The 105,019-nt window shown below is 65.3% G+C and carries 129 protein-coding genes (2 of these 129 only partly in view); 38 read left to right on the forward strand and 91 right to left on the reverse strand.

What is annotated here, in order from left to right:
• The 4 genes from AC1DV8_RS04075 to AC1DV8_RS04090 form a co-directional block, all read right to left on the reverse strand.
• Nucleotides 1-28: the beginning of an AAA family ATPase gene (locus tag AC1DV8_RS04075; protein ID WP_477156578.1), read on the reverse strand. Its footprint begins 1,142 nt before the window's first position; only the first 28 of its 1,170 coding nucleotides appear in the window; it begins with the start codon at nucleotides 26-28; its stop codon lies off the left edge, out of view.
• Nucleotides 29-124: 96 nt separating this feature from the next.
• Nucleotides 125-541, reverse strand: a complete 417-nt coding sequence (locus AC1DV8_RS04080; protein WP_477156579.1) for a hypothetical protein — start codon at nucleotides 539-541, stop codon at nucleotides 125-127.
• A gap of 180 nt (nucleotides 542-721) precedes the next feature.
• A complete protein-coding gene (gene hemF, locus AC1DV8_RS04085; protein WP_477156580.1) occupies nucleotides 722-1,591 on the reverse strand; it encodes an oxygen-dependent coproporphyrinogen oxidase in 870 nt (289 codons plus the stop codon).
• Entirely contained in the window at nucleotides 1,588-2,058 is a 471-nt protein-coding gene (locus tag AC1DV8_RS04090; protein WP_477156756.1) for a tRNA (cytidine(34)-2'-O)-methyltransferase, read from the reverse strand. The genes hemF and AC1DV8_RS04090 overlap by 4 nt, the downstream gene beginning before the upstream one ends.
• Nucleotides 2,059-2,287: 229 nt before the next feature.
• Here AC1DV8_RS04090 and petA point away from each other — a divergent pair, with 229 nt between their 5' ends.
• The 5 genes from petA (at nucleotide 2,288) to AC1DV8_RS04115 (ending at nucleotide 5,897) form a co-directional block, all read left to right on the forward strand.
• Nucleotides 2,288-2,812: a ubiquinol-cytochrome c reductase iron-sulfur subunit gene (gene petA / locus AC1DV8_RS04095; protein WP_477149059.1), complete on the forward strand. Its 525-nt coding sequence runs from the start codon at nucleotides 2,288-2,290 to the stop codon at nucleotides 2,810-2,812.
• A 14-nt stretch (nucleotides 2,813-2,826) separates the two neighbouring features.
• On the forward strand, nucleotides 2,827-4,116 hold the full coding sequence (locus AC1DV8_RS04100) for a cytochrome b (RefSeq protein ID WP_477156581.1): 1,290 nt from the start codon (nucleotides 2,827-2,829) through the stop codon (nucleotides 4,114-4,116).
• Nucleotides 4,117-4,133: 17 nt separating this feature from the next.
• Nucleotides 4,134-4,979, forward strand: a complete 846-nt coding sequence (locus tag AC1DV8_RS04105) for a cytochrome c1 (protein ID WP_477148782.1) — start codon at nucleotides 4,134-4,136, stop codon at nucleotides 4,977-4,979.
• A 125-nt stretch (nucleotides 4,980-5,104) separates the two neighbouring features.
• The gene (locus AC1DV8_RS04110) at nucleotides 5,105-5,305 is read left to right on the forward strand and encodes a hypothetical protein (protein WP_477148783.1); all 201 of its coding nucleotides are present in this window, start codon (nucleotides 5,105-5,107) and stop codon (nucleotides 5,303-5,305) included.
• Between the two features lie 61 nt (nucleotides 5,306-5,366).
• The gene (locus tag AC1DV8_RS04115; protein WP_477148784.1) at nucleotides 5,367-5,897 is read left to right on the forward strand and encodes an adenine phosphoribosyltransferase; all 531 of its coding nucleotides are present in this window, start codon (nucleotides 5,367-5,369) and stop codon (nucleotides 5,895-5,897) included.
• Nucleotides 5,898-5,900: 3 nt separating this feature from the next.
• Here the strand turns inward: AC1DV8_RS04115 and AC1DV8_RS04120 are convergent, their stop codons facing one another.
• From AC1DV8_RS04120 to lgt, 19 genes are all read right to left on the reverse strand, one after another.
• Nucleotides 5,901-7,781, reverse strand: coding sequence for a sensor domain-containing diguanylate cyclase (locus AC1DV8_RS04120; RefSeq protein ID WP_477148785.1), 1,881 nt, complete (start codon nucleotides 7,779-7,781; stop codon nucleotides 5,901-5,903).
• Between the two features lie 1,059 nt (nucleotides 7,782-8,840).
• Nucleotides 8,841-9,203, reverse strand: coding sequence for a hypothetical protein (locus AC1DV8_RS04125; protein WP_477148786.1), 363 nt, complete (start codon nucleotides 9,201-9,203; stop codon nucleotides 8,841-8,843).
• An 8-nt stretch (nucleotides 9,204-9,211) separates the two neighbouring features.
• The gene (locus AC1DV8_RS04130; RefSeq protein WP_477148787.1) at nucleotides 9,212-9,769 is read right to left on the reverse strand and encodes a MaoC/PaaZ C-terminal domain-containing protein; all 558 of its coding nucleotides are present in this window, start codon (nucleotides 9,767-9,769) and stop codon (nucleotides 9,212-9,214) included.
• Entirely contained in the window at nucleotides 9,766-10,290 is a 525-nt protein-coding gene (locus tag AC1DV8_RS04135; RefSeq protein WP_477148788.1) for a MaoC family dehydratase, read from the reverse strand. The genes AC1DV8_RS04130 and AC1DV8_RS04135 overlap by 4 nt, the downstream gene beginning before the upstream one ends.
• A 345-nt stretch (nucleotides 10,291-10,635) precedes the next feature.
• Nucleotides 10,636-11,058, reverse strand: coding sequence for a hypothetical protein (locus AC1DV8_RS04140; RefSeq protein WP_477148789.1), 423 nt, complete (start codon nucleotides 11,056-11,058; stop codon nucleotides 10,636-10,638).
• Nucleotides 11,059-11,098: 40 nt separating this feature from the next.
• Complete coding sequence (ychF, locus tag AC1DV8_RS04145; protein WP_477148790.1) at nucleotides 11,099-12,196, reverse strand: redox-regulated ATPase YchF; 1,098 nt, start codon at nucleotides 12,194-12,196, stop codon at nucleotides 11,099-11,101.
• Nucleotides 12,197-12,314: 118 nt separating this feature from the next.
• Nucleotides 12,315-13,049, reverse strand: coding sequence for an aminoacyl-tRNA hydrolase (gene pth / locus AC1DV8_RS04150; RefSeq protein ID WP_477148791.1), 735 nt, complete (start codon nucleotides 13,047-13,049; stop codon nucleotides 12,315-12,317).
• Between the two features lie 61 nt (nucleotides 13,050-13,110).
• On the reverse strand, nucleotides 13,111-13,758 hold the full coding sequence (locus tag AC1DV8_RS04155) for a 50S ribosomal protein L25/general stress protein Ctc (RefSeq protein ID WP_477148792.1): 648 nt from the start codon (nucleotides 13,756-13,758) through the stop codon (nucleotides 13,111-13,113).
• Between the two features lie 186 nt (nucleotides 13,759-13,944).
• Nucleotides 13,945-15,189 carry an RNA polymerase sigma factor gene (locus AC1DV8_RS04160; RefSeq protein ID WP_477156582.1) on the reverse strand — a complete coding sequence of 415 codons (1,245 nt, stop codon included), beginning with the start codon at nucleotides 15,187-15,189 and terminating at the stop codon, nucleotides 13,945-13,947.
• 1 nt (nucleotide 15,190) lies between these two features.
• On the reverse strand, nucleotides 15,191-15,571 hold the full coding sequence (locus AC1DV8_RS04165) for a YciI family protein (protein WP_477156583.1): 381 nt from the start codon (nucleotides 15,569-15,571) through the stop codon (nucleotides 15,191-15,193).
• Between the two features lie 11 nt (nucleotides 15,572-15,582).
• Complete coding sequence (locus AC1DV8_RS04170) at nucleotides 15,583-16,032, reverse strand: iron chaperone (RefSeq protein ID WP_477148795.1); 450 nt, start codon at nucleotides 16,030-16,032, stop codon at nucleotides 15,583-15,585.
• Between the two features lie 26 nt (nucleotides 16,033-16,058).
• Nucleotides 16,059-16,448 (reverse strand): VOC family protein, encoded by a 390-nt coding sequence (locus AC1DV8_RS04175; protein ID WP_477156584.1) that lies wholly within the window; start codon nucleotides 16,446-16,448, stop codon nucleotides 16,059-16,061.
• A gap of 117 nt (nucleotides 16,449-16,565) precedes the next feature.
• Nucleotides 16,566-16,922 carry a YciI family protein gene (locus tag AC1DV8_RS04180; protein ID WP_477148797.1) on the reverse strand — a complete coding sequence of 119 codons (357 nt, stop codon included), beginning with the start codon at nucleotides 16,920-16,922 and terminating at the stop codon, nucleotides 16,566-16,568.
• Nucleotides 16,923-17,022: 100 nt separating this feature from the next.
• Nucleotides 17,023-17,427, reverse strand: a complete 405-nt coding sequence (locus AC1DV8_RS04185; RefSeq protein ID WP_477156585.1) for a YciI family protein — start codon at nucleotides 17,425-17,427, stop codon at nucleotides 17,023-17,025.
• Nucleotides 17,428-17,621: 194 nt separating this feature from the next.
• Nucleotides 17,622-17,915, reverse strand: a complete 294-nt coding sequence (locus AC1DV8_RS04190; protein WP_477148799.1) for a hypothetical protein — start codon at nucleotides 17,913-17,915, stop codon at nucleotides 17,622-17,624.
• A 447-nt stretch (nucleotides 17,916-18,362) separates the two neighbouring features.
• Nucleotides 18,363-19,295 (reverse strand): ribose-phosphate pyrophosphokinase, encoded by a 933-nt coding sequence (locus tag AC1DV8_RS04195; RefSeq protein WP_477148800.1) that lies wholly within the window; start codon nucleotides 19,293-19,295, stop codon nucleotides 18,363-18,365.
• Between the two features lie 118 nt (nucleotides 19,296-19,413).
• Complete coding sequence (gene pgeF / locus AC1DV8_RS04200) at nucleotides 19,414-20,190, reverse strand: peptidoglycan editing factor PgeF (RefSeq protein ID WP_477156586.1); 777 nt, start codon at nucleotides 20,188-20,190, stop codon at nucleotides 19,414-19,416.
• A complete protein-coding gene (locus AC1DV8_RS04205; RefSeq protein ID WP_477156587.1) occupies nucleotides 20,187-21,266 on the reverse strand; it encodes a class I SAM-dependent methyltransferase in 1,080 nt (359 codons plus the stop codon). The genes pgeF and AC1DV8_RS04205 overlap by 4 nt, the downstream gene beginning before the upstream one ends.
• Entirely contained in the window at nucleotides 21,259-22,071 is an 813-nt protein-coding gene (lgt, locus tag AC1DV8_RS04210; RefSeq protein ID WP_477156588.1) for a prolipoprotein diacylglyceryl transferase, read from the reverse strand. The genes AC1DV8_RS04205 and lgt overlap by 8 nt, the downstream gene beginning before the upstream one ends.
• A gap of 113 nt (nucleotides 22,072-22,184) precedes the next feature.
• On the opposite strand from lgt, the gene AC1DV8_RS04215 reads away from it, so the two are divergent.
• The 7 genes from AC1DV8_RS04215 to AC1DV8_RS04245 all read left to right on the forward strand — a co-directional run bounded on the left by AC1DV8_RS04215 (nucleotide 22,185) and on the right by AC1DV8_RS04245 (nucleotide 26,335).
• On the forward strand, nucleotides 22,185-22,424 hold the full coding sequence (locus tag AC1DV8_RS04215; RefSeq protein WP_477148804.1) for an accessory factor UbiK family protein: 240 nt from the start codon (nucleotides 22,185-22,187) through the stop codon (nucleotides 22,422-22,424).
• Nucleotides 22,421-23,134 (forward strand): metallophosphoesterase family protein, encoded by a 714-nt coding sequence (locus AC1DV8_RS04220; RefSeq protein ID WP_477156589.1) that lies wholly within the window; start codon nucleotides 22,421-22,423, stop codon nucleotides 23,132-23,134. Before AC1DV8_RS04215 ends, AC1DV8_RS04220 begins: the two co-directional genes overlap by 4 nt.
• A 52-nt stretch (nucleotides 23,135-23,186) precedes the next feature.
• Nucleotides 23,187-23,909, forward strand: coding sequence for a metallophosphoesterase family protein (locus tag AC1DV8_RS04225; RefSeq protein WP_477156590.1), 723 nt, complete (start codon nucleotides 23,187-23,189; stop codon nucleotides 23,907-23,909).
• Between the two features lie 335 nt (nucleotides 23,910-24,244).
• Nucleotides 24,245-24,748 carry a type III secretion system chaperone family protein gene (locus AC1DV8_RS04230; RefSeq protein WP_477148807.1) on the forward strand — a complete coding sequence of 168 codons (504 nt, stop codon included), beginning with the start codon at nucleotides 24,245-24,247 and terminating at the stop codon, nucleotides 24,746-24,748.
• Complete coding sequence (gene proC, locus AC1DV8_RS04235; RefSeq protein ID WP_477148808.1) at nucleotides 24,745-25,560, forward strand: pyrroline-5-carboxylate reductase; 816 nt, start codon at nucleotides 24,745-24,747, stop codon at nucleotides 25,558-25,560. The genes AC1DV8_RS04230 and proC overlap by 4 nt, the downstream gene beginning before the upstream one ends.
• A gap of 34 nt (nucleotides 25,561-25,594) precedes the next feature.
• The gene (locus AC1DV8_RS04240; RefSeq protein ID WP_477149060.1) at nucleotides 25,595-25,936 is read left to right on the forward strand and encodes a tRNA-binding protein; all 342 of its coding nucleotides are present in this window, start codon (nucleotides 25,595-25,597) and stop codon (nucleotides 25,934-25,936) included.
• 72 nt (nucleotides 25,937-26,008) lie between these two features.
• Complete coding sequence (locus AC1DV8_RS04245) at nucleotides 26,009-26,335, forward strand: GYD domain-containing protein (RefSeq protein WP_477148809.1); 327 nt, start codon at nucleotides 26,009-26,011, stop codon at nucleotides 26,333-26,335.
• A 7-nt stretch (nucleotides 26,336-26,342) separates the two neighbouring features.
• Here AC1DV8_RS04245 and AC1DV8_RS04250 read toward each other — a convergent pair whose 3' ends face one another.
• Nucleotides 26,343-26,957: a MarR family winged helix-turn-helix transcriptional regulator gene (locus AC1DV8_RS04250; protein WP_477156591.1), complete on the reverse strand. Its 615-nt coding sequence runs from the start codon at nucleotides 26,955-26,957 to the stop codon at nucleotides 26,343-26,345.
• A 41-nt stretch (nucleotides 26,958-26,998) separates the two neighbouring features.
• Between AC1DV8_RS04250 and AC1DV8_RS04255 the strand changes: the two genes are divergently transcribed.
• Nucleotides 26,999-27,889, forward strand: coding sequence for a branched-chain amino acid aminotransferase (locus AC1DV8_RS04255; RefSeq protein ID WP_477156592.1), 891 nt, complete (start codon nucleotides 26,999-27,001; stop codon nucleotides 27,887-27,889).
• 65 nt (nucleotides 27,890-27,954) lie between these two features.
• Here the strand turns inward: AC1DV8_RS04255 and AC1DV8_RS04260 are convergent, their stop codons facing one another.
• From AC1DV8_RS04260 to AC1DV8_RS04295, 8 genes are all read right to left on the reverse strand, one after another.
• Nucleotides 27,955-28,449: a nucleoside deaminase gene (locus tag AC1DV8_RS04260; protein ID WP_477156593.1), complete on the reverse strand. Its 495-nt coding sequence runs from the start codon at nucleotides 28,447-28,449 to the stop codon at nucleotides 27,955-27,957.
• A complete protein-coding gene (locus AC1DV8_RS04265) occupies nucleotides 28,446-28,901 on the reverse strand; it encodes a VOC family protein (RefSeq protein ID WP_477148813.1) in 456 nt (151 codons plus the stop codon). The genes AC1DV8_RS04260 and AC1DV8_RS04265 overlap by 4 nt, the downstream gene beginning before the upstream one ends.
• Complete coding sequence (locus tag AC1DV8_RS04270; RefSeq protein ID WP_477156594.1) at nucleotides 28,894-29,349, reverse strand: molybdenum cofactor biosynthesis protein MoaE; 456 nt, start codon at nucleotides 29,347-29,349, stop codon at nucleotides 28,894-28,896. Before AC1DV8_RS04270 ends, AC1DV8_RS04265 begins: the two co-directional genes overlap by 8 nt.
• A 2-nt stretch (nucleotides 29,350-29,351) precedes the next feature.
• Nucleotides 29,352-29,603: a MoaD/ThiS family protein gene (locus AC1DV8_RS04275; RefSeq protein WP_477148815.1), complete on the reverse strand. Its 252-nt coding sequence runs from the start codon at nucleotides 29,601-29,603 to the stop codon at nucleotides 29,352-29,354.
• A complete protein-coding gene (gene pgsA, locus AC1DV8_RS04280) occupies nucleotides 29,600-30,148 on the reverse strand; it encodes a CDP-diacylglycerol--glycerol-3-phosphate 3-phosphatidyltransferase (protein ID WP_477148816.1) in 549 nt (182 codons plus the stop codon). Before pgsA ends, AC1DV8_RS04275 begins: the two co-directional genes overlap by 4 nt.
• 215 nt (nucleotides 30,149-30,363) lie before the next feature.
• The gene (locus AC1DV8_RS04285; RefSeq protein WP_477156595.1) at nucleotides 30,364-31,437 is read right to left on the reverse strand and encodes a 3-deoxy-7-phosphoheptulonate synthase; all 1,074 of its coding nucleotides are present in this window, start codon (nucleotides 31,435-31,437) and stop codon (nucleotides 30,364-30,366) included.
• Between the two features lie 232 nt (nucleotides 31,438-31,669).
• Complete coding sequence (locus AC1DV8_RS04290) at nucleotides 31,670-32,125, reverse strand: MarR family winged helix-turn-helix transcriptional regulator (RefSeq protein WP_477148818.1); 456 nt, start codon at nucleotides 32,123-32,125, stop codon at nucleotides 31,670-31,672.
• A 139-nt stretch (nucleotides 32,126-32,264) separates the two neighbouring features.
• Complete coding sequence (locus tag AC1DV8_RS04295; protein ID WP_477156596.1) at nucleotides 32,265-33,548, reverse strand: hypothetical protein; 1,284 nt, start codon at nucleotides 33,546-33,548, stop codon at nucleotides 32,265-32,267.
• A 239-nt stretch (nucleotides 33,549-33,787) separates the two neighbouring features.
• Between AC1DV8_RS04295 and AC1DV8_RS04300 the strand changes: the two genes are divergently transcribed.
• Complete coding sequence (locus tag AC1DV8_RS04300) at nucleotides 33,788-33,931, forward strand: DUF1127 domain-containing protein (RefSeq protein WP_477148820.1); 144 nt, start codon at nucleotides 33,788-33,790, stop codon at nucleotides 33,929-33,931.
• A gap of 188 nt (nucleotides 33,932-34,119) precedes the next feature.
• On the opposite strand, the gene uvrC is transcribed toward AC1DV8_RS04300, so the two are convergent.
• Both uvrC and AC1DV8_RS04310 read right to left on the reverse strand, forming a co-directional pair.
• Nucleotides 34,120-36,000, reverse strand: a complete 1,881-nt coding sequence (gene uvrC, locus AC1DV8_RS04305) for an excinuclease ABC subunit UvrC (protein WP_477156597.1) — start codon at nucleotides 35,998-36,000, stop codon at nucleotides 34,120-34,122.
• Complete coding sequence (locus AC1DV8_RS04310) at nucleotides 35,997-36,815, reverse strand: SDR family oxidoreductase (RefSeq protein WP_477156598.1); 819 nt, start codon at nucleotides 36,813-36,815, stop codon at nucleotides 35,997-35,999. The genes uvrC and AC1DV8_RS04310 overlap by 4 nt, the downstream gene beginning before the upstream one ends.
• A 270-nt stretch (nucleotides 36,816-37,085) precedes the next feature.
• On the opposite strand from AC1DV8_RS04310, the gene AC1DV8_RS04315 reads away from it, so the two are divergent.
• From AC1DV8_RS04315 to AC1DV8_RS04325, 3 genes are all read left to right on the forward strand, one after another.
• A complete protein-coding gene (locus AC1DV8_RS04315) occupies nucleotides 37,086-37,409 on the forward strand; it encodes a hypothetical protein (RefSeq protein WP_055880671.1) in 324 nt (107 codons plus the stop codon).
• 72 nt (nucleotides 37,410-37,481) lie between these two features.
• The gene (locus AC1DV8_RS04320; protein WP_477156599.1) at nucleotides 37,482-38,429 is read left to right on the forward strand and encodes a DMT family transporter; all 948 of its coding nucleotides are present in this window, start codon (nucleotides 37,482-37,484) and stop codon (nucleotides 38,427-38,429) included.
• A 215-nt stretch (nucleotides 38,430-38,644) separates the two neighbouring features.
• A complete protein-coding gene (locus AC1DV8_RS04325) occupies nucleotides 38,645-39,085 on the forward strand; it encodes a hypothetical protein (protein WP_477148824.1) in 441 nt (146 codons plus the stop codon).
• A gap of 77 nt (nucleotides 39,086-39,162) precedes the next feature.
• On the opposite strand, the gene AC1DV8_RS04330 is transcribed toward AC1DV8_RS04325, so the two are convergent.
• The 14 genes from AC1DV8_RS04330 to AC1DV8_RS04395 form a co-directional block, all read right to left on the reverse strand.
• Nucleotides 39,163-39,369: a hypothetical protein gene (locus AC1DV8_RS04330; RefSeq protein WP_477156600.1), complete on the reverse strand. Its 207-nt coding sequence runs from the start codon at nucleotides 39,367-39,369 to the stop codon at nucleotides 39,163-39,165.
• 77 nt (nucleotides 39,370-39,446) lie between these two features.
• Entirely contained in the window at nucleotides 39,447-39,863 is a 417-nt protein-coding gene (locus tag AC1DV8_RS04335; RefSeq protein ID WP_477156601.1) for an SH3 domain-containing protein, read from the reverse strand.
• Between the two features lie 150 nt (nucleotides 39,864-40,013).
• Nucleotides 40,014-40,472 (reverse strand): SH3 domain-containing protein, encoded by a 459-nt coding sequence (locus tag AC1DV8_RS04340; RefSeq protein WP_477156602.1) that lies wholly within the window; start codon nucleotides 40,470-40,472, stop codon nucleotides 40,014-40,016.
• Nucleotides 40,473-40,619: 147 nt separating this feature from the next.
• A complete protein-coding gene (locus AC1DV8_RS04345; protein ID WP_477156603.1) occupies nucleotides 40,620-40,985 on the reverse strand; it encodes an SH3 domain-containing protein in 366 nt (121 codons plus the stop codon).
• A 146-nt stretch (nucleotides 40,986-41,131) separates the two neighbouring features.
• Nucleotides 41,132-41,494, reverse strand: coding sequence for an SH3 domain-containing protein (locus tag AC1DV8_RS04350; RefSeq protein WP_477148829.1), 363 nt, complete (start codon nucleotides 41,492-41,494; stop codon nucleotides 41,132-41,134).
• 153 nt (nucleotides 41,495-41,647) lie between these two features.
• Entirely contained in the window at nucleotides 41,648-42,010 is a 363-nt protein-coding gene (locus AC1DV8_RS04355) for an SH3 domain-containing protein (protein ID WP_477148830.1), read from the reverse strand.
• A 253-nt stretch (nucleotides 42,011-42,263) separates the two neighbouring features.
• Complete coding sequence (locus AC1DV8_RS04360) at nucleotides 42,264-42,569, reverse strand: hypothetical protein (protein WP_477156604.1); 306 nt, start codon at nucleotides 42,567-42,569, stop codon at nucleotides 42,264-42,266.
• Nucleotides 42,570-42,667: 98 nt separating this feature from the next.
• Entirely contained in the window at nucleotides 42,668-43,000 is a 333-nt protein-coding gene (locus tag AC1DV8_RS04365) for a cupredoxin domain-containing protein (RefSeq protein ID WP_477156605.1), read from the reverse strand.
• Nucleotides 43,001-43,064: 64 nt separating this feature from the next.
• Nucleotides 43,065-43,235, reverse strand: a complete 171-nt coding sequence (locus AC1DV8_RS04370; protein WP_477156606.1) for a hypothetical protein — start codon at nucleotides 43,233-43,235, stop codon at nucleotides 43,065-43,067.
• Between the two features lie 102 nt (nucleotides 43,236-43,337).
• On the reverse strand, nucleotides 43,338-43,931 hold the full coding sequence (locus tag AC1DV8_RS04375; protein WP_477156607.1) for a hypothetical protein: 594 nt from the start codon (nucleotides 43,929-43,931) through the stop codon (nucleotides 43,338-43,340).
• Nucleotides 43,932-44,778: 847 nt separating this feature from the next.
• Nucleotides 44,779-45,513 carry a hypothetical protein gene (locus AC1DV8_RS04380; protein ID WP_477156608.1) on the reverse strand — a complete coding sequence of 245 codons (735 nt, stop codon included), beginning with the start codon at nucleotides 45,511-45,513 and terminating at the stop codon, nucleotides 44,779-44,781.
• Nucleotides 45,514-45,615: 102 nt separating this feature from the next.
• A complete protein-coding gene (locus AC1DV8_RS04385) occupies nucleotides 45,616-47,109 on the reverse strand; it encodes a hypothetical protein (protein ID WP_477156609.1) in 1,494 nt (497 codons plus the stop codon).
• Between the two features lie 140 nt (nucleotides 47,110-47,249).
• The gene (locus tag AC1DV8_RS04390) at nucleotides 47,250-48,221 is read right to left on the reverse strand and encodes a DUF2971 domain-containing protein (RefSeq protein WP_477156610.1); all 972 of its coding nucleotides are present in this window, start codon (nucleotides 48,219-48,221) and stop codon (nucleotides 47,250-47,252) included.
• Nucleotides 48,222-48,390: 169 nt separating this feature from the next.
• Nucleotides 48,391-48,759: a hypothetical protein gene (locus AC1DV8_RS04395; RefSeq protein ID WP_477156611.1), complete on the reverse strand. Its 369-nt coding sequence runs from the start codon at nucleotides 48,757-48,759 to the stop codon at nucleotides 48,391-48,393.
• A 305-nt stretch (nucleotides 48,760-49,064) separates the two neighbouring features.
• On the opposite strand from AC1DV8_RS04395, the gene AC1DV8_RS04400 reads away from it, so the two are divergent.
• Genes AC1DV8_RS04400 through AC1DV8_RS04410 form a run of 3 tightly spaced genes read left to right on the forward strand, consistent with a single transcriptional unit; the run spans nucleotide 49,065 to nucleotide 50,384 of the window.
• The gene (locus tag AC1DV8_RS04400; RefSeq protein WP_477156612.1) at nucleotides 49,065-49,655 is read left to right on the forward strand and encodes a TetR/AcrR family transcriptional regulator; all 591 of its coding nucleotides are present in this window, start codon (nucleotides 49,065-49,067) and stop codon (nucleotides 49,653-49,655) included.
• A complete protein-coding gene (locus AC1DV8_RS04405) occupies nucleotides 49,645-50,010 on the forward strand; it encodes a nuclear transport factor 2 family protein (RefSeq protein WP_477156613.1) in 366 nt (121 codons plus the stop codon). The genes AC1DV8_RS04400 and AC1DV8_RS04405 overlap by 11 nt, the downstream gene beginning before the upstream one ends.
• A complete protein-coding gene (locus AC1DV8_RS04410) occupies nucleotides 50,007-50,384 on the forward strand; it encodes a TfoX/Sxy family protein (protein WP_477156614.1) in 378 nt (125 codons plus the stop codon). Before AC1DV8_RS04405 ends, AC1DV8_RS04410 begins: the two co-directional genes overlap by 4 nt.
• Nucleotides 50,385-50,452: 68 nt before the next feature.
• Here AC1DV8_RS04410 and uvrB read toward each other — a convergent pair whose 3' ends face one another.
• From uvrB to AC1DV8_RS04425, 3 genes are all read right to left on the reverse strand, one after another.
• Nucleotides 50,453-52,837 (reverse strand): excinuclease ABC subunit UvrB, encoded by a 2,385-nt coding sequence (uvrB, locus tag AC1DV8_RS04415; protein WP_477156757.1) that lies wholly within the window; start codon nucleotides 52,835-52,837, stop codon nucleotides 50,453-50,455.
• Between the two features lie 360 nt (nucleotides 52,838-53,197).
• Entirely contained in the window at nucleotides 53,198-53,677 is a 480-nt protein-coding gene (locus AC1DV8_RS04420) for an SRPBCC domain-containing protein (RefSeq protein ID WP_477156615.1), read from the reverse strand.
• The gene (locus tag AC1DV8_RS04425) at nucleotides 53,674-54,006 is read right to left on the reverse strand and encodes an ArsR/SmtB family transcription factor (protein ID WP_477156616.1); all 333 of its coding nucleotides are present in this window, start codon (nucleotides 54,004-54,006) and stop codon (nucleotides 53,674-53,676) included. The genes AC1DV8_RS04420 and AC1DV8_RS04425 overlap by 4 nt, the downstream gene beginning before the upstream one ends.
• Before the next feature lie 127 nt (nucleotides 54,007-54,133).
• On the opposite strand from AC1DV8_RS04425, the gene AC1DV8_RS04430 reads away from it, so the two are divergent.
• The gene (locus AC1DV8_RS04430; RefSeq protein ID WP_477148843.1) at nucleotides 54,134-54,748 is read left to right on the forward strand and encodes a dihydrofolate reductase family protein; all 615 of its coding nucleotides are present in this window, start codon (nucleotides 54,134-54,136) and stop codon (nucleotides 54,746-54,748) included.
• A gap of 1 nt (nucleotide 54,749) precedes the next feature.
• On the opposite strand, the gene AC1DV8_RS04435 is transcribed toward AC1DV8_RS04430, so the two are convergent.
• Nucleotides 54,750-55,598: a LysR family transcriptional regulator gene (locus AC1DV8_RS04435; protein WP_477156617.1), complete on the reverse strand. Its 849-nt coding sequence runs from the start codon at nucleotides 55,596-55,598 to the stop codon at nucleotides 54,750-54,752.
• 96 nt (nucleotides 55,599-55,694) lie between these two features.
• Here AC1DV8_RS04435 and AC1DV8_RS04440 point away from each other — a divergent pair, with 96 nt between their 5' ends.
• Entirely contained in the window at nucleotides 55,695-55,979 is a 285-nt protein-coding gene (locus AC1DV8_RS04440) for a putative quinol monooxygenase (RefSeq protein WP_477148845.1), read from the forward strand.
• Between the two features lie 110 nt (nucleotides 55,980-56,089).
• Here the strand turns inward: AC1DV8_RS04440 and AC1DV8_RS04445 are convergent, their stop codons facing one another.
• From AC1DV8_RS04445 to AC1DV8_RS04460, 4 genes are all read right to left on the reverse strand, one after another.
• Nucleotides 56,090-56,530 (reverse strand): hypothetical protein, encoded by a 441-nt coding sequence (locus AC1DV8_RS04445; protein WP_477148846.1) that lies wholly within the window; start codon nucleotides 56,528-56,530, stop codon nucleotides 56,090-56,092.
• Between the two features lie 262 nt (nucleotides 56,531-56,792).
• Nucleotides 56,793-57,461, reverse strand: a complete 669-nt coding sequence (gene uppS, locus AC1DV8_RS04450; RefSeq protein WP_477148847.1) for a polyprenyl diphosphate synthase — start codon at nucleotides 57,459-57,461, stop codon at nucleotides 56,793-56,795.
• A 135-nt stretch (nucleotides 57,462-57,596) separates the two neighbouring features.
• Nucleotides 57,597-57,962, reverse strand: a complete 366-nt coding sequence (locus AC1DV8_RS04455; RefSeq protein WP_477156618.1) for a transcriptional regulator — start codon at nucleotides 57,960-57,962, stop codon at nucleotides 57,597-57,599.
• Complete coding sequence (locus tag AC1DV8_RS04460) at nucleotides 57,952-58,560, reverse strand: hypothetical protein (RefSeq protein ID WP_477156619.1); 609 nt, start codon at nucleotides 58,558-58,560, stop codon at nucleotides 57,952-57,954. The genes AC1DV8_RS04455 and AC1DV8_RS04460 overlap by 11 nt, the downstream gene beginning before the upstream one ends.
• 101 nt (nucleotides 58,561-58,661) lie before the next feature.
• Between AC1DV8_RS04460 and AC1DV8_RS04465 the strand changes: the two genes are divergently transcribed.
• A complete protein-coding gene (locus AC1DV8_RS04465) occupies nucleotides 58,662-58,877 on the forward strand; it encodes a type ISP restriction/modification enzyme (protein WP_477156620.1) in 216 nt (71 codons plus the stop codon).
• 70 nt (nucleotides 58,878-58,947) lie between these two features.
• The gene (locus tag AC1DV8_RS04470; protein WP_477156621.1) at nucleotides 58,948-60,105 is read left to right on the forward strand and encodes a DUF2652 domain-containing protein; all 1,158 of its coding nucleotides are present in this window, start codon (nucleotides 58,948-58,950) and stop codon (nucleotides 60,103-60,105) included.
• 8 nt (nucleotides 60,106-60,113) lie between these two features.
• Here AC1DV8_RS04470 and arfB read toward each other — a convergent pair whose 3' ends face one another.
• From arfB to AC1DV8_RS04490, 4 genes are all read right to left on the reverse strand, one after another.
• Nucleotides 60,114-60,578 (reverse strand): alternative ribosome rescue aminoacyl-tRNA hydrolase ArfB, encoded by a 465-nt coding sequence (gene arfB / locus AC1DV8_RS04475; RefSeq protein ID WP_477156622.1) that lies wholly within the window; start codon nucleotides 60,576-60,578, stop codon nucleotides 60,114-60,116.
• A 27-nt stretch (nucleotides 60,579-60,605) separates the two neighbouring features.
• Entirely contained in the window at nucleotides 60,606-61,958 is a 1,353-nt protein-coding gene (locus AC1DV8_RS04480; protein ID WP_477156623.1) for an MBL fold metallo-hydrolase, read from the reverse strand.
• Nucleotides 61,955-64,069, reverse strand: coding sequence for a S8 family serine peptidase (locus AC1DV8_RS04485; RefSeq protein WP_477156624.1), 2,115 nt, complete (start codon nucleotides 64,067-64,069; stop codon nucleotides 61,955-61,957). Before AC1DV8_RS04485 ends, AC1DV8_RS04480 begins: the two co-directional genes overlap by 4 nt.
• Before the next feature lie 143 nt (nucleotides 64,070-64,212).
• Nucleotides 64,213-64,476: an SDR family oxidoreductase gene (locus AC1DV8_RS04490; protein ID WP_477156625.1), complete on the reverse strand. Its 264-nt coding sequence runs from the start codon at nucleotides 64,474-64,476 to the stop codon at nucleotides 64,213-64,215.
• A gap of 276 nt (nucleotides 64,477-64,752) precedes the next feature.
• Here AC1DV8_RS04490 and AC1DV8_RS04495 point away from each other — a divergent pair, with 276 nt between their 5' ends.
• The 5 genes from AC1DV8_RS04495 to AC1DV8_RS04515 are packed head-to-tail and all read left to right on the forward strand — an operon-like array spanning nucleotide 64,753 to nucleotide 69,383.
• Nucleotides 64,753-66,120 carry an LLM class flavin-dependent oxidoreductase gene (locus tag AC1DV8_RS04495; protein ID WP_477156626.1) on the forward strand — a complete coding sequence of 456 codons (1,368 nt, stop codon included), beginning with the start codon at nucleotides 64,753-64,755 and terminating at the stop codon, nucleotides 66,118-66,120.
• The gene (gene msuE / locus AC1DV8_RS04500) at nucleotides 66,120-66,695 is read left to right on the forward strand and encodes an FMN reductase (protein ID WP_477156627.1); all 576 of its coding nucleotides are present in this window, start codon (nucleotides 66,120-66,122) and stop codon (nucleotides 66,693-66,695) included. Before AC1DV8_RS04495 ends, msuE begins: the two co-directional genes overlap by 1 nt.
• 27 nt (nucleotides 66,696-66,722) lie before the next feature.
• Entirely contained in the window at nucleotides 66,723-67,688 is a 966-nt protein-coding gene (locus AC1DV8_RS04505; protein WP_477148856.1) for an aliphatic sulfonate ABC transporter substrate-binding protein, read from the forward strand.
• 11 nt (nucleotides 67,689-67,699) lie between these two features.
• The gene (locus AC1DV8_RS04510; protein WP_477156628.1) at nucleotides 67,700-68,551 is read left to right on the forward strand and encodes an ABC transporter permease subunit; all 852 of its coding nucleotides are present in this window, start codon (nucleotides 67,700-67,702) and stop codon (nucleotides 68,549-68,551) included.
• A 4-nt stretch (nucleotides 68,552-68,555) separates the two neighbouring features.
• Nucleotides 68,556-69,383: an ABC transporter ATP-binding protein gene (locus tag AC1DV8_RS04515; RefSeq protein WP_477156629.1), complete on the forward strand. Its 828-nt coding sequence runs from the start codon at nucleotides 68,556-68,558 to the stop codon at nucleotides 69,381-69,383.
• A 59-nt stretch (nucleotides 69,384-69,442) separates the two neighbouring features.
• Here AC1DV8_RS04515 and AC1DV8_RS04520 read toward each other — a convergent pair whose 3' ends face one another.
• From AC1DV8_RS04520 to AC1DV8_RS04540, 5 genes are all read right to left on the reverse strand, one after another.
• Nucleotides 69,443-70,141 carry an SH3 domain-containing protein gene (locus AC1DV8_RS04520; protein ID WP_477156630.1) on the reverse strand — a complete coding sequence of 233 codons (699 nt, stop codon included), beginning with the start codon at nucleotides 70,139-70,141 and terminating at the stop codon, nucleotides 69,443-69,445.
• 189 nt (nucleotides 70,142-70,330) lie between these two features.
• Nucleotides 70,331-70,969 (reverse strand): peptidase inhibitor family I36 protein, encoded by a 639-nt coding sequence (locus AC1DV8_RS04525; RefSeq protein ID WP_477156631.1) that lies wholly within the window; start codon nucleotides 70,967-70,969, stop codon nucleotides 70,331-70,333.
• Between the two features lie 190 nt (nucleotides 70,970-71,159).
• The gene (locus tag AC1DV8_RS04530) at nucleotides 71,160-71,729 is read right to left on the reverse strand and encodes a peptidase inhibitor family I36 protein (protein WP_477156632.1); all 570 of its coding nucleotides are present in this window, start codon (nucleotides 71,727-71,729) and stop codon (nucleotides 71,160-71,162) included.
• 282 nt (nucleotides 71,730-72,011) lie between these two features.
• The gene (locus AC1DV8_RS04535; RefSeq protein ID WP_477148862.1) at nucleotides 72,012-72,407 is read right to left on the reverse strand and encodes an acyl-CoA thioesterase; all 396 of its coding nucleotides are present in this window, start codon (nucleotides 72,405-72,407) and stop codon (nucleotides 72,012-72,014) included.
• Complete coding sequence (locus AC1DV8_RS04540; RefSeq protein ID WP_477148863.1) at nucleotides 72,404-73,003, reverse strand: thymidine kinase; 600 nt, start codon at nucleotides 73,001-73,003, stop codon at nucleotides 72,404-72,406. Before AC1DV8_RS04540 ends, AC1DV8_RS04535 begins: the two co-directional genes overlap by 4 nt.
• A 329-nt stretch (nucleotides 73,004-73,332) precedes the next feature.
• Between AC1DV8_RS04540 and AC1DV8_RS04545 the strand changes: the two genes are divergently transcribed.
• Nucleotides 73,333-73,728 (forward strand): DUF2147 domain-containing protein, encoded by a 396-nt coding sequence (locus AC1DV8_RS04545; RefSeq protein WP_477148864.1) that lies wholly within the window; start codon nucleotides 73,333-73,335, stop codon nucleotides 73,726-73,728.
• A gap of 2 nt (nucleotides 73,729-73,730) precedes the next feature.
• On the opposite strand, the gene AC1DV8_RS04550 is transcribed toward AC1DV8_RS04545, so the two are convergent.
• The 8 genes from AC1DV8_RS04550 to AC1DV8_RS04585 form a co-directional block, all read right to left on the reverse strand.
• Entirely contained in the window at nucleotides 73,731-74,627 is an 897-nt protein-coding gene (locus AC1DV8_RS04550; protein WP_477156633.1) for a DMT family transporter, read from the reverse strand.
• A gap of 59 nt (nucleotides 74,628-74,686) precedes the next feature.
• Nucleotides 74,687-75,391, reverse strand: a complete 705-nt coding sequence (locus AC1DV8_RS04555; RefSeq protein ID WP_477156634.1) for a class I SAM-dependent methyltransferase — start codon at nucleotides 75,389-75,391, stop codon at nucleotides 74,687-74,689.
• Nucleotides 75,392-75,435: 44 nt separating this feature from the next.
• Complete coding sequence (locus tag AC1DV8_RS04560) at nucleotides 75,436-75,651, reverse strand: hypothetical protein (RefSeq protein ID WP_477156635.1); 216 nt, start codon at nucleotides 75,649-75,651, stop codon at nucleotides 75,436-75,438.
• 44 nt (nucleotides 75,652-75,695) lie between these two features.
• Entirely contained in the window at nucleotides 75,696-76,928 is a 1,233-nt protein-coding gene (locus AC1DV8_RS04565; protein ID WP_477156636.1) for an aminotransferase class V-fold PLP-dependent enzyme, read from the reverse strand.
• Nucleotides 76,929-77,151: 223 nt separating this feature from the next.
• Nucleotides 77,152-77,739, reverse strand: coding sequence for a Spy/CpxP family protein refolding chaperone (locus AC1DV8_RS04570; RefSeq protein ID WP_477156637.1), 588 nt, complete (start codon nucleotides 77,737-77,739; stop codon nucleotides 77,152-77,154).
• A gap of 241 nt (nucleotides 77,740-77,980) precedes the next feature.
• Nucleotides 77,981-78,409: a CBS domain-containing protein gene (locus AC1DV8_RS04575; protein WP_477148870.1), complete on the reverse strand. Its 429-nt coding sequence runs from the start codon at nucleotides 78,407-78,409 to the stop codon at nucleotides 77,981-77,983.
• Between the two features lie 162 nt (nucleotides 78,410-78,571).
• Nucleotides 78,572-80,464 (reverse strand): hypothetical protein, encoded by a 1,893-nt coding sequence (locus AC1DV8_RS04580; protein WP_477156638.1) that lies wholly within the window; start codon nucleotides 80,462-80,464, stop codon nucleotides 78,572-78,574.
• 186 nt (nucleotides 80,465-80,650) lie between these two features.
• The gene (locus AC1DV8_RS04585) at nucleotides 80,651-80,989 is read right to left on the reverse strand and encodes a hypothetical protein (RefSeq protein WP_477156639.1); all 339 of its coding nucleotides are present in this window, start codon (nucleotides 80,987-80,989) and stop codon (nucleotides 80,651-80,653) included.
• Between the two features lie 142 nt (nucleotides 80,990-81,131).
• Here AC1DV8_RS04585 and AC1DV8_RS04590 point away from each other — a divergent pair, with 142 nt between their 5' ends.
• From AC1DV8_RS04590 to pip, 4 genes are all read left to right on the forward strand, one after another.
• The gene (locus tag AC1DV8_RS04590) at nucleotides 81,132-81,578 is read left to right on the forward strand and encodes a DUF4864 domain-containing protein (RefSeq protein WP_477148873.1); all 447 of its coding nucleotides are present in this window, start codon (nucleotides 81,132-81,134) and stop codon (nucleotides 81,576-81,578) included.
• A gap of 103 nt (nucleotides 81,579-81,681) precedes the next feature.
• Nucleotides 81,682-81,840, forward strand: coding sequence for a hypothetical protein (locus AC1DV8_RS04595; RefSeq protein WP_477148874.1), 159 nt, complete (start codon nucleotides 81,682-81,684; stop codon nucleotides 81,838-81,840).
• A 126-nt stretch (nucleotides 81,841-81,966) separates the two neighbouring features.
• Nucleotides 81,967-83,169 carry a pyridoxal phosphate-dependent aminotransferase gene (locus AC1DV8_RS04600; protein ID WP_477156640.1) on the forward strand — a complete coding sequence of 401 codons (1,203 nt, stop codon included), beginning with the start codon at nucleotides 81,967-81,969 and terminating at the stop codon, nucleotides 83,167-83,169.
• A complete protein-coding gene (pip, locus tag AC1DV8_RS04605; RefSeq protein ID WP_477156641.1) occupies nucleotides 83,169-84,134 on the forward strand; it encodes a prolyl aminopeptidase in 966 nt (321 codons plus the stop codon). Before AC1DV8_RS04600 ends, pip begins: the two co-directional genes overlap by 1 nt.
• 73 nt (nucleotides 84,135-84,207) lie before the next feature.
• Here the strand turns inward: pip and AC1DV8_RS04610 are convergent, their stop codons facing one another.
• From AC1DV8_RS04610 to AC1DV8_RS04650, 9 genes are all read right to left on the reverse strand, one after another.
• Nucleotides 84,208-85,302: a hypothetical protein gene (locus AC1DV8_RS04610; protein ID WP_477148877.1), complete on the reverse strand. Its 1,095-nt coding sequence runs from the start codon at nucleotides 85,300-85,302 to the stop codon at nucleotides 84,208-84,210.
• 242 nt (nucleotides 85,303-85,544) lie between these two features.
• Nucleotides 85,545-86,387, reverse strand: coding sequence for an aldo/keto reductase (locus AC1DV8_RS04615; RefSeq protein WP_477156642.1), 843 nt, complete (start codon nucleotides 86,385-86,387; stop codon nucleotides 85,545-85,547).
• 938 nt (nucleotides 86,388-87,325) lie between these two features.
• Nucleotides 87,326-88,312 carry a magnesium/cobalt transporter CorA gene (gene corA / locus AC1DV8_RS04620; RefSeq protein ID WP_477148879.1) on the reverse strand — a complete coding sequence of 329 codons (987 nt, stop codon included), beginning with the start codon at nucleotides 88,310-88,312 and terminating at the stop codon, nucleotides 87,326-87,328.
• Between the two features lie 194 nt (nucleotides 88,313-88,506).
• On the reverse strand, nucleotides 88,507-89,001 hold the full coding sequence (locus AC1DV8_RS04625) for a hypothetical protein (RefSeq protein ID WP_477156643.1): 495 nt from the start codon (nucleotides 88,999-89,001) through the stop codon (nucleotides 88,507-88,509).
• Nucleotides 89,002-89,127: 126 nt separating this feature from the next.
• Entirely contained in the window at nucleotides 89,128-89,619 is a 492-nt protein-coding gene (locus AC1DV8_RS04630; RefSeq protein WP_477148881.1) for a YciE/YciF ferroxidase family protein, read from the reverse strand.
• A gap of 103 nt (nucleotides 89,620-89,722) precedes the next feature.
• A complete protein-coding gene (locus AC1DV8_RS04635) occupies nucleotides 89,723-90,616 on the reverse strand; it encodes a LysR family transcriptional regulator (protein ID WP_477148882.1) in 894 nt (297 codons plus the stop codon).
• 3 nt (nucleotides 90,617-90,619) lie between these two features.
• On the reverse strand, nucleotides 90,620-91,582 hold the full coding sequence (trxB, locus tag AC1DV8_RS04640) for a thioredoxin-disulfide reductase (protein WP_477148883.1): 963 nt from the start codon (nucleotides 91,580-91,582) through the stop codon (nucleotides 90,620-90,622).
• Nucleotides 91,583-91,725: 143 nt separating this feature from the next.
• Nucleotides 91,726-92,199 carry a transcription elongation factor GreA gene (gene greA, locus AC1DV8_RS04645; RefSeq protein ID WP_477148884.1) on the reverse strand — a complete coding sequence of 158 codons (474 nt, stop codon included), beginning with the start codon at nucleotides 92,197-92,199 and terminating at the stop codon, nucleotides 91,726-91,728.
• A gap of 169 nt (nucleotides 92,200-92,368) precedes the next feature.
• A complete protein-coding gene (locus AC1DV8_RS04650) occupies nucleotides 92,369-92,956 on the reverse strand; it encodes a TetR/AcrR family transcriptional regulator (protein WP_477156644.1) in 588 nt (195 codons plus the stop codon).
• Nucleotides 92,957-93,025: 69 nt separating this feature from the next.
• Between AC1DV8_RS04650 and AC1DV8_RS04655 the strand changes: the two genes are divergently transcribed.
• Nucleotides 93,026-93,439, forward strand: coding sequence for a nuclear transport factor 2 family protein (locus tag AC1DV8_RS04655; RefSeq protein ID WP_477156645.1), 414 nt, complete (start codon nucleotides 93,026-93,028; stop codon nucleotides 93,437-93,439).
• Nucleotides 93,440-93,550: 111 nt separating this feature from the next.
• On the opposite strand, the gene AC1DV8_RS04660 is transcribed toward AC1DV8_RS04655, so the two are convergent.
• Nucleotides 93,551-93,760: a cold-shock protein gene (locus AC1DV8_RS04660; protein WP_055045318.1), complete on the reverse strand. Its 210-nt coding sequence runs from the start codon at nucleotides 93,758-93,760 to the stop codon at nucleotides 93,551-93,553.
• A gap of 444 nt (nucleotides 93,761-94,204) precedes the next feature.
• Here AC1DV8_RS04660 and AC1DV8_RS04665 point away from each other — a divergent pair, with 444 nt between their 5' ends.
• A complete protein-coding gene (locus tag AC1DV8_RS04665; RefSeq protein WP_477156646.1) occupies nucleotides 94,205-95,122 on the forward strand; it encodes a class I SAM-dependent DNA methyltransferase in 918 nt (305 codons plus the stop codon).
• On the opposite strand, the gene AC1DV8_RS04670 is transcribed toward AC1DV8_RS04665, so the two are convergent.
• The 7 genes from AC1DV8_RS04670 to AC1DV8_RS04700 all read right to left on the reverse strand — a co-directional run bounded on the left by AC1DV8_RS04670 (nucleotide 95,119) and on the right by AC1DV8_RS04700 (nucleotide 103,849).
• Entirely contained in the window at nucleotides 95,119-95,907 is a 789-nt protein-coding gene (locus AC1DV8_RS04670) for a sulfite exporter TauE/SafE family protein (protein ID WP_477148888.1), read from the reverse strand. The two genes, AC1DV8_RS04665 and AC1DV8_RS04670, sit on opposite strands and share 4 nt — an antisense overlap.
• A 181-nt stretch (nucleotides 95,908-96,088) precedes the next feature.
• On the reverse strand, nucleotides 96,089-96,883 hold the full coding sequence (locus AC1DV8_RS04675) for a phytanoyl-CoA dioxygenase family protein (protein ID WP_477156647.1): 795 nt from the start codon (nucleotides 96,881-96,883) through the stop codon (nucleotides 96,089-96,091).
• Between the two features lie 219 nt (nucleotides 96,884-97,102).
• Nucleotides 97,103-97,966: a DMT family transporter gene (locus AC1DV8_RS04680; protein ID WP_477156648.1), complete on the reverse strand. Its 864-nt coding sequence runs from the start codon at nucleotides 97,964-97,966 to the stop codon at nucleotides 97,103-97,105.
• Between the two features lie 46 nt (nucleotides 97,967-98,012).
• Nucleotides 98,013-98,810, reverse strand: a complete 798-nt coding sequence (locus AC1DV8_RS04685) for a nucleotidyltransferase domain-containing protein (protein ID WP_477156649.1) — start codon at nucleotides 98,808-98,810, stop codon at nucleotides 98,013-98,015.
• Between the two features lie 181 nt (nucleotides 98,811-98,991).
• Nucleotides 98,992-99,540, reverse strand: coding sequence for a hypothetical protein (locus AC1DV8_RS04690; protein ID WP_477156650.1), 549 nt, complete (start codon nucleotides 99,538-99,540; stop codon nucleotides 98,992-98,994).
• Between the two features lie 175 nt (nucleotides 99,541-99,715).
• Nucleotides 99,716-103,039 (reverse strand): carbamoyl-phosphate synthase large subunit, encoded by a 3,324-nt coding sequence (gene carB, locus AC1DV8_RS04695; protein ID WP_477156651.1) that lies wholly within the window; start codon nucleotides 103,037-103,039, stop codon nucleotides 99,716-99,718.
• A 156-nt stretch (nucleotides 103,040-103,195) separates the two neighbouring features.
• Nucleotides 103,196-103,849 carry a DUF2161 domain-containing phosphodiesterase gene (locus AC1DV8_RS04700; protein ID WP_477156758.1) on the reverse strand — a complete coding sequence of 218 codons (654 nt, stop codon included), beginning with the start codon at nucleotides 103,847-103,849 and terminating at the stop codon, nucleotides 103,196-103,198.
• Nucleotides 103,850-103,876: 27 nt separating this feature from the next.
• On the opposite strand from AC1DV8_RS04700, the gene AC1DV8_RS04705 reads away from it, so the two are divergent.
• Together AC1DV8_RS04705 and AC1DV8_RS04710 are read left to right on the forward strand one after the other, a co-directional pair.
• Complete coding sequence (locus AC1DV8_RS04705; RefSeq protein WP_477149071.1) at nucleotides 103,877-104,020, forward strand: hypothetical protein; 144 nt, start codon at nucleotides 103,877-103,879, stop codon at nucleotides 104,018-104,020.
• A 128-nt stretch (nucleotides 104,021-104,148) separates the two neighbouring features.
• Nucleotides 104,149-104,427: a DUF2277 domain-containing protein gene (locus AC1DV8_RS04710; RefSeq protein ID WP_477156652.1), complete on the forward strand. Its 279-nt coding sequence runs from the start codon at nucleotides 104,149-104,151 to the stop codon at nucleotides 104,425-104,427.
• 14 nt (nucleotides 104,428-104,441) lie between these two features.
• Here AC1DV8_RS04710 and AC1DV8_RS04715 read toward each other — a convergent pair whose 3' ends face one another.
• Nucleotides 104,442-105,019, reverse strand: the 3' portion of a protein-coding gene (locus AC1DV8_RS04715) for an NADPH-dependent FMN reductase (RefSeq protein ID WP_477156653.1). The gene runs 1 nt beyond the window's last position; 578 of the gene's 579 nt are visible here — the last part of the coding sequence; only part of the start codon is in view: it crosses the right edge, with 2 bases visible at nucleotides 105,018-105,019; its stop codon occupies nucleotides 104,442-104,444.

A 105,019-nucleotide genomic window follows, 5' to 3' on the forward strand; every position in this document is an offset into this window, starting at 1 on the left:
CCTTGATCTCGACATCGGTCAGCGTCATCGGTCGGCCGGCTCCCTCGTGCCCTTAGGCAGATGTAGCGCGGCCGGCTGATGGATTGAAGCGGTCCGCGAGAGGTCTCGCGAACCGCTTGTGGCCTCATGAAACGTAGAGCTGGACCGCGCCGTTACCGGTCGGGGTGATGTCGATGACCCGGTCGACGGAGATATGGTTCTGGGCGAGCAGCCGCATAGCGGCCGGGTCGGCCTTCAGGGCGTCGCGCAGCAGGTGGATCGACTGGTCGCTGGCATCGACTGCGTCGAACGCCTTGGAAGCGTCGCCGCCATCGGCCCAGGCCGTGTCGAACTTCACCACCGAGACGTTCCTCGCGTGCAGCAGGTCGGCGACTTCGGCGCGGTTGAAGATCTGCACCTGCGGGTCAAAGTTGTCGACGGACATGCCGCTACCCGCCTTGGCGGTGTTGAATGCGGGCGTCGATGCGAACGCCGGGACGGCGGCCAAGATAACGGCTGCGGTGATGGCCGTGGCTCCCAGGCCTTTGAGAACTCTGTTCATTTTGAACTCCTCAGACAGCGGGGCTAAGCGCGGTTCCGTTGCGCTGGCTGGAACCGTTCGGGGGTGCATTTGCACCGGCCCCTGAAATCTAGGCGTGCCTCCGCGCCGGGGGTAGTTTCCGGCGGCTTAAGCTTCGGCAAGGTTGGTAAGGCGCGGAGACGGGCAAGAGCCCGCCGCGAGTCAGGGCCAGCGCACTTCCGGGGGCATCGAGGAGAGGATCGAGGTGACGTTGCCGCCCGTCTTCAGGCCGAAGGTGGTGCCGCGATCGTAGAGCAGGTTGAACTCGACATAGCGGCCGCGGCGGATCAGCTGCTCGTTGCGGTCGGCCTCGGTCCAGGGCGTCTCGAAGTTGCGGCGGGCGAGGGCAGGATAGACGTCGAGGAAGGCACGGCCGACATCCTGGGTGAAGGCGAAGTCGGCGTCCCAGTTCCCGGTATTGTGGTTGTCGTAGAAGATGCCGCCGATACCGCGCGGCTCTTTGCGGTGGGGCAGGTAGAAGTACTCGTCGCACCACTTCTTGTAAGCGGCGTAGTCGACGCCGTGGGCGTCGCAGGCGGCCTTGTAGGCGGCGTGGAAGGCGACGCTGTCGGGATCGTCTTGCGTGCGCCGGCGATCGAGCACGGGGGTCAGGTCGCCGCCGCCGCCGAACCACCACTTGCCGGTGACGATCATGCGCGTGTTCATGTGCGCGGCCGGAACGTTGGGGTTCCAGGGATGGATGATCACCGAGACGCCGGCGCTCCAGAACTCGGCACCGGCCTCGGTATGCGGCATCTGGCGGGCGAAATCCTCGGAGAAGTGGCCGTGGACGGTCGAGATGTGGACGCCGGCCTTCTCGAACACCCGGCCGTGCAGCATTCCCATCTCGCCGCCACCACCGGCCTCGCGGGTCCAGGGTTCGATCTCGAACTTGCCGGCCGGGCGATCGGCATGCGGGCCCGTGACATCGGCCTCGACGGCCTCAAGGCTGGCGCAGAGCTGGTCGCGGAAGCTCCTGAACCAGGCGGTGGCGAGTTGCTGCTTTGATTCAATGTCGGCGGGTAATGTCATGTCAGGGCTGCAAAACCATTGGTCTGTCGCAGCGCCTCCCCTAGCACGAGGCTGCCGGCGACGGCCACGTTGAGCGAGCGCATATCTTGTCGCATGGGGATGCGGACGCGGAGGTCGGCGTCCGCCGCGACCTCCTCCGGGACGCCGGCGGACTCGCGGCCGAGGAGCAGGACATCGTTGAGTTCGTAGGTCACCTCATAGGCCGAGGTGCCGGCCTTGGTGGTCAGGAGCGCCAGCCGGCGCCCCTCGGCCCGGCGCCAGGCGTCGAAATGGGCGTAGCTGTCGTGTTCGGTGAAGCGGGCGTGTTCGAGGTAATCGAGGGCGCCGCGCCGGATCGAGCGGGGCGAGAACTGGAAGCCCGTCGGGTGGATGATGTGCACCATCACTCCGAGGCAGGCGCCGAGCCGGAGCAGGGTGCCGGTGTTCTGCGCGATATCCGGCTGATAGAGGGCCAGATCGACCGTCATCATTCCTGACCTCCATGGTAAGCTTTTTGGCGGTTGCTATAGTGTCGCATCGGGGGAAAGTCACCCTGTCTCCGGCTGGACAAGCCCCATTCATAGTGTCAAAAGAACGCCCAAATCACGCGCTGTTGAGGGCGGGGGTTGGCTTTGGCTATGTGCCTGATGCCAACAGGCACCGAGGCGCTGATCAAGACACAACAGACGGAAGCTTACCTTGGCGACGCAATCCAATCTGGCACATCAGGACGCCCCTAATCCGGGACGGCGCGATTTTCTCTATATCGCGGCAGGCGCCGTGGGCGCGGTTGGCGTAGCCGGGGTGACCTGGCCGCTGATCAACCAGCTGAACCCCGACGCCTCGGTGCTGGCCCTTGCCAGCATCGAGTTCGACCTGTCGAGCATCCAGACCGGCCAGTCGGTCACCATCAAGTGGCGCGGGCTGCCGGTGTTCGTGCGCAACCGCACCGAGGCCGAGATCGCCGAGGCCAAGGCGGTGCCGCTGTCGGATCTCAGGGATCCCGAGACCGACGAGCAGCGCACCAAGCCGGGCCACGAGCAGTGGCTGATCATGATCGCCAACTGTACGCACCTGGGCTGCATCCCGGTGGGCGAGTCGGGTGACTACGACGGCTGGGCCTGCCCGTGCCACGGTTCGCAGTTCGACACTGCCGGCCGCATCCGCAAAGGCCCCGCACCCAAGAACCTGGTGCTGCCGCCCTATGAATTCGTCACCGACACGCTTGTGCAGATCGGTTAAGGGGACCCGACCAGATGGCTCACGAATCCAGCTACGTCCCCGGTAACGTCGTCGAAAAGTGGATCGACGATCGCCTGCCGATCATCCGGTGGTCCAAAGAACACCTGATGGACTACCCCACGCCGAAGAACCTCAACTACTGGTGGACGTTCGGCGCCATCCTCGCCTTCATGCTCGGCGTGCAGATCGTGACGGGGATCATCCTCGCCATGCACTACACCCCGCATGTCAGCCTCGCCTTCGACTCGGTGGAGCACATCCGCCGCGACGTGAACGGCGGCCGCATCATCCAGGCCGTGCATGCCACGGGCGCCTCGATGTTCTTTGCGGCGATCTACATCCACATGTTCCGCGGGCTGTATTTCGGCTCGTACAAGGCACCGCGCGAAATCCTCTGGATCCTCGGCGTCGTGCTGTTCGTGCTGGTCGTCACCACCGCCTTCATGGGCTACGTGCTGCCCTGGGGCCAGATGAGCTTCTGGGCCGCGACGGTGATCACCAACATCCTGGGCGCCATCCCGGTGCTCGGCACGCCGATCCTCGAGCTGCTGCGCGGCGGTTTCGCCGTCGACAACGCCACGCTCAACCGCTTCTTCTCGCTGCACTACCTGCTGCCGTTCATCATCGCTGCGGTGGTGGTGCTCCACATCTGGGCGCTGCACGTGCCGGGCAACAACAACCCGATCGGCGTCGAGGTGAAGTCGAGCCGCGAGGCAGTGCCGTTCCATCCGTACTACACGATGAAGGACCTGTTCGCGGTGGTGGTGTTCTGCATCCCGTTCGCGTGGTTCGCCTTCTTCGCGCCGGATATCCTGGGGCACCCCGACAACTACATCATGGCGAACAGCCAGGTGACCCCGGCGCACATCGTGCCCGAATGGTACTTCCTGCCGTTCTACGCGATCCTGCGCGCTATCGACTTCAACATCCTGTTCATCGACTCCAAGCTCGGCGGCGTGATCTTCTTCGCCGGCGCGATCCTGGTGCTGTTCTTCGTGCCGTGGCTCGATACGTCGAAGGTTCGCTCTGGCACGTTCCGCCCGATCTTCAAGTGGTTCTACTGGCTGTTCGTGGCGAACTTCGTGTTCCTGACCTGGCTCGGTTCGGCGCCGGCCGAGGGCATCTACGTGCTGCTGTCGAAGCTCGCCACCGCGTACTACTTCGCCTACTTCATCATCGTGCTTCCGCTGCTCGGACGCTTCGAGACGCCGCGGCCGCTGCCGACGTCGATCACCGAGTCGGTTCTGGCCAAGCACGCAGCGCCTGTCGCGGCGACCGCCGCAACAGCGTCGACGACGCACTGACCCGGGGCCCAACGGCAATGATCAAGACCAAAACCATTATCGGCGCCCTGCTGGTGAGCATCCTCTTCGCGGCGGTTCCGGCCGTTGCGCAGGAGGGGCACGCCACCCCGGAAATCCACAAGGAAGCCTGGAGCTTTGCGGGGCCGTTCGGCACCTATGACCGCAACCAGCTGCAGCGCGGCTTCCAGATCTTCAAGGAAGTCTGCTCGAGCTGCCATTCGGCCCGCCTGCTGGCGTTCCGCAACCTCAGCGAGCCGGGTGGTCCCGAGTTCACCGAGGGCCAGGTGAAGGCTCTGGCGGCCGAATACGAGATCGCCGATGCGGACGCCGAGGGCGGCAAGCGCCCGGGCATCGCAGCGGATCGCTGGCCGTCGCCGTTCGCCAATGACCGCGACGCGCGCGACGCCAACGGTGGTGCGCTTCCGCCGGATATGTCGGTGCTGGCCAAGGCCCGCGGCACGACCCAGCCGTTCCCGTGGTGGATCCTCAACTACTTCACCGCGTACTCGGAAGGCGGGCCGGACTATATCCATGCGCTGCTCAACGGCTACGTGGACCCGGCTCCCGAGGGTATCGAGGTGCCGGAGGGCAAGCACTATAACACCTACTTCCCGGGGCATTTCCTCGGCATGGCGCCGCCGCTCAGCGACGGCTCCGTGACCTACGAGGAAAGCGAGAGCGGCAGTGTGCCGCTGACGGTCGACCAGTATTCGCGCGACGTTGCGGCGTTCCTGATGTGGGTGGCCGAGCCGCACCTCGTGGCGCGCAAGGAAGCGGGCTTCCAGGTGATCGCGTTCCTCCTGGTGTTTGCGACGCTGATGTACCTGGTCAAGCGCAAGCTGTGGTCCAGGATCGAGCACTGATCCGACGCGTCATCTGAGTTCCAGAGGGCCCCGCGGGGCCCTCTGTCGTTCCGGCCGGCGGAGCCCTTGCGATCACCAGCCGCATCGTTGATATTCGCCGGTGCAGTATTTGCAGGAGGCCCCACATGTCGATCATTCGCAGCGCCGCCACGGCTGCCGCCCTTGCCCGCACAGTGATCGCCCATCCGATGGTGCGCGCCGGCATCGCCGCGGCGCCGCTGCTGCTGACGCCCAAGGTCAAGGCCGCCGCCAAGGACGTGACGCTCAGCACGGCCTACAGGGCCGGGCAGCTGGCTCGGAAGATCGTCGACAGCACCAGGCGCTAATCGTTCCCGGTCCGCATCGGACCATCCATTCCCTCGTTTTCCAACAAGCCGCAGCACCCATATGCTCGACCTCAAATCGCTCGTCCGCTCGATCCCCGACTATCCCAAGAAGGGGATATTGTTCCGCGATATCACCACCTTGATCGAGGACCCTGATGGGTTCCGCGAGAGCGTCGACCGGCTGGCCGGCCTGCACAAGGACCTGGGGATCACCCATGTCGCGGGGATCGAGGCGCGTGGCTTCATCTTCGGGGCGGGGGTGGCGATTGCGCTCGGCGTCGGCTTCATTCCGGTGCGCAAGAAGGGCAAGCTACCCGGCGAGACCATCGGGCAGAACTACGCGCTGGAGTATGGGGTCGACACCATCGAGATTCATGCGGACGTGATCGGTCCGGGCGACAAGGTGCTATTGGTCGACGACCTGATCGCGACCGGCGGCACGGCGGTGGCGGCGGTGTCGCTGCTGCGGCGGACGGGTGCCGAGGTGTCGCATTCGGGCTTCGTCATCGACCTGTTCGACCTGGGCGGCGCCGACAAGCTCCGCGCCACCGGGGTCCAGGTCGAGGCCCTGATCCCGTTCGAGGGGCACTAGCTCTCAGTGCACGACGCGCAGGCTGCGCGGGACGACGCGGAAGCGGCGGCGCCAGGCGCTGACGCGGTCGCGCCCGGCGGTCTTGGCGGCGTAGAGGGCTTCGTCGGCGCGTCCAATCAGTTCGGCGGCGCTGCGCTCGGTTTCGCCTGGTGTATAGCTGGCGATACCGAGGCTGACGGTAATCCTGCCGGTGCTGCTGGCTTCGTGCGGCAGGGCGAGCGCAGCGAGGACATCGCGATAGTCGTTGGCGAGGCTATCGGCGCCGTCTGAATCGACTTCGGGCAAAACGACCAGGAACTCTTCGCCACCATAGCGGGCCACGAGATCGGCCGGGCGGCGGAACATCTGGCCGAGGCACTCGCTGACCGCCTTGAGGCAGGCATCGCCCGCCAGGTGGCCGTAAGTGTCGTTGTAGGCCTTGAAGTGATCGATATCGAGCAGGATGACGCTGATCGCGGTATTGGCGCGGAGGCTCCGCGCAATCTCGATCTCGAGCCGCTGATCGAGGGCACGGCGATTGACCAGGCCGGTGAGGGCGTCGGTGGTGGCTTCCTGCCGGAGCCGCTCGGTGGCATCGAGCAACTCCAGTTCGGTGCGCTTCAGCCGCGTGATATCGGAGACGACCACCATCGATACGCCATCCGGCGACGGGCGGGTGGAGACGCGCAGCCAGCTGCCGTCGAACAGGTGCACCTCCTCTTCGGAGTCGCGGTAGAGCGAGGCGGCGATCTCATCGGTCCAGGCGGCCACGTCGGCGGTCGAAGCGCCCACCTGCTGCTCGCGGCGCTCGACAGCCGCGGCGAGGATGTCGCGGATATGGGCGCCCGGGACGCGTACATCGGAGGTGAGGGGGAAGAGCTGCTGGTACTGCGCGTTGCAGAACAGCAGCCGCCCGTTGCGATCGAACATCGCCACGCCATCGGACATCTGCGCCATGGCGAAGGAGAGGACGCGTTGGCGCTCGTCGAGCTCGATCTCGAGCTGCTTCTGCTTGGTGATGTCGCGGTTGTGGGTGATGAGGCCGAACGGCTGTCCTCGGCTGTCGTTGAGCGGTACCTCGAGTGTCTGCAACCAACTGGTGGTGCCGTCAGGGTGTTCCACGGCCCGCTGGTACTCCGAGGGTCCGCCGGTGGCAGGGGAGTGTCCCGCCGGCGGCCGGGCGCCGAATTCATCGCTCAAATGGCCAATGAGAGCGGCCGGTCCGGAAACACCCAGCAGCTGCGCAGTGGCGGGATTGGCGACGACGAAACGGCCCTCGAGATCGCTGACGCTGATGCTGTCGGGCAACTCGTCGATCACCTGGCGATAGGTCTGGTTGTCGCGCCTGGCGGCGCGCAGTTCTTCCTCGTGGGTCAGGGCGAGGCCGGAGAACAGCACCGCCAGGAGAAGCAACAGGCTCTGCGTGCTGACGATCAGCGGCCAGTCGGCGGCCCGGACGCTCGCCGGCGCCAGCACCGTGACCGCAATGGCTATGGCGGCGGTGGACAGGGCAAGGGCAAGCGAGTGCCAGCGAGCGAGGCGGAGACCGCGCCGGCGGCGAACCAAATGGGCGAGCAGGGCCGTGATGGTGACCAAGCCCATCGCTGTGAGGCCTACCAGCACGCCTGCGCCGCCGATCGAGAGGCGATAGGTGATCGCAAAGGTAGTGGCGATCACGGCGGAGATGGGGCCGCCGAAGAAGGCGGCAAGGGCGAGCAGGCAGGTGCGCAGATCGAAGAAGATGCCTGGTGCAAAATGCACCGGGAACAGCATGGTCGTGACGGCGCCCAGGCCCATGGTGACGCCGAAAGCGGCTTCGACGGCACGTGGCCCAAGGCGCTCGAAGACGTCGCGAAGTTGTGTCCAGGCGCTGACGAAAAATGCGACCACGGCCACATTGGTCATCAGGCTATACCAAGGCGACTCCATACCGGGCAGACCTCGCTGAGCGGGTGAGGCAACAGATGTCGTAGGCGAATTGTGCGCCTGGGCGCATAACGAAGCACTAAAGGGTTGAATAGAAAGCCTAGCGGCTCATACGCGTTACCCACGCGTTATCTGCCGGGACGCGGGAATTCGTGCCCGCAGGTCGGGCGCTGTTCGATTGTTTCGGTTAATGGGGTGTATCCGGCCTGGCCGGCGCTGCTGGCGGCAGCTGCATCGCTGATTGGATTCCGGCGAATTGCCCAATGTTTCCGCGATCCCGTCGGGAAAAACTCAGCCGCAAATCTGTGCTCCAGGCGCGCTTGTCAGATGCGTTTGCGGAAGGGATTGTGCCGTTATGTCTGCTCCCCCGCACGTACTGGTCGTCGACGATGACCAGGAAATCCGCAGGCGTGCGCCGCCCCGGGCTTGCGCTCCGGCTGGTACGGATTGGCCGCCGGCCTGCCGCTCCAGGCGGCCTTGTTGACTGGGGTAGGGCGCTGGTAGGTCATGAACTTGGGCATGGACAATCTCCTTGCCCGCCGCGACAGTTACGCGCGAACGGGCTCAAGTTGTGGCGCGCAACGAAGCAATGCTCCGGACCGTCCACAGGTTAGCGATGAAGTTCAGTGGGAGATTGGACGCCAGGGACGTCGGACAGAGTCAGCCCGTCATCTGGAGCGTTGTTGAGACCGGCATCCGCGTATCATCCGCCGCTCGCGATGCGAGGGAGGGGATAGCTCGGGCGTCCGCAACAGTGCTCAGATCATTTTCGGGCAGTACTTCCTCTGGAAGGCGCGTTGTTTAGCGCTGGAGGGCCGGGAGGTCAAGCTGGAGGGTCGTGGGCCGGGCGCCACCTTCTCCCCTTGTGGGAGAAGGTGGCGCGCAGCGCCGGATGAGGGGACCCGCAACCCCAAGGTTGCGCGATCGGAGCGAAGCGACGAGTGACAGAGTGCGCGGACAGAACCCCTCATCCGCCCTTCGGGCACCTTCTCCCACAAGGGGAGAAGGCGATCTCCGAGACGCCGGTGGCCTTGGGCATCAACCGCGCGGTGTGCAGGTGAGGACGTTCTTTTCTGCGGTGAAGAGCTGCAGGACGTCCCGGCCGGCATCGTCGAAGCCGAGGATCGCGCTGGTGATGCCGGCGCCGGCGACGAGATTGCCATCGAGGAAGGTGACGCCGTTCGAAGCCATCTCTGCAGTGCCGCTGCCCGAGGCCGTGCTGCCGTAATTGGCCGAGGCGTAGCCGTAGGAGCCGGCGTAAATGGTGAGCAGCCCGGCGCGGGTGCCGTCGATAATGGCGCGGCAACCCCAGTTGCCTTCGACGCCGACGCCGGTCAGCGACTGCGCAGCGGCGGGCGCGGCGAGGAACGCGAGGGCGGCAAAAGCGATGGTGAGGCGCATTAGGTGACTCAACTCCGTTGGGTCAGCAACTTCCCCAATCCGGGGATTTTGGTCAACGCCTCAAGAACCCGTAAGTGTGGCGGCATTTTGTAGTCGCGGAGCTTGGAGAAGCCGACCAGTTCGGCATGGTAGACTTTTTCGCCGCGCTGGTTCACCGCATCGAGGCTGTTGAACAACAGGCCCCAGCCCGGAATCGAGTTGGACGCCCGCTTGCCGGTGACGGTGAGCGTGTAGGTGACGGTGTCGCCAGGGCGAACGGGCGACTTGAATTCCATCTTGTTGACGCCGGGGGAGGGGCCGGAAACGCCCGGTTCCTGGCCGAGATCGCGCAGGCGGACTTCCTCGGCATCGAGCGCATCGACCATCTTGCGGTGCCCCACAAGGACCGTGTGCCAGCCCGAGGCGATGACGCCACCGAAATGGCTATGCGCGGCGGCGGCCGGATCGAGATGGAAGTACTGCGGATCGTACTCGCGGCCGAAGCTCAGGATCTCGGCTTCGGTGAAGGTGTGGCTGCCGAGCGGGAACGGCTCGTCGATGGTGATGTCTTCGAACCAGCGGGTCATGCAGGTCCACCGTGTTCGACGTCATAAGGCTGCTCGGGCTGGGCCTGGGTGCCTTCCTCGGGGTCGCGCGACTCGACCAGGTTGGCGAGGCGCATGGTCATCACCGGCTGCCCCTTCTGGTTCTTCACGTCGAGGTCGATGGCGACGATGCCCCATTGCGGGTGGTGGCGGGAGCGGCGGAGCTCGGCGACGGTGGCCGTGGCCCAGATGGTGTCGCCCTTCATCACCGGCTTCTTCCACTTGAGGTCGGAGAAACCGAGTCCGCCGGCCGAGGCGATCTTGCTGAGGAAATTGTCACCGAGCAGGCGCAGGGTCAGTGCCGCGGTCTGCCACCCGGAGGAGGCGAGCCCGCCGAGCAGCGACCGCTTGGCGGCTTCTTCATCGAGGTGGAACGGAAACGGATCGAACTCGCGGGCAAAGGAGATGATCATCTCCTTGGTCACGAGGGTCGAGCCGAGATTGATGGTCTCGCCGACGACGAGATCCTCGAAATGGCGGCGGTCGATCGTGACTGGGTTCATCGCGGGTTGACGTATACGTCAATCGTCAGCCGGGGTGCAAGCTCGAGGCGAGGGCGGCTGCGGCGGCATAGGATCGAAGACCGATCACCCGATGGCGGGGAGGTGTGCCTCGATCGCGCGGCCCACGGCGGCCGAAAATGACGCGAGCGCAGCACTGTCGGCGCTCAGGCGGTCACGCAGTTCGCGTGGCAGTTCGAGCTGGACCCCGGCGCGGCGGATGGTGGAGCGATGACGGTGACTGGCGAGTCGCGATCGATCAGACGGATGGCGTAGCTGACGCCCTCCGTCTCGGAGGCTGCCAGTTCGGCAAAGCTCTTGTAGCGATCTGAGATCTCGGGTGCTCCCTTACGCCAGGCCCCAGATGATCGCCACGCTGACGACGGTGCAATAGATGACGAAGTTCACCGCGAACAGGCCGAGCAGCCAGACCGGAAGGCGTCGGGTGGCGTCGGCGGAAATCACGCCGATCCAGAGCAGCAGGCCTACGGCGCCGATGACCAGCGCGAAGATCACCACGAACCAGCCGCCGAGGATGTTGGCGATGGCGAGGATCACCGGGGTCAGCGCAGAAGCGATGACCGGCCCGATCACCCACACGGCCTGCTTCTCGCGCCAGAGAACGGCGACGATCACCCCAAGCACCAGAAGCGCGAAGCCGACCGTCGGGACGATGGTGAAGGGGCTGACGGTGCCGGCGGCAAGCGCCAGCGGGCCCGCGAAATAGGACGACACCATCGGCCACCAGGAGCCGAAGATCTGTTCGAGCATGACACAGCTCAGGGGTTATGAGTTAAAGTGCTGAAATCGCTTAGGTATTGAACTTGAACAACATCACGTCGCCGTCCTTGACGACATATTCCTTGCCTTCGTCCCGCGCCTTGCCGGCTTCCTTGGCGGCGACTTCACCGCCCAGCGTGACGAAGTCTTCGTAGCCGATGGTCTGGGCGCGGATAAAGCCGCGCTCGAAATCGGTGTGGATGACGCCGGCGGCCTGCGGGGCGCGGTCGCCCTTGTGGATGGTCCAGGCGCGCGTCTCTTTCGGGCCAACGGTGAAATAGGTCTGCAAACCAAGCAGTTGGTAGGCTTCCCTGATCAGGCGATTGAGGCCGGGCTCGTGCAGTCCGAGGCTCTCGAGATACTCGGCCTGCTCGGCATCGGGAAGCTGCGCGAGCTGGCTCTCGATCTCGGCGGAGATGACGATGACGGCGGCGTTATGCTGCTTGGCGTATTCCTCGACCTGCTTGGTCATGGCGTTGCCGGTGGCAGCCGAGGCCTCATCGACGTTGCAGACGTAGAGCGCAGGCTTGGACGTGAGGAGTTGCAGCTCGGTGAAGGCCTTCTCTTCCTCGGCGGAACGCTGCACCAGGCGCGCCGACTTGCCGTCGCGCAGCAGCACCAGCGAGCGGTCGATCAGATCGAGCGTCGCCTTGGCTTCCTTGTCGCCGCCCTTGGCCTTCTTCTCGACGCCGGCGCGGCGCTTCTCGAGGCTTTCGAGGTCGGCGAGCATCAGCTCGGTCTCGACCACTTCGGCGTCGGCGAGCGGGTCAACCTTGTTGGCGACGTGGATGATGTTGCCATCCTCGAAGCAGCGCAGCACATAGGCGATGGCGTCGCACTCGCGGATATTGGCGAGGAACTGGTTGCCGAGGCCTTCGCCCTTCGATGCGCCCTTCACCAGCCCGGCGATGTCGACGAAGCTCATCTTGGCCGGCAGGATGTTGATCGACTTGCCGATCGTCGCGAGCTTGTCGAGGCGCGCGTCAGGCACTGCCACCTCGCCGGTGTTCGGCTCGATGGTGCAGAACGGGAAGTTCGCGGCCTGGGCGTTGGCGGTGCGGGTCAGCGCATTGAAGAGCGTCGACTTGCCCACATTGGGCAGGCCGACGATGCCCATCTTGAAACCCATGACAGTCTCCGGAATTCGTCATTGGAGGCGCGAAAGCGACCGCGCCAATTGTTGCGCTTCACATCGGTTGAAGAGGCGCGGAAGTCAATTGGTTTGGTGTGCGTGGGAGCTCCACGCACTAGTCCTTCCCGAACAGCTTCTTCAGCATGTCGGCCATCGGTCCGGTCTCCGGTACCTTGGCCTGCGGCTCACTCGGCCGGGCGGCTCGGATGTGGCTCTGGGCCGGGGCCTTCTTGCGGGTCGGGTCGGCGGTTTCGGGGCGCTGGGCGCGGTCGGCGCCGTCGCCCTGGGTGGCGATGGCAAGCTTGTTCATCAGGCCGTTATCGTCGCCCTTGACGATCATCGCCGCGTTGTCGGCCACGGCGTCGAGAAGGGGGATCAGCCAAGCCTGCTGCTCGGCCTTGGAGAAGTCGCCGAGCACGTGCGGCATCACCAGATCCTTGTGGCCCGGGTGGCCGACGCCGAGGCGGATGCGGCGGTAGCCCAGCCCGATCTGCGGGTCGATCGAGCGCAGGCCATTGTGGCCGCCATTGCCGCCGCCGATCTTGATGCGGGTCTTGCCCGGGGCGAGGTCGATCTCGTCGTAGAGGACAGAGATGTCTGATGGCCCGAGCTTGTAGAAGGTGGCAGCCTTCTGGACGCTGTCGCCGGAGGAATTCATGTAGGTCTGCGGCTTCAGCAGCAGCACCTTTTCGCCATCGATGGTGCCTTCGGAGATCAATCCCTGGAACTTCTCGCGGAAGCCCGGGAAGCCGTGGCGGCGCGCGATGGCGTCGACCGCGAGGAAACCGATATTGTGGCGATTGTTGCGGTATTTGTCCCCGGGATTGCCGAGGCCGACGATGAGATGCATCGGCTAACTTCCAGGCAGCAGGGCAGGGTGGGAGCGGACATCAAGCCCGCTCCCGAAGTGCTTACTCTTTGGCTTCGCCATTGGCGGCCGGAGCGGCTTCGCCCTCGGCGGCACCTTCCTCGGCTTCCTCGGCCTTGAGGCCCGACGGAGCGACGATGGTGGCGATCGTCAGGTCGTCTTCATGGCTGTGGTCGGTGGCGCCGGCCGGCAGCTTGATCGACGAGATGTGGACGCTGTCGCCGACATCCATGCCGGTGAGATCGACGACGATCTCCTCGGGGATGTGGTCGGCGTCGACGGTCAGGTCGAGCGTGTGGTGGACGATGTTCAGCACACCACCGCGCTTGATGCCGGGCGACAGTTCATCGTTGATGAACTTCACGTGCACCTGGACATTGAGCTTGGTGCCCTTGCCGACGCGCAGGAAGTCGACGTGCAGCGCCTTGTCCTTGACGGGATCGAGCTGGTAGTCGCGCGGAATGACGCGGTGCTTCTCGCCATCAACGTCGAGGGTGACGATGTGGGAGAGGAAACCACCGGCGTAAATGCGCTTCATGGCTTCGTTGTAGGAGATGGTGATCGGAAGCGGGGGCTTCTTGTCGCCATAGATGACAGCAGGGATGAGCCCCTCACGACGCAGTGCACGAGCGGCCCCCTTGCCCACCCCGCTCCGCGCCTGAGCCTTGAGCTCCGTAGCAGCAGTAGCCATTGAATGATCCATTCATGGGTTGGTGTGAACTCTGAGAAGTCAAAGCTCACGCACCCGTCCTCCAGGGGTGACGGGTGCTTCATGGGCGGTGCGTATAGGGGAAATGCGGGTTTCGGGCAAGTAGCGCCGTCGCGGAAGCCGGTTACCTTCTCCCACAAGGGAAGAAGGCGGTCACCGATAGGTCGATCAGCCGTCCGCTAGCGCCGCCAGCCGGCCCTGCAGGTAATGCCTCACGGCTGTGTCGGTGGTGAGGCCCAGGGCGAGGGTGAGCGCCTCGCGGGCCTCGGGTTTGCGGCCGGCACTGGACATGAGGTGGCCGCGGGCGGCCCAGTAGGGCTGGTAGTCGGCCATGCGCTTGTCGGTGCCGAGCGGCTCGATGGCGGCCAGCGCGGCGTCGGGACCTTCGAGTTCGGCGATGGCCATGGCTCGGTTGAGCGCCACGACCGGCGAGGCGCTGAGCGCGAGCAAGTGATCGTAGAGCGCGAGGATGGCGGGCCATGTGTTAGCGCCCAGGTTACGGCGGGCGACATGGGCGGACTGGATGGCGGCCTCGATCTGGTAGCGTCCGGAGGGGCCACCGGCATTTGCAGACCGCAATAGCGCTTCGGCGAGGCCGATCAGCGAGTCGTCCCAGAGGCTTGTGTCCTGTTCCTCGAGCGGCACGTAAGCGCCGCCGGGCGAGCGCCGGGCGGCGCGGCGGGCCTCGGTGTAGAGCATCAGCGCAAGCATACCCTTGGCCTCGGGCTGTTCGGGCAACAGCGACACGACCAGCCGGCCGAGCCAGATCGCCTCGTCGGCGAGTTGGGCGGACGCACTGTCGCCGATCTCGGCCCAGCCCTTCGAGTAGGCGGCGTAGATGGCGTCGAGCACCGCATCGAGGCGCTCGGGCAGTTCCTCCTTGTCGGGAATGCCGAACGGGATGCCGGCGTCCTTGATGCGGGTTTTGGCGCGCACCAGGCGCTGGCCCATGGTGGCGGGCGGGATCAGGAAGGCCGCGGCGATGTCGATGGCGGTGAGGCCGAGAATGGTCTGCAGGATCAGCGGGGCCCGCATACCCCGCTCGATCGCCGGATGGGCGCAGGCGAACATCAGCGCGAGGCGGCGGTCCGGGATCTCGTCGGGGGTTTCTGCGGCGGCTTCGATTTCATCGGCCATCATTTTCAGATGCTCCTCGCCCGCGTGCCGCGTGGTGCGGCGGCGCAGCGCATCGGTCTGGCGCCGGCGGGCGACCGTCAGCAGCCAGGCATCGGGATTGAGCGGCACGCCCTCGGCGGGCCACATGCGCAGCGCGGCGGCAAAGGCCTCGGCCAGCGCGTCTTCGGCACCCGCTACGTCGCGGGTGCGGGCCGCGAGGAAGGCGACGAGGCGGCCGTAGCTTTCGCGGGCGACCCGCTCGGCTGCGCGGGCCGCCTCGTTACCCTCATGTCGCATGCTACGAGTCCTGGCGCCGCAGGCTCAGGTCGGGCCTCGGGTATTCCGGGGCGAGGGGACGGATCTCGATCGAGCCGTACCGGGAACTCGGGCAGCGCTTGGCCCAGCGGATGGCTTCATCGAGGTCCGCGACGTCGATCATGAAGTAGCCGGCCAACTGCTCCTTGGTATCGGCATAGGGGCCGTCGAGCACGTCGGTCTTTTCGTCGGACGAGCGCACGGTGGTCGCCGCCGAGGCCGGCTGCAGCCGCTCCCCGGCGCTCATGCCGCCGCCCGCCTTGGCGAGCGCCTCGTTGAAGGCGGCGTAGTCGGCCCAGAGCTCCTTCTGCGGAGCGTTGGCGAGCGCGACCTCGTCGTGGTGGATCAGCATCATGTAGCGCATGGCCGGGTTCCTCAGCTTGCCGCCTGTTTCACGAGATCGGCGATCCGCTTTTCGTCGGCCGCGGTGAGCTTCAGCAGCGCGTAGCTGGTGGGCCACATGCTGCCGTCGTCGAGTTTCGCCGCCTCGTTGAAGCCGAAGGTGGCGTAGCGTGCCTTGAACTTGTTGGCATCCTGGAAGAAGCAGATGCTCTTGCCGTCCTTGTAGTAGGCCGGCATGCCGTACCAGAGCTTGGCCGTGAGATGCGGCGCGGTGGCCTTGACGAGGGCGTGGATGCGCTCGGCCATGACCCGATCGGCGTCCGGCATCGCGGCAATCTTCTCCACCACGGCCTGCTCGTCTTCGGCTGCGCTGGCGTTGCGCTTCAGCTCCTTGGCGCGCTCCTTCATGGCGGCCTTTTCTTCGGCGGTGAAACTGTCGGCGGCGGCGTCGGTGCGCTTGGCGGTGCTCTGCTTGGTTGCCATGGTGGTTCTCCTTCTTGTCGGACCGCTTACCACTTCAACTGGGTGATCTGCAGCAGGTTGCCGCAAGTGTCCTTGATCTGGGCGATGGTCGATGCGGTGACATCGGTCGGGGGCATGGCGAAGTTGCCGCCCTTGGCCTTGATCCGCTCGTAATCGGCCTTCACGTCGCTGGTGTAGAACATCACGGCAGGCTGGCTCTGCTCGAACATTGCCTGCTGGAAGGCCTTGGCGGCGGGGTTGCTGTTGAGCGCCAGCTGCAGTTCGGTGCCGTCCTTGTCATCGGGCGAAACAACGGTCAGCCAGCGGAAGCCGCTGTTGCCGAAGTCGGCCTTGGGGGTGAAGCCCAGCACGTCGGTGTAGAAGCGCAGCGCCTTCTCCTGGTCGTCGACATACACGGTGGTCAGCTTGATCTTCATCGGTTTTCTCCGTTTGTCACGTCGGGACACCGTGCCCCGATGCAACAATGACGGGCCTGGTCCGGCCATTTCGACTCGTCCCCGAAAAAACTTCAGGGACGAGCCGATTTTGTCAGATCATGCGCCTCGCGTCGGCCAGATCGGGCGGACCTCGATGGTGCCGAACTGCGCGGCCGGACATTTCTGGGCCCACTCGATCGCCTGGTCCAGGTCGGGGACATCGATCAGGTAGTAGCCGCCCAGCTGCTCCTGCGTCTCGGCATAGGGCCCGGCGAGGACAACCGCCTTCTTGTCGCGGACGCGGATCGAGGTGGTGGCGCTGGTTGGCCGCAGGCGCTCGCCACCGACCATGACGCCGGCCTTGATCATCGCCTCGTTGAACGCAGCGTAGTCGGCGCTCATGCCGGTGTCGTCGACGGGCGTGGCCGCATTCATCTGCGTTTCGTCGCCGTGGATGAGCAGCATGTACTTCATTTTCGTCTCCTGTTTCGTGCCGGACACCGCGCCCGGCACGACAATGACGGAGGGGGCGACAAAACTTCTACAAATCGCGGACGAAAAAAGGCGATGGCTTTCAGAAGCCCGGAATCATGGCGCGGACTTCGACCGGCCCCCACTGCGCTGCGGGGCACTTCCTGGCCCAGGCGAGGGCTTCGTCCATGTTTGCCGCCTCGATGATGTAGAAGCCGCCGAACTGTTCGCGGGTCTCTGCATAGGGGCCGTCATGAACCTTCAGTTCGCCGGTGTCGTTGACGAAGGCGGCGCCCTTGGCGTCCTCGTGGAAGGTAGCATCGCCGCCCTCCATGCGCAGGGTCTTGGCGTCGTGGGTGCGGGCGAGGGGGGCGGTCATGACGAAGGCGCCGGCCTTGGTCAGCGCCTCCTGATAGGCGTAGAGCGTCTCCATTGCCTTCTGCATCTGGTCGGGCGGGATCTGGGCGCCGGCTTTCTCGTCGGCGTAGAGCATCAGCATGTAGCGCATCGGTGTCTCCTCGGTCGGCAGCATAGCCCTTCAGGGCAATGTCGGACGAGGGGGGCCGATTTCGACATGTAGAGGGCAACCAAGGGGAGAAACAGCACGCTTGGCGCCCATCTCCCTTGGCCAAGGGAGATGGGCGGTGGGACGTTGTCTCACAGAGCCGTCTCCCGGTGGGGAGAGCTCCAGGAAGGTGGCGGCTACTCCTCTTCGGCGCAGTCCGCTACGTCGTCGGCACCCTTTGCCTTGACGTGGGCGTGGTCCTGCGCGGCCGAAGTGGCGGTGGCCGGGGTGCATTGGTGCTCGCCGATGAAGGGGCTGCCCTGGCCGGGCGCCGTATCCGGGATGACGTGGCCCTTCTTGTTCATGATCACGTCGTTGGCTGCGTCGAACACCAATCCGCCGGACCTGGTGGCCTGAACGAGGTGGTCATCGGCGAGAGCCGGTCCCAGACAGAGCGCGGCTCCAACCACGAGCAACAGAGTGAGCTTCATTTTGCATCTCCTCCGAAAAGCCCTCAGCTGACTAACACCGGGGGAGCCGAAATATTTCCCCGGCGGCGACATTAAGTTCGTGATTGGAACGAACCTGTCGCGAACTGGATGCTGGCGCGTGGACGATATGGCGCTTGCCCCGACTTATCCCCGCGCGAATCTCCGGTGGTAATCTGCATCCACCTCACCGATGCGAGGCGCTACGCGGCGTCGCGGGGAGGGTTCGGGCTGGTTGGGAGGCGTCCTGGCCAGGGTTTGGTGGAAGCGTCCGCTTTGCGCACCATCGGGCCAAAAGACCGTTCGCAATGGGCGGGACGAGAGTCCCAACCTTTGTACAGTTTGCCGGACGACCGGCACAGGGACGAAGTCCCGCCCATGCCGCTCATCCAGAAGCGGCAAGATTGACAGGAAACCCCGAGGCCCACGGCCGTCGGGCGCTTCGACACGTCAGTCCAGCAAGCTCGAGACGCTCTGCTCGCTGGCGGTGCGGGCGATCGCCTCGCCCATCAGCGGGGCGATGGAGATGATGCGGATGTTCTTGGCGGCCTTGGCGGCGTCGGTGGCGATGATCGAGTCGGTGATAACCAGCTCCTTCAGCTTGCTCTTGGCGATGCGCTCGGCGGCGCCATCCGATAGTACGCCGTGGGTGATGTAGGCCGAAACTTCGGTGGCGCCTGCTTTCAGCAGGGCCTCGGCGGCGTTCACCAGGGTGCCGCCGGAATCGACGATGTCGTCGATGAGGATGCAGGCGTGGCCGGCGACGTCACCGATGATGTTCATGACTTCCGAGACGCCGGCCTTGGGGCGGCGCTTGTCGACGATGGCGAGGTCGGCGCCGATGCGCTGCGCGGTAGCGCGGGCGCGGGCCACGCCGCCGACGTCGGGCGAGACGATCATGACGTTGCCGTTGGTGTAGCGCTCCTGGATGTCGCGGACCATGACGGGCGCGCCATAGAGGTTGTCGGTCGGGATATCGAAGAAGCCCTGGATCTGCGCGGCGTGGAGGTCAAGCGTCACCACGCGGTTGACGCCCGCTTCGGTGATCAGGTTGGCGACCAGCTTGGCGGAGATCGGGGTGCGCGAGGCGGACTTACGGTCCTGCCGGGCATAGCCGAAATAGGGAATCACTGCGGTGATGCGGCGGGCCGAGGAGCGGCGGAGCGCGTCCGACAGGATCAGCAGCTCCATCAGGTTGTCGTTGGCCGGATACGAGGTCGACTGCAGGATGAAGACATCCTCGCCGCGGACGTTCTCGTGGATTTCGACGAAGATCTCTTTGTCGTTGAAGCGCTTGACCGTGCAATCGGTCAGCGGGACTTCAAGATAGCTCGCGACGGCTTCGGCAAGCGCGCGGTTGGAATTGCCGGTGACAAGTTTCACGAGCGCGCTCCGGGATCGGGCCGGTCCGGGGAGTTGCCGGCTCCTGATGCGCGGGTCTTTAGCTTGGGTCGCGGCGGGGCGCAATGCGCCTTGTGACGGATCGGTGAAGGAATCTTGCTCAGAGCCCGCCCAGGCCGATGACGCTGAGCTGGCGGCCGGTGGTGATCGCCTTGTGCGTCGCATAGCGGTGAGAGAAGTACTTCTTGGGCTCCGCGTAGGTGCAGATGCCGAGGTCGTCGACAAGGCCTACGCCGGCGGCAATCAGGTGGTCAAAGACGAAGCCGGGGAGGTCGAAATGCTCGCGGCCGCCGTTCGGCTTGGTGATGCGGTTCTCGGCGTCGCGGTGATCGCGCAGCAGGTCGGCGGTGAAGTCGGGGCCGACTTCGTAGTTCTTGGCCGAGATGGTGGGGCCGATGGCGGCGACGATACGATCGGGGCGGGCGCCGAGATCGACCATGGCAGCGACCGTAGCCTCGGCGATGCCGCCGGTGGCGCCCTTCCACCCGGCATGCGCCGCGCCGATGACGCGGGCCTCGGGATCCGCGAACAGGATCGGCGTGCAGTCGGCGGTGAGGATGCCGAGCGCCAGGCCGTGGACGCGGGTGACGAAGGCGTCGGCCTCGGGGATGTCGTCAGGGTTGGGCTGGCGGGTGACTTCTAGCACGGTGACCGAGTGGACCTGCTTCAGTGTCACCAGCTGGCTCAGTGAAAAGCCAAGGATACCAGCGATCTGGGCGCGGTTCTCCATCACGTGATTCAACTTGTCGCCTGCCGAGAGCGACACGTTGAGCGAGGAGAACTCGCCGGTCGAGAGGCCGCCGCGGCGGCCGAAGAAGCCGTGACGGATGCCGGGGATGCGCTCGAGGGCGCGGCTGGTTTCGAAGGGCATGCTCATTGCGGAAAACCGATAGGCTCGATGTTGCCGGAATGGGCGCAGAACACCTTGAACAGGGTGCCCATCTCGGTGCTGTCGACAAGGCGGCGCAGGGCCGCGGCGATGGCGTCGACCTGATTGGGATTGGATTTCACCAGCGCTGTGGCGCGTTCGACGATGCCTAGGCCGCCGAGGAAATCGCGCTGGGTGGACAGCTTTTCAACAGTGAGGCCGAGATCGGTCGCGACCTTGCCGAGGGCGCCGAAATCGACATGGGCACTGAGGTCGATCTCGCCCGGTGCATCGAGCGGATCGGCGAAGGCGTGGTTGCGGACGGCCTGCAGGGTCTCGCCGGTCTGCGTCGCCGCGTAGCCGTAGTCGATGGCGAGCAGGGCGCCCTTCTGTGCGCCGATGCGCTTGCCGAGCTTTTGCATAATGTCGGCGGCGGCGAGGCTGACTTCGTAGGTTTCGCCGAGCTGGGCCGAGGCAAGCTCGGGCGGCATGGCGGAATCCGGAATCGGCGTAGGGTTGAGGCCGAAAGCGCGCTTGCCGTCGCGGAGGCCGATCTGGCGTTCGTGCCAGCCATCGGGCGCCTTGACGAACTGGCGGATCGGCAGGGCATCGAAGAACTCGTTGGCGACGACGAAGATCGGGTCGTCCGCCACCGCATCGACCTCATCGGCCCAGTACGGGTTGTATTGCCCCAGCCGTTCGGCCTGCTGGGCCTTCAGCGCGGGGTTAGTTTCGAACAGCTGCAGGTGGCAGGCATCGAGGAAGCCCTCGGCCTTAGCGGCAACGCGCAGCGCGTCCTGCATCAGGGTGCCGCGGCCGGGGCCGAGTTCGAGCAGGGTGAAGCTGCGCGGCTGGTCGAGCTGCTGCCAGAGATTGACGATGAAGAAGCCGACCAGCTCGCCGAACATCTGGCTGATCTCGGGAGCGGTGATGAAGTCGCCTTTGGCGCCCAGCGGATCGGTGCCGGTGTAGTAGCCGGAGCGCGGATGGGTCAGCGCCAGGCTCATGTAGGTGGCGAGCGACATCGGGCCGGTCTGGCTCAGCTGCATGTCGATGATTTTGCCGAGGGAGCGGGTATCAGCCACGGGCGGGCCTCATGGCGTAGATGATGAGGGCGATGCCGGCGACGAGGATAGGGAGGCTTAGCACCATGCCCATGGTGAGCCAGCCGCCATAGAGGTAGCCGATCTGCGCGTCGGGCAGGCGGAAGAATTCGACGAAGATGCGGCTGAGCGCATAGCCGATGCCGAAGATGCCGGCGACGAGGCCGGGTTTCTTCAGTGCGCCGAGATGGTTGGTGGCGACGCGGATGACGATGAACAGCAGCACGCCCTCGAGGAGGGCTTCGTAGAGCTGGCTCGGGTGGCGCGGCAGCTGCTCCGGATCGGTGGGGAACACCACGGCCCAGGGCAAGGTGGTCGGGGCGCCGTAGAGTTCGGCATTGATGAAGTTGGCGACGCGGCCGAGGAACAGCCCGATGGTGCCGATGGCGCCGAGCAGGTCCATGCCGGAGAGGATGTTGCCGCCCTTCGAACGGACGAACAGCGCCATGGCCAGCATGATGCCGACGAGGCCGCCGTGGAAGCTCATGCCTCCGTCCCATAGCGCGATGATCTCGCCCGGGTTCGCGGCGTAAAAGCTCAGGTTGTAGAACAGCACGTAGCCGATGCGGCCGCCGATGATGATGCCGATGACGGCCCAGAAGGCGAAATCCCAGATCGCGGCCGGCTCGAAGGGCGGGCGGTTGTCCTTCCACAGGCCATGCCGGCGCAGCAGCGTAGTGGCGTAGGCCGCGCCACCTAGGACGCCGACGAGATAGGCCAGCGCATACCAGCGGACGACGACTGGTCCGATGGCGAAGGCGATGGGATCGATATTGGGGAAGGGCACGCGCCGCGGCTCCTGTGGACAGGCTGAGACCTTTTAGCCTCCGCCATGCTCTGGTCAAGGCGCGGGCGGCAGCCTAGATATCGAGCTGAAAACCGTGAAGGCGAGGATACACGATGACCCAGGGTGGCAAGATATTCGACGAGCTGGGCAAGCTGATGAACAACGCCGCCGGCGTCGCCGACGGGGTGCGCCGCGAGATCGAGACGGCCGTGAAATCGCAGCTCGAGCGGCTGGTGGCCGACATGGACCTGGTCAAGCGCGAGGATTACGACGCGCTGCGCGAACTGGTGCAGGCCCAGAGCACCGAGATCAAGGATCTGAAGGCGGCAGTCGAGAGCCTCAAGTCGAAGTGAGGATCGCGGTTCTTTCCGACGTCCACGGCAACCTCGAAGCGCTGGATGCCGTGCTGGACGATATCGCCCGGCAGAACGTCGAGGCGACCGTGGCGCTGGGCGATTTCCTCAGCGGCCCTAGCGATCCGACCGGTGTGGCCGATCGGTTCATCGAGCTAGATATGCCCTCCGTGCGCGGCAATCACGACCGTTACATCACCGACGGTCGCGAGAAGGATTGGCACATCGACGCGCTGGTGCGCGGCATGCTGGACGAGCGGCAGCACGCGTGGCTCGCTGCCGTGCCGGCGACGCGGGTGTTCGAGCAGGACGTGTTCCTTTGCCACGGCACGCCGCGCGACGACAACGCCTCGTTCATGGACGGCATGGTGGGCGGAATATCGTCGCTGCTGACGAAGGATTACATCGAGGCCGAGGCCAATGGCTTCGAACACGAGGTGCTGCTGTGCGGGCATACACATGTGCCGCGCAGCCTGCGCCTCGCCGATGGCCGGCTGGTGGTGAACCCGGGGAGTGTCGGGCTGCCGTTCGAGATCGGCTCGCCGGATGCGCGCTACGCCATCGTCGAGAAGCGTCGCAGCGGGTGGAATACGGAGTTGCGCGCGGTTGCGTATGACCACGCAGCGGCGGCAAAGCAGGCGCTGGATCGCGGCTACCCCAAATGGGCCGAGGCGCTGACCTGGGGGTGGGCGAGCCCCAAGGGGCTGTAGTCTTTGGGGCTTTAGTCTTTCCGAGGCCGCAATTGCTGGGGACGGTGGTGGCATGAGAATCGCAGTGATCTCCGACATTCACGGCAACCGTCCGGCGCTGGAGGCGGTGGAAGCCGATATCGCCATGGTCGGGGTGGATGTCACCATCAACCTCGGCGACCTGCTGGCCGGTCCGGTGGACCCGGTCGGCACCGGCGACATGCTGATCGAGCGAAACTACCCGACCGTAGTCGGCAACCACGACCGCTGGATGGTCGATCCCGGCTCCAGGAAGAGGGCGCCCGTCGATGTCTACGCGGACGAGCTGATGAAGCCTGTCCACCGCGAATACCTAAAGAGCCTACCGGCAACGATGGACATCGAGGGCGAGGTTTTCATGTGCCACGGCACGGCACGGAGCGATGAAGAGCCGTGGCTCGACGCATGGTGGACCGACCGCACCGTGACCATGCCCGGCGAGGCCGAGGTCACGGCGAAGGCCAACGGGCTCGATTTCCCCGTGCTGCTGTGCGGCCACACACACGTGTCGCGGGTCGTGCGGCTGCGAGACGGGCGGATGGTGGTCAATCCGGGTTCGGTCGGGCTGCAGATCAACTACGGAGCGCCGGACGCGCGCTATGCGGTGCTCGAGCGGCACGGCGGCAAGTGGTCGGCGGCGCTGCGCGCAGTTGCCTATGACTTCGAGGCAGCGGCCCAGCAGGCGATTGCCAACGGGTTCCCGAGATGGGCTGAGCCGATCCGGACGGGATGGGCTGGAGCTGACGGGTTGTTCTGAGGCTTCGGAGCCTACTCCGGCACATGACAGCTTCGTCATGCGGGCCGCGCATTCTAGCGCGAGTCGCGCCAGCAGCGATGTCCCAAAATCAGCCAAATCGGGTGGGGACAGACTCGGGCAGTTAAGACCCTGTTAACCCTTCGAGCCGGATCATCCACAGAAGAAAGCCTTGGATGGCTCTGGCGGCACAATCCCCGGAATCGGGGCGCCAGTGTAGCGTTCCTCCATAGGGACGATTCGTAGGCCTTCTGCGTGCGAGTTCTTTGCAAGTAACGCGTAGGACCGGGAATGACCGGCCGGCCTTCATACGTTTCGCCCAATGGGACGCTCAGCCAATGGCACATCTTCTGGAACTGGAACCGGACCGCACGGTGCATCCGGTCGACATTATCGAACATATTGCTTCGATCAACGATTGGAACTTCGAGCGGCAGGACGCCGATGAGATCTCGATTTCGGTGCGCGGGAACTGGGCCGACTACCACGTCTCCTTCAACTGGATGGAAGACCTCGAGTCGCTGCACATTGCGGCGGCGTTCGACCTGAAGGTGCCGGATACGCGCCGGACGGAAGTGAAGCAGCTGATCTCGCTGATCAACGAGCAGCTGTGGATTGGGCATTTCGACATGTGGAACCACGAAGGCGTGGTGCTGTTCCGCAATTCGCACCTGTTGACCGGCGGGGCGGAAGTCAGCGCGGCGCAGTGCGAGGCGCTGCTGCGCTCGGCTACCGACAGCTGCGATCTCTACTATCAGGCGTTCCAGTTCGTGATATGGGCTGGCAAGGGCGCCTCCGAGGCACTCAGCCAGGTCATGTTCGAAACGGTAGGCGAAGCTTGAATTTATCAGATATCGGCCCCGTCGTTCTGGTCGGGGCCGGCAAGATGGGCCTGGCGCTGGCCCGCGGCTGGATTGCCGGCGGGCTGCCGCCGGATCGGTTGGTATTGTGCGATCCGCAGCCGTCCGAGCACGCAGCGCAGTTTGCCGCGCAGCACGGCGTTCGCCTGCAGGCGAGCCCGATCGGCGTCCTGACCCATGTGCTGGTCATCGCGGTCAAGCCGCAGGTGATCTATGAGGTGATGGCCGAGATCCAGCCGGTGGTGGGCAGCTATACGCTGGTGCTGTCGATCGCGGCCGGGATTTCGCTGGTCGGCCTGTCCGAGGGACTGCAGACCGACCGGGTGATCCGCACCATGCCGAATACGCCGGCGCAGGTCGGCCGCGGCATCACCGGCGCAGTTGGCCTCGCCATAAGCGACGAGGACCGGCTGACCGCCGATGCGCTGCTGAGCGCGGCGGGGCAGGTGATGTGGTTCGACGACGAAGCCAAGATCGACGGCGTTACGGCCGTCTCCGGGTCGGGCCCGGCCTACGTATTCTATATGGTTGAGGCCCTGGCCGCGGCGGCGCGCCGGCAGGGTTTTGACGACGAGCAGGCGATGCAGCTGGCGCGGGCGACCGTGACTGGCGCTGCAGCGCTCATGGACGCCGATCCGACACCGGCCGGAACGCTGCGCGAGAATGTCACCTCGCCCAAGGGTACTACCTACGCAGCGCTGCAGGTGCTGATGGCGCCGGATGGGCTCGAGCCGCTGCTCGATCGCGCCGTTCGTGCGGCGCGCCAGCGATCAGAAGAGCTCGGGCGGGCCTGACGGCCGCCTCGGCTCCCAATAAGGTCGGTGCGAACTGATGGCTGAGATCACCTATGCGGAGTTCGAGCAGGTCGACATCCGCGTCGGCACGATTATCGAAGCCCGAGTTTTCCCCGAGGCCAGGAAGCCCGCCTATATTCTGCTGATCGATTTCGGTCAGGAGATAGGGGTGAAGAAAAGCTCAGCGCAGATCACGGTGCACTACACGCCGGAGACGCTGGTCGGCCGCCAGGTCATGGCCGTTGTCAACTTCCCGCCGCGCCAGATCGGCCCGGTGCGCAGCGAAGTGCTGACGCTGGGGTTCGAGGACGAGAACGGCGCGATCGTGCTGGCGGCCGTCGAGCGTGGCGTGCCGAACGGTCGGCGGCTCTGCTGAGTTCGCCAATACCCGCGGCCTGCCAACGGTTGTAGGGTGGGGTGTTTTGGGGAAGAGCGGAGGAGCTCAGCCATGGCACTCTATCTGACACGCTTCAGCTACACGCCTGAAACTTGGGCGCGGCTGACCAAGAATCCCGAGGATCGCCGCGAGGCCGCGCGCAAGTACATCGAGTCCGTCGGCGGCAAGCTGCATGGATTCTGGTACGCGTTCGGCCCACATGACGGCTACAACCTGTGGGAAGCCCCCGACAACGTCGCCATGGCGGCGGTGGCCATCGCCATCGGGGGCGGCGGTGCGTGTTCGGAGTTCGAGACGACGCCGTTGCTGACGGTCGAGGAGACCTTGGCGGCCCTTGGACGTGCCCAAGCGGTCGGGTACCGGCAGCCGGGAGCTTAGTCGGGGGCTAAAGCTCTTCCGTCAGCTTCAGCCGATCCAGCAATCCACGGTCATCCGGCTCCACCATGCCGACGAAGAACCGGAGCACGGTGCGCTTGCCTTCCGGGGGGAGGGCGGCGATGGCGGCTTCGATGCGGCTGGTTTGGGTGGCGGAGAGGGTTTCGAACAAGGCGCGGCCTTTTTCGGTGGCGTAGAGCAGGCGCTGGCGGCGGTCGCTTTCACCGGTTTTTTGTTCGACATAGCCGTTGTCGACCAGTTGGCGCAGCACGCGGGCGAGACTCTGCTTGGTGATCTTGAGGATATCGAGCAGGTCGGCGACGGGCATGCCGGGCTTCAAATTGACGAAATAGAGCACCCGGTGGTGCGCGCGACCGAAACCCTGTCGCTCAAGCAATGCATCAGCATCGCCAACGAAGTCCCGATAAGCAAAGAAAAACAAACCCATGACGTCGAGCGGCATGGCCGGATCGTCGGCCTGCGCCAAATTTATGTCAGCCTTGTTGACATTTATTTTGCCCGATGCCATCATCACCCCATCGAAAACACAGCTCTTTGCCTTATCCCAAAGCCGTTCCGGTTTGCCAATAGCAAGCCGGTGGGGCAGGATCACAGGCAATAACACGGCGGACCCCAAGGGCCGCACCAGACGAGTGGGAGATGAAGATGGCAGGCTTGCCGATGGACCAGCGCGAAGGCTGGATCTGGTTCGATGGTCAGATGGTTCCCTGGAAGGACGCCAAGATCCACGTGCTGACGCACGGGCTGCACTATGCGAGCTCGGTGTTCGAAGGCGAGCGGGCCTATGGCGGCGAGATATTCAAGTCGCGCCTGCACACCGAGCGGCTGATCCAGAGCGGCAAGACGCTCGATTTCACCATTCCCTATTCGGTCGATGAGATCGAAGCGGCCAAGCGCCTGGTGCTCGAGAAGAACGGCCTGGTTGACGCTTATGTTCGCCCGGTGGCCTGGCGTGGCTCCGAGGAACTGTCGGTTCCCGGCCGCAACAACAAGGTGCACCTGGCGATCGCTTCATGGGTGTGGCCGAGCTACTTCTCGGTAGAAGAGAAGCTGAAAGGCATCCGCCTCGAATGGAGCCGCTGGAAGCGCCCGAGCCCGGAGACGATCCCGTCCTCGGCCAAGGCTGCCGGCCTCTATATGATCTGCACGCTGTCCAAGGACGCGGCGATGGCCAACGGCTATGCCGATGCGCTGATGCTCGACTATCGCGGCTATGTGGCCGAGGCGACCGGCGCCAACGTGTTCTTCGTCAAGGGCGACGAAATCCACACGCCGACCCCGGATTGCTTCCTCAACGGCATCACCCGGCAGACGGTGATCGGGCTGGCCAAGGAGAACGGCTACAAGGTCATCGAGCGGCACATGAAGCCGGAAGAGCTCGCGAACTACGACGAGTGCTTCCTGACCGGTACCGCAGCCGAACTGACCCCAGTTTCGGAAGTCGGCGAGTTCAAGTTCAAGCCGGCCAAGGCCTGCACGACGCTGATTAATGCGTACACCGAAGCGGTGACGCCGAAGAAGGTCGCAGCCGAATAAGGGCGCGACTCAGGTGATTTTCAAAGGCCCGCTCGCTGAGCGGGCCTTTTTGTTTGGGCCCGTGACTAGCCCACCCGGCCGGCCTTCGCGGCCGCCCGGCGGTGGTGCAGTTCACGCAAGCGCGCGCTCAGGCTCGGTTCCGGTCCTTCGACAGGCAGGCCCGGCGCCACGGCGTTGATCGGCAGGGCCGCGACCGGGGAGGCAGATGCTCCGACTTCCGCTCGCCAGTGGCCGAGCTGCTCGGATGAGCCGGCGTAGACGATGCGGCCCAACCCCACCCAGGCATGGGCCGCCGCGCACATCGGGCAGTGCTCCCCGGACGTGTAGACGGTCGCGGCGGCCCGATCCTCGGGGGTCATGTTGGCCGCTGCCCATTTGGCGATGTCGATCTCGGGATGCCGGGTGCCGTCGCCTGTCGATTCCCAATTGTGGTCCTCGAACAGCACACGTCCATCGGCGGAGACCAGCACCGAGCCGAACGGATCGTTGTCGGTTGCGAGCGCCGCTTCGGCAAGATCGACGGCTCGGACGAGGTGTTTCAGGTCGCTATCGCTGATCATTTCGCCTCTTTTCCCCAATCGCGGCCATCCGGGTAGACCGCCGGTCCCTTGAGCTCGAGCTTGTTGCTCCATGGATCGAGCACGTAGAATGAGTTGCCCATGCCGCGGGCGCCGCCGTGCAGGGCCTCGCGCTCGATTTTGACGCCGTGGCTGCTCAGATGGGCGCGCATCTCGTGCTCGTCGAAGGGGCTGAGCGCGATGCAGACATGGTCGACGTTGCGGCCGCCCTTGATCGGCGGAACTGCCGAAGCGGCGCCGGGGTGGGTGATGTCCCACAGGACGATTAGCGCCGCGCCGCACCAGACCTGCTCCATGCCGAGCGTGGGGTAGGAATAGCCGGGCTGGCAGCCGAGCACGTCGGCGTACCATTTGGTCGCCTTGGCGAGGTCGTCGACGATGAAAACAACGTGGTCGATCCCGACGAGCGAGAAGGGCGGGCGGGCTTCAGTCATTCTTCCTCCAACGATCGCGTGCCGCGTCGTCTTCTTGTTTTGCTTCGACCCAGCGGTCGCCGTCGGGTGTCGCCTCCTTCTTCCAGAAGGGGGCGTCGGTTTTCAGGTAGTCCATCAGGAACGAGGCGCCGTCGAAGGCGGCCTGCCGGTGCGGGGCGAGGGTCATGACCTGGACGATCGGCTCGCCGACGACGAGGCGGCCGTAGCGATGGATGACCGAGACCTTGATCAGGCCGAAGCGGGTGACGGCCTCGGCGATAGCCTTGCCGATCTGGGCTTCGGCCAGTTCGGGGTAGCTTTCGAGCGTCAGGGTGCTGACGGGATCATCGGGGCGAGAACGGACGAGGCCGGTGAAAGTGACGGCAGCGCCCGCACCGGCTGCGGCTTCAAGGAACGCGTTGGTTTCGGCGCCGGGATCGAAGAGCGCTTCCTGCAGCCGGACCGACATGATCAGCCGCCGGTCATCGGGGGAAAGAGCGCAATGACCTTGGCGTTGGCGATCAGGGCGGTATGCGGGACGATTTCGGTGTCGAGAGCGGCCTTGATCAGGTTCGGCTTTTGCATCGCCAGGTCAGCGGCTTCGTCCCGGCTTCTCAGCCACTGAATCAGGTCGCCGACGGTGAGGATCTCAGGCGGCGGCGAGACATCTTCCTCGCCGCGATTCAGCCGTTCGCGGAGCCAGGCGAAATAGCGGATCTTCATAGCTCGGGTCCCGAGAGATGCGGCCAAGTGGAGCGAAGATACTCCCATCCGGTCCAGACCGTGAGTCCGCCGGCGATCCACAGGAACAGATGGCTGATGAAGCCCAGTCCGAGCAGCATCGGGGCGGCAATGATCAGGCCGAGCGCAACGAGTTGGACCGTGGTCTTCCACTTGGCGAGGAAGGTGACTGGGACCGAGATGGAGCGGTTGCCCAGGTACTCGCGGAGGCCGGAGACGAAGATCTCGCGCAGCATGATGGCGATGGCCGGGATCAGGTCCCAGCCGTTGAGATCGCGGGTCCAGGCGAAGGTGATGAGCAGCGCGCCGACCAGCAGCTTGTCGGCGATCGGGTCGAGCATCTTGCCGAGCGCCGAGTTGAGGTTCATCTGCCGGGCGAGGAAGCCGTCGAGCCAGTCGGTCACGGCGGCGGCGATGTAGAGCAGCAGGGCGATCCAGCGCAGCCAATCCCAGCCGGCGACGAGGAACAGGCAGATCACCGGAATCGCCAGGATGCGGCCGATAGTCAGCTGGTTGGGAAGCGTCATCAGTTGCGGCGGAATTTGCATGTCGGAAGAAGACGCTATCGTCGTGGCGGGGTCAAGGTGAGGGTTGAGGGGACGATTGAGCGCTACGGATAGAGACGGCCCCTCCCGGCCTCCCCCATGAAGGGGGAGGTGAAGGGTCGAGGCGGCTGCCAAACACGGGATGCCGCGCCTCCCCCTTGTGGGGAGGATGGGAGGGGGCCGTCTGTCTCAGTGGGCTACGCTACCAACTGGCCGGTGACGCGGCGGCGGGTTTCCACCGCTTCAGCGAGCTTTTCGAGTACCGTGACCGTCGAGTCCCAGTCGATACAGCCGTCGGTGATCGATTGGCCGTAGACCAGTTCCTTGCCGGGGACGAGGTCCTGGCGGCCGGCGACCAGGTTCGACTCAGCCATGACACCGACGATGCGCTTGTCGCCGGCGGCGATCTGCGCGCCGACGTCGGCCAGAACCAAGGGCTGGTTCTCCGGGTTCTTCGACGAGTTGGCGTGGCTGGCGTCGATCATCACGGCGGGGCGGATGCCGGCCTTCTCGGCCTCGAGGCAAGCCGCACTGACGCTTTCGGCGCCGAAGTTCGGCACTTTGCCGCCGCGCAGGATGATGTGGCAGTCGTCATTGCCGGTGGTCGCCGCGATGGCGGAGTGGCCGGACTTGGTCACTGCCAGGAAATGGTGCGGCTGGCTTGCGGATTTCACCGCGTCGAGCGCTATGCGCACATTGCCGTCGGTGCCGTTCTTGAAGCCGACCGGGCAGCTCAGCCCCGAGGCGAGCTCGCGGTGCACCTGGCTCTCGGTGGTGCGCGCCCCAATGGCGCCCCAGGAGACGAGGTCGGCGAAGTATTGCGGGGTGGTCATATCGAGGAATTCGGAGCCGGCGGGCAGGCCGAGATTGTTGATATCGAGCAGTACGGAGCGGGCGAGGCGCAGGCCGTTGTCGATGTCGAAGCTGCCATCGAGATTGGGGTCGTTGATGAGGCCCTTCCACCCGACGGTGGTGCGGGGCTTCTCGAAATAGACGCGCATGACGATCTCGAGGCTGCCAGCGAGGCGCTCACGGACCGGGGCGAGGCGGCGGGCGTATTCGAGCGCGGCCTTCGGATCATGGATCGAGCAGGGGCCGACGACGACAGCGAGGCGATCGTCGGTGCCGTGGAGGATGTTGTGGAGCGCGTGGCGAGAGCTCAGCACGGTGCGGGTGGCCGCATCTGTACGCGGGAACTCGCGGATCACCTCTTCGGGCGATCGGAGTTCGCGGATCTGTTTGATGCGCAGGTCGTCGGTGGATTTCAGCATTTCGTCGGCTCCTCGGGGTTCTGGGCACCGGCGACAAAAAAGCCGCCAGGTGATCTGGCGGCTTTTTGGGAAATCTCGGTTTGGTGTTTTACGTCAAACGCGCCCCTTCGGCTGCCAGCGGCTTCCGGTGGTAAAATACCAATACGAATAGGCGGCGCGAAGGTTCATGGGCGGGTTTGTAGCCGAGCTTTTCCGACTTGTCACGAGGGAGCGTTGGTCCGTTCGTCGAATACTATTGCTCTGAGCCGTCCTTTGCGGCCGCCTTGATGGCGGCGAAGACGCGGAGGGTGGCTTCGAAGTCGGATTGGTCGAGGTCGGCAAACACCTGGCGGCGGAGGGTCATGACGTCCTCGTTGACCTTGGCGACGACCTCGCGGCCGCGGGCGGTGAGCGAGACGGCGTTGGCGCGGCGGTCGTTGGGGTCGGGCTCGCGGGTGACGAGGCCGGAGGCCTGCAGCTCGTCGATCAGGCGAACTAGCGAGGCGCCCTCGATGCCGATGGCGTCGGCTAGGGCGTTCTGGCGGACATTCTCGCCGAGGCGGTCGATCCAGATCAGGGGCGCGGAGGCGGCTTCGGAGACGCCGTGCTTGGCGGCGGCGGCGCGCGCCATCTTGCGCCATAGGCGGCCGGCAAGCAGCAGGTCCCGCGTCAGGTCGCGCAGCAGGAGTTTGCGGTCCTCCGTAGGCATCAGATCGTATCCTCGTCTCACGTCGGCGGGGCGACTTGGCGGAGGAACAAGCACAAATGAGTGGTGATGGGCAACACCGGGTTGCGCGTGCCCGCCGTGACGAAACGCCTGTGGGCTACTGACGGTGTGCCGTGGCGGTCTAGTTCCTGAGGACCGGAAAGTAGTCGGCCGCCTGGGGTGCCAGCAATTCGCGGAGTTCGGTGATCGGGGCGGTGTAGACGGTGCCTTCGCAGGCCCCGGCGACATGGGGGAGGTCGCCTACCCGGAACTGGACGATGTCGCCTTGCTCGAAGCTGATGCGGAGGTTGGTGGCGATTACGTCGTCGATGCCGCATTCCTTTTCCCACTCGGCGTCAGCTTCAGTCGTGGTGCGATGGGTGCGGATGAACGCGGCGAGAGCCGCATCGGGTCCCCAGCGGTAGTCGAGCGGATCGTGGCTGGCCTCTTCCTGATCGGCGGTGATCTCTGCGCCCTGATTGAAGACCCAGCCCTTGAAGATGCGGCTCAGGTCGAGGAACTCACCGGTTGCGACGTCGAGGTTGTAGTAGCGCGCGTGGTTCTCCGGGTAGGCGCCGCCACACCACAGGCTGCCGGCTTCGACCCAGGTCATGACGCGGGGCGAGAGGTAAGAGACCGTGACGGTCTCGTCTTCGTAGCCGGCAAGGGTGTCGATCGAGTGGGCGCTTATTGGGTCCCAGCCGAGGCCGAGATAGGCATGGGCCGGGCAGTTCAGCGCGTCGGCGCTCATGGCGAAGTGGTTCGACCGGAGGTGCGCGTTAGTGAGGCTGACGTCGGTATCGCCGGCCCTGATGACGCGGGGATAGGGGAACTTGGTGCGCGGGTCGGTGGCGTAGTGGAAAGCCGAGTCGCCCCAGGTGGTTTTGGCCGAGTATTCGAGTGGTACCTCGAGCTTGGCCCAGTCATAGGGGTCGGTCTCCGCGGTCAGGCGGGCGTCGGACGCGAAGAAGCCGTAGTAGACACTGGCGAGGCTGTCGGCAGTCAGCGGCGGGTCGTACTCGAACGAGCGGGAGCCGACGGCTTCGAGGCTGATCGGGAGGGTCTTGCCGTTGCCGGCCCAGGTACCGGTGAGGCGGGTGCCGGCGGTTTCGAGGTGCCATTTGGCGCCGAGCCGCGGGGCGGGCGGCGTGTCGTCGGCGGTGTTGTTGCAACTGGTCTCGTCGCAGGGCAGTTCCTCGGCGAGACTAAACCGGCCGGGCTCGAAGTCGACCACATCGAGGGGGATGTCGATGCCCTTGTTCATGTAGGCATAGCGGCCGACGAACAGCTCGTCGGGTTCGGCCGGATTGGACGAGAACTCGACGATGATGGGGAGGGTGCCGAGCGTGCCTTTGTAGGTGATGGCGTCGGCCAGGGCGGAGGTCGCGGTGGTAGCGGCGAGCAATGCGATGAGCGTCAGACGCATGGCAGGTTCGATCCTTGGGCCTTGTTGGCGCCCTGCTAACGCCATGATGGTGAATGGTGTCTGAACAGGTTTGCACCCGGAGATGCCCGGCGCGCGGGCTGGATGGACGAGTCTGAACGGAAACTTAACAGCAGTTAATCGACCATGCGCAACGTGCATAGCTCGGGTGCGAAATACCCTACTGGTTGGGTCGGGTTGGCGGGCATATATCAGCGTCACCAAACAGAAGGGGAAACCAAATGAACATCCGTCAGAAGCTTTCGCAGTTCGCCGCCTACAACCGCACCGTCCGTGAGCTCTCGCAGCTGAGCAACACCCAGCTCCGCGACCTCGGCATCACCCGCGACGACATCAAGGTCGTTGCCCGTACTGCGGTCAACTAAGCAGCGCTCTCAGCGATGAGATGAACGAAGGCGCCCTCGGGCGCCTTTTGTTTTTGGGGGTACGCAGATTACTTGCATCGTGCCCCAAGAAGTCCCCCTCTTGGAATTTCCAGGACTTGGCGAAGGGCTAAGCCTAAGCAATTCCATTCTCCCCCGCTTGGGGGGAGATGGGGCCGGTGGCTGTGGCCCTAAGAGCCGTTGAAATGGTCGTAGATCTGTTGGGCGAGCTGGGTGGAGACGCCCGGCACGGAGGCGAGGTCGGCGAGGGCGGCGCGACCGACGGCTTTGGCGCTGCCGAAGCGCTGGAGCAGGGCGCGCTTTCTCGTCGGGCCGATGCCTTCGATTTCGTCGAGCGGGTTCTTGATGATGTCCTTCTTGCGCTTGGCGCGGTGGGTGCCGATGGCGAAGCGGTGGGCTTCGTCGCGGAGGCGCTGGACGTAGTAGAGGACAGGATCACGGTGGGGGAGCATGAAGGCGTCGCGGCCTTCCATGAAGAACTTTTCGCGGCCGGCGTCGCGCTCCTCGCCCTTGGCGATGCCGATGAAGATAACCTCCTTCTGGAGGTTCAACTCGGCGATCACTTCGCGCACTGCATTGAGCTGGCCGGCGCCGCCGTCGATGAAGACGACGTCGGGCCAATCCGGCATGCCGGTGTTTTCGTCCTCGGCTTCGGGCTCACTCTCGTTGGCGAGGCGGGTGAAGCGGCGGGTCAGCACCTCGCGCATCATGCCGAAATCGTCGCCGGGGGTGATGTCGGTCGAGCGGATGTTGAAGGTGCGATAGTACTTCTTGTTCAGCCCCTCTTCGCCAGCGACGATCATGGCGCCAACCGCGTTGGTGCCGGAGATGTGGGAGTTGTCGTAGACCTCGATGCGGCGCGGCGGCTCGTCGAGGCCGAAGAGGGTGGCGACGCCTTCGAGCAGGGTCTTCTGTGTCGCGCCTTCCGCCAACTGACGGCCGAGTGCCTCGCGGGCATTGTTGAGGGCGTGCTGGACCAGGTCCTTTTTCTCGCCGCGCTGCGGGGTCTGGATCGAGACTTTTGAGCCGGCGCGGGCGGAGAGAGCCTCTTCCATCAGATCCTTCTCGCTGAGTTCGTGCGAGAGCAGGATCTGCTTGGGCGGGGTGCGGTCTTCATAGAACTGGCTGATGAAGGCCTCGAGCACTTCGGCATCGGAGAGCGAGGCGTCGGCGCGCGGGCGAAAAGCGTGGTTGCCCCAGTTCTGGAAGGCGCGGAAGAAGAACACCTGGACGCAGAACTGCCCGGCCTCATGGCCGATGGCGAAGACGTCGGCTTCCTCGACGGACTTGGAGGCGACATCGCCCTGCGACTGGACGAGAGCCAGGGCGCTTAGGCGATCGCGGAGCAGGGCGGCGCGCTCGAAATCAAGAGCTTCGGCGGCGACGTTCATGTCGGCCGCGAGGTGATCCTGCACGGACTTCGACTTGCCGGAGAGGAACTGGCGGGCTTCCTCGACCAGCTCGTTGTAGTCGGTGATCGAGATTTCGCCGGTGCAGGGGGCCGAGCAGCGTTTGATCTGGTGGAGCATGCAGGGGCGGGTGCGGGCCTTGTAGAAGCTGTCCGAACAGGTGCGGAGCAGGAAGGCGCGTTGCAGCGCGGTAATGGTGCGCTTGACCGCCAGCGCCGAGGCGAAGGGACCGAAATAGTGGCCCTTGATGCGGCGGGAGCCGCGATGCTTCTTTAGCTCGGCGGCTTCGTGCTCGGTGGCGATGAGGATGTAGGGGAAGCTCTTGTCGTCGCGCAGCAGCACGTTGAAGCGCGGCTTCAGGCGCTTGATCAGGTTGGCTTCGAGGAGGAGCGCTTCGGCCTCGGTCTCGGTGCGCACGAACTCCATGTTGACGGTGGCTTCGATCATCCGGCGGATGCGGATATCGAGGCCTTCAGGGCGCGTGTAGTTGGTGACGCGGGCCTTGAGGTTACGCGCCTTGCCGACATAGACGACCTCGCCGGCCACATCGAACATCCGGTAGACCCCGGGCGACGCGGGCAGGGTTTTGACGAAGCTCTTGATGACTTCGGCGCCGTGCAGCGGAGGAGACGTGTCGGTCATTTGCGCCTCGGGGTCGGTCCGCGGCGGGCCGGCCACTCGATGTGCTCACCGCCATCGAGGACGATCATCTGGCCGGTCATCGAATCGAGGCTGAGGATGGCCGCGACGCCGTCGGCGATGCCATCGGGACCGGCGGCGCGGCCGAGCGGCAGTTCGGTGAGACGGCGAAGGTGGGCTTCGGACGAGACGTGCGGCGGCGGCACGGTGGGGCCGGGGCCGATGGCGTTGACGCGAATGCGGGGGGCGAGCGACTGGGCCAGGGTGCGGGTCATGGTCCAGAGCACGGACTTTGACAAGGTGTAGCTGAAGAAGGCCGGCGACAGGTCGAGGACGCGCTCGTCGATGATGTTGATGATGTTGCCGGAGGCGCCCTCGGGTAGCTGGGCGGCGAAATCACGCGAAAGGAAGGCCGGTGCCTCGGCGTGGACGGCGAAGTGCGCGTCCCAAAGGGCCTCGTCGAGATCGGCGACCGAATCGCGCTCGAAGCTCGAGGCGTTGTTGACCAGCAGGGTGAGCGGCCCGAAGTGTTTGGCAGCATCGGCGATGAGTGTAGCACGGCGGTCGCGGTCGGCGAGGTCGGCGCCGATGGTCGCTGCTTTGCCGCCGCCGGCGCGAATGTCGGCGGCCCGGATGTCCGCGGCCACGGCTTCGGCTTTTTCGGCCGATGAGCGGTAGTGGATGATCACGGCCCAGCCGTCGCGGGCGAGGCGGCGCGCGATGGCAGCGCCGACCCGGTCGGCAGCTCCGGTGACGAGCGCAATCTTTGGGGCGACGCGGCTGAGATCGGCCGGGGAATGTTCGGGTGCGGATGTCATGAGTCGAGGCGAAAGATAGGGCTTCGCGTGGCCCGCTTCAATTGATGGCGCTGCGGTGCCGCATCGGCAAGTTGTGGGCATCGATGAGTGACGTACGGCAAGCAAAAACCGCAGGTTTGAACCGCGAGAACTTTGGGCCGGCGAGATTTCCCCCATTCATTCAAGTAGGTGCGCGCTGGTGACTACCGACTCTCCACAATCGGGCGTATCGTCGCAATTGCGAGTTGGGGGCCACTCGGCTTCCAAAAGCTGGATCTGAGGAGCGTCCAAATGGAAGCAATTATTCCGATTCTCGTTCAACTGATTGGCGGCGGCGTGGGGGGTAACGGCATCGCGGCCGTGCTGAAGCAGGTTAATCTCGGGCCGGTGGGCAATACGATCGCGGGGGCGATCGGCGGCTGGCTCGGCACCTGGCTGGCGGGCATGATCCCCGGGCTATCCGGTCTCGTCGGTACGGCTGCGGCGGCCGCCGGTACGGGCGGGATGGACATCGGCGCACTCGCCGGGCAGGGCCTGACGGGTCTGGTCGGTGGTGGTCTCTTGACCACGATCGCCGGGCTGATCAAGAACGCCACGATGAAGAGCAGCAGCTGATTGCTCACTTAGTTCCCGCCTCTTGCCCCGAGCCGCAGGCCCGGGGCATTTGACTTCTGCAGAGTTCGTTCCATGACTGAGCCCACAACCGGGCAACCCCGCCGCCGAGCCGACAATGTCGCGCTCGCTATCGGCCTTACTCTCCTCGCCATCGTGATCTTCGGCGTGCAGGACGCAGTGTCCAAGACGCTGGTGCAGACGCATTCGCCGTTTCAGATCGCCATGCTCCGCTTCTGGGCGTTCGCGGCGTTTTCCCTGGTACTGGTGAGCCGGCAGGGGCCGCTGAAGCAGGCGTTCCGCTCGAAATATCCATGGCTGCAAGGGCTGCGGGCGCTGCTGCTGGTGGTCGATATCTGGACGTTCGCAGTGGCGTTGCGAACCGTACCGCTGGCGGAGCTGCAGGCGATCACGCTGGTTTACCCGCTGCTGGCGACGCTGGTGGCGATCCCGATCCTCGGTGAGCGGGTTGGAGTGTTCCGGATCGTTGCGGTGTTTGCCGGGTTCTGCGGGGCGCTGGTGATCATCCGGCCGGGTGGGTTGCCGATCGACGGCGGGGTATTGTTCGCGCTGGTGTCGGCGACGAGTTACGCGGTCTACATCGCGCTGACCCGGAAGGTATCGAGCGTCGATACGACGGCGACCAGCATGGTCTATGTCGGGGTGATCGGACTGGCGCTGACGACCGCGACCGGCGTGTTCTTCTGGCAGCCGATGGACCTGACGGCGACGCTGCAGATGGCGTTGGTGATGGTGACTTCGACGGCCTCGCATGGGCTGATGATGGTGGCGCTGTCGCGGGCGCCGGCCAGCACGCTGCAGCCGTTCAGCTACTTCTCGCTGCCATGGGGCATTTTCCTCAGCTACCAGGTGTTCGGGCACCTGATCGACCCGATCTCTCTGGTCGGCGCGGCGGTGATCGTCGGCGCTGGGCTGGTGGTGATGGCGCGGGAGCGACACCTGAGCCAGGTGGGGAGGAAGACTGCAGCGACGGCGGTAGAGGAGGAGACGCCGCCGCATTGAGCGGGCACCTGCTGCCGAGGGGCGCGAGGGCGGCGGCTTGATCCGGTATCGTGGCTCCGCTCACCCCCACCCATCCTCCCCCGTCAGAGGGGGAGGTGCCGCTCTGTGGATGTGGCGATTGTCGGGACAAGTTTCCGGGCAACTTCTTGAATCGGCGAACCCCCGGGGACATCTGATGAGCGATGGGCGCTGACGCTCCGGGAAGGGGATTGGCTATGGTTGTGCTGCTGGAAATCGCGCTGGTTCTGGGGCTGATCGGCATTGTCGGCAGCTACTTCTTCCGTGGGCGGCGCGATGCCGAGCGGCAGGAGGTGATCGAGCGGCGGGTCGAGGCCTATATGCAGACGATCCGGCGCGAGGGCGGCGGCTCGGAACTGGCGGCGATGGGTGACCTGGAGCTCAAGGACCTGCTGCTGTCGAGCGCCCGAAACCTCAGGGTGCAGGCGGAGCGCAAGTGGTACATCCTGTTGGGTGGAGGCGCCGCGGCGGTGCTGGCGGCTATTGCGATCGGCACCGAGGAAGGCACGCGCGGCTTCGGCATCGTGCTGTTGGTGGCTGCCGTGGCGCTCTACGGAATCAACGAGTTCCTGGGGCGGCGCATGCGGGAGCCGCTGCTGGCGCGTGGCATCGACGTTGAGCGGCTAAGGGTCGAGTAGGGCAGGAGGACGGCATCTGCAGTCGCCCCCTCCACCACACTTCGGGTGGTCTTCTTCCCCCGCCACGCGGGGGAGGATCAGAGGCGGCGCATTTTTCCGACCATGAAGACGATCGCGCCGGCGATGACCAGCACGATCGGCGCCAGCACCATGAGCGACAGGATCGTGCCGTCGATGTGGATGGTGCCGTTCTTCTGCAGCTCGGAGAGGCCGAAGCGCTCGATGAAGAAGATGCCGAGGCCCACGCTGGCGAGGGTCGAGGCGAGCTTCACGTAAGGCTTCATCTGCTGCGTAACCATGGGGCACCGGGCGCTGTGTGGTGCGACCTAGATAGGCCGCGCCACGACGCCCGACAAGCGGGTCAGTTGCTGAAGCAGAACGACGCGTTGGAGCCGCCGAAACAGGCCTGGCTGCGATAGAACGGGTAGCGGTAGCGATAGCGCGGCCGCTCCAGATAGAAGCCATCATCGAAGTAGTCATCGTCGTAATCGTCGTAGTAGCGATCGTCGTCGTCGTAGCGGTCGGCGTTGAGGAAATTGGCGTTGACCCAGCCATCGGCGCCGCGCTGCTCGATGCTGCACCAGGAGCCCCTGCAGTAGTCGACCTCGACCCGCTGGCCGCGACGCAGCACGTCCACCACCGAGTACCCCGTGCCCGGGCCTGAGCGGACGTTGACGGTGCTTGAGGCATAGGCGCTGGCGGCGCTGGCAGCGGTGATGCCACCGGCCACGGCAAAGAGGGCGCTGGTGACGCCGAGGGCCAGACGATTGAGGGGCATGAGGGGGCTCCTTTCAGGAGAAATCTTTGTCGTAACTCTCCCCAAACGCGGCGAACCTGCGCCGGGTTTCCTGAACTGAAAATGAACGGCGATCCCGAGGTCGAGGCGGCGGGAGCTGGCATCGACGAGCTGTGTGCGGCGCTGCGACGATCAGCGACGGGGGCAGACTTTCGCGTAGTCACCATGGATGCAGATGATGCCGCCGTAGAAATCGTAGCTGCGGTAGCGCTGATGCGGCCGCTCGAGGAAGGAATAGTCGTCGTAGAAGCGTTCGCCGCCATAGTAGCCACCGGCATAGGAGGGGCTCTTGTGATCGACGTTCTCCACGTAGCCGTGCTTGGCGTAGTGGCGCGGGGTGGTGAGATAGTTGGCATCGACCCAGCCGTCCGGACCGGGTTGCCGGATCAGGCACCACGGGCCCTGGCAGTAGTTGATGCGGACCGGCTGACCGGCGCCCAGCACATCGACGACCGGATAGCCACCGCCGGGGCCGGCGCGAACGTTGACGGCAGCGGACGCGACGACTCCACCGGCAGCGGCGGGAACGACGGCGAAGGCGAGGGCGGCAAACGTCGCGGAAAGGCACAGAGCGGCTCGAAGCAGGGACATTTCGGGTTCCTCCCTTGGGTAGAAACTCGCGATCCGGCGGAAAGCTGCGGCGCCAGCTTCGTGTATGCTAACGGCCGGTAAACGAAAGCGCCCCCGGGGGAGGTCCCGGGAGCGCTTCGGATCGGCCCGACTTGCGTCGGATGAAGATCAGTAGCTGGTGCCGAGGCAGAACTGGGCGTTCTTGCCCTCGACGCAGAAGTTGCTGCCGAAGCCGTAGCCGGGCTTGGCCGGGTAGTAGTCATCATCATCGTAGTAGTCGAAATCGATCACGTTGGCGCGGACCCAACCGTCCGGGCCCGGGATCTGCAGCTTGTACCAGTTGTTCCACTGGCCGATGACCTTGACCTTATCGCCTTCATCGACGTTATTGACCACGATGGAGCCGTTGCTGTGGTTCTTGCGGACGTTGGCGTCGTGATCGACATAGGCCCAGGTGGCGGCCATGGAGGCGCCGGCGGTTGCAATCACGATGGCGGTGGCGAGGGCTGCAGTCTTGATGCTCTTGATGAACATGATGGGATCCTTTGGAGTCTGTTGCGGCATCGCTGCCTTGTCATGAGGTTTAACAGTGCCAAGCTGAACGCAGCCTGAAACCCCCTGACAGAAACGCGCCCCCGGAAACCGGGGGCGCGCTGCATGGACCCGATGGTCCGTGGGGCTTAGTAGCCGCCGCTCAGGCAGAACGAGGCGTTCTGGCCGTTGATGCAGAACGAGCTGCCGTAGCCATAGCCGTAGCCGGGGAACGGGCCCGGGAACGGACCGGGGTTGAAATCGAGCACGCCGGACTTCACCCAGCCATCCTGGCCCGGGATCTGGATCTTGTACCAGTTGTTCCACTGGCCGATGATCTTGACCTTCTGGCCTTCCTGGACCCAGTTGACGGTCTGGGAAGCCAGCTGGTGATGCTTCTTCACCTTGGCGTTGTTGTCGACCCAGGCGTACTGGGCAGCCATCGAAACGCCGGCGGTGGCGACGACGACGAGGGTGGCGAGGGCGGCGGTCTTCAGAGCGCGGAAAGACATCTTCGGTTTCCTTCGTTTTTCAGGGTTGGCATCACTGCCTTGACCGTGAAGTTAGAAGGAAGTGCCTGAACCGAAGCTGAAACCCTTGTTTAGGTAGAATTATTTGGCGCCGTCAGCGCAATTCGTTCATCTTTGTGGCGGGCTGCAATCGCCTCACCGGCAGAACAAGCTGCCCTCACAGCGATCGAGCGGATCGAGCGGATCGAAGCCGAGGAACCTGTGCGGGGTGACCTCGAGCTTGGCGCCGGAGCCGACGAGGTAGGAGCCGCGGACCCAGCCGCCGGGTTCGCCGTCGGCATCGAGGAACAGGCACCAGTTGGACTCACGGGTGCAGCGCAGCAGCTGGACCCGGGCGCCCTTTTCGAGCGTGCCGATGGTGCGGTAGCCGGCGCCGGGGCCGCTGCGCACCGGAATATCGGCCGAGGCGCGGGCCGTGCCGCGCGAGGCGGCCTCGGCGGGCATGGCCGCAAGGCTGGCGGCGAGCAGGCTGAGAGCGAAAAGGGCGGTGCGCATCATGGCGGGCTCCGGATGGCCTTGTTGTTCTTGTTGAGGATCAGCAACGCCGGAAAGCGGGCTAAATCGCGGCACACTCATAGAACTGCTGCGTGTAGGAGCCAAGACTGCCGGGGGCCAGGGGTAGGGCGGTGAAGGCATGGATGATCTCGGGATGGTCGAAGGTCGGGAGAGTTATCCGACGGCGGCGCGACGGGGATAAGAGGTTGCTGCGGGGCGGCCGGAGGCGTGCGCCGCTGAAGGTTGTCGCCGAGCCTCAGTAGGGGATGGGGCGCTTGCGCTTGATTTCGGCGATGCGGTCGGCGTCGGCCTCGGCGCTGAGGTAGCGGCCGCGCTCGAGGATTTCGAGCGTGTATTCGCGGTAGGTGAGGCCGAGGGCGTCGGCGCGGCGCGCGCGCATCACGGCGATGTCGTAGGGCACGTCGTTGAAGGCTTTTTCGGTGGCGGTCTTCCACTCAAAATAGTTGCCGATGCCATTTGCGCCCCAGGGACGCGGAGAGTCGTCGAGCGGCGGGCCGCCGTTCGAGCGCGGATCGGGTGCGGGGCGTTCGTCGTCAAGCATTGAGCGATGATCGGCGGCGGCGCCCGGGCAGTCAACGGAGTGGAGTTGATGGCTGGGATGAAGATTTCGAATGGTTGCGCGGTGCGGCGACGAGCCGGTTACTTCGCGGTCACGGTTCCCTTCATCGAGGGGTGGATCTTGCAGATGTAGGCGTGTGCCCCGGCCGCGGCGACCGTGACGGTGGCGCTCTCGCCGGTCGATAGGCGGCCGGTGTCGAAGGCGCCATCCTTGGCCGTGGCGGTGTGCGGGGCGCTGTCGTTGTTGACGAAGGTGATGGTGTCGCCCGCGGCGACGGTGAGCTTGGCGGGGGAGAACTTGTGTCCCGCTATGGTGACGGTGTGCCCGGCCGCTTCGGCGGGCAGGGCGCCGAGGGCGAGCCCGCCCAACACCAGGGACAGGGACAGGGCGGCGACGACGAACGGATTGCGCATGCGGGCCTCCTCTCTGGATGAGCGCCGAAGGCTAGGAGCCGGCGGGCGGCGACGCAATGCGGGGTCACGGAGCGGTGAAGGCCGCGGCAAGCGCGCTGATGTGGGGCGCGATGACGAGATAGAGCGCGGCCTTTTCGTGCGTGATGTGGGGGATGTGTTCGCGCGCCGGGCGCTGCAGATGGGGCACGGGGCGGGTGTCGTGGTGCGGTGGATCGATGGGGGGAAGGAAGGGCATGGAGGTCTCCGTTGTCGAGGAAACGGAGGAGTATGCGGGTCGGCTGAGGGGGCGGGGATAGGTGGGGGAGGGGAAGCGCCGGCCGGGGCCGGCGCTCGGGCGCTAGTAGAGGATCACCGGGGGCGTGCCCGGGGATGAGTCGCCGCTTTCCACCAGGCTGCCGGCGGGAGCCTTGTCGAGCTGGCGGAACACCTTGTCGCCGTTCTGCAGGATGGAGAGCAGGGTCTGGTTGCCGGTGAGCGGGCTGGGTGTGTGGCCCGTGCAGGCGGACTGACTGGGGCAGACCACGAAGCACGCACCGCCGTCGCCGTCGCAATTGTCATTGGTGCAGGTGGCAAGCAACCCGCCGCCGTCGTCGAACACGCCGCCCACCTTGGCGCAGGCCGAGTTGAGCTTTGTGCCTCCGGTGTCGTCGGGGGGCAGCACGATCATGGCGTTGGTCTTGGCCCACTTCTGGCAGCGGGCATAGCGGGCGTCGCACTGCTTGCGGCACTCGGCCACGTTGTTGTCGATGTCGATGAGCTGGTCGCAGGTCTGATCGCAACTGAAGTTGTTCTGGTCGCAGACCTTCATCCGCTGCTCGTAGGTGCCGATCGGCCGGCCCGGTTTCCTCGGCGCTGCGGTGGCGTCGGTGACGAATGCGGCGGCCAGGGCCAACGTGATCACGGCGAGAAAGATCGTACGGATGCGCTCCATGGTTTCCTCCCATCCAGCGCCCCTCGCCCTCGCGGGTATTTTAGCAGCGCTGCAGGGGGGTTACGATAGGGGCTTGGGTCGCCGGGGGCGGGCGGCGGAAGCAAAGGGCCGCTCGCGGGGCGTGGATGACAGACGTGCCGGAGCGCCCGACGGCCGTGGGCCTCGGGGGATGCGGGCAGGGGGACGGGGCCGGCGAGGCTTTGCCTCGAGCGGTAGTCCGCAATGATAGTGCGAGGCATCGCCTCGCCGGCCGACCGGGGTTTTGGGCTTATCTCCGGCGGGCTTCGGGACTTCCCGATGCCGCATCGCCTGACCTCGGCTCCGAGCCTGCCGATCCAGATCCTCGGGGCAAGCCCCGGACGTTTCCAGACAGACCGGTCCGGGCTCCCGTGTGACCGGGCGCCTGGCCATCGGCAGGTCCGTCACAGGACCCGCCCGGCGTTTGCTGGCGGCTTGGCTGTGGTGCAGCCCGGCCGGCCGGATTTGGGCCTGGAGCGCGGCGACCCGCCCTCCACCCGATCCCCACCCGCGCATCGTTCGTTCGCGATTCCGTCCAGCGCGAGCAGGTGAGGGGGAGGGTAATGGGGGTGGCGGGAGCGGGGATAAGTTTTGTTTGTGGCTACTGAACCGAGCTGGGGATGGGCTGGTGCGGGAAACGTACCCCCCCGCCCTGTCCCGGCCATTCGAGCATAGCTCTCAAGGCCTTCTCCCCTAAAATCGCTCCACTGGAGCGATTTTGCCTTCGGCGCGGCTCGAAGCCCCGCAAGGGGGGAGGAGACGCTCACACCTGCATCGAGTGCCGTTAGTGGACGCGATTAAGCCAACCGCTCCGGCCGTCGGTGCCGGCTCAGGTCCGCGGGGCTGCCGGGAGGGTGCGGCGGACGGTTTGGCGGACGAGGCGGACCTGGCGGCGGCGGTTGTCGTAGCGGGTGGTGCTGGTGGGCGTCGGAGGCGGTTCGGGTGGCTTGGCGGCGGCGGCTTCCGGGTCGTCCTCGGGGTTGGGGCGCTGCAGGTTGGGTGGGAGCGGGGTTTTGCTGTGGCCGGCGAGGCGGAGGAGGTGGGTGCGGATGATTTCTGCGGTCATCAGGTTGAGCTCGCTGATCTCGCCATCGAGGCTGGTGAGGGCGCGGGGGCCGAGCCAGCGGGCGTCGGGGTTGCCGAAGGCGTCGCACACGGCCCAGGCATCGCCGCCGGTGAGCGGGTTGTAGCCGTAGTAACGGGTGCGGAAGCCGGCGACGGCGCGGGCCAGCTGGCGCATGCCCAGCGCCAGGGCGTGGAGCAGCATGGGCGGGGCGAAGCTCAGCCCGATGTGACCGGCGCCGGGCTCGCCGCGCAGCAGCCGCTGGGCCTCGCGCAGCAGCCGGGCGGCGAGCGCGATCACCTGGGGATCAGCGGCAAGGCCCGAGGATTTCATCGTGAGGGCCCAGAGTTCATCGGCGAGCGCGCTGATATGGGGCGCGATGACGAGATAAAGCGCGGCCTTGTCGTGCGTGGTGTGCGGAATGTGTTCGCGCGCCGGGCGCTGGAGGTGGGGTACGGGGCCGGTGTCGTGGTGCGGCGGATCGATGGGAGGAAGGCGCATCGGGGCTCCTGCTGAGTGGGGACAGCGGAGTATGCGCGAGGGGGAGGGGGCGGGGATAAAGGGCGTGCTGGAGCTTGCGGCGGTGAGCGGCCTCTCGGAGGCCTAGTGAGGCCGTTTTGCCGATCTCGGCTTCATCGGTTTCCTCGGCTTCTTCGGCGGAGGCGGTTCGAGCGGGAGTACGCCCAGCATGAGCTCCACATCGATGCGGTCTGGCTCTAGATATCGCGGGAACTCGATCAGCACCGATAGCACGTACCTGAGAAGGTCAGCGGCAAGCGCCCGTTCCTTCTCGTACCGTTGCTCTAAATCGGCCTCGACGCGCTTTGACGCGCCGGTCACGCCGTGGACGATTTTCGACCTGATCCCGTAGATAGTCTTGATGTCCTTGGCCACCGCAGCGGGATCGCGATCACCCTTCAAACCGCCGAGCGCGCCGGCCCTCATGCGCAACTTGTATGAGAGAGCCTGGCTGTCCCCATCGCCTAGCAGAACTTCAAGGCCAATCGTCGCGTCCAGAATGGCATCGACCGGATCATCTCGCGTGAGGCAGGCGTTTAGTCGCTTGATGGCGATGAGTACGCGTTCTTCGTCCCGCAACACGATGCGTTCAAAGACTTGCTTGGCCCGCTGAAGTTGCTCCCTTGTCACCGTCTCCGAGCGACCTCGGGCCCATGCATAGTCATCGAAGGTGTTGGGGTATCGACGATAGGTCGCCCCAAAAACGGGCGGCAAATCGCAATAGAAACTCGTGGCCCACCCACGTGGCAGGAATAGCACCTGCGCGAATCCGGTCGATGCCCCCGTTGCCGTCCGCAAGGCCGCAAAGAACCGGTCCACCAAATCCAGAACGTTTGTGGAGGGATGCTCCAGAGAGTGGCGCACTTGCGAGACGCTTTCGTTCTCGATGGTCCAACCAGTGGCGACGAATGCGTGGGTGGCGGCGCCAACGACCATATCGGCCGCCCCTGACCCAAAGTCCTTGATCCGGGAGCGGGCGAGTTGCAGCGGCTTAGTTAATCGGGTGAGGTAAGCGTTCTCACTGAATCGGAAATGGTCGACGGCAAAGTGCGTCAGGGCGATCGGGACAACGACGCGGAGGCCTAAGGTCTTCAAGACGGTGCCGAGGAATATCCGTCGGACTATCGGCTCGCGGAGGCGAGTGTTGATTGGGCCCGTGCCATGCCGGTGCAGGTAGCATTCGACGGCCTCGGCCAAAAGCCCATCGACGAAATAGCCGGGCGATCCCGGTTTCATGTCGAGTTTCTTGCCCAACCAGGTAGTGCGAAGGTACTCCACCAGGGCCTCGCCGGCGGGGAAATTCTCCTTCGGCCGCTCGAACATGAGCAGCCCGATTATCCCGGCTCGGCGGACGGTCCCCACATAATCTTTTGGGGCACGGTCGTTGTAGAGCCCCACTTTGTGGATAGATGGAAATCCGCTGTCTAGAACGGTCATGACGGGGTGGTCGGAGTGTACGCCGACATACTGTTTTGGATCAGCCAACTTGGCAAGAACTGCAGCGTGAAGCTCGTCAAATGCGGCCTCCAAAAGCATTATATACTTTAGAAGGTCGGCCTGTCGTTTATCCCGGTCCAAGCTCGGCTCCATAACCGCCACGACAAACTGGCTTCGCGTGTATCGTTATTGTCTGCGCACCATACGGCGGCGGCGCGTGACACGGGGACAATCTCCCACCGCACGTCCTGCTACACTTCGGGCTCTGTGTGCTGGAGCCGTCAATACACGAGGTCGGTGCTGTAGCTCCCTATGGCGGCGTTGGGCACCGCTTGTTTGATCGCGATTCGCTCGTCGAAGGTACGCAAGATGTCTCCCTCGGTTCGAATATCAGCGATCGACCACCGGTGACCAAAAATGATCGAGGTGATCACCCCTTTGGGGACAGGGAGAGTATAGATCGAATTGCCTGGAGAGATGGTTTTGTTGTCGCAGTCATCTACTGAACGGATCAGCCGCCACTCACGCTCAAATGAGTACTCGGTGTGTTTTACTGCGAATAGGTAGAAGGGGTTGGTCCAAATATCGGGGATCCGATCGTCCCTATAGGACACTTTGATCAACCGATTGCGTTCGGTGCCATTCTTCTGCAGGGCGAGGAAGAACGGGTGCTGGGCAGCCACCTCTAGCGCAAATCCATTGCCCCCGTCGGCATATACGCTCCAGAGTGCTCTGTTATCCGGAATTTCGCTAAGGGAGAGGACTCCCGTCCGCGCTACGGGCCCGTCCACGAGTTCGTCCAAACGGCTATCGGCATCATCGAAAACGGTATCGATTATCAAGGGCAAAGAGGCTCGCATCTGCTCTCTCACAGTGGCGACGGCTGCTTTCCCGACTGGCATTTCTAGTAGTTGGCGAAGCTGTAGCTTGCTCAACCCGCTCGCTTTGAAGTTTGGAATCTTCGCGATCTCGTCGACGAGATACGAGCCATCTTCAAGTCGCAGTTCCAACTGAGCCGCGACATACTTTTTCATGAACTTGCGGAGAAGGTCGCCGCCGAACTGATCAAAGCGGCGAGATAGATCAAACGGGTCGTTCAACTGCGCCTTTGTTGCGAACTTAAACGTCGGATTTGCCAGGAAACTTCTGCGGAACGCTAAGTCCTGGAACGATAGATATTTGTAGAGATGCGGCCGATCACACCGGACGTCCATCTCGAAGAAATCACTCGCCACCAGTGCGACAAAGTCCAAGTTTTGAGCCCAAGACATTGAAGAGATCATAGCCTATTCAACCGTCCTTATTTTGGTGCTTTTGCCGTCTGGCTGTACCCTTGCAGATGGATTCAGACAATCAGGTTGATTGGGCATCGATTGCGATCCAGCGTCTGCGCTCGGGAGGTCGTTGGATGACACCGGTCGTCTAGTAATTCGGCTGAAACAGCGTCCGCCACTGCCCCTTCGGCTCCAGCCACACCGTATGCCGGGCGTTGTACGTGTTGGGCTCGCCGGCTTCGATGGTGCGCATCGTGAGCTGGCAGACCAGCATGGTGGCGGTGGTCTTGATGGTGCGGGACTTGGTGATCTTCACGTTGCTGGCCAGCGCGAAGGCGCGGCCGCCGCCGTCGTTGAACTCGAGGCCTTTGGTCGATTCCTTGATGTCGGCGATGGTTTTTGGGTCTTCGCAGCGGGTTTTGGCGAAGCTGCCGTACTTGGCCCAATCGGTTTCGGCGTGGGCGGGCGAAAGCAAAAGCGTGGTGGCGACGGCAATGGTGCCAAGGAAGCGAAGCATGAGTGATCCCCCAAATGTCGGCGGATAGTAGCGCGGCGGCGGCGGTTGGGTAGGGGGCAAGAGCTGAGGCGTCGGAGCGAGGCTCTCCCCCGACCCTGGCTTCGCTATGGCTGTCGCCTAGCTGTGCTACCAGCCATTCGAGCGTAGCTCTCATGGCCTTCTCACCTAAAATCGCTCCACTGGAGCGATTTTGCCCTCGGCACGGCTCGAAGCCCCCGCAAGGGGCCACTGCATGCAGGCTAGCTTGACAGGCGATTCTTGATCGGTCATTTTAAAACGATCAATCAAGAATGGCGGATGCGAGCATGGGGCGGTCCCGGGAGTATGACGAGGATGCGGTGCTGGCCGGCGCGATGGGGGCGTTCCGGCGCCGCGGCTATGGCGCGGTTTCGATCAAGGAGCTGGAACAGGCGACCGGGCTGAAGGGCGGCAGCATCTACCACGGCTATGGCGACAAGGCCGGGCTGTTTGACGCGGCGTTTGCCCATTACAACCGGGCGGTCCTCGGCGGCCGCATCGCGCAATATGCGCCGGAAGCCGCGGGGCTCGGCGGGGTTAGGCAGCTGTTCCTGACGCTGCTGCAGGAGGTCAATGGCGAAGCGTTCGGCTGCCTGATCACCAATGCGGCCATCGAGTTCGGCGGGAGCGGCATGGCGCATCCCGGCGTCGCCGAAGGGCTGCGCATTCTCTCGGACACATTCGCCGATCGACTGGCCACCGCGCATCGCGCCGGGTTGCTGCGCAGCGGCGTGAAGCCGGCAAGCGCGAGCACGAAACTGCTGGCGCTCTATCAGGGCGTTCTCGTCCTGGTCCGGGCCGGCTCGGACAAGGCGGCGCTGACCGCCATGATCAATGATGAATTCGACAACCTGGAAGGTAAGCAACATGACGCCTGAAACTCTCTGGAGGCGCTACGCCGCGATCTGGTCGCTCGACGCCGTGGCCCGGGGGAGCGAGCTGGCCGCATGCCTTGCCGAGGACGTGACCTATTGCGACCCGAACGGGCTGATCGAGGGGCAGGCGGCGCTTTCGGCCTATATGGGCGGGTTCCAGCAGAGCGCGCCGGGCGGGGCGTTCCACATCCGCACCGTGCTGCACCATCACGGCCGCAGCATCTCGCACTGGACGCTGCAGGGGCCGGATGGCGCGGCGCTGCAGACCGGCACCAGCTTCAGCACGCTGGCGGAGGACGGCAAGTTCCAGGCGATCAGCGGGTTCTTCCACGCATCCGGCGGAGACGAGTTGCGGTGAGCACGACATCAGCGCGGGAGCGGGCGCTTGAGCTGGCCGCGCAGATGGTTGGCATCGGGCCGGTCGAGGTCGGCCGGTTCTTCGGCGGCGCCGGGCTCAAATGCGAGGGGGTGCAGTTCGGGTTCGTGATGAAGGGGACGCTGTATCTGCGGGTGGACGACGACACGCGCCCGGCGTTTGAGGCGCTGGACGCGATGGCGTTTACCTATGGTGGGCGATCGGGGACTGTGACGGTCGCGAGTTACTATGCGCTGCCGGAGGAGATCGCTGATGACGCGGATGAGCGCGTGCGCTGGGCCGGACGGGCGTATGAGGTTGCGAGGGCGGCGAGGGGGTCGGTGAGGGGGCGGCGCGAGGGGCTCCCCCCACCCTAGCTTCGCTACGGCTGGCGCCTAGCTGCGCTACCCTCCCCACTAGGGGGGGTGAAGGAAGGGGGCCGGCGCTAGTCCGCGGGGTTGGCGTCGAGGGCGTCGAGTTCCATTTCGCGGAGGCGTTTGACTTCGTCGCGGAGGCGGGCGGCTTTTTCGAATTCGAGGTTGGTGGCGGCTTCGCGCATCTCGCGCTCGAGGTCCTTGATGACCGCGGCGAGGTTTGCCCCGACCTGGATCTTTTCCTTGCCGTCCTTGCCCTTGCCGATCGAGACGGTGACGTGGTCCTGCTCGTAGATCGAGTCGACGATCTCCTTGATGTTCGACTTGACCGACTGCGGGGTGATGCCGTTGGCGACGTTGTAGGCGGTCTGCTTTTCGCGGCGGCGGCTGGTTTCGGCCATGGCACGTTCCATGGAGCCGGTGATGTTGTCGGCGTAGAGGATGACCTTGCCGTCGACGTTACGCGCGGCGCGGCCGATGGTCTGGATCAGCGAGGTCTCGGAGCGGAGGAACCCTTCCTTGTCGGCATCGAGGATGGCGACGAGGGCGCATTCGGGGATGTCGAGGCCTTCGCGCAGCAGGTTGATGCCGACGAGGACGTCGAAAGCGCCGAGGCGGAGGTCGCGGATGATCTCGATGCGCTCGATGGTGTCGATGTCGGAGTGCATGTAGCGGACGCGGATGCCCTGCTCGTGCATGTACTCGGTGAGATCCTCGGCCATGCGCTTGGTGAGCACGGTGACGAGGGTGCGGTAGCCGGCCTTGCTGACCTGGCGGATCTCGTCGACGACGTCGTCGACCTGGGTCTTGGCGGGGCGGATCTCGACCGGCGGATCGATGAGGCCAGTGGGGCGGATGACCTGCTCGGCGAAGACGCCGCCGGCCTGCTCCATTTCCCAGGCGCCGGGGGTGGCGGAGACGTAGACGGTCTGCGGGCGCATGGCGTTCCACTCCTCGAAGCGGAGCGGGCGGTTGTCCATGGCGGAGGGCAGGCGGAAGCCGTATTCGGCGAGGGTGGCCTTGCGGCGCAGGTCGCCGCGATACATGGCGCCGAGCTGGCCGACCGTGACGTGGCTTTCGTCGATGAAGACGAGGGCGTTGTCGGGGAGATATTCGAACAGGGTCGGAGGCGGCTCGCCGGGCTTGCGGCCGGAGAAGTAGCGCGAATAGTTCTCGATACCGGCGCAGGAGCCGGTGGCTTCCATCATCTCGAGATCGAACAGGGTGCGCTGCTCGAGGCGCTGGGCCTCGAGGAAGCGGCCGGCGCCGTTGAGCTCCTGCAGGCGCGCCGCGAGCTCCTTGCGGATCTCCTTGATGGCGCCGGTGAGGGTGGCGCGTGGCGTGACGTAGTGGCTGTTGGCGAAGATGCGGACGGAGAGCAGGTCGGAGCTCTTCTTGCCGGTGAGCGGATCGAACTCGGCGATCGACTCGATCTCGTTGCCGAACAGGGTGATACGCCAGGCTGCGTCTTCATAGTGCGCCGGAAATAGCTCCACCGTGTCGCCCCGGACGCGGAAGGTGCCGCGGACGAAGCCGGTGTCGCCGCGCTTGTATTGCAGCTGGGTGAGGGAGCGGAGCAGTTCCTGGTGGTCGACCTTCTGGCCCTTGCGCAGGTCGAAGGTCATGGCGGTGTAGTCTTCGACCGAGCCGATACCGTAGATGCAGGAGACCGAGGCGACGATGATGACGTCGTCGCGTTCGAGCAGGGCGCGCGTCGCCGAGTGGCGCATGCGGTCGATCTGCTCGTTGATGGTCGATTCCTTCTCGATATAGGTGTCGGTGCGCGGGACATACGCCTCGGGCTGGTAGTAGTCGTAGTAGGAGACGAAGTACTCGACGGCATTATCGGGGAAGAACGACTTCATCTCGCCGTAGAGCTGGGCGGCCAGCGTCTTGTTGGGCGCGAGGATGAGGGCCGGGCGTTGGGTGCGCATGATGGTCTGCGCGGCGGTAAAAGTCTTGCCGGAGCCGGTGACACCGAGCAGCACCTGGTCGGTCTCGCCGTTCTCGACGCCTTCGACGAGGTCGGCGATGGCGGTGGGCTGGTCGCCGCGGGGCTCGTAGCTGGTGACGAGCTTGAACGGCACGCCGCCTTCGGATTTGTCGCGCGGGGCGGGGCGGTGGGGCTTCCACTCCTTGTTGCCTTCGACCTCCTTGCGGCCGTGGAGGATGATGTCCTCGAGGGCCTTCACGGTGGCGGAGATGCCGACGGTCTGGGCGCCGGCCAGCGACTGGCCGGGCATGTTCTTGGCTTTGACCTTCTTCTTGGAGGTCTCCAGCGCCTCGCGCAGCTGCTCCATGACCTCGGGGTCTTTGGCGGCCTGGCGGGAGATGTCGCGAGCGGTGACGCGGCCGGAGGGCAGGTGGCCGAAGCCGGCCTGGTCGGATTCGCCCATGCCGCCGAAATCCGGGCGATCGACTGAGTTGGCCTTGGATTTTGGCGCCTTGAGCTGCATGCCAGTGGCGGCGCTGCGGGCGGTTTTCTTCGGCTTTTCGACAGGCTGGGGCGTTAGCGGCTGGATGCCGGTGCCGGCGGCTTCGGCGGCGCGGCGGGCGGCGTTGTCCAGGGCGCGCTTGTTCTTCAGCCGCTCCTGGGGGAGGCGCTTGTTGAGGCGCTCATCCTCCGCCTTCTCGATCTCGCCGAGGAAGTCGTCGATGGAAAACTCGGTGGTGGCGGGCTTTTTCTGCGAGGGCATGGCGATCTCGTACAGCTGGCGTCGGCAGCGAGCACCATAGATAGGTGCGCTGTCAGACTCTGTCAGTAGCGGCGTGGGGAGACGCTAGCACGAGAGGAACGGAATGGGAACAGGGGCGGGTCAGCTGAGTGGCGTTTCGACGAACTTTGCCAACTGCCCGATGACGGTGCCCCAGCCGTCGTAGAAGCCGAGTTCGGCGTGCTTGTCGCGATGGGCGCGGTCGCTGTGCATGGCACGGGCGCTGTACTGGGTGCCGCCGTCGACGGCGTGCAGCGCGATTTCCGCCGTGATGAAGCTGCTGGGGGCGGGGCGCCAGCCGCCGAGCAGGGCGTCGGTGAAGATGAGGCGCTGCTCCGGCTCGACTAGGAGGAAGCAGCCGTTCATGTGCGGCGCGAAGGGCTGGCCGGCTTCGCTGATTTCAGTGACCAGCGGGCCGCCGGGGACCACCTCGAAGCGGACGGCGCGGCATTTGGCAGGCTCCGGAACCCACCATTGCTCGAACTTGCGGGGCTGGGTCCAGGCCTCCCAGATCGCGGATTTTGGCGCGCGGATGAAGCGCTCGATGATGAGGTCGCGTTCCGGGTCGATCGGTTCAGTCACGGCTGCTGTTCCCTGGTGACGAAGACCTCAAGGCGATCGGTGCGCTCGCTCCACAGCTTGCGCTGGTCGCTCAGCCAGTCCTCGATTGCGTCGAAGGTTGCCTTCTCGATGGTGCAGGTGCGGACCCGGCCGGACTTGGAGGTGCGGATCAGACCGCTCTGCTCGAGGGCGGTGATGTGCTTCATGAACGAGGGCAAGGCCATATCGAATGGTTGCGCCAGTTCGCCCACGCCGGCTGAGCCAGAGCCCAGGCGTCGCAGGATGGCTCGCCGCGTCGGATCGGCGAGGGCCTGGAAGATGCCGTTCAGTTGCTCGGTGCCTGCGTGCATTTCCGACGCCTAGCACCGGGGCATGCTTAGCGCAATGGCTAAGTATTTTAGAGCCTGCATCACTTAGCCGTTGCGCTAACTGTCTTGCGTTGATAGTTAGCCGAAGGGCAAAGTGTTGGAGATCGAAATGAGACTGGTCGTAATGACGTTCGTGTCGCTGGACGGTGTATATCAGGGGCCGGGGAGCCCGGAGGAGGATCGCAGCGACGGCTTTTCTCGCGGTGGCTGGTTCGTGCCGTATCTCGACCAGGTGTTTCTCGACCAGGCGAGGGAGTGGCTGCAGAAGGCGGGAGGCCTGCTGCTTGGCCGCCGGACATACGAGAGTTTCTCGCGGGACTGGCCGGAGATGAACAAGCCGGACGATGCGATCGGCTTGATGATGAACAGCCTGCCGAAATACGTGGCGTCCTCGACGCTCGGGACCACCGCGTGGGGGCCGGCGACCATCTTGCGGGGCGACATCCTCAATGAGGTCGGAAAGCTGAAGGACCGTGAAGGTGGCGAGCTGCAAGTCCACGGTAGCGGAAGCCTTGCTGGGTCGCTGCTGGCGGCCGGGATCGTCGATGAGCTGCGGTTGGTCGTGGCGCCGGTGATCGTTGGTGCGGGCCACAAGCTGTTCGCCGACGGCGGGGTCGCCACGGCGATGCGGGCGTTGCGGAACGACACGACGCCGGGTGGGCTCAATATCCAGGTGTTCGAGCGGGCGGGCGAGGCGGAATATCAGACCTTCCAACGGCCATAGGCTACGCGCCGCGCATGCACTCGGCAAGAAATGCCACGACGGCACTGACGTGGGGAGCGCCGCGGAGGTCGCGGTGGAAGGCGATCCAGGCGTCGCGGCGGAACGATCCTGGATCCGCTTCGACCAGCTCGGGCCCGATGCTCCGGGCAAGGAAGGCGGGGAGGGCGGCGATGCCGACACCGGCTCGCGCCGCGGCGCATTGAGTCACGAGGTCGTTGCTGCGAAGCAGCAGCGGGCGATCGCCGGCGAGTTGCTTCAGCCATTGCTGGTTGGGCGCTTCGTCGAGCTCATGGCTGAGGCCGATGAAGCCACGTTCGGCGAGGGGGTGCGTGGCGAGGTAATCCGGCGCGGCATAGGCGCGGTACGTCACCTCGCCGACGCGGCGCACCACAAGCGAGTGATCGTCGGGGCGGGACAGGCGCAGGACGACATCTGCCTCACGCCGCGTGAGCGAAGCGGCATGGGTTTCGCCGAGCAGCTGCAGGTGGAGACCGGGATGCGTGGCGCGGAAACGGTCGAGGCGTGGCGCGACGAGGTGGGAGGCGATCACCGGTGGCAAACTGACGGCCACCTCCACTGCAGCGGTCCCGCTTTCGGCGAAGAGCGAGCGCTCGAGCGTGAGCGCTTCCGTCAGCATGCGCCGCGCCGACGCCGCGACGCGCTCGCCGGCCCCCGTGAGGATGTAGCGACCGGACCTGCGGTCGACGAGCTTCTGGTTGAGCCCCGATTCCAGCGCCGCAACGCGGCGGGCCACGGTGCCGTGCTCGACGCGCAGGACGCGCGCCGCCCCCAACAGGGTGCCGGCATCGGCCAGGGCGACGAAATGGCGGAGATCCTGCCAGTCGAGCATTGGGAAATTTCTCACAGCCGGTGCACGTAATTGCCAGATTTTGCACATCCGCGGCGCGATGCAAACTGCGCGCATCAACAAAACGGAGACTGCAGAATGACGAAGATCAGGCGCGTGGTGCGGATCGAGGCCAAGCCCGGAGTGGCGGAGCAAATGCGCGAGGCGCTGCTGGCGCTGCAGCAGGCGACGGCGGCTGAGGCGGGCTGCGATGAGTTCGGCTTCTTCCAGGCGCTGGACCGGGCGCACTCGTTCCTGCTGATAGAGGATTTCGCCGACCAGGCGGCGCTGGACCTGCACATGCAGACGCCGCACACGCAGGCCTTCTTCGCGCGGGACCTGGTGGCCGGCATTGCGCCGATCGAGAGGGCGTGGATGTCCTAGGGGCCGACCAGGGCATCCGCTGCGGGGGCCGGCCGGCGGCGCTTCGTGGTGGGCAAGAAGAGGCGGCCGTACACCAGAGCCGCCTCATCTACTCGCGCGTGGGCGGCTATTCAGCCGGAGTGGGCGCCGAAGATGCTGCCGGCCCACGCCATGACGCCGCCGCCTCCGGCATAGCGGCGGAGCCGTGCTGCCAGGTTGTGGCCGGTGAGCGAGCCCATGTAGTGGCAATCGCAGAGCAGGTGATGGGCGTCCTCGTCAGTCATCTCGAAGTAGTCCATCGCGTCGCCGAGCGTGTTGCCGGTGAGGCCGTCGCCGAGCAGGACAGGGTCGCGGTAGGCGAGGGCGAGCGGGGTGGTATCGCCGCCACGATAGGCGCGGCGCTCGTCCTCGGGCAGATACTCAATGCGATACAGCGCTTCCAGCGGACCGCCGTGCCGATCGAGCAGATCGGCCCAACGGCTGAGGCGCTCGCGACGGGTCATCCTAGTGATGGGATTTGCCGCGACGATGGCGGCAGCTTCGCGCAATTGTTCGGGGGTTTGGTGCTTCATGGGGGCCTCCTCGGGGCTTGCACAGGCGGGGCCGCTGGCCGAATTGCCCCGCTGGTGTCCGTGTGCCCGATGCTAGGCCCGCGAGGCGCCCAACGGCTCGTGCCCTGGCCCTGCTTGCTGGAAGAATAGTGCGCTGCAAAGTCGCCGCAATCACGGCGGGTCCCGAAGATGTGACCGGCATTACGCCGATCGGGAGGTGTCGAGGAAGGGTTGGGGAAGAGGTAAGCGTGGAGGCGCGTTCCATCCGAACGCGCCGCTGTCTTCATGCCGGGATGGCGCCGAAGCTGCGGGTGCGGCTGGTATAGTCGGCGAGGGCAGAGTCGAACTCGGCGGGGCCGAAATCGGGCCAGCGGGTCTTGGTGAAATAGAGCTCGGCCTGGGCGCATTCCCACAGCAGGAAATCGGAAAGGCGCTGGTCGCCGCCGGTACGGATGAGGAAGTCGACGTCCTCGGTGCCGAGCTGCGCGGCAACCGCTTCGGGCGTGAGGCCCTGGCCTGCGGCGGCGAGGATGGCGTCGCGGGCGGAGTAGTCGATGGCGATGCGTAGATGGAGGCCGGTGCAGGCGGCGGTGGTGCGTTCGGCGACCGCGATGGCTTTCACGAGGCCGAGCGGCAGGCGGTCGCGGCGGCCGAGGATGGAAATGCGGACGTTGTTGTCGCGCAGCTGGCGAGCCTCGACGAGGAGGAAGTGGCGGAGCAGGGCCATGAGGCCGGCAACTTCGGGCTCGGGGCGGCGCCAGTTGTAGGTGGAGAAGGCGTAGAGGGTGAGGGCGCCGACATCGTTGGCGATGGCGGTGCGGACGGCGGCGCGGACTGCATCGGCGCCGACCTCATGGCCGGCGGGGCGGGGAAGGCCGCGCGCTTCGGCCCAGCGGCCATTGCCGTCCATGATGATGGCGACGTGGAGTTTGTGGTGGGGAGTGGTTTGCATTGTAAACCTCATGAGTGAGCGTTGGGGGGGTAGGCATGATTTGTGCTCGGTGACGGGGACTGATGGTTGGGTCGCCCCCTCCACCGGCTTCGCCGGTCCCCTCCCCGTCACGCGGGGGAGGATCAGAGGGAGCCGTCAGGTTGGGCGGAGCTTTGGTTGAGCATTCGGAGTGCTGGCTCGCGCCGAGGCGTCGCGGACGACGCGTTCGAGGACACCGAGGTAATCGAGGAAGCGCTGGCGGCCGGCGGGGGTGAGGCGGATTTCGGTGAGCGGGCGGTTACCGGTGTAGCCCTTGTGGATGTCGACGAGGCCGGCTTCCTGCAGTACGGCGAGGTGGCGGCTGAGGTTGCCCTGGGTCAGGCCGCAGAGGCGCAGCAGGTCGTTGAAGGCGAGGCCGTCGGGGCGGCTGATGAGCGAGGTGAGGATCCCGAGGCGGGCTTTTTCGTGGATGACGCGATCGAGCCCGTCATAGGCGAAAGGGGCGTCGGGCTCAGCGGACATTGGCGGCCTCCGGGGCGCGGTGGACGATGCCGGCGACGAGCAGCTGGCCGACGGCGAAAGGCAGGCCCATGTGCCAGGGCGACAGCGTGTGGTCGGCGGCGGCGAGCAGCAACACGGTGAAGCCGGCGAGCAGATACCAGGCGCCGGCCAGGGCGATGGCGCGGGGCAGGGAGCGGGCGGCGGCGAAGATGCCGAGGCTGACGAGGATCAGCCACAGGCCGGGCACCAGCCACAGTTGTTCGGGCGCGAAACGGGCGAAGAAGGCGAGGAGCGCGGCGCCAGCGACGCCTGAAGGCACGAAGTTGAGCACGGCTTCGCGGATCATCTGGTCGGCGAGGCCGGCATGATGGCGGCGCGAGCGGCGCAGCATCTCGGCGCCGATGAGGGCGACGGCGAGGATAGCGGTGAGCACCCAGGCGGCGAAGTAGGCGGCGGGTTCGGCGCCGCCGGGGAGGATCGACTGTAGCGCAGCAACCGCGAAGGCGAGGGCGCCGGAGGTGGCGAGGGCAGCGGGACCGAGGCCGAGGAACTCGCTCGATTGGGCGAGGCGGGACTTGATCTCGACGATATCGGCCAGGGCTTTGTCGAGATCGGGCATGGGGCGGGCGCTCGGTTTGCGATGCAAAGTAGAGTGCAGTGCAAATTGGGGAGGATTTGTGGCGGGTGACGGGGTGGTAGTTGGCTTGAAGGCGGGGTAGCGTGCGCAGGGGTAAGCTCGGCAACCGCTCGGGCGTTGAATGGGTGCTCGACCAGTACAAGGAAAAGACGCCGAAGGACCCGACCATCCGCGAGAGGTTCAACACCTATCGCTTCGCCGATTACAAGGAGAGGGTGATCGACCTGATCGGGCGGGTGACGCGGGTGAGCGTCGAGACGGTGGCGATCACCGAGGCGATGAGATCGGCGAAGCGCTGATCCGATCGCCCCTCTACCACCCCGGCCCCGTTTCGTGACAAACTGCCCTCGCGGCGGGGGAGGGGTTATGGTGGCCACCCGGCTTGGCTATTTCCTGATCGCCGACATCACCGGCTATACCCAGTACCTGGGGGCGTCGGAGTTGGAGCATGCGCAGCAGACGCTGACGGCGCTGCTGAATTTGCTGATCCGGGATACGCGGCCGCCGCTGGTGATCTCGCGGCTCGCGGGGGATGCGGTGATCAGTTATGGGCTCAGCGACAACTTCCTTACCGGGCAGACATTCGCCGAGACGATCGAGGACACCTACGTGGATTTCCGCCGGGCGATCGAGCGGATGGTGCACAACACGACGTGTCCGTGCAACGCGTGCCGGAATATTGGGTCGCTGGACCTGAAGTTCTTCGTCCATCACGGCGAATTCGGGGTGCAGAAGCTCGATGCGCATGACGAGCTGGTGGGCTCGGACGTGATCCTGATCCATCGGCTGCTGAAGAACCATGTGACCGAGGTGACTGGGTTCCGGGCCTATACGCTGTTCACCGATGCGGCGCTCAACAAGCTCGGGCTTGGGACCGAGGGGCTGGTGGTGCATGAGGAGAGCTACGAGAATTTCGGCACCGTGCAGGTCTGGATCGAGGACATGCACCGGGTTTGGGAAGAGAAGCGCCGGCTGACGCGGGTGACGATTCCGCCGGATCGCACGCTGATGCAGGTGAGCGCCGAGATCGACCTGCCGCGCGAGCGGGTGTGGGACTATCTGGTGCAGCCCGAGCACTACATGGTGCTGCTGGCGGCGACTCGCCTGGACGTGAACCGAAAGAGCGGCGGCCGGGTGGCGGTCGGCAGCGTGTTCCAGTGCTACCACGGGGATGCGATCATTCCGCTGACGGTGCTGGAGTGGGAGCCGTTCGAGCAGATGGTGGTGGAGTACATTCCGCCGATCCCCATCAAGGGGGTGACGGGGCTGACGGAGTTGCGGCTCGAGGAGACGGCGACGGGGACTCGGCTGAGGCAGATCTTCAGCAAATCGAGCGGGCCGCTGGTGGGGCGGATGATGGCGGACGCTGGGTTGAAGTCGTCGGCCAAGGAATTCCAGCACGATATTGATGAGTTCAAGGCACATATCGAGGCGGACTACGCGGAGCATCGCGATGAGATGCCCCCGCCGGTGTTCATTGGCGAGGCGGAAGTGGGCGCGGCGGCGCGGGCCAGCCTCTCGGCGTAGCCAAAAGCTCAGTCGAAGTTCCTCGAACTTCGCAGCTTCTTGACAGCCCCCCGCTGGGTCTTGCCTTCGAGGCGGCGCTGCTTCGAGCCGAAGGTCGGCTTGGTGGGGCGCCGCGGTCTTGGCGGGACGAGGGCGGCGCGAAGCATCTGCGTCAGGCGGTCGATGGCGTCGTCGCGGTTCTGCGGCTGGTTGCGGAAGCGATTGGCGGTGATGACGATGACGCCGTCGGTGGTGAGGCGGCTGCCGGCGAGGGCGGCGGCACGGTGCTTCAGCGGCTCGGGGAGCGATGGCGAGCCCATGAGGTCAAAGCGGAGCTGGGCGGCGCTGGCCACCTTGTTGACGTTCTGGCCACCGGGGCCGGGACTGCGAATGTAGTCGATGCCGATCTCCGTAAGCGGGAGATGCACGGCGCCGCCGATATGGATGGAGTCAGGAATGAGGAGGGGCTCCGCTGGATTGGCGGAGACTAGCATGCGGCGCCGGGGATTTTCAGCCCCGGCTCAGACCTCTAGCTCCAGCGGTTTGTTCTTCAGGTATTTCAGCTTGAGGCGGCCGTGGCTCTGTTGCTTGGCCGTGGCGAGTTTCTGCTCGATAGCGGCGAACTGGGCGAGGCACTTGGTCAGCTTGTCGGACGGCTTGTTGTTGTTCTTGGCCATGAACGCGGTCTGCTGCTTTTCCAGGTAGGCCGTGCTGCAGTTGAGCCAGATAGTGAACGGCTGGCCAGCCTCCGGATTGGGCGAGAGCTTGTCGGCCGGGCCGAGGCGCGAGTCGAGCAGAACTTCGAGGACGCGCAGGTCGGGGTTCTCGTGCTCGCCATTGGCGCAGATCAGGTAGTTGTCGGCGGTGATGCGCTTGACGAATGCGCGGTCGAGATTGTTCTCGGAACCGTGGTGCTGGAGCTTCAGCACGTCGACATGCAGGCCCCCGCCATCGGCGAGGCGGCCGTGATGGGTGAGGCCGGAGAGGATATCCTCGGAATGGCCGTCGCCGGTCATGATGACGCGGGTGACGCCGCCGCCGGCCTTGGGTTCCTCGAGCAGCAGCATCAGTGAGGCGAGGTTGGGCTCGGTGACGCTCTGGCGGTGGCCCAGTTCGTCGTCGATCGAGACGCCGAAGCCGGGCGGGACCGGGCCTTCGTTGTCCTCGAGCCAGGCTTCGAGCTTGGCGACGCTGCCGGCGTTGCCGGCATCGGCGAGCCAGTTCTTCCAGTATTTGCGGAGGATTTCGAGATCCTTCTTGAATGGGCCGATAATACGGACTTCGAGGGTGCTGCCGGGGGCGAGGCTGATCACCTCCTGGCCGCGCACCATGGCGAGCAAGTGACCAAATTCGCCGTTTAGTGGGATGTTCAACTGGTCGGCGGCGATGCGGCGCGACACCTTGATGGCTTCGGGGATGGAGTTGGCGACGGAGCGGAAGGCGTCGGCGAGGCGAAGCAGGGTCGGGGTGGAAGAACTGGAGAGGCTGTTGGCGCGGGAGGCGAGCACGCTGCCGATGGCCTCGGACTCATCGACCATGGTCTTGAAGGCGTTGTGCCAGATGCGCTTGACCTCGGGCGGCTTCCGGAAGGACGGCTTGGTGGCCGGCAGGCCGTGGCCATGCTTGTGGTCGTAGACGCGCCAGAGCACGGTGTCCTCAAGCAGTTGCAGGACGCCCGCGATATGGTCCTGGTCGACATGCGAGACGTAGACCAGATCCAAATGCTTGCCGGTGTCCTCGGCCCATTTGCCGAGGAAGCCCCGTGCTTCGGCGGCATAGGCGTCGGGCATGCCGCCGTCGGCGAGGATGCTGACGGCGCCGGCTTCGAGCAACAGGCAATCGCCCTTGCCGGAGGGCAGGAGAGTGATCTTCATGACTTGTCCTCGGCGGTCGGGGGGCGGCGGGTTGGAACGGCTTTTGGAGGGGCGTTGCGCCGACGCGCCGGGCCGGCGGCGGCAGCGCCGGCGGCGATGGCCGGCTTTGCCGGAGCCGACTTCTTGAGCTCGATGCGATCCAGTGCGCGTGAGGCCTCGGCGACACAGGCGGCCGGCGAGATGACGCCGAAGCCGAGATCGTTGGCCCATTTGTAGGTGGCGCCGGGCAGCGGGCGGGACGTGGCCTTGATGATGCCGAGGATCTGCGCGGCGGTGAGCGTCGGCTCGGCGGCGAGCATCAGGCCGACGACGCCCGCGACATAGGGACTGGCCATGCTGGTGCCGGTCATCTCGATCCACAGGTTGTCCGGGTCGCCAAAGCCGTTGGCGGCGACGATCCGGGTGCCGGGGGCAGTGATGTCAGGTTTCAGGCGGCCGTCGCGGGTAGGGCCCTGGCTCGAGGTGATGTGGGCGCGACGCTTCAGTTCATCGAGATTTGCGACGGAGACGACGCGCTGGCCGCAGGCGAGGGCGCTGACCGACGAAGTGTCGACATGCGAGGCTTCAGTGAAGAACGAGGGCCAGAAGTAGTTGCCGTCGCCAAGATCGGCCGGATCGTCGCGCTCTATCCAGGCGTGAAAGGCGCCGTCGCGGATGACCCGGCCATGCAGCCTCACCTCCCAGGTGCCTGAGGGGATGCCGACGATCACGTCAGTGCCGAAGAATGGGCTGAGATAAACGGCGATGTAGTTGGCGCCGTTGGTGGGGTGGTGCAGCTCGTTATAGACGCTGATCAGGGTGCGGTCGGGCAGCTGATGGTTCTCGATGAACTCGCCGGGCTGCACCGGGCCGATCCAGTCGCCATCGGGCGGGCGGATGCTGATGGCGAAACGGTCCTGCGGCTCGTACCAGATTTCGAGTTCGTTTTCCGAGGCGTCCTTGATCTTGTCGCCGACCACCTGCCACTCGAGGATATGGTCGAGGCCCTGGGCGTCGATCCTGCCGCTCGCGTGGATGCGGCCCATCATGTAGCCGAGATCGTCGGGTGCCTCGGGTCGTTCCTGGCCGGCATTGCCGGCGGCGATGCAGATGGAGCGGCCCGGTTCCGTGAGCAATGCATCGATCCAGCGATCGAGGATGCTGGATCCGTCATGGGCGTGGCCGTTAGTGCCCAGGCTGATGTTGATCGAGATAGGGCGCTCGCCGGCGAGATCGAGCAGGTAATAGATGGCATCGAGCAGGGTGGTAGAATCGTAGAACGAGGTGCGGCGTTCCATCTCGTCCTCGGGCACCGCGATCAGCACCGCCGCGATCTCGGCGCCGCTGCAGATGCCGCTGTTGCCGGCGGCGATCGAGGCGACATGGGTGCCGTGCGATCCGACGACCATCTGGGATTGCGGCTCGAGATCGTGTGGCGAGACGTGGATGGCCTCGGCGTCGGCGAGCGCCGCCTCCATCGCCGCAGCGGTGATGACCCGGCCGCGCTTGAGGCCCTTGCGGTCGCGCCCTTCCTTGGCGCCCTGGTCCCAGATGCTGACGAAGCGGGACTTGCCGTCGGAGATGAAGTCCGGATGGGCCCAGTCGAAGCCCTCGACATCGATGATGCCAATCATCATGCCCTTGCCGTCGCCGAGTTGAGCCGCGGTGGCATCGGGTGCGCGGGCAGCGGGAGCAGTGGCGCCAGCGCTGCCCTTGAACGGGCGCGGCAGCTTCAGCGCGTCGGCCGGCTCGATGAAGATGGTGCTGCCGTCGCGGGCGAGATCATATGCCTCGTCGAGCGACATGCGCCGAGTGCCCATGCCGCGCAGGGTCTGCTGGCCGGCGACCGGCGGCAGCGTGTCGGTCGCACGCACGAAGACGCTGACTTCGACGGCCTCGCGCTGCGCCTGCACATCGACGCCGCTCTTCTTTGCGGTGCCGCGACGCGGCGCGTCGGCGGGCGCTATGGCCGTGGCAACGGGCGGCGTGACCGCGGCCAGTTGCTGGGTCTTTACTCGTAGTGCCGGCTGTACCTCAGATTTGGCGGAACTGACGTCCGGGTCGCAATTAGAGAACATCCGCAGCTTCGGATGCATGTTCCGCAGCACAACATTCTGCCAACTGTCGTTCATCGCATTCGCCCCGTGTCGAATATTCAGATACCAACAGAATAACTGGGGGCGGATGATGTCAGCAGATATTGTCACAAGCAACAGGGTAGTGTGTATTTATCGTTGCAGTGGAAATCGCGTGCAGAACGACGGTTTGTTGGCGGTCAATCCGCGTCCATGACCGAGCCGCAGGTGACGTTGAGGATAGCGCCGCTGATGGCCGTGGCGCGGTCGGAGGCGGCGAAGGCGGCGGCGTTAGCGAGCTCGGCGAGGGTGGTCATGTGGCCGAGGATGGTGCCCGAGGTCATGCAGGCTTTGAACTCCTTGAACATTTCGGCGTGCTCGGGGGCCCCGGGCCAGGTCTCGGGCATGGCCTCGGAGCGGAGGCAGACGACGCGGATGCCGTGCGGGCGTGGCCGTCGCGGCATTCGGGGGTGGGGAAGGGGGCTGGTGGAAGTGCTGGGTGGTGCGGCCGGCGACAGAGCAGCATATGGCGTTGATAAGGCGCTGAACGTCGGTTGCGGAAACCACTCAGTTTTGAGTCGCGGGGCTCGCCGTTCCCGGGAATTCGGTTCCACAGGGCAAAAAAAGCTCCTGAAGCGCGAGATCGGCGCAAAGCCATCAGTCGACAATGTATAGTGATTTAGTAGTTTAATAGGCATCGAAGCCGGGCATGGAGCACGGCACCGGGGACAGATGCCGAAATGACCACCGAGAACAGACAGCTCAAGCTCGGCGCCTTCATCATGGCGACTGGGCACCATATCGCGGCCTGGCGCCATCCGGATGCGGACGCCGACGCCGGGCACAGCATCGACCACTATCGCGGGCTGGCCGAGACGGCGGAAGCCGGCAAGTTCGACCTGGTGTTCGTGGCCGACAGCCCGGCGGGTTGGGATGGCGACAAGGACCCCGAGACACGCAGCCGGGTCAGCCATTCGGCGCATTTCGAGCCGGTGACGCTGTGGTCGGCGCTGTCGCAGGTGACCAGTCACATCGGGTTCGTGGCGACGGCTTCGACGACGTACGAGGACCCGTACCTCCTGGCGCGCAAGTTCGCCTCGCTGGACCATGTCTCGAAGGGCCGCGGTGCCTGGAACGTGGTGACGACTGGCGCCGATGTGTCGAAGAACTTCTCCATTGCCGGCCACCCGGCGCATGCCAATCGCTACGAGCGCGCCGAGGAAGTCGTCGATCTCGTCCTCGACCTCTGGGACAGCTACGAGGACGATGCGCTGATCCGCGACAAAGAGAGCGGCATCTTTCTCGACCCCAGCAAGGTCCACAAGGTCAACCACCACGGCAAGTTCTTCGATGTCGCCGGGCCGCTCAACGTGGCGCGCTCGCCGCAGGGCCGGCCGGTGGTGGTGCAGGCCGGCGCTTCTGAGCCGGGCCGTGAACTGGCGGCGCGGACGGCGGAGGTGATTTTCACCGCCAACCAGACGCTGGCCGATGCGCAGGAGTTCTATTCCGACGTGAAGGGGCGGCTCGCCAAGTTCGGCCGGCGGCCGGAGCAACTGCTGATCATGCCCGGGATCTTCCCGGTGCTGGGCGGGACGGAGAAGGAAGCGCAGGAGAACTACGAGTTCATCCAGTCGCTGGTGCACCCGACGATCGCCTGGTCGATCCTCAAGCAATATTATGTCGGGGTCGATCTCTCGGGCTATTCGCTCGACGACAAGGCGCCGCCGCTGCCAACCGATACCGAGCTCAACAAGAGCCGGCTGAAGCTGGTGTCGGACCTCGCGGCGCGCGGGCTGACGCTGCGTGAGCTGTATCTGTCGCTCGCCACGGCTCGTGGGCACCGGACAGTGGTCGGGACGCCCGAGCAGGTGGCCGATGCGATCGGTGAGTGGTTCCACGGTGGGGCGGCGGACGGGTTCAACATCATGCCGCCGGTGCTGCCGACTGGGCTCACCGACTTCGTCGACCAGGTGGTGCCGGTGCTGCAGAAGCGCGGCTGGTTCCGGACCGAATACGAAGGCACGACGCTCAGGGAGAACCTTGGCCTCAAGCGGCCGGTCAATCGGTTTGTCGAGCGTGCCGAAACCCTGGAAGAGCGGAGCGCGTGATGACCAACAACCTCAAGATCGTCGGCTTTGCCGGCTCGTCGTCGCAACCCTCGCGTACCCGCAACCTCGTCGAGGCCATAGCCGACGCCGCGGCGAAGCGTTCGGGCGCAGCGGTGTCGATCTATGACCTGACGGAGATCCACCCCTCGCTGGGCTCGACGCTGGACCCGCGGCAGGCGCCGCAGGATCTGCAGGAGCTGATCGCGGAGATCACCACCGCGGATGCGCTGATCGTCGGCTCGCCGGTATACAAGGGGACGTATACGGGCCTGTTCAAGCACCTGTTCGACCTGATCGAACCCAAGGCGCTGAAGGACAAGCCTATCGTGTTGTCGGCGACCGGCGGCAGCGAGCGGCATGCGTTGGTGATCGACCACGGGCTGAGGCCGCTGTTTGCGTTCTTTTCGGCCGACATCATCGCTACCGGCATCTATGCCACCGAGCCGGATTTCGTCGATTACCAGCCGCACAACCCGCTGCTGCTGGGGCGGATCGAACGGGTGGCCGAAGAACTCACCTGGCGGCTGCAAAGCAAGCGCGTCGAGGCGGCCGAGCCGCTGCGCGCCATCGCCTGACTTTTAACAATTCTGATGGAGACGACCATGATCGATCGCAGATCGACACTGAAGCTATTTGCCGCCGCGTCGGCGCTGAGCATCCTGCCGGGCGTGGCACGAGCCCAGGACACGGCCAAGGAATTCCGCATCGGCTGGCAGAAGGGGGGCGTGTTCGCCCTCGCCAAGGCCTCGGGCGATATCGAAAAGCGCCTGGCGCCGCTCGGCATCACGGTGACCTGGGCGGAGTTCACCTCGGGCCCGCCGTTGCTCGAAGCGCTCGGCGCGAACGCCATCGACTTCGGTTCGACCGGCGACATTCCCCCGCTTTTCGCACAGGCGGCGGGTGGTGACCTGGTCTATGTCGCGGCCAGCAAGAGCAGCGTTGCCGGCTCGGCCATCCTCGTCAAAAAGGACTCGCCGATCCAGTCGATCGCCGACCTCAAGGGCAAGAAGGTGGCGTTCAAGCGCGGCTCCAGCGCGCATAACTTTGCGGTGAAGGCGCTGCGCACCGCCGGGCTGACGCTGGCCGACATCGACGCGCTGGACCTGGGCCCGCCCGATGCGGCGCCGGCCTTTGCCAGCAACCAGCTAGACGCCTGGATCATCTGGGATCCCTACTATGCGATCGCCGAACAGGCGCCGGACACGCGCGTGCTGGTGACGACCGAAGGCATCGTCGACTCCTGGGGCTATTACCTGGCCAATGGCGGCTACGCCAAGGCCAACCCGACGATCGTCGCCGAGGTGATCGACGAGCTCGCCAAGGTGGGCAAGGCTGCACAGGCCGATATCGAAGCCACCGTGGGCAAGATCTCCGCGGTGACCGGCGTGCCCGAGCCGATCCAGAAGATCGCCCTCACCCGCAAGGGCGCCGACCTCGGCGCCATCCAGCCGCTCGACGAAACCATCCTCGCCTACCAGCAGGCGCTCGCCGACGAGTTCTTCGGTCTCGGGATCATTCCCAAGAAGCTCTCGATCGCCGACGTCTTCTGGTACGCGCCCGAGCTCTGAGGAGAGGCCAAATGACCCTGGTTGCCGATCTTCCCAAACAGGCCGCCCTGCCGGGCGGGCCAAACCTCCGCCAGACCGGCCGCTGGATTTCGTCCCGGCTGGGCGGTGCGCTGCCCCTGCTTCTGCCGACGGCCATCGTCGTCGCATGGCAGGTTGCGTCGAGCCTGGGATTGATCGGCAACCGGCTAATGCCGGCGCCGCTCGATGTTCTCCGTGCCTTCTGGGACAAGACGATCTCGGGCGAGCTTGGGGTCAATATCGCGGTGAGCGCGCAGCGGGCGCTGTCGGGGCTCTTCGTGGGCGGCTCGATCGGCTTTCTGCTCGGGCTCGCCAATGGTGTCTCGAGCCTGTCGCACCGGCTCACCGATACGACGCTGCAGATGATCCGCACCATTCCCAACCTGGCGCTGATTCCGCTGGTGATCCTGTGGTTCGGGATCGGCGAGGAGGCGAAGCTGTTCCTCACCTCGCTCGGGGTGTTCTTCCCGATCTATCTCAACACGCTGCACGGGGTGCGGACGGTTGATCCGCAGCTGATCGAGATGGGGCGGGTGTACGGGATGAGCGGCTGGACGCTGTTCCGCAAGGTGATCTTCCCGGGCGCGCTGCCCTCGATCTTTGTGGGGCTTCGGTTCTCGCTCGGCATCATGTGGCTGACGTTGATCGTGGCCGAGACGATGAATGCATCGTCGGGCATCGGGCACATGGCGAACTCGGCGCGCGAATTCATGATGACCGACGTGGTGGTGCTGGCGCTGGTGATCTACGCGCTGCTCGGCAAGCTGGCCGACGCCACGGCGCGCTTCCTCGAACGGCGGACGCTGCAATGGCATCCCGCATACCTGACTCCGGCGAAAGGGTGATCCAATGAGCCACATCGAACCAGCACGCAAGTTCAACGCGTGGGGCAAGACGATCGAGCCCGAGTATGGCCCGCGGGCGCCGTCCCCTGCGGTAGAGCGCAGCGGCGCGGTCGGCATCCGCATCGAGGGGCTGGATAAGTCGTTCGGCAATGTCTCGGTGTTGCGCGGCCTCGATCTCGAGGTGCCGGCCGGGCAGTTTCTCGCCATCGTCGGCAAGAGTGGGTGCGGCAAGAGCACGTTGCTGCGGCTGCTATCTGGGCTCGACGAGCCTACCGCTGGACGGATCAGTTTCATTGGTTCGGCCGGCGAGACGGTGACGCCGAATGCCCGGATCGTGTTCCAGGAGCCGCGGCTGCTGCCGTGGGAACGCGTCGCCGGCAATGTGGCGGTGGGACTGGGACCGGGTCAGACCGGCCGCACGGCGCGGGACAAGTCGCTGGCGGCGCTGCGCGAGGTGCAGCTCGACGAGAAGGCAGACGATTGGCCGTCGCAACTATCGGGCGGGCAGCGGCAGCGCGTGGCGCTGGCTCGGGCGCTGGTCAGCCGGCCGGACTTCCTGGCTCTCGACGAACCGCTAGGGGCACTGGATGCGCTGACGCGCATCACCATGCAGGGACTGGTCGAGCGGGTGTGGCGGGAGCAGGGGTTTACCGCGCTGTTCGTCACGCACGATGTCGGCGAGGCGGTGGCGCTGGCGGACCGGGTGATCGTGCTGGACGAGGGGCATATCGTGCTCGACGTCTTGGTCGAACACGAGCGCCCGCGCCTGCGTGGCGCCGAGGACCTGGCGCGGATCGAGCGGCAGCTGCTCGACGCGATCTTCCGGCGCTAGCACGATGAAAAACGCCGCCCTGTGAGGGGCGGCGTTCGGGGGGGGCGAAGCGAGCCGGGTTAGCGGACGCGGATAGAGCTGATTTCGCCGGTGGCGCCACGGAGGTTGCCGACGGTGCGCGAGATGACGATGCAGCGGCCGTTGAAGTTGGGGCGTTCGCAGATGAGAGCCTGGGCATCGCCGCGGACTTCGATGGACGAGATCGTGTCGTCCCAGCGGCCGAGGCGAGCGAGACGCTCGCCCGGGCGGGCGCAGAAGCTGTCGCCGCGCAGGTTTGTGCGCTCGTAGAAGCAGACGCGATCACGGGTGCCGCCCGGACGGCCGGGACGGATGTCGAAGCCGCCGGAGCCGACCTGGAAGCTGAAGCCGGGGACGTCAAAGCCGATGCTGACGTCGACGTCGGGGCGGCCCGGGCCCGGGCGATCAGGAACGATGACGCGGGTATCGATGTCGTCTTCGTCACCGTAGCCCGAACCGTCGTCGTAACCGGAGCCGTCGTCATAGCCGGAATCATCGTCGCTGAGATAGCTGGCGGAGACCCAGCCATCGGGGCCGGACTTGAGCACGTAGCACCACCCGCCGGAACAGCGGTCGATCTCGACCTCCTGGCCGGGGCGGAGCACGTCGACGACGGCGCCACTCACTGGTGCGCTGCGGACGTTGACGGTGCTGGTGGCGACGGCGGCATTGGCTGCGCCGGCGAAAAACAGGGAGCCGAGGAGCAGCGCTGCTGCTCCTGCCAATTTGATGGGGTACATGGGGGGAGTCCTCTCTTTGTGACGCTCTGGGGCGTTCCTTGGGGGCAGGCTTCGAGTGTTGTCGCCGCGTGGCGAGAACGGCCGGCCGGCAAGGGAGTTCCAATCCTTGGTGGGGAATGCGTCCAAAATGCAAACGCCGCCCCGGAGGGACGAGGCGTCGTCCCGGGGGCGGCGTTCAGGCTCAGAGCGTTAGTTAACTTCGAAGGACGAGATGTTGTTGTTGAGCTGGTTAGGCAGCGAAGACTTCGACGAGCTGATGTCGGCGCAGATGCCTTCGAGATCGAAATCGCGGCAGACCAACACGTCGGCATCGCCGAACACCTCGATCGACGAAATCGAGTCGTTCCAGCTGCCGCCGAGGGCGTCATCGCTGTCGCCGGGCTCGACGCAGAAGCTCTGACCGTTGAAGTTGGCGTTCTTGTAGAAGCAGACCTGGTCTTCCTCGACCGGCTCGGGGAGCGGTTGGGGCTTGGGCTGGTTGCCGACGCCGATGGAGATGGACGGCTTGCCGTCACCGCCGACGCCGAAGCTGAAGCTGAACGGCACGTTGGAGGCGGGCTTGCCCTTGTTGAGGCCGCCGAGGCGGTTCTGGCGCACCCAGCCGTCGGGGCCCGGGATCTGGATCAGGCAGACGGTGCCCTGGCAATCGACGACGGTGACCAGCTGGCCGGCATCGACCGAGTTGACCACCGGTGAGTTGGGGTTGGCGGTCTTGCGGACGTTGGAGTCCTGCAGCACGTGGGCGTTGGGGGCGGCGAAGGCAGGCGCGACGGCTAAGCCGGCGAGCGCGGCAAGCGCTGCGGCGGCGACGAGGTGGAGACGCTTCATGATGTGTTCCCTGATTGGCGGGCCGGGTCCGGTTCCGCGGGCGCAGATCGGTGCAGGCAGGTGTGCTGCACGCCAATGCGGCCGAGCACAGGATTATTCGCGATTCGAAAGGAAATCGACTGAATTACAACGAAGAAACGGCCCGCGCCGGGGGCTGCGGACCGTTTGTACTGTAGCGCGAGGCGAGCGGTCAGTAGACCCGCATCGAGCTCACGTTGTTGTCGAGGAAGCCGTGCAGGGCGCCTTCGCTGTCGTTGATGCGCTCGCAGTAGCTGTGGAAGTCGCGATCGCGGCAAAGGTCGACCGAGACATCGCCTTCGATGAAAACGGAGGAATAGCGATTGTCGGCATGCAGCAGCAGGAAATCGCGGACGCGGGCGCCCGACTTGGCGCAGAACGCGTCGCCGGTGAAGTTGTGGCCTTCATAGAGGCAGACGAGGCCCGGGCCGCCCGACTTGTAGGGGATAGGGGCGAGTTGCCACGGGTGGCGGATGACCTTGCCGAAGGCGATGTCGTAGAGGCTGGTCCAGCCCGCGACGCGGCCGGAATGGACGCGGCACCACTGCCTGGAGCAGCGATCGACATAGATGCGGACCTTGCCGTCGATCTCGCCGGTGACGTCGTAAGCAGTGCCGGGCCCTTCGAACAGCACCAGGGGACGGACCGACCAGGCCGGGCTGCCGACCGGGGCCGCGGTGGCGGCGAAAGTGCCGAGAACAAGAACGGCCAGTGCAGTCAGGCTCGCCAAGAATTGCTTCATCGAAATGCCCCGAACCGAAAGATCAACTCAGGTGAGCGTAGCGCCCGCGCATGACGGTTGGAAGGGTGGAGCAGCAACAGGGTGGAGGAAAGTTTGGGGGCAGGGCGGATGAGGGCCGGAGGGCCCTCACCGCGGGGAGGAAGGGCGCCGCGCGGAATCCCTCGCGCAGCGCCTCCCCCATCATCACCGGGTAGAGGCCACCCATCCCGGGACGTGATGGTGGGCAGATTGCCGCTTCGCGGCTGAACGGGGGCTGAACCGGGCGCTCAGACTGGCGTCGGATCAGCGTGGGATGACGCGCTTTTGTCCGTTTTCGTCGAGCGCCACGTAGACAAAGCGGCCCTCGGTGACCTTGACCCGGTCGGCGAGGCGATTGCGGCGGGCCCAGGACTCGACGTCGATGGTGATCGAGGTGTTCCCGACGCGTTCGACGGTGGTGTAGACGCAAAGGATGTCGCCGACCTTGACCGGCGCGATGAAGGTCATCGCCTCGACCGCCACGGTGACGACACGGCCACGCGCCACCTCGACAGCAGCGATGGCGCCGGCGATGTCCATCTGGCTCATCACCCAGCCGCCGAAGATGTCGCCGGCCGGATTGGTGTCGGCCGGCATGGCGAGGGTGCGGATAGTGAGCCCGCCGTGCGGCTCGTTATGGTCGGGGCCTTCGGTGGTCATGCGCGAGGTCCTTTCGGGGGCCAGCGGCCGATTTCTTCTTCCCAGTGGCGGCGGCAGAGGGAAACATAGACGGATTTCTCGATCGAGACCTGATTGCCTTCGCGAAGGGCGCCGCCTTCGGCATCGCGGCGCACCACCATGGTGGCCTTACGGCCGCAGAAGCAGATGGTGCGGACTTCGCGCAGCTCGTCAGCGACAGCGAGGAGTTCGGCGGAGCCGGCGAATAGCTTGCCCTGGAAATCGGTGCGCAGGCCATAGCACATCACCGGGACATCGAGCCGGTCGGCGACGCGGGCGAGCTGCCAGACCTGATCTGAGGTGAGGAACTGCGCCTCGTCGACGAAGACGCAATCGACCTTCGATTCCTGCAGGTGATCGTTGACGCGCTGGAACAGATCGTCCTCGCCGCCGAACATCTCGGCGTCGGCGGAGATGCCGAGGCGCGAGGTGATGCGGCCGACATCGCCCTCGGCATAGAGCGAAGAGGTGAAGAGGAGCGTGCGCATGCCGCGCTCGACATAGTTATAGGACGCCTGGAGCAGCAGCGTCGACTTGCCGGCGTTCATCGTGGAGTAGGAGAAGTAGAGCTTGGCCATGCGGGTGTTCATGCCGCAGGCTGGCGGCGGCGGCGAGGCCAATCGGAAGCTCTCAACAAAAAATCGGCCGCCTGGCGGGGGCGGCCGATAAAATGCCGAATTGGGGCTCGGCACAGGACATACGAGTTGGCGGCGATGTCCTGCTCATAAAGACCGTCCAGTTGCCATTGTGGCGGGTGCAACTGGGTAGAGGCCGGGGCAATCGGGGACGCCCCGGACACCCGCAAGCTATTGAGGCGACGTGACAAGCAGATGACGACAGACTTTCATAATGGCGACATTTTCAGCCCATAGCGGATAGTCTGCGGGCAGGGCTGCTGGAGAGCTACATGACTGGGTTTCTGAAAGCCGGACTGGGTTTGTTGATGGCGGCGGCGATGGCGACGCCGAGCCTGGCGCAGAGCGCCGACGTGACTGGGATGTGGCATCCGGACAAGAGTTCAGACTGGCTGGCGAGCCTGTGCGGGGACGACAATACACAGCTGTGCATCACGGTGGTGGGCCTGCGCGACCACATGGACACCGACAAGAACCGGCCGTATCTCAACAAGGTGATCCTCGATCACGCCAAGCTGAACGGCAAGAACCGCTGGAAGGGCAAGCTGCATCTGTTCGGGCAGACCGGCGACGCGTTCATAGCGCTGCGCAGCGCCAACAACCTCGACGTCAAGGTCTGCATCTACGTGGTGCTCTGCAAGGAGTACCCGATGACGCGACAGAAGTAGTGCTAGGCGGGTACCCGGCGCTGCTGCAGCGCCGGGACAGCTTCCACGATGATGATGGCAAAGAAGATGAGCGCCGCGCCGGCATAGCCGACGGGGGGCAAGCGTTCGCCCAGTAGCAACGCGCCGCCGAGCGCGGCGAACAGGCTTTCGGCCGAGAGGATGATGGCCGCGTTGGCGGCGGGCACGTGCTGCTGGCCGATGGCCTGCAGGGTGTAGGCGATGGCCGTGGACATGATGCCGGCATAGAGGATTTCGAGCCAGCCATTGCCGATGGTGCTGAAATCGGGCGCCTCGAAGCCGAAGGCGACGAGCAGCGACAGCACGCCGACCACGAGGAAACTGAGGGCGGAGAGCACCACCGGCAGGCCGGTCTGGCGGCTCAGGTAGCCGATGAGGAACACCTGCCCGCCCCAGAACGCCGCGCTCAGCACCATCAGCCCGTCACCGGCGTTGAAGGCCGCGAGGTGGCCGCCGTTGAGATAGAAGATGCCGATGAGGGCCAGCGGCGCACCGAGATAGATCACCGGGTGCGGTCGGATACGGATGGCGAGCCAAGCGATCAGCGGCACGAACAGCACGTAGAGCGCAGTCAGGAACCCGGAATTGGTGACGCTGGTGTAGATCAGCCCGTATTGCTGGATGGCGGAGGCGAGGAAGAAGGTCAGCGATAGTGCGCCGATCAGCAGCCATTGCTGGCGGGTGAGGGCGGCGACATTGGCACGCTTGGCGCGGAATTCGAAGATGGCGAAGGGTAGGAGCGCTACGCCGCCGAGCAGGAAGCGGATGCCGGCAAAGGTCATCGGGCCCATATAATCCATCGCGGACTTCTGCGCGACGAAGGCGAAGCCCCAGATGGCAGTGGCGATGAGCAAAAGCAGGACGGCGAGCGGGCGAGACATCGGCGCTGTGTAGCCGGTGCGGCGGGGGCGCGTCGAACGGATTTTGGCGATGAGGACGATCAGGGCAGGGTAGCCGGTCTCGGGTCGTGGACGGAGAAAACCAGGAACGACTGGGAGTTCAGCCACCACGGCAGCGCGGTGAAGGGGGCGCTGAAATGCGATTGCAGGTCGAAGGTTCGCTGCATCAGGGCCCGCAGCGCGCGATGCTCGAAGCCCTTGTGTGAGCGTCGGATATCGGAGGTCCGTTGCACCGGATTCCCGATGAGGCCCTGGAGTAGTTCCTGCACCGAATGGTCCGAGGGACGGCGGAACAGCAGGATCCGGTTCAGTTCCTTCAAGGGCAGTGCGAGCCCCTGCATGATCGGCACGGAGAGGATGAGGGTGGCGCCCGGTTTGCAGGCGCGAACTGCGTCGGCGATGAAGCCGGCGACATCCTGATCCGAGAGGTGCTCCAGGACTTCGAACGCCGTGAGGACATCGACGGTCCCGGGCTCGACCTGGGCGAGGTTCGCCAGGTGCGCGAAGCCGGCGTGGTGCACTTGCATGTACGGCTCGATCGCAACGCGCCGCAGATCCGGCCGACGTTCGCCGAGCTGGTGCAACATCTCGCCGGTGCCGGCGCCGAAATCCACGATCAACCCGCCGGGCGGCGAGTGGCTTTCGATCAATGACAGCGAGAGCTGGTGCCGCGAGCGGTGCGCGAAACGGGCCAGCGGGTTGGGGTTGGCGGTCGTTTGTTTGGCGTAGGAAACCGACTTAGCCAATGCAGTCTCCAGCGGGTATCAAACAGCGTTCGCGGCCGGTTAGCTTACCTGCCGGTCGTCTCGGCTCTGGTGAGGCGGTAGCCGGCCTCCTCCAGGGCGTGCGTCATGTGTTCGGCGTACCATTGGGGCCAGTTGTCGTCGTAGACGCCGGCCAGTTCCTTTGCCTCGTATGCGCCGTGTGCCTTCGCCGCGCCCTTCAGGGCCTCGAGCAGGACTTCGGTGAGGGTAGGTTCTCCCTGCGTCGATGGTTTGTCAGTCATCTTCCAGGCCCTCGCATCTTCATTACCTGAAGTAACGTGACAGCCTACTTCAGCTCCGCATCCAGCGCTTCGATCAATTGCTGCACTTCGGCCTCGGAGGTGTAGTGGGTGAAGGAGACGCGGAGGACGCCGTGGCCGGGGTTGAGGCCGAGGGCTTCGAGCAGGCGGTAGGCGTAGAAATGGCCGCCCGAGGCCATGACCTTGTGGCGCGACAGGCGATCAGCGGCTTCGACGGCGAGCTCGTTCAGCGCCAGCGAGATGGTGGGCGCGCGCTTGGCTGGATCGCTTGGGCCGATGAGGCGGACGTTGTTGCGGGTGCGGATGAACTCCATCAGCGGGGCGAGGAGGATTTCCTCCTGGCGGCGCATGGCGGCGTGGGCCTTGCGGAACGGATTGGCGCCCTCGACGCTGTCGCCGGCGAGTTCACCGACGCGCTCGAGATAGTCGGCGACACCGGCGGAGGCGGCGATCTGGGCGTGGTCGGGGCCGGCGGGGACGAGGCGCTTGCGCGGCTGGGTGTCGTTGAAGAAATGGCCCTGGTTGGGGAGTTCGGAGGCCAGCGAGGGGCGGATGGCCATGACGCCCTGGTGCGGCCCGTACACCTTGTAGGCGGAGAACAGGTAGATGTCGCACCCGAGCTCGAGCAGATCGGGCAGGCCGTGCGGGGCGTAGGAGACGCCGTCGACGACGGTGACGGCGCCGAAGCTCTTGGCCTTCTGGACGATCTCGTGGACCGGGTTGATTTCGCCGACGATGTTGGAGGCGTGCGGGAAGCAGACGGCGCGGACCTTCGAATCGAGCAGCTTGTCGAGCGCGGCGGGATCGAGGTGGCCGGTCTCGGGGTCGACCTGCCACTCGCGGATGACGATGCCGCGATCAGCCAGACGCCGCCAGGCGCCGCCATTGGCCTCGTGATCCTGGTTGGTGACGACGATGGCGTCGCCGGGCTTCAGCCAGCCCGCGAAGGCGTGGCCGAGCGTGTAGGTGTTGCCTGAAGTCGAAGGGCCGAAATGGATCCAGTCCATACCGACATTGAGCGCCTGCGCGATGCGGCGATGCGCGAGGTCCATGGCGGCACCGGCTTCGCGCGAGGCGGGATAGAAGCCGTAGGGCTGCACCTTGGTGGCGCGATAATAGTGATCGAGGCGGGTGAGCACCTGCTGGCTGGTGTAGGAGCCGCCGGCGTTCTCGAAGAAGGCCCAGCCTTCGAGGCTCGGTTCGCGGAAGGCGGGGAACTCGGCACGGATCAGGGCGGTATCGAGGGGCAGGGCGGTCATCGGGGCGCTCGCAGGAGGGAGATCGATGGTTAGCGGAGGGCGATGACGGCGGCAACACGGCGTGTGGAAAAAGGGGGCGGTGCGGCGCGAAAGATAGGCTGGGGTCAGTACGCGCCGATGTCGGCAAGGCAAAAAGAAGCCCCGGCGGGAGGGGACACCGGGGCTTCTCAGGGGACGGCGTCGCGGCCGGTCTTGTTGGGGCTGGGACCGGCGGGGACTGGGGTCAGCCGTCCAAATCGGCGCCGGCGGGCGGGGCGGGGGGATGGGGCAGGTGCTTGCCCGGGTGCTGGAACTCCATGCCCTGCATGATCACGCGGCCGCGTGGGGCGAACTCGCGCTTCTGCTGGTCGGTGAGGCTGGCATAGAAGCTCTTGAACTGCGGCAGCAGTTCGCTCATCGCGGCGAGGCGGGCTTCGTCGAACTTGAGGCGCTGCTCGAGGCGCTGGATCAAGTCCGGGCGCTCGTTCTTGCTGGCGGTGGCGGCGGGACGAATGGTGTCGCACACGTCGGCGAAATCGGTCTGCGCGGTGAGCGCGGTGGTGCGGAAGTCCTCGAACAACTTCTCCTGGTCCTTGCTCAGCTCGAGCTTGCCGGCCATGCGATCGAGGCGGTGCTCCAGCCGATCGGCGGCCCGGTCGTTGCAGGAGAACTCGGCGAAGCGGAAGGCGTTGCCGCCGGCGTCGCGGCGGAACTCGAGGGTGCGGCCTTCGTCACGGTGGCGATCTGGGCCGGCGGCGAAAGCGGGACTCATGGCGGTGAGGCCGAGGGCGGCGACAAGGGCGGCGAGGACGGTGGCACGGGTCGAGGTCATCGTGGTCTCCCATCGGGTGAGCGGCAATGAGGGGAGGATGCGGTGCGTCGGCTTGCCGGGGCGTTGCGGCAAGGTGAAATCGCGGAAAGGTTGGAAAGGTGGGGTGGGCAAACATCGTGGCCTTGGCACCCCCCTCAGAGCTGCGCTAGGTCGCTTCGCTCCCAAGCTTCGCTTGCCTCCCCCGTCAAGGGGGAGGTGGGCATCGAGGTTGTGGCTGAATCCGGCTGGGTGACGCCGATCGCTACGACGCGATGTATTCTTTCAGCGCGTTGGCTTCCTGCTCGGCTTCTTCGATCTTGCGCTTCACCACGTCGCCGATCGAGACGATGCCCGTGAGCTTGCCGTTTTCGACGATGGGGATGTGGCGGATGCGGTTGCGGGTCATGGTTTCCATGAGGTCCGAGATCGAGCCGGCAGATGTGCAGGTGATGACCTTGGTGGTCATGACGTTTCGCACCGGACCGGCGAGAACCGCGACGGGATCCTTTTCGAGGTGACGGACGATGTCACGCTCGCTGAGGATGCCCGCGACCTTGCCCTTGGCGTCGACGACGACCACGGCACCGATCTTCTTGGAATTGAGAATGCGCAGGGCCTCGGAGAGCGGCGCGCCAGCTTCCACCGTGTGGACGGTGTGGCCCTTGGATTGAAGGATATTCTCGACTTGCATCGGCAGTCCTCCTTTCAGGCCACCATAGTGCGCCTAAGGGGAGGAGGGGACAAGAGTCCTATGTTGCAGGTGCAGAAGATGTGGGCCGGTGCTTGCGGCGCCCCCTCCCAGCCTCCCCCACAAGGGGGGAGGTGCCGTTCGGTGGGTGTGGAGAGACCAGGCTTACTGCGCCGTAGCCGGGGCCTTGAGGTCGCGCTTCTGGTCCTGGACGGACTCGGTGGGAGTCTCGATGAGGGGGAGCGCGACCGGCTCGCCGCTGGCTTCGGCGACTACGTTGAGCTTGCCGGCGAGGGCGGTCGGATCCTTTTCCGCGGCGGCGAGATCGGCGAGACCGATGCCGGCAGTATCCTTGGCGGTGATCGTCAGCTTGAGGTGCGAAGCACCGCTGAGGAAGGTGCCGAGCTGCTGGGCCGCAGTCAGGGCTTCGGCAGTGTTGCCGAGGAAGGCGAGGGTCATGCCCTGGGCCATGCCGGCGACCGCGGTGCGGAACGCGGCTTCAGGCTGGCCGGCATCCTTGGCGCCTGCGGCGAAGGCGATGGAGCCGATGCCGCGGTCCTCGACCTCGACGGTGACGTCGAGCAGCGTGAGCAGCATAGCCGCCATGGTGGCCTGGTCGGTGTTATCGGCGAACAGCGCCTCGGTGGCGTTGCCGAAGGTGCCCGAGAGGTTGATGCGGCCGAGCGTGCCCAGGTCGATCAGCACGTCATTGACCTTGATGGTCGAGGTGTCCTTGTCCCAGGCCAGCTTGGTGCCGAGCGAAATATCGAGCTTGTCGATGCCGCGGGCGAGCAGGTCGGCGACCGGGAGGTCAGTCATTTCGGCAGTGATCGGCAGTATGAAGTTGCCGAGGCTGAGTGCGATATCGGCCGGGATGCCGTTGACATAATTGCCGAGCGTCGCGTCGAAGGCGCCGATCGTGCCGGTGATGCGCTTGCCCGAGGATTCCGGATCGGGCACGTCGATGTTGAGGTTGGCGAGGCTCAGGCCGTCGAGATAGGGGACGAGCTTGCGCCAATTGGCGGCGAAATAGGCTTCATCGAGCGTGGTGGCCGCTTCGATCGCCGCGATGGCGGCGGTGAAGTCCATCTTCTTCCAGGTGAAGTTGCCGAAGTTCAGGAAGCCGTCGTTCTCGACGGTCATGTTGAAATCGCTGAGCGATATCTCGGGGTAGATGGCGGGCTGGAAGCCGCCGACGGTGATCGGGCCGGAGGCGACGGTGAGCGGGTTGCCCTTCTCGTCCTTGCCCGAGCAGCTGAAGCCATCGAAGGTCATCGGCGTCGAGGAGAACGCGGTGAATATATCGGCATAGAAGCGGACGAGCTTGTCGACGGTCGCCGGCGCGACCTCGGTGCCGGCTTTCTGCGCGGCCTCGGCTTCCATTATGAGGGTATTGATCTCGGCGAAGTTCTGCTTGAGCGGGCGGGCGCTGAAGCTGCCGAGTGCGGCGGTGCCGAACTCGCACTTGAACACGTCGCCACCCGACAGCGTGCCGCCGGAGAACTTGAAGTCGGAATAGACCTCCTTCATCTCGGTGCCGGCAGTGACGGTGGTGGTGAGGCCGTAGAAGGAGAGCAGGCCCGCAAGGTCGAAGCGGCCGATCGACATTTCGCCGAAGGTGCCGGTGGTCTTTTCGGCGCCGGTGAAATCGGCCCCGCCGACATGGGCGGCAGCGGCGACGCCGTCGGTGACGTCGGTGAGGGTGACGTCGCGATAGGTGACGACCATCGGGGCGCCGCCATCGCCATAGCCGGGGTAGGTCATCTTGATTTCGGGGATGGTGACCGACTTGGCGTCGAGGGTGGCCAATGCGTCGAGCGCGCCGGGGGCGCCACTGAACAGGCCACGTACTGCGCCTTCATTGATGTTGCCGTCGATCACTTCGACCGTGGGGACCGAGACCTGGTACATCCCGGCAGCGCCGGCCGACGTGATGCCGGTGACGCTCAGCGTATCGGCGGAGGCGCCGGTGATGGCGAAGCCGGCAAAGATGGTGCCGAGCAGGAGGGTGCGCACCGGGCGCAGGCGGCCAAGCGGAGCGGGAGCGGTACGGATCATGTCGGTTTCCTCAGTCGCAAAATGATTTGACGCCGCGTCCCGCGCTCGCCTTGGGGCGAGGGGGACACAGCGCGGGGTACGGCCCGAAGCGAGCGCCACCGCGGTTCTAGATTACCGTAGCTAACGGGAAGATGAACGGCGTGGCGCTAAACGCGCTGAATCAATGCTTTTCCGACGTGGCCCGTATCAGCTCTCGCCGTGTCCCGGTTTCCAGGCGGAGAGGGGATTGGGCTGGCGTGGCTTGGCCGGCTGCAGCCCTTCGCGGAGGATCGCGCGCACCACCTCGACGAGGATGGCGAAGAGCAGCGCGCAAAGCGGCACGAACAGCAGAACGACGGCGGTATCGATCTCGCCGGCCCCGGTGATGGTGCGCGGGGGGATGAGGCCGAAGAGCAGTGCGAGGCCGGCGCCCACGAAGGTGAGGGAGAACGAAATGGCGGTCGCGGCGCTCAGCGCGTTGCGGAACAGCGGACGGCGCTGCTTGAACCTCGTCTTGCGGGGCTGGGGGAGCTTGGTGGGAGACATGAGGACTCGCTAACTCGGCAGATCACAACGGGGTGAAAAGGCCCCCCGAATGCGAGGATGTTTCGTTGCTAACGCGGTGAAGAGGGTACGATTTGAAGGCGATCCTGTGGCGGGATCGCGGCGCACCTGATGGAGGGAGGCGATGATGAAGCGTTTCGTGACCAGTCTGGCGGGCGTGCTGGCCGCTTTTGTGCTGCTCGTGGCGGCGGTGAACGCGCAGGAGACGACGGCGCCGAGCACGGCGCTCGAACCGTGGCAGAGCGTCATCACCAGCCAGATCGAGGCGTTCCGGGCCAAGGATGCGCCGGGGGCGTTTCAATATGCCGGGGCGGGGTTCCAGGTGGCGTTTCCGTCTGCCGAGGCATTCTTCAGCGCCATTGTCGGGGCGGGCTATGCGCCGATCATGGAGTCGCGCTCGCACAGCTTCGGCAAATTCGAGAAGATGGGCGACAAGGTGGTGGTGCAGGAGGTGAAGCTGGTGGGCAACGACCAGAGCCTCTACGAGGCGTTCTACCAGCTGGCCGAGGAAAAGGACGGCTGGCGGGTCCAGGGGGTGCAGCTGCTGAAGCAGGCGGGGATGGGCATCTGAACGATTCTGAGCGGCAGATGAACGGCCGTATCAGTCGGCGTTCAAAGCTCCGGCGCGACAAGGGCGCCGTCGTTTCCGTTCGTTCTTGTGCAGGATGCTTCCGTTGAAGGCTCTGATCGTTTCCGCCGTACTTGCCGCCATTCTTGTCAGCCTGATGCCCGATGGCGAGCAGGCGATGGAGATCGGCAGCAGCACGGCCCGAGCCGACGGCGGTGCTGTCGCGGTGCCGGTTCGCGTACCGGTCCCGGCGCGCGCCGTTTGACCCCAAGCCTTGTGACCCAAGCCTTGTGACCCAAGCCTTGTGACCCAAGCCTTGTGACCAACGTCCCGGTTGTGTGCCGCGGTTTGAGGCCGTAGAGATTTCCGGCCATTTTTCCGGGAGATGATCTTGGCTTTCCTGTCTGAAGCGCTCAGCCGTATCCAGCCGTCCGCCACCGTCGCGATCAACTCCAAAGCCGTGGAGATGAAGCGGCAGGGCGAGGACGTGATCTCGCTGGCAGCGGGCGAGCCGGATTTCGATACGCCCGAGCACGTGCGCGAGGCGGCGATCCGGGCGATCAACTCGGGCAAGACGCGCTATACGGCGGTGGATGGTATCCCCGAGCTGAAGGAAGCGGTTGCCGCGAAGTTCAAGCGCGACAACGGGCTGGACGTCACGGCGGCGGACTGTTTCGTCTCGTCGGGCGGCAAGCAGATCATCTTCAACGCGCTGATGGCCACGCTGAACCCCGGCGACGAGGTGGTGATCCCGGTGCCGTACTGGGTGAGCTATCCGGAGATCGTGCGGCTGTGCGACGCCGATCCGGTGTTCGCGGTGGCCGACGCCTCGACCGGCTTCAAGCTGAAGCCCGAGGTGCTGGAAGCGGCGATCACGCCCAAGACCAAGTGGCTGATCCTCAACACGCCGTCGAACCCGACTGGGGCTGCCTACACGAGGGATGAACTGCGCGGGTTGGCGGATGTGCTGCTGCGGCATCCGCATGTGCACATTCTTACCGACGATATCTATGAAGTGCTGGTCTATGACGGCGGCACGTTCGCGACGATCGCCGGGGTGGAGCCGCAGCTACGGGAGCGGACGTTGACGATGAACGGCGTGTCGAAGTCGCACGCCATGACCGGCTGGCGCATCGGCTACTGCACCGGGCCGCGGCCGCTGCTCGGGGCGATGAACAAGCTGCAGAGCCAATCGACCACCAACCCGTCGTCGATTTCGCAATGGGCGGCCGTGGAAGCACTGAACGGTCCGCAGGGGTTCTTGAAGGGCTGGCGCGAGGTGTTCCAGAGCCGGCGCGACCTGGTGGTGCGCGGGCTCAACGCCAATACCGGGCTTGATTGCCTGACGCCGGAAGGGGCGTTCTATGTGTTCCCTTCGGTGAAGCGGCTGCTCGGGAGGACCTCCGGCGGTGGCCGGGCGCTGGCGACGGATGCGGATTTCGTCTTGGCACTGCTCGAAGAGACCGGCGTCGCGCTGGTGCATGGCACGGCGTTCGGGCTCGCCGGGCATATGCGGCTGAGCTACGCGGCGTCGAATGCTCAGCTAGAGGATGCGGTGGCGCGCATCCAGGACTTCTGCGCCAAGGTGAGCTGATGGCTGCGCTCTACCCCATCACCGAGCCCGTCGCGAGCGGCTGGCTCGAGGTGGGGGAGGGCAACGCGGTCTACTGGGAGGAGGCCGGCCATCCGGATGGGGTGCCGGCGCTGATCCTGCATGGTGGGCCGGGGTCGGGGTTTTCGCCATCGATGCGGCGGTTCTTCGATCCGGCGCGATATCGGATCATCGGTTTCGACCAGCGGGGGTGTGGGCGGAGTACGCCGCATGCGTCGGGCGAGGGCGTCGATTTCTCGGTGAACACGACGGCGCACCTGCTGCGCGACATCGAGCGGCTGCGGCTGTATTTCGGCGTCGACAGGTGGGTGATCTACGGCATGTCGTGGGGCGTGACGCTGGGCCTCGCCTACGCGCAGCTGCATCCGGACCGGGTTGCCGCGATGGTTTTCGCCGGGGTGACGTCGACCCGGCAGCGGGAGATCGACTGGATGTATCGCGACGTGGCGCCGCTGTTTCCCGAGCAGTGGGAGCGGTTCCGTGCGGGCGTGCCGCCGGACACGCCGGTCGACCGGATGGTCCACGCGTACAACGACCTGATGTTCGACGCCGACCCGGACGTGCGGGCCAAGGCGGCGCGAGATTTTCATGATTGGGACAACGTGACGGTGTCGGCCAATGTGCAGGCGGGGCGGGCGTCGGACGGCGTGGATCCTGCCCGCATGCTGGCGCGCGGTCGCATCGTCACGCACTACTTCCGGCATTTGGCCTGGCTGGAAGAGGGCCAGCTGCTGCGCGGTGCCGGGGCGCTGAAGGGGATACCGGGCGTGCTGGTGCAGGGCCGGGTGGACCTGCAGGGGCCGCTGCTGACCGCGTGGGAGCTCTCCAAGGCCTGGCCCGGCAGCGAGCTGGTGGTAATCGACCGGGCCGGCCACTCCAGCGGCGATGCCGGGATGGGTGAGGCGCTGGTCGCGGCGCTGGACGGGTTTGCACGGCGAGGTGGCTAGCTGCCACCGAGGGCAGGCGAGTGCCTTCTCCCACAAGGGGAGAAGGCACTGACTGCGCTTTTGGTGGTATCGCCTACAGGTAGTCCATCAGGCTCATCGAGCTGCCACCACTCGCGCCGAATGACGATGACCCCGTGACCTGGCCGAGGATCGAGCCCAGCTTGCTGGCGGTCTGGTAGTTGGAGACGGCGGCGGCGTAGAGGTTTTCGGACCAGCCGGCCGCTGCGCGTTCTTCGCTGCTCATGGCGCCGTATAGCGAGATGACGTTCTGCGCGAAGGCGGCAGGGTCGCTGTTGCCTGCGGACTTGAGGCTCTGCAGCAGTGCGGCACCGGAGCGGGAGCGCATTTCCATCGAGGCGGTGCGGACTTCGGTGGGGCTGAACTTGCCGTTCGAGTTCAGCGCGACGGAGGCCAACGAGCGGCTGTCGAACTCGGAGTAGTCGGGCTTGTTGTTGCCGCTGGCCTTGTATTGCGCGTCGAGCGTGGTGCGGGCATCGGCGGCGACGTTGGCGATATCGCGCGGCTTGCCGGTTTCGCCGCCGGCGAGGCGCTCCATGTAGGCGTTGACCGGATCGTTTGCGACGGTGCCGGGCAGGGTGGATGGGTCGGCTGCGAGCTGCTTCAGCATATCCTCGAGCGCGGCGCGCTGGTCGACATAGGCGGCGGAGGCTTTCTCCTCGGGGCCCATGGCGTCGAAGTAGGCGAGGGCGGCGACGTAGAGGCCCTTGACGCTGCCGGTGACGCGACCGACGGCGGTGGGGCCGGCCATTGCCTGGTCGAAGCGGCTCTGCAGCTCGATGGCGGCGGCCTTCTGCTCGTCGGGGGTGAACAGCTGGTTGGAATTGGTGCTCATGGCATAGAGCTCGCGGCGATCGACCTTGCTGAGGTCGAGGGCGAGCTTGCCATCCTTGAGCGGGGTGGTGAGCTTGGCGTCGGCGAGGAGCTTGTCGAGGGTGGCGCGCGCGTCGGTGGTGACGGTGGCGAAATCCTTGATGGTGGTGAGGGCGGCCTTGGCGGCGTCGGACAGGGTGACGTTGGTGGCGCCGGTTTCGGTCGACGTGGTGGCAGGCGGGTTGGTCAGCGCCTGCTGCTGGGTCTTCTGCGCGTTGGCGATGATCTGCGCGTAGGTCAGGGAACTGGTGCTGGTCGACGTGCCGACGCTGGTCATGATTGCCTCCGGGCGTACGCGCACCACCATGCAGGTGGCGTGCCAGCGTGGAGGGCTGGGATTCCGGGCGTTCGGGCGGGGTAGGATGGGGCAGGCGGCAGGAAATGCCGGGCAAGGACTGCGTGGCGGGAGGCGCCGGGGTTCAGAGCCGCCCACTCCACTGGCTTCGCTGGTCGCCCCTCCCCCGCCACGCGGGGGAGGATCACCGCGAGGCCGGTGGTGGTTCCTCCCAAGAGCCCGACTTAGATCATATCCAGCGATTGCTTGCGGCGCGGCGGCGGGAAGGCGGCGTCGAGCGCGGCGCGATCGGCTTCGGTGAGCTTGATATCCAGCGCCTCGCGGTTCTCGACCACATGCGCCTGCTGGGTGGCTTTGGGAATGGCGATGACGCCATGCCGGGCGAGGACGAAGGCCAGCGCGATCTGGCCGGGGGTAGCGTCGTGGGCGCGGGCGATGCGCTGCAACTCCGGATGCCGCAACAGGCGGCCGTCGTTACCGAGCGGCGAGTAGGCCATGATCGGCATGCGGTGGGAGATGGACCAGGGGAGGAGGTCGAACTCGATACCGCGCGCGTCGAGGTGGTAGAGCACCTGGTTGGTGGCGCAGCGGTTGCCGCCGGGGACGCCGAAGACCTCCTCCATGTCGTCGACATCGAAATTGGAGACGCCCCATTCCCGGATGGCGCCGGCCTGTCTCAGTTCCTCGAAGGCGGCAACGGTTTCGGCGAGCGGGTGCCGGCCGCGCCAGTGGAGGAGATAGAGATCGAGGTGGTCGGTGCCGAGGCGCTTCAGGCTGCGCTCGCAGGCGGCAATGGTGCCAGTGCGGCTGGCGTTGGAAGGGAGCACCTTGCTGACGACCTGGACTTCGCCGCGGCGGCCCTTGATCGCCTCGGCGACGACCAGCTCGGCATCGCCATACATCTCGGCGGTATCGAGCAGTGTCATCCCCAGATCGATGCCGCGCTGCAGGGCGGCAACCTCGTCGGCGTATTTGCGCCGGTCCTCGCCCATGCGCCAGGTGCCCTGGCCGAGGATCGGCAGGCTGGTGCCCGAGGGCAGGTCGATGGTGGGGACTGGTGATGCCATTGGGATGTCTCGGATGGGCCGGATTTCATCCTAGACAATGCGCTGGATGAAAAAAGGCCCCGCTCGAGGGGATGAGCGGGGCCTTCAAAGGCCGGCTCGCCGAAGCGGGCGACCCATCAGAACGCAGCCAGGGAGGAGGAGCGGCTGCAATTCGTCGGAACAACTATCGGTCGGGGGCGGAGTCGGAACAATCGCCAAGTCGGAACGTCAGCCATGCACTGGGCGCGAGGCGATCGGGTGCGGCAGGCTGCCGCAGGTGGGCATAGATCAGCGCAAGCAAAAAAAGAGGCCCCATCCGAAGATGGGGCCCAATGAAAAGGACCGAAGTCCAAATCTAAAGTGGTGGCAAATGGACGAGGGAGGAGGATACGCCATTTGCCGATGGCCCCAAGTCGAGGGAGGAGGATACGACTTGAAACCGGTGTCGCAGAGCAGGACCGAGGGAGGAGGATACGGTGCGGCTCACATCGACACTCACAATATGCACTTTGACCGTTTGGTCCACAATGCAGAGCTTTACATGCCAGCTATGCAGTTTGCGCAGGTAAAGGTCAGCCATGCTGCCGTGACGTATGCGTCAACTACGGATAGCCCGCGCGAAACGGAATGCGGAAAAAACAAGGCCCCGCTCGAGGGGAGAGCGGGGCCGAGTAGCAGCCATTTCTGGCTACAGGGAGGAACAAACAACGAGCGCGAGGAGGAGGAGGGAGATGCGCTCAGCTGCTGTCGGGCGGGGATATATGGCGTGATTGCTGACCCATCAACCGAAGAGTGCTGAATGAGGGGCATGCGATTTTTGCATGGCTGTTAAGTCGATGAGTTTGCTCGTGTATTGCGGTTTCCGAGGTGCGCCACGGCGTCGCACGCGGATGTGAATGCGGCGCCAAGTGCTTGATTGTGACAGTTTTTTGTCAGTCTCGACGCGCGAATCTTGTGCGTCAGAGCCAGCCGCTGCGCTTGAAGAACAGGTAAGGCACCGCAGCGGAGAGGACCATGAGCCCCAGCGCGAACGGATAGCCCACGGCCCAGTGCAGCTCGGGCATGAACTCGAAGTTCATGCCGTAGATCGAGGCGACGAGGGTGGGCGGCAGGAACACCACGGCGGCGACCGAGAAGATCTTGATGATCTGGTTCTGCTCAAGATTGATCAGCCCGAGGGTGGCGTCGAGCAGGAAGGTGATCTTGTCGGAGAGGAAGGCGGCGTGGTCGCTGAGTGCCGCGGCGTCGCGCAGCAGCACCTTCAGATCCTGCTTCCGGTCGCGGGCGGCCTTCTGGTCTTCCGAGCCGCTCGACTGGTGGAAGCTGACGAGGCGGCTGATCGAGACGAGACTCTCGCGGGCGAGGGTGAGGACGTCGCCCTTCTTGCCGATGCGCTCGATCAGCGATTGCAGATCCCGGGTTTTGCGGGTGGGCTTGGTGGACTTGTTGCCGAACACCTCGCGCGAGATCTGGTCGATGCCGTCGCCGGTGTTCTCGAGCAGTTGCGCCAGGCGATCGATGAAGGATTCGAGCAGGCCGATCATCACGCGCTCGCCGCCGATCTCGCCGGTGGCGGGGCGGGAGACGAGGCGCTCGTAGAGGCGAAAGGGTTTTGGGTCGGCATAGCGCACGGTGACCAACTGGTCGTTGCGCAGCACGAAGGTGATGGGGGTCTTTACCGGTTGATCGGTTTCGCTGTCGATCAGGGCGGTGATGGTCATGAACTCGGCGCCGTCCTCGCTGTAGAGGCGGGCGGAGGGCTCGATGTCCTGCATTTCGCGGCGGGTCGGGATATCGATGCCGAGGCAGGACTCGACGAACTTGTCCTCTTCGCGCGTCGGATCGGTCAGGCTGTACCAGACGGCGCCGGCGAGCTGGGTGCCGGTGACGGGATCGAAATCGGTGGGAACGAGGCGGTCGCCTTCGCGGATATAGGCACGCAGCATAGCGGGGCTCCAAGAGATAGCCGCACCGGCGCGCCGGCCCGGGAGGAGCCTAGAGCGCCGGCAAGATCGAAGATCGACTTCGACTGTCGGGGTTCATTTTCAGTCCTTGATGAAGGTCCGGGTGCAAGCGCCCGGAACTGAGCCGCAATGCGCCTTTGGCGGTGGGGCGTCAAGGGGGAGGTACCCCGTGTCGATCAGTTCTCGAAGACGCTGACGAGGACGGTGCGAAGATCGCCTTCCGTGGCATAGGTCAGGTCGTCAATACGCCAGAGCGGCTCGGAGACCATCGGGAATGAGACCAGCCTCAGCTGCAGGTGATCGGTGAAGTTGGCGTCGGGGTATTCGGGGAAGCCATAGGCGATATCGACCGTGGCCTGATCTGCCTCCAGGGTGACTTTGCCGACCTTGCACTCGGCGGCATAGTCGGGGAAGGCCTGCCACGGGATGCCGTCGCCGAGCGGCGGCTTCTCGTCGGGGTGAGCTTTCTGGATGGCGTCGTTCTTGGCTTCGGCTTCGGCGATGGCGGCCTTCAGCTCGACGGTGAGGAGTCCCTCGACCGGCGCCATGTCGTTGCCGGTACGAGAGATGCAGAAGATCTCACCGATCTGCGTCGGTGTGATGGTGATCATCTGCGAGAATGACGGCGTGGCGACGAGGCAGAGCGCGGCAGCGGTGGCGAAGCGGTTCATGGTGGTCCCCAAGATTGGCCCGTTCTAGCCGAGGCCGCTGAATTGCCGATGAACGGGAAGGAGTTGGGACTTGCCGGGCCGCGCCGAGAATGGTGAGTGGGGCGCTGGGCCCCACTCGAGCTGTGGTCAGGCCGCCATGCGGTTGACGTTGCTTTCGGCGACCTGGGTGAGCTTCTTGTCGGTTGCGACTTCTTCCTTGAGGGTCGCATCGAGCAGGCTGACCGCCTCGTTGAGGCCGAGCTGCTGGGCCCAGGTCTTGAGGGTGCCGTAGCGGGCGATCTCATAGTGCTCGACGGCCTGCGCCGCAGAGACCAGGCCGGCGTCGAGGGCGGACGTGCCCTTGAACTCGTCCATGATGGACTTGCCTTCCTCGATGATGCCGAGGATGGCTTCGCAGGTCTTGCCGCGGGCCGGTTTGCCGATCAGTTCGAAGACCTGTTCCAGGCGTTCGACGTGGCCTTCGCTCTCCTCGAGGTGCTTTTCGAAGCCGGCCTTGAGGTCGGGGGCAGTGGCTGCCTTGGCCATCTTCGGGAGCGTCTTCACGATCTGTTTTTCGGCGTAGTAGATGTCCTTGAGGGTATCAAGGAACAGGTCGTCGAGGGTCTTTTCGGTAGCCATTTGCTTCCTCCGGAGGGGGTGTGCGACGCAGGATCGCGTTCGCGCACTCAACCAAGGTGGAGGCTGATGGTTCCGCCGGCTCAGACGATGCCGGCGATGTCCTCTAGAACGACCACTCCCGGGCCTTGCCGACAAGGAAATCGCGGAAGACGCCGACGCGCTTGGAGTTCTTCAGCGCGGGGGGGTAGACGAAGTAGGCTTCGTAGGCCGGCAGTTCGATGCCGGCGAGGACGCGCACCAGCGTGTTCTCGTTTTCGGTGACATAAGCCGGCAGCATGGCAATGCCGATGCCGGCGCGGGCCGCCTGCATCATGCCGTAGATGGCGTTGACCTTCATCGAGGCGCGGCGCGGCGACGAATCGGGGCGGCCGAGGCGCTCGAGATAGTTGATGTCGCCGAGGTAGGAGGGGACCGGCTCGCCGAAAGAAATGATGCGGTGGCGGTCGAGGTCTTCCACGGCCTGCGGCTCGCCGAACTCTTCGAGATAGCTCTGCGAGGCGTAGAAGTGGTTGTGCACGGTGAACAGCTTGCGCTGGATCATCTCGGACTGGTTCGGCCGGTGCAGGCGGATGGCGACGTCGGCCTCGCGCATGGCGAGATCGAGCTCGGCGTCGTTGAGCTTAATCTCGATCTGGATTTCCGGATAAAGGATCAGGAACTCGTGGATGCGCGACGACAGCCAGGTCGAGCCGATACCGACGGTCGTGGTGACGAGCAGGGGCCCGGTGGGGACCTCCTGGCTCTCGGACATCTGGGTTTCGACCTGCTGTAGTTCCCAGTGCATGCGGTGCGCAGTGCGGAACAACTGCTCGCCGACTTCGGTCAGCACGAGGCCGCGGGCGTGGCGGATGAAGAGCTTGAGGCCGAGATCTTCCTCGAGCGCCGAAATCTGCCGCGAGACGGCAGACTGGCTCATGTTGAGCTTTTCGGCGGCGTGGGTGAAAGACCCGGATTCAGCAGCGGTGTGGAAGATGCGGAGCTTGTCCCAATCCAGCATCGGCTATTCCGCCGCTTCTGCGAGCTCGAGCGATGCCAGATATTCTTCCGCGTCGAGGGCCGCCATGCAGCCCATGCCCGCAGCTGTCACAGCCTGCCGGTAGACGTCGTCGGTGACGTCGCCGGCGGCGAAGACGCCGCGGATGTTGGTGGCAGTGCTGCCGGGCTGAACCTCGAGGTAGCCGCCGGGCTTCATGTCGAGCTTGCCGGCGAAGATCGAGGTGGCCGGGGAGTGACCGATGGCGATGAACACGCCGTCGACGTTCTTCTCGGTCACGTGGCCGGTCTTGGTGTCGCGGATCTTCACGCCCTTGACCGAGCGGGGCATCTGGTCGCCATAGACCTCCTCGATCTCGGCGTTCCAGATCACTTCGACCTTGGGGTTCTTGAACAGCCGTTGCTGCAGGATGCGCTCGGCGCGGAACTCGCCGCGGCGATGCACGACCGTGACCTTGCTGGCGAAATTGGTGAGGAACAGCGCTTCCTCGACAGCGGTGTTGCCGCCGCCGACCACGATCACTTCCTTGCCGCGGTAGAAGAAGCCATCGCAGGTGGCGCAAGCGGAGACGCCAAAGCCCTGGAACTTCTCCTCGGACTCGAGGCCGAGCCAGCGGGCCTGGGCGCCGGTGGCGATGATGACCGAGTCGGCGGTGTAGCGCGTGCCGCCGTCGCCGATGAGGACGAAGGGGCGCTTGTCGAAATCGACCTCGACGATGATGTCGTTGATCATCTTCGTGCCGACATGCTCGGCCTGGGCCTTCATCTGGTCCATGAGCCAGGGGCCCTGGATGACGTCGGCGAAGCCGGGATAGTTCTCGACATCGGTGGTGATGGTGAGCTGACCGCCCGGCTGGATGCCGGCGATCATGACGGGCTCGAGCATGGCGCGCGCCGCATAGATGGCGGCCGTATAGCCGGCCGGACCCGATCCGATGATGACGACTTTGGCGTGCACCTTACGCTCCACTTACTCTGAGACTTAAGCCCTAGACCAAAATAGGAGGTTCGGCGCGCACCTTTCAAGGGCACTGCCATCGTCCTGGGAGGATGGAGCGCGCGGAACCACCGAAAAGTCACAGCTTAGGTGGCGGGCGGCAAGCCGAAATCGCGTCAGATGAACTTCACGTCGAGGATTTCATAGGTCTTGGCGCCGCCGGGGGCGGTGACTTCGACCGAATCGCCGGCTTCCTTGCCGATCATCGCCCGGGCGATGGGCGACGAGATCGAGATGCGACCCTTGGAGAGATCGGCCTCGGCGTCGCCGACGATCTGGTAGGACTTCTCGGCCTCGGTATCCTCGTCGACGAGCTTGACCGTGGCGCCGAACTTGATGGTCGAGCCGCTCAGCTTGGTGACGTCGATGATGTCGGCGAGCGCCAGCAACGACTCCAGTTCCTTGATACGGCCCTCGTTCAGGCTCTGCTGCTCCTTGGCGGCATGGTACTCGGCGTTTTCGCTGAGGTCGCCGTGGGCGCGCGCTTCCGAAATCGCGGCGATGATGCTCGGCCGGTCCTCGGCTGTGCGGCGACGATATTCCTCCGACAGGGTCTGGTGACCGCTGGGTGTCATCGGAATCTTGTCCATAGCCGTCTCCAACTCAAAGAAAGGCTCCCCTGCCAAAGTCATTCGGCGTCGTCAGCATGCTGACCTGAGGGGGAGCGTGTGCGTAAACTGCCTTCGGCGAAGGCTTCGGTCAAGCGGGGTGGTGTCCGCCCTGCGCGAGCGGTGCATATCGTTGCGGATTGGGCGCTGGTCAAGGGCTGATGCGGACGGCGGCCCAGGCCGCCTCGGCGAGAACGGCGGGGGCATCGGTCGGCTTGGCGTGCCCTGACTTGAGGCGCAGGAAATCATAGGCCGGGCCGAGCATGAGGGCATGTGCGATGGGCCAGGGTAGGTCGCGCACTGCGCCTTCCGCGACGAAGGCGGCATAGCGGGCCATTGCGGCATCCTGCCCGGCGGCCAGAACAGCGGCTACAGCCCCAAATGTCGGGTCGCTCGTTGCGAGTGTCCGGACTTCATCGAGAAAACGCGATGCGTCCGGATTTGCGAGGCCCCAGGCGACCAGTCCGGAGACCGAGGCCTTGATCGACTGCTCGGCCGTCGCGGCGGGATCGCGTGCTTTCGGAGATGCGCCGGACCAGCCGATGACGGCACGCTGGACCAGCGCGAGGGCGAGAGCGCCCTTGTTTTCGAAGAAGTGGTAGATGCTACCTGTGGTGGCGCCGCTCCGCTTGCGGATATCGGCAATGCTGGTCGCGGCGTAACCCTGCTCAAGGAAGCAGGCGAGGGCGGCATCGAGTATCTCGGTGCGGCGGTCGATGGGTTGCGCTGAACTGGCCATGCGGTTGCTATAGACGAAACTAGAACGATGTTCTAGAGGTGATTAGAACGATGTTCTAGGAGGTGTCGGATGAGCCTGGAAGCGGGCAACGTCGGGGTGGTGCGGGAGTACATTGCGGCCATCGAGCGGTTCGACGTGGAGGCGGTGGGGCGGCTGCTGGATCCGGACGTAGTGCAGATCGAGCGGCCCAATAAGCTCTACGCCAAAGGGCAGACTCGCGGTTACTCCGAGATGACCCGCGATCTGCCGCGCGGAGCGAAGGTGCTGCGGCAGCAGAGCTATCCGATCGGCGCGATCTTCGAGGCGGGCGACACGGTGACGGTGGAGACTCGGTGGGAGGGGATCCTGAATGTGCCGCTCGGGTCGCTGCAGCCGGGCGATGCCATGGTGGCGCATATCTGCATGGTCATCACATTGAAGGACGGGCGGATCATCCGCCAGGTCAACTACGACTGCTACGAGGATTTCTCAGGCGGGGTATGAACCTCCGCCGAAAACAGAAGGCGCAGCCCGGAGACTGCGCCTCTGCGATCTACGTCGACGCCTGGATCATGCAAAGAGCATCCGATCCTGGATGCCTGACGGCATCCGGGATCAGGACGCCTGGAGATTGTCGGCGGCGTTCTTGCCGGTACGCTTGTCCTTGACGATCTCGTACGTCACCTTCTGGCCTTCATCGAGGCCCGAAAGCCCCGAACGCTGGACAGCAGAGATATGCACGAACACATCAGCCCCACCCTCGTCGGGCTGAATGAAGCCGTAGCCCTTCTGGCCGTTGAACCATTTCACAGTGCCGGTAGCCATATATAAGTCCCTTTCGCAGTCTGCCGTGGCAGTTCCCACCCCAATGGAAACTCCGCCAATCGAATTCTTGGTATGACCTCAGCAGGCGCGTTTGAGACGCCAGGCACGAAGTGTCGGCCGCAATATTCGACCATTAACTTGTAGACCGAAATTTTCCGCCTATCAATACGGGCGGCAAAACGACTTTTGCCCGGCGCGCAGGTGGCGCAACGGGTTGAAATTCGATCTGACTAGCAGTCCTCGCGCCCAGGGAGTGGGACACTAAGGCGTAGAGATACCAGGCGACTCAGCCCGGAAGGCGGGGCCCAGCTCGCGCCGGATGCCCATAGCGCATTCTATGCCCTGCCAATGTGACAGCAAAGTGGAAATTCCGGCGCTTGCCCATCTTCCCCGCGGCAAGGCGACGCGCTAAACGCATGGCCGTCCCACCCGGTATCAAACAACTTGCGCGAAATACAGTATTCGTCCGGCGACCTGGTTGCCGATCGCCGTGCGAGCTATGCCGCGGCGCTCGCCGCCGACCGCGCTTTTGCTGAAGCCGCCGACCTCATGGCACAGGCGCTCGAGATGGTGCCGCAATGGGTGGCGGGCTGGAACCTGCTTGGCGGATATCGCGAGGCGGCAGGCGACATTGCCGGAGCAATGGTCGCGTGGACGCAGTTGCTGCAGCTCGATGCCAAGGGGCTGTTCGGGGCAGGGCTGAAGCTCGCGGCGCACGGAGCTGGGACGAGCGGGCCGGCTCCAGCTTATGTCGAGGCGCTGTTCGACGACTATGCGCCGCGCTTCGAAGAGTCGCTGGTGGCGAAGCTGGGGTACCGCATTCCGGAGGCGCTTGCGGCGGCGATCGGCGCCGTCTTGACGGCGCGCGGCGTTCCGAGCGTGGCGCGGGCGCTGGATCTCGGTTGCGGCACGGGGTTGATGGGAGCGCAGCTCAGGCCGTGGGTTGGGCGGCTGGAGGGCGTCGACCTGTCGGCCAAGATGCTGGCCGAGGCCCGGCGGAAGGGCGTCTACGACCGGCTGGAGAAGCTTGACCTGGTGACGTTCCTCGCCGCCGAGGAGGCGAGCGTCGGATTGATCGTCGCCGCCGATGTGTTCAACTATGTGGGGGCGCTGGACCCGGCGCTGGCAGCGGCCAGCCGGGCGTTGACGCCGGGTGGGCTGCTGGCCTTTTCGCTGGAGACCCATGGCGGCGAGGACGCTGTGCGGCTAGGTACATCGCTGCGGTTCCAGCATGGGGCGGAGCCGACGCTGGCGCTATGCCGGTCACTGGGGCTCGAGATCGCGATGGCCGAGGCGGTTACCATCCGCATGGACCGGGGCGCGCCGGTCGAGGGGCTAATCGTCGTGGCAGTTCGGCCCTAGGCCAGCAGCAGGCGAACGCCGACGACGCTGAGCACGGCGGCGAGCAGCAAGCGCACCACGCTTTCCGGGATTTTTGCGGCAAAGAAGCTGGCGATCAGGATGCCGGGGATCGAGCCGACCAGCAGCGAGATCAGCATGCCCCACTCGACATTGCCGATGGCCCAGTGGCCAAGGCCGGCCACGAGAGTGAGCGGCACGGCATGGGCGATGTCGCTGGCAACGATGCGGACGAGCGAGAGCCGCGGATAGAGCAGCATCAGCACGGTGACGCCGATGGCGCCGGCCCCGACCGACGAGATGGATACCAGCACGCCGAGCAGCGCGCCGAAGCCGATGGTGACGGCGGTTTGCAGACGCGGGGAGAGTTCGCGGTGGCGGCGGGCGAAGCCGAACAGGCGGTTGCGGAAGATCAGTGACAGCGCGGTCAGCACCAGCATCACGCCGAGCACGACGGCGAGGACGCGAGCGACGGCGGGATCGGAGCCGCCGAGCTGCGACAGCACGTAGAGCGTGATTGCGGCGGAGGTGACGCTACCGAGGGCGAGCTTGCCGACGATCAGCCAGTCGACATGGCGGTTGAAACCATGGACGGCGGTGCCGGCGGTCTTGGTGGCGGCTGCGAACAGCAGGTCGGTGCCGACGGCGGTAGCCGGGTGAACGTTGAAGAGCAGGATGAGCAGCGGGGTCATCAGGGAGCCGCCGCCGACGCCGGTGAACCCGACGATGAGCCCCACGAAGAAGCCCGACAGCGAATAGAGCGGATCAATGCCCCAGATCAAATGCACGCCCCCGCGCCAATGGTGGCGCAAACTAACGGGGCGTCACAGCGGCGACCACCGTTGTGGGGAGCAGGATTTGGCGTGACGACGGGCGCGGCGGCAAAATCCGACTAACAAATCGGGCGGCGGCGCATCGGTTTGGTTTGTCGAGTGCAGGGGCCGGCGKGGCGGCCGGCCCCTGCGATGGTCAGGCGATGGCCTGGCGGATGGCGCGTTCCACCGGGGAATAGTCGCCGTCGGCGCGGTCGAGGCTCAGTGGCTCGCGTGGCATCAGCGGGGGCTGGGCCATGAAACGCGGTACCGTGCCGTGGTGCGGCTGGGCGGCATGCACGAGGAACGGATGACAGAGGTAGACCGTGCCCGGACCTCCGGTGGCGAGTACCTCGGGAAGGTGTGCCGTCTCCGCGAAGCCGTTGGCGGCCAGCTCACGCAGCGACAGGCCCGCGTCGCCCGCCGGCGCGAGCKGGCGGGCGATGTCGAGATGCGAGCCGACGCGGATGCGGGTCGGGGCATCCTCTTCGCTGACTTCGGAGAAGAGGAACAGCATCAGCAGGGCCCGGCCCTTCGAGCTGACATTGGCGCGCCAGGCCATGAAGTCGGTCGGGTGTTCGTCCCAACCGAAGCTGACATCGATATGCCAGCCGGCATCGCCGGGATCGTCGGGCGAGGGGAAGCGGATCGGGAAGGTGCCGAGGCTGCCGCGCGGCAGCCAGCGCCCCGGACCTACCAACTGATCGAAGGCAGAGTGCAGCACGGGGGTGTTGGCCGCCTCGCGGAACGGTGCGGCTGGATTGTCGCCGAGGCGAATGACCGGCTGGGTCCAGGTGGCGGGGTTGTTCCGATCGAGGCCGGTGAGCATCCAGAGGATATCGCGGCCTTTTGCGGCTACGTCCTCGGGAAAGGCATGGTCGATGCGGACGAAGCCATCGGTGATGAAGGCGTCGATCTGCGCTGCGGTGAGCGCGGCAATGTTAGCAGGCATGGTTGTTTCCGAATTCGCATGGGCCAGCGGGACGAACAATGTGTCGCGACGGAGTCGACGAGCATTTGCTCGGGACGAGCTGGCAAGGCGCCCTGGGGCGCGGCGGTGTTGCCTTATGGCTCGCTTAGGCGAGGAGGAACACCGATGCGAAATTACGGATCATCATCATGATGCGCGGGAACATAGCGGACGGGGCGGCGAGGTCAACCCGTTGGTGGCTCAGGTTGCCGGCTTGGCCCGGCGCCTGCGATCGGCCGCGACGAGGGCGAGCGCGACGCCCCCGAGAATTCCGATGGAGGCGACGACGAGGCGGACGGTCAGCGGCTCTGCAATCAGCAGCACGCCGCCGGCGGCGGCAATGGCCGGGACGGTGAGCTGGACGATGGCCGCCTGGGTTCGGGCGAGGCTGGGGAGGACCGCGTACCAGATGGCATAGCCGAGGCCGGACGCCACTGCCCCCGAGGCGGCGGCATAGGCCGCTGCGGCAGGATCGACCGGGTGGAGCACCAGGCCGGCGATGATGATTGCCACGGCAACGGGGAGGCAGCGGATGAAGTTGCCGGCGGTATCGACGAGCGGCGCTTTGGAGGCGCGGCCGAGCAAGGTATAGGCGGCCCAGCAGAGGCCTGAGCCGATCATCAGCAGCGCGCCGAGCGGATGCGGGGCGACCAGGCCGGGGGAGACGAGGTAGGCGAAAGCGGCAAGGGCGACGGCGAGGCCGAGCCACTCGAGCGTGCCCGGCCGATCGCCCCGGTAGACTGCCCAGCCGAGGATGCCGATCTGCACGCTGGCGAAGAGGATCAGCGCGCCGGTGCCGGCGCCAAGCAGGATGTAGGCGATCGAGAAGGCAAAGGCGTAGCCGAAGAGGGCGGCGGCACCAGCCCAGCTGCCGCCGACAGTGAACGGCGCACCCGGTGTTCGGCGCAGCGCCAGCAATCCGCCCAGCACGACGGCGCCCGAGGCGAGGCGGATGCCGGTGTAGCTCAGCGGCTCGGCATTGGCGGTGGCGAAGGCCAAGCGGGCCAGCACCGAGTTGGCGGCGAAAGCCAGCATCGCAACAGCGGTGAGGACGGCAATCTTCACGGAGATGGTTCCGCGGGGCGGTGGCGCCACTATGCGCCTGTCGGGGTTACCAGTCGATGCTGCGGGTTGGGAGCGCCCATTGCAGGTTCTTGCGGGTGGCGGTTTCGAAGGCGTGGGGCCAGTCTACGCCCAAAGATGCACAGAGGGTTTTGGCGCGCGGGATGAAGGCGCGGGCGAGGGCGAGATTGGACTCGATGGCGGACTCGACGGTGAGCTGGGGCAGGGGCACTGCGGCAAGCACCGCCATGCGGGTGGGATCGAGGACGCGGCTCAGATGCAGCATGCCGCCAGGGATGCGCGGGTTGGCCTCGATGGTCAAGAGGTCGGTGAGGAAGCGGCGGAGGAAGGTGTTGCCGACGGTCATCAACTCGACCTCGCCGCGGCCGAGCGCCACCGGGGTCAGGCCGAGGATGCGGATGAACTCGCCGACCATCCAGCCGAGACGGCCGGGGTTGCGTGCCGGGACAGGTGTTTCGGGGCGGAGCGTGGCGTAGAGGTCGGCAGGATCGACGAGCGGTTTCAGGCTGTCCTGCGCGGTGTGATCGAGGTGATCGCGATTGGCGATGTGGAGGTCGACGCGCAGCCAGTTGTCGGTGACGGCGTTGAGCACCAGCGCGTGCGGCAGGCGGTTGTAGTGGACGATGGGGGCGATGGCTTCGAGCGTCGCGCGCCAATCGGTGGCAAGGGCTTCGTGGTCTGTGGGGTCGGCTATGGCGAGGAGGTCGACGTCGCTGAACTGGTCGGCGGTTCCGGTGCCAAAGCTGCCGGAGAGGAACAGGGCCTTTATGCGCGGATCGGGCCCGAGTGCTTCGACGACCCGTGCGATGACGGTTTGCTGGTCCATATTTCCGCTCCCTCTAGTTTTCTCCAGTAGTGGCGGCATCGGGCTGGGTGGTCCAGCAGACTTCCGTTTATCTTGTCAGTACTTCAGTCCGCCAATATACCTGAAGATCCGCGATGCGGCTGGATGTCGGCAACGCCGGTCGATTTTGCGCCCGGAAGGAACAGCTTCGCAGCAGGGGTCGCTATAGCGGCATGTCCGCGGCGAGCCGTTCGTCGATCTCGATGATCCGGCTGCAAAGGTCATCCACGCCGGCGACGTTGCCGTCGAGCTTGAGCACGTCGCCGTCGGCAAAGGCAATCAGGACATGACCGGTCCAGCGCCGCTCCATCCCCACCACCTGCGAAAGGTTCTTGGTGATGCGCGTGCCATCCGGCGCGGCATAGTCGAGGCTGGTGCCGCGCCAGCGAACATCGGCGCGCACGATGGCGCGGACCTGCGCGACTGCGATCAGTACGCACAGGGCGAACACCAGCATGAGAAGCGTCAGGATCTGCATCTGGGAGGCCGCATCGGCCCGCGCCGAGCCGACGAAGAGCCGGACGTAGAGCATCAGGCAGACGAAGCCGGTACCCACCATGATGCCGATCCAGTGCACGCCGCTTGGGCGGAGACTGCGCCAGCCCTGGCGCTCGGGCAGCGGGCGAAACAGGGCGCGTACCAGCAGCCCGCTCGCCAGCGCGCCGGCCAGTCCCGCGACGAACGGGGCCAAGAGATCGATCCACCACTGCATGAGGGGCGGTTTTATTGGATCGAGACTGACAGTTTGCTAACGCCGTAGTGCAGATTGCGGGCAAGCCGAACGATGCGGTTCTCGCCTTTGATCCCATGACGGGAATGGGGACGATCCTGGCGCCCCCATTCTATTCGCCTGTTCACTGCGCGGTTCACCCCGGAGAGTAGCCGGATCAGGCCGCGAAGTAATCCTGCAGAGGCCGTACGGTCAGGTTGCCCTCACGGTAGGCGATGATGCCCTCCACCGCCGCGACAGCGCCGGGGATCGTCGTGTAGTAGGGGATCTTGCCCATCAGCGCGGTGCGGCGGATGTCGCGGCTGTCGGAGATCGACTTGGCGCCATCCGTGGTGTTGATCACCAGTTGCACGCCGCCGTTCTTCATCGAGTCGACGACGTGCGGGCGGCCTTCGAGCACCTTGTTGACCTTGGTGGCGGGGATCCCGTTCTCCACCAGGTACTTGTGGGTGCCGGAGGTGGCGACGAGCTTGAAGCCGGCGTGCTCGAGGTGACGGCAGAAGTCGAGGATCAGCGGCTTGTCGTCGTCGCGGACGGAGACGAACACCGTGCCCTCGCGCGGTACCTTAGAGCCGGCGCCGAGCTGCGACTTGGCGAAGGCCATCGGGTAGTTGTAGTCGAGGCCGATGACTTCGCCGGTCGACTTCATCTCGGGGCCGAGCACGGTGTCGACGCCGGGGAAGCGGTTGAACGGGAAAACGGCTTCCTTGACCGCGACATGGTCGAGCTTCCTCTCAACGAGGTTGAAGCTCGCGAGGCTCTCGCCGGCCATGATGCGCGAGGCGATCTTGGCGATCGGCTGGCCGATGACCTTGGCGACGAAGGGCACGGTACGCGAGGCGCGCGGGTTCACCTCGAGGATGTGGATGACGCCGTCCTTCAGCGCGTATTGGACGTTCATCAGGCCACCAACCTTGAGGCTGAGCGCGAGCTCGGTGGTCTGGCGCTTCAATTCGGCGATGATTTCGTCCGAAAGGTGCTGCGGCGGGAGCGAGCAGGCGCTGTCGCCGGAGTGAATGCCGGCTTCCTCGATGTGCTCCATGATGCCGCAGACGAACACGTCCTGGCCGTCCGAGAGGCAATCGACGTCGATCTCGATGGCGCGGCTGAGGTAGCCGTCGAACAGCAGCGGGTTGTCGGATAGGACCGAGTTGATCTGGCCGGTCTTGTCGTTGGGGTAGCGGATCAGGATATCGGGCGGCACGAGGCCGGTGAGGGTATCCTGCACGTAGCGCTCGAATTCGCTGGGCGAGTGGACGATCGCCATGGCGCGGCCGCCCAGCACGTAGGACGGGCGGATCACTAGCGGGTAACCGAGGCGCTCGGCGACGAGGCGGGCCTGCTCGAGCGAGTAAGCGATGCCGTTCTTGGGCTGGGTCAGCTCGAGGCGGCTGATCAGTTTCGAGAACAGGTCGCGATCCTCGGCGAGGTCGATCGAGGACGGCTGGGTACCGAGGATCGGCACGCCGGCCTTTTCGACCGCATCAGCGAGGTTCAGCGGGGTCTGGCCGCCGAACTGCACGATGACGCCGTGCAGCGTGCCGTTCTGCTTTTCGGTCTCGAGGATCTCGATGACGTCTTCCTCGGTCAGCGGCTCGAAATAGAGGCGATCGGACGTGTCGTAGTCGGTCGAGACGGTTTCCGGGTTGCAATTGACCATGATGGTCTCGTAGCCAGCGTCAGCCAACGCGAAGGCCGCGTGGCAGCAGCAATAGTCGAACTCGATGCCCTGGCCGATGCGGTTGGGGCCGCCACCGAGGATGACGACCTTCTTCCTATCGGAGGGGCGCGCCTCGTCCTCGGGAGCGCCGTTGAACGGCGCCTCGTAGGTCGAATACATATAGGCGGTGGGCGACGCGAATTCGGCCGCTGAGGTATCGATGCGCTTGTAGACCGGGCGGACGCCGAGCGACTTGCGGAGCGCGCGCACGTCCTTGGCCTGCTTGCCGGCGAGATCAGCGAGGCGGCGATCGGAGAAGCCCATGGCCTTGAGGCCGCGGAGCGCGCCGGCGGTGTCGGGCAGGCCCAGTTCACGGACCTTCTTTTCGGTCTCGATCAGGCCGTGGATCTGCTCGAGGAACCACGGGTCGATCTTGGATGCATCGTGGATGTCTTCGAGGCTGTAGCCCAGTCGCATGGCCTCGGCGACGTGCAGGAGGCGCTCCGGCGTCGGAGTGGAGATGGCGGCAAAGACCGCGTTCTCGTTGTCGTCCTCGGGGGCGCCGGAGGCGAAGCCGGGAATGCCGATCTCGTTGAGCCCGGTGAGGCCGGTTTCGAGCGAGCGCAAGGCCTTCTGCAGCGATTCCTGGAAGGTGCGGCCGATCGCCATGGCTTCGCCGACCGACTTCATCGAGGTCGTGAGGCGCTTGTCGGCGCCGGGGAACTTCTCGAAAGCGAAACGCGGGATCTTGGTGACGACGTAGTCGATCGTCGGCTCGAACGATGCCGGAGTGGCGCCGCCGGTGATGTCGTTCTCGAGTTCGTCGAGGGTGTAGCCGACGGCGAGGCGGGCGGCGACCTTGGCGATCGGGAAGCCGGTGGCCTTCGACGCGAGCGCCGAGGAGCGCGAGACGCGCGGGTTCATCTCGATGACGATCATCCGGCCATCGGCCGGGTTGATGGCGAACTGGACGTTCGAACCACCGGTCTCGACGCCGATCTCGCGGAGCACCGCGATCGAGGCGTCGCGCATGATCTGGTATTCCTTGTCGGTCAGCGTCAGGGCCGGCGCGACGGTGATGGAATCGCCGGTGTGGACGCCCATCGGATCGACGTTCTCGATCGAGCAGATGATGATGCAGTTGTCGTTCCGGTCGCGGACGACTTCCATCTCGTACTCTTTCCAGCCGAGCACGGATTCTTCGATCAGCACTTCGTCGGTCGGCGAGGCGTCGACGCCGGTCTCGACGATGGCGAGGTATTCCTCCTTGTTATAGGCGATGCCGCCGCCGGTGCCGCCGAGGGTGAAGCTGGGGCGGATGATGCAGGGCAGACCAATAACCTCGAGCGCCTGCAGCGCCTCGATGGTGTTATGGGCGAGCATGGAGCGCGGGGTTTCTAGCCCGATCTTCTTCATGGCGTCGCGGAACAGCTCGCGGTCCTCGGCCTTGTCGATGGCCTCGGCGTCGGCGCCGATCATCTCGACGTTGAACTTGTCGAGGATGCCCATCTTCTTGAGGCTGAGTGCGCAGTTCAGCGCCGTCTGGCCGCCCATGGTGGGGAGCAGGGCGTCCGGACGCTCCTTCTCGATGATCTTGGCGACGACTTCCGGGGTGATCGGCTCGACATAGGTGGCGTCGGCGAGATCCGGATCGGTCATGATCGTCGCCGGGTTCGAGTTCACCAGGATGATCCGGTACCCCTCGTCCTTCAGCGCCTTGCACGCCTGGGTGCCGGAGTAATCGAACTCGCAGGCCTGCCCGATGATGATCGGCCCCGCACCGATGATGAGGATCGATTTGATGTCGGTGCGTTTTGGCATCTGGGGCTCGTATGTTCGGGCGCGCGGAAAGACGCGCGGTGGCGCGGGCTTGGGCGGCAGACTCTGTGGGCTAAGCGGGTCCTGTAACCGAAGCAGGTGGGGAAGGGAACCCCCGGCGCGAATGAAGCCGGTGCAAGTTGTCGCGGAGTGCGGGCCCTATGCGTCGAGCGGCCAGCGCTGCAGCGCTTGCTGTCCGGCATCGGTCAGTCCGTAGAGGCCGCGATCGATGCGGTCGAACCAGCCGTAGACATTGTGGAGCAGGATCTTGGCGGCGATCGGCGTTGTGGCCTTGAGGTCGCGGGGGCGGAGCGGGCCCTGCTGGAGCGCGGCCGCGCAGGCGAGAGCCTGCTGGCGGTACGCCGTCATGATGGGTTGGCCGGTGCTGCCGCCGGCGGTTGGATCGCCCTTCCGGCGCCGATGCTCCTCGACCAGCCGGATGCGCTTGCGGGTGTTTTTCTTCGGCATCGGTGCGATGGGGCTGACGATGATCTCGACGTGGTCGCTGGCGCTGACGCCGAGCATGCCGAGGCCGAGCCGGCGGCACAGATCGCGGAAGCGGCGGTCGCGCTCGCGGCCCTTCCCGGTCGCCGAGGTGCGCGCGGCGATCCAGACCTCGTCGCTTTGGGCCTGCCGGTCGACGGCCTGCAGCACCAGCTCGAGATTGAAGCTCTGCTTGAGCTCGCAGATCACGACCAGCGGCGGCTCGCCCTCGAGGAGGCCAACGAGATCGCAGCCACCGACCTCGCCCTTGACGGAGTAGCCTGCAGCTTCAAGGAAGCTCTTCACGGGTGGATAGAGGGTGGTTTCCAGAGCGGGTCCGATCGGCGTGATTCTCGGGTGGATGTTACCTCATCAGCGGGCGTCGATCGCGTCACGTACGGCTGCAAGCGTGATGCCGAGGTCGTCGAGGCGGTGGGCGTCCAGCTCGAGCAGGTCGAGCGGTGGATCGACATCGAGGCTGCAGAAGTTCCGGGGACGTGAGGTCGCAACGGAGGGCGAAACTTGTCAGTGCTGAACCAGATACTTAAGTGACCAGGCGAGGCAAAGCCTTGTCCGGGCTCGCCTGAGGTGCGAGTTTTCGATCTGTCAGAGCATCCGGAGATCATGCCATGTGCCGCAACATCCGCCCCCTGTTCAACTTCGAGCCGCCGGCGACACGCAACGAGGTGCATGATGCGTCGCTGCAGTTCGTGCGCAAGATCTCGGGCTACACGCACCCATCGAAGGCCAATGAGGCCGCCTTCAACGATGCCGTCGACGACATCGAGAGGGTAATCAAGCGCCTGCTGAAGGAACTCGAAACCGACGCGCCGAAGCGGGACCGAGAGGTGCTGGCGGCAAGGGCCAAGGAGCGGGCGAAGCTGCGCTACGCCCGGGTCGAGGCCTAGGAACCGGTCAGACGCTACTGCAAAGCAGGGCGCGGGATCGCGGTATATACGCGCTCGATAAAGCCGTAGAACTCCACCATGTAGTTGCGCAGGAACTCGGCGGTGCCTTCGTTGGTGACGTCGCCGTCGTCGGTGATGAGGCCCGGCTTGAACTGGATATAGGCCTCGATCGAGTTCATCAGCGGCGAGTTGCAGAAGGCCATGACGCTGCGGAGGTTCTGCTGCGCTACGGCGGTGCCGATGGCGCCCGGTGACGTGCCGATGATGGCCGTGGGTTTTCGCGCGAAGGAGTTCTGTCCCCATGGGCGGCTCGCCCAGTCGATGGCGTTCTTCAACCCGCCAGGAATCGAGCGATTGTACTCGGGGGTGACGAACAGCACCGCCTCCGCCGCGGCCAGGGCTGACTTGAAGGCACGGGCGACCGGCGGAAAATCGGCGTCGTAGTCGTAACTGTAGAGCGGCAGGTCGGCGAAGCCGATCTCGGTCATCTTCATCTCGGCCGGCGCAAGGCGGACCAGCGCCTTGGCCAGTTTGCGATTGATGGAGGCCTTGGCCAGACTGCCGACGAAATACCCAACCTTCACGTCACTCA

Source organism: Devosia sp. P3_B2 (assembly GCF_056402875.1).

What these genes read in the sequence shown, in the direction of transcription:
- AC1DV8_RS04360 (WP_477156604.1), bottom strand. Translation starts at nt 42,569, where the DNA reads ATGCTTGACGACGAACGCCCCGCACCCGATCCGCGCTCGAACGGCGGC.
- AC1DV8_RS04395 (WP_477156611.1), bottom strand. Translation starts at nt 48,759, where the DNA reads ATGCTTCGCTTCCTTGGCACCATTGCCGTCGCCACCACGCTTTTGCTT.
- AC1DV8_RS04575 (WP_477148870.1), bottom strand. Translation starts at nt 78,409, where the DNA reads ATGCAAGTCGAGAATATCCTTCAATCCAAGGGCCACACCGTCCACACG.
- AC1DV8_RS04340 (WP_477156602.1), bottom strand. Translation starts at nt 40,472, where the DNA reads ATGTCCCTGCTTCGAGCCGCTCTGTGCCTTTCCGCGACGTTTGCCGCC.
- AC1DV8_RS04685 (WP_477156649.1), bottom strand. Translation starts at nt 98,810, where the DNA reads ATGGACCAGCAAACCGTCATCGCACGGGTCGTCGAAGCACTCGGGCCC.
- AC1DV8_RS04565 (WP_477156636.1), bottom strand. Translation starts at nt 76,928, where the DNA reads ATGACCGCCCTGCCCCTCGATACCGCCCTGATCCGTGCCGAGTTCCCC.
- AC1DV8_RS04160 (WP_477156582.1), bottom strand. Translation starts at nt 15,189, where the DNA reads ATGCGACATGAGGGTAACGAGGCGGCCCGCGCAGCCGAGCGGGTCGCC.
- uppS (WP_477148847.1), bottom strand. Translation starts at nt 57,461, where the DNA reads ATGCAAACCACTCCCCACCACAAACTCCACGTCGCCATCATCATGGAC.
- AC1DV8_RS04110 (WP_477148783.1), top strand. Translation starts at nt 5,105, where the DNA reads ATGTCGATCATTCGCAGCGCCGCCACGGCTGCCGCCCTTGCCCGCACA.
- AC1DV8_RS04430 (WP_477148843.1), top strand. Translation starts at nt 54,134, where the DNA reads ATGAGACTGGTCGTAATGACGTTCGTGTCGCTGGACGGTGTATATCAG.
- AC1DV8_RS04365 (WP_477156605.1), bottom strand. Translation starts at nt 43,000, where the DNA reads ATGCGCAATCCGTTCGTCGTCGCCGCCCTGTCCCTGTCCCTGGTGTTG.
- AC1DV8_RS04445 (WP_477148846.1), bottom strand. Translation starts at nt 56,530, where the DNA reads ATGAAGCACCAAACCCCCGAACAATTGCGCGAAGCTGCCGCCATCGTC.
- AC1DV8_RS04400 (WP_477156612.1), top strand. Translation starts at nt 49,065, where the DNA reads ATGGGGCGGTCCCGGGAGTATGACGAGGATGCGGTGCTGGCCGGCGCG.
- AC1DV8_RS04435 (WP_477156617.1), bottom strand. Translation starts at nt 55,598, where the DNA reads ATGCTCGACTGGCAGGATCTCCGCCATTTCGTCGCCCTGGCCGATGCC.
- AC1DV8_RS04615 (WP_477156642.1), bottom strand. Translation starts at nt 86,387, where the DNA reads ATGGCATCACCAGTCCCCACCATCGACCTGCCCTCGGGCACCAGCCTG.
- AC1DV8_RS04375 (WP_477156607.1), bottom strand. Translation starts at nt 43,931, where the DNA reads ATGGAGCGCATCCGTACGATCTTTCTCGCCGTGATCACGTTGGCCCTG.
- AC1DV8_RS04355 (WP_477148830.1), bottom strand. Translation starts at nt 42,010, where the DNA reads ATGATGCGCACCGCCCTTTTCGCTCTCAGCCTGCTCGCCGCCAGCCTT.
- AC1DV8_RS04405 (WP_477156613.1), top strand. Translation starts at nt 49,645, where the DNA reads ATGACGCCTGAAACTCTCTGGAGGCGCTACGCCGCGATCTGGTCGCTC.
- AC1DV8_RS04515 (WP_477156629.1), top strand. Translation starts at nt 68,556, where the DNA reads ATGAGCCACATCGAACCAGCACGCAAGTTCAACGCGTGGGGCAAGACG.
- AC1DV8_RS04330 (WP_477156600.1), bottom strand. Translation starts at nt 39,369, where the DNA reads ATGAAGCCTTACGTGAAGCTCGCCTCGACCCTCGCCAGCGTGGGCCTC.
- AC1DV8_RS04115 (WP_477148784.1), top strand. Translation starts at nt 5,367, where the DNA reads ATGCTCGACCTCAAATCGCTCGTCCGCTCGATCCCCGACTATCCCAAG.
- AC1DV8_RS04245 (WP_477148809.1), top strand. Translation starts at nt 26,009, where the DNA reads ATGGCACTCTATCTGACACGCTTCAGCTACACGCCTGAAACTTGGGCG.
- AC1DV8_RS04345 (WP_477156603.1), bottom strand. Translation starts at nt 40,985, where the DNA reads ATGTTCATCAAGAGCATCAAGACTGCAGCCCTCGCCACCGCCATCGTG.
- AC1DV8_RS04265 (WP_477148813.1), bottom strand. Translation starts at nt 28,901, where the DNA reads ATGACTGAAGCCCGCCCGCCCTTCTCGCTCGTCGGGATCGACCACGTT.
- pgeF (WP_477156586.1), bottom strand. Translation starts at nt 20,190, where the DNA reads ATGAGCATGCCCTTCGAAACCAGCCGCGCCCTCGAGCGCATCCCCGGC.
- AC1DV8_RS04295 (WP_477156596.1), bottom strand. Translation starts at nt 33,548, where the DNA reads ATGCGTCTGACGCTCATCGCATTGCTCGCCGCTACCACCGCGACCTCC.
- AC1DV8_RS04455 (WP_477156618.1), bottom strand. Translation starts at nt 57,962, where the DNA reads ATGTCCGCTGAGCCCGACGCCCCTTTCGCCTATGACGGGCTCGATCGC.
- pth (WP_477148791.1), bottom strand. Translation starts at nt 13,049, where the DNA reads ATGCATCTCATCGTCGGCCTCGGCAATCCCGGGGACAAATACCGCAAC.
- AC1DV8_RS04480 (WP_477156623.1), bottom strand. Translation starts at nt 61,958, where the DNA reads ATGAAGATCACTCTCCTGCCCTCCGGCAAGGGCGATTGCCTGTTGCTC.
- AC1DV8_RS04315 (WP_055880671.1), top strand. Translation starts at nt 37,086, where the DNA reads ATGGAAGCAATTATTCCGATTCTCGTTCAACTGATTGGCGGCGGCGTG.
- uvrB (WP_477156757.1), bottom strand. Translation starts at nt 52,837, where the DNA reads ATGCAGCTCAAGGCGCCAAAATCCAAGGCCAACTCAGTCGATCGCCCG.
- AC1DV8_RS04190 (WP_477148799.1), bottom strand. Translation starts at nt 17,915, where the DNA reads ATGAAGCTCACTCTGTTGCTCGTGGTTGGAGCCGCGCTCTGTCTGGGA.
- AC1DV8_RS04440 (WP_477148845.1), top strand. Translation starts at nt 55,695, where the DNA reads ATGACGAAGATCAGGCGCGTGGTGCGGATCGAGGCCAAGCCCGGAGTG.
- AC1DV8_RS04100 (WP_477156581.1), top strand. Translation starts at nt 2,827, where the DNA reads ATGGCTCACGAATCCAGCTACGTCCCCGGTAACGTCGTCGAAAAGTGG.
- AC1DV8_RS04655 (WP_477156645.1), top strand. Translation starts at nt 93,026, where the DNA reads ATGAGCCTGGAAGCGGGCAACGTCGGGGTGGTGCGGGAGTACATTGCG.
- AC1DV8_RS04090 (WP_477156756.1), bottom strand. Translation starts at nt 2,058, where the DNA reads ATGACGGTCGATCTGGCCCTCTATCAGCCGGATATCGCGCAGAACACC.
- AC1DV8_RS04275 (WP_477148815.1), bottom strand. Translation starts at nt 29,603, where the DNA reads ATGAAGATCCGCTATTTCGCCTGGCTCCGCGAACGGCTGAATCGCGGC.
- greA (WP_477148884.1), bottom strand. Translation starts at nt 92,199, where the DNA reads ATGGACAAGATTCCGATGACACCCAGCGGTCACCAGACCCTGTCGGAG.
- AC1DV8_RS04260 (WP_477156593.1), bottom strand. Translation starts at nt 28,449, where the DNA reads ATGATCAGCGATAGCGACCTGAAACACCTCGTCCGAGCCGTCGATCTT.
- AC1DV8_RS04610 (WP_477148877.1), bottom strand. Translation starts at nt 85,302, where the DNA reads ATGACCAGCGTCGGCACGTCGACCAGCACCAGTTCCCTGACCTACGCG.
- AC1DV8_RS04175 (WP_477156584.1), bottom strand. Translation starts at nt 16,448, where the DNA reads ATGAAGATCAAGCTGACCACCGTGTATGTCGACGACCAGGAGAAGGCG.
- AC1DV8_RS04300 (WP_477148820.1), top strand. Translation starts at nt 33,788, where the DNA reads ATGAACATCCGTCAGAAGCTTTCGCAGTTCGCCGCCTACAACCGCACC.
- carB (WP_477156651.1), bottom strand. Translation starts at nt 103,039, where the DNA reads ATGCCAAAACGCACCGACATCAAATCGATCCTCATCATCGGTGCGGGG.
- ychF (WP_477148790.1), bottom strand. Translation starts at nt 12,196, where the DNA reads ATGGGTTTCAAGATGGGCATCGTCGGCCTGCCCAATGTGGGCAAGTCG.
- AC1DV8_RS04505 (WP_477148856.1), top strand. Translation starts at nt 66,723, where the DNA reads ATGATCGATCGCAGATCGACACTGAAGCTATTTGCCGCCGCGTCGGCG.
- AC1DV8_RS04270 (WP_477156594.1), bottom strand. Translation starts at nt 29,349, where the DNA reads ATGTCGGTCCGGCTGCAGGAAGCGCTCTTCGATCCCGGCGCCGAAACC.
- AC1DV8_RS04540 (WP_477148863.1), bottom strand. Translation starts at nt 73,003, where the DNA reads ATGGCCAAGCTCTACTTCTCCTACTCCACGATGAACGCCGGCAAGTCG.
- msuE (WP_477156627.1), top strand. Translation starts at nt 66,120, where the DNA reads ATGACCAACAACCTCAAGATCGTCGGCTTTGCCGGCTCGTCGTCGCAA.
- AC1DV8_RS04370 (WP_477156606.1), bottom strand. Translation starts at nt 43,235, where the DNA reads ATGCCCTTCCTTCCCCCCATCGATCCACCGCACCACGACACCCGCCCC.
- AC1DV8_RS04180 (WP_477148797.1), bottom strand. Translation starts at nt 16,922, where the DNA reads ATGAAGTACATGCTGCTCATCCACGGCGACGAAACGCAGATGAATGCG.
- AC1DV8_RS04550 (WP_477156633.1), bottom strand. Translation starts at nt 74,627, where the DNA reads ATGTCTCGCCCGCTCGCCGTCCTGCTTTTGCTCATCGCCACTGCCATC.
- arfB (WP_477156622.1), bottom strand. Translation starts at nt 60,578, where the DNA reads ATGCTAGTCTCCGCCAATCCAGCGGAGCCCCTCCTCATTCCTGACTCC.
- AC1DV8_RS04225 (WP_477156590.1), top strand. Translation starts at nt 23,187, where the DNA reads ATGAGAATCGCAGTGATCTCCGACATTCACGGCAACCGTCCGGCGCTG.
- AC1DV8_RS04530 (WP_477156632.1), bottom strand. Translation starts at nt 71,729, where the DNA reads ATGAAGCAATTCTTGGCGAGCCTGACTGCACTGGCCGTTCTTGTTCTC.
- AC1DV8_RS04185 (WP_477156585.1), bottom strand. Translation starts at nt 17,427, where the DNA reads ATGCGCTACATGCTGATGCTCTACGCCGACGAGAAAGCCGGCGCCCAG.
- AC1DV8_RS04650 (WP_477156644.1), bottom strand. Translation starts at nt 92,956, where the DNA reads ATGGCCAGTTCAGCGCAACCCATCGACCGCCGCACCGAGATACTCGAT.
- AC1DV8_RS04510 (WP_477156628.1), top strand. Translation starts at nt 67,700, where the DNA reads ATGACCCTGGTTGCCGATCTTCCCAAACAGGCCGCCCTGCCGGGCGGG.
- AC1DV8_RS04490 (WP_477156625.1), bottom strand. Translation starts at nt 64,476, where the DNA reads ATGCCGCGACGGCCACGCCCGCACGGCATCCGCGTCGTCTGCCTCCGC.
- AC1DV8_RS04590 (WP_477148873.1), top strand. Translation starts at nt 81,132, where the DNA reads ATGATGAAGCGTTTCGTGACCAGTCTGGCGGGCGTGCTGGCCGCTTTT.
- AC1DV8_RS04155 (WP_477148792.1), bottom strand. Translation starts at nt 13,758, where the DNA reads ATGGCTACTGCTGCTACGGAGCTCAAGGCTCAGGCGCGGAGCGGGGTG.
- pip (WP_477156641.1), top strand. Translation starts at nt 83,169, where the DNA reads ATGGCTGCGCTCTACCCCATCACCGAGCCCGTCGCGAGCGGCTGGCTC.
- AC1DV8_RS04135 (WP_477148788.1), bottom strand. Translation starts at nt 10,290, where the DNA reads ATGAACCCAGTCACGATCGACCGCCGCCATTTCGAGGATCTCGTCGTC.
- pgsA (WP_477148816.1), bottom strand. Translation starts at nt 30,148, where the DNA reads ATGACGCTTCCCAACCAGCTGACTATCGGCCGCATCCTGGCGATTCCG.
- AC1DV8_RS04545 (WP_477148864.1), top strand. Translation starts at nt 73,333, where the DNA reads ATGACTGGGTTTCTGAAAGCCGGACTGGGTTTGTTGATGGCGGCGGCG.
- AC1DV8_RS04320 (WP_477156599.1), top strand. Translation starts at nt 37,482, where the DNA reads ATGACTGAGCCCACAACCGGGCAACCCCGCCGCCGAGCCGACAATGTC.
- AC1DV8_RS04165 (WP_477156583.1), bottom strand. Translation starts at nt 15,571, where the DNA reads ATGCGCTACATGATGCTGATCCACCACGACGAGGTCGCGCTCGCCAAC.
- AC1DV8_RS04630 (WP_477148881.1), bottom strand. Translation starts at nt 89,619, where the DNA reads ATGGCTACCGAAAAGACCCTCGACGACCTGTTCCTTGATACCCTCAAG.
- AC1DV8_RS04310 (WP_477156598.1), bottom strand. Translation starts at nt 36,815, where the DNA reads ATGACATCCGCACCCGAACATTCCCCGGCCGATCTCAGCCGCGTCGCC.
- AC1DV8_RS04710 (WP_477156652.1), top strand. Translation starts at nt 104,149, where the DNA reads ATGTGCCGCAACATCCGCCCCCTGTTCAACTTCGAGCCGCCGGCGACA.
- AC1DV8_RS04130 (WP_477148787.1), bottom strand. Translation starts at nt 9,769, where the DNA reads ATGACCCGCTGGTTCGAAGACATCACCATCGACGAGCCGTTCCCGCTC.
- AC1DV8_RS04170 (WP_477148795.1), bottom strand. Translation starts at nt 16,032, where the DNA reads ATGGCAACCAAGCAGAGCACCGCCAAGCGCACCGACGCCGCCGCCGAC.
- AC1DV8_RS04425 (WP_477156616.1), bottom strand. Translation starts at nt 54,006, where the DNA reads ATGCACGCAGGCACCGAGCAACTGAACGGCATCTTCCAGGCCCTCGCC.
- AC1DV8_RS04255 (WP_477156592.1), top strand. Translation starts at nt 26,999, where the DNA reads ATGGCAGGCTTGCCGATGGACCAGCGCGAAGGCTGGATCTGGTTCGAT.
- AC1DV8_RS04335 (WP_477156601.1), bottom strand. Translation starts at nt 39,863, where the DNA reads ATGCCCCTCAATCGTCTGGCCCTCGGCGTCACCAGCGCCCTCTTTGCC.
- AC1DV8_RS04285 (WP_477156595.1), bottom strand. Translation starts at nt 31,437, where the DNA reads ATGCTGAAATCCACCGACGACCTGCGCATCAAACAGATCCGCGAACTC.
- hemF (WP_477156580.1), bottom strand. Translation starts at nt 1,591, where the DNA reads ATGACATTACCCGCCGACATTGAATCAAAGCAGCAACTCGCCACCGCC.
- AC1DV8_RS04585 (WP_477156639.1), bottom strand. Translation starts at nt 80,989, where the DNA reads ATGTCTCCCACCAAGCTCCCCCAGCCCCGCAAGACGAGGTTCAAGCAG.
- AC1DV8_RS04290 (WP_477148818.1), bottom strand. Translation starts at nt 32,125, where the DNA reads ATGCCTACGGAGGACCGCAAACTCCTGCTGCGCGACCTGACGCGGGAC.
- AC1DV8_RS04525 (WP_477156631.1), bottom strand. Translation starts at nt 70,969, where the DNA reads ATGAAGCGTCTCCACCTCGTCGCCGCCGCAGCGCTTGCCGCGCTCGCC.
- AC1DV8_RS04325 (WP_477148824.1), top strand. Translation starts at nt 38,645, where the DNA reads ATGGTTGTGCTGCTGGAAATCGCGCTGGTTCTGGGGCTGATCGGCATT.
- AC1DV8_RS04460 (WP_477156619.1), bottom strand. Translation starts at nt 58,560, where the DNA reads ATGCCCGATCTCGACAAAGCCCTGGCCGATATCGTCGAGATCAAGTCC.
- uvrC (WP_477156597.1), bottom strand. Translation starts at nt 36,000, where the DNA reads ATGACCGACACGTCTCCTCCGCTGCACGGCGCCGAAGTCATCAAGAGC.
- AC1DV8_RS04215 (WP_477148804.1), top strand. Translation starts at nt 22,185, where the DNA reads ATGACCCAGGGTGGCAAGATATTCGACGAGCTGGGCAAGCTGATGAAC.
- AC1DV8_RS04570 (WP_477156637.1), bottom strand. Translation starts at nt 77,739, where the DNA reads ATGACCTCGACCCGTGCCACCGTCCTCGCCGCCCTTGTCGCCGCCCTC.
- AC1DV8_RS04635 (WP_477148882.1), bottom strand. Translation starts at nt 90,616, where the DNA reads ATGCTGGATTGGGACAAGCTCCGCATCTTCCACACCGCTGCTGAATCC.
- AC1DV8_RS04380 (WP_477156608.1), bottom strand. Translation starts at nt 45,513, where the DNA reads ATGCGCCTTCCTCCCATCGATCCGCCGCACCACGACACCGGCCCCGTA.
- AC1DV8_RS04580 (WP_477156638.1), bottom strand. Translation starts at nt 80,464, where the DNA reads ATGATCCGTACCGCTCCCGCTCCGCTTGGCCGCCTGCGCCCGGTGCGC.
- AC1DV8_RS04350 (WP_477148829.1), bottom strand. Translation starts at nt 41,494, where the DNA reads ATGTCTTTCCGCGCTCTGAAGACCGCCGCCCTCGCCACCCTCGTCGTC.
- AC1DV8_RS04520 (WP_477156630.1), bottom strand. Translation starts at nt 70,141, where the DNA reads ATGTACCCCATCAAATTGGCAGGAGCAGCAGCGCTGCTCCTCGGCTCC.
- AC1DV8_RS04125 (WP_477148786.1), bottom strand. Translation starts at nt 9,203, where the DNA reads ATGCGCCTCACCATCGCTTTTGCCGCCCTCGCGTTCCTCGCCGCGCCC.
- AC1DV8_RS04560 (WP_477156635.1), bottom strand. Translation starts at nt 75,651, where the DNA reads ATGACTGACAAACCATCGACGCAGGGAGAACCTACCCTCACCGAAGTC.
- AC1DV8_RS04660 (WP_055045318.1), bottom strand. Translation starts at nt 93,760, where the DNA reads ATGGCTACCGGCACTGTGAAATGGTTCAACGGCCAGAAGGGCTACGGC.
- AC1DV8_RS04690 (WP_477156650.1), bottom strand. Translation starts at nt 99,540, where the DNA reads ATGCAGTGGTGGATCGATCTCTTGGCCCCGTTCGTCGCGGGACTGGCC.
- AC1DV8_RS04230 (WP_477148807.1), top strand. Translation starts at nt 24,245, where the DNA reads ATGGCACATCTTCTGGAACTGGAACCGGACCGCACGGTGCATCCGGTC.
- corA (WP_477148879.1), bottom strand. Translation starts at nt 88,312, where the DNA reads ATGCTGCGTGCCTATATCCGCGAAGGCGACCGCCTCGTTCCCACCGAT.
- AC1DV8_RS04080 (WP_477156579.1), bottom strand. Translation starts at nt 541, where the DNA reads ATGAACAGAGTTCTCAAAGGCCTGGGAGCCACGGCCATCACCGCAGCC.
- AC1DV8_RS04535 (WP_477148862.1), bottom strand. Translation starts at nt 72,407, where the DNA reads ATGACCACCGAAGGCCCCGACCATAACGAGCCGCACGGCGGGCTCACT.
- AC1DV8_RS04485 (WP_477156624.1), bottom strand. Translation starts at nt 64,069, where the DNA reads ATGAACGACAGTTGGCAGAATGTTGTGCTGCGGAACATGCATCCGAAG.
- AC1DV8_RS04495 (WP_477156626.1), top strand. Translation starts at nt 64,753, where the DNA reads ATGACCACCGAGAACAGACAGCTCAAGCTCGGCGCCTTCATCATGGCG.
- AC1DV8_RS04105 (WP_477148782.1), top strand. Translation starts at nt 4,134, where the DNA reads ATGATCAAGACCAAAACCATTATCGGCGCCCTGCTGGTGAGCATCCTC.
- AC1DV8_RS04120 (WP_477148785.1), bottom strand. Translation starts at nt 7,781, where the DNA reads ATGACCAATGTGGCCGTGGTCGCATTTTTCGTCAGCGCCTGGACACAA.
- AC1DV8_RS04140 (WP_477148789.1), bottom strand. Translation starts at nt 11,058, where the DNA reads ATGCTCGAACAGATCTTCGGCTCCTGGTGGCCGATGGTGTCGTCCTAT.
- AC1DV8_RS04625 (WP_477156643.1), bottom strand. Translation starts at nt 89,001, where the DNA reads ATGAACCGCTTCGCCACCGCTGCCGCGCTCTGCCTCGTCGCCACGCCG.